At 69.8% G+C, this 114,150-nt stretch carries 98 protein-coding genes, 2 tRNA genes and 1 other RNA gene (2 of these 101 cut by a window edge); 59 read left to right on the forward strand and 42 right to left on the reverse strand.

Annotated features, from left to right (window positions below; genetic code table 11):
- Positions 1 to 561: the 5' portion of an SGNH/GDSL hydrolase family protein gene (locus SALPAC4_RS0114225; protein ID WP_019870897.1), read on the reverse strand. 252 nt of this gene lie to the left of the window's left edge; only the first 561 of its 813 coding nucleotides appear in the window; it begins with the start codon at positions 559 to 561; its stop codon lies off the left edge, out of view.
- Positions 558 to 1,643: an SGNH/GDSL hydrolase family protein gene (locus SALPAC4_RS0114230; protein ID WP_019870898.1), complete on the reverse strand. Its 1,086-nt coding sequence runs from the start codon at positions 1,641 to 1,643 to the stop codon at positions 558 to 560. The genes SALPAC4_RS0114225 and SALPAC4_RS0114230 overlap by 4 nt, the downstream gene beginning before the upstream one ends.
- Before the next feature lie 122 nt (positions 1,644 to 1,765).
- Here SALPAC4_RS0114230 and SALPAC4_RS0114240 point away from each other — a divergent pair, with 122 nt between their 5' ends.
- The gene (locus tag SALPAC4_RS0114240) at positions 1,766 to 2,122 is read left to right on the forward strand and encodes a DUF1232 domain-containing protein (RefSeq protein WP_019870899.1); all 357 of its coding nucleotides are present in this window, start codon (positions 1,766 to 1,768) and stop codon (positions 2,120 to 2,122) included.
- 82 nt (positions 2,123 to 2,204) lie between these two features.
- Entirely contained in the window at positions 2,205 to 3,575 is a 1,371-nt protein-coding gene (locus tag SALPAC4_RS0114245; protein ID WP_019870900.1) for a cystathionine beta-synthase, read from the forward strand.
- An 80-nt stretch (positions 3,576 to 3,655) separates the two neighbouring features.
- On the opposite strand, the gene SALPAC4_RS0114250 is transcribed toward SALPAC4_RS0114245, so the two are convergent.
- From SALPAC4_RS0114250 to SALPAC4_RS0114270, 5 genes are all read right to left on the reverse strand, one after another.
- On the reverse strand, positions 3,656 to 4,165 hold the full coding sequence (locus tag SALPAC4_RS0114250; protein ID WP_027644526.1) for a GNAT family N-acetyltransferase: 510 nt from the start codon (positions 4,163 to 4,165) through the stop codon (positions 3,656 to 3,658).
- Positions 4,162 to 5,091, reverse strand: coding sequence for a ribonuclease Z (locus tag SALPAC4_RS0114255; protein ID WP_027644527.1), 930 nt, complete (start codon positions 5,089 to 5,091; stop codon positions 4,162 to 4,164). The genes SALPAC4_RS0114250 and SALPAC4_RS0114255 overlap by 4 nt, the downstream gene beginning before the upstream one ends.
- Before the next feature lie 380 nt (positions 5,092 to 5,471).
- A complete protein-coding gene (locus SALPAC4_RS0114260) occupies positions 5,472 to 6,665 on the reverse strand; it encodes an osmoprotectant NAGGN system M42 family peptidase (RefSeq protein ID WP_019870903.1) in 1,194 nt (397 codons plus the stop codon).
- Positions 6,662 to 8,509, reverse strand: a complete 1,848-nt coding sequence (ngg, locus tag SALPAC4_RS0114265) for an N-acetylglutaminylglutamine synthetase (RefSeq protein ID WP_019870904.1) — start codon at positions 8,507 to 8,509, stop codon at positions 6,662 to 6,664. The genes SALPAC4_RS0114260 and ngg overlap by 4 nt, the downstream gene beginning before the upstream one ends.
- A gap of 2 nt (positions 8,510 to 8,511) precedes the next feature.
- Positions 8,512 to 10,296, reverse strand: coding sequence for an N-acetylglutaminylglutamine amidotransferase (locus SALPAC4_RS0114270; protein ID WP_027644528.1), 1,785 nt, complete (start codon positions 10,294 to 10,296; stop codon positions 8,512 to 8,514).
- A 448-nt stretch (positions 10,297 to 10,744) separates the two neighbouring features.
- On the opposite strand from SALPAC4_RS0114270, the gene SALPAC4_RS0114275 reads away from it, so the two are divergent.
- Complete coding sequence (locus tag SALPAC4_RS0114275; RefSeq protein ID WP_223874758.1) at positions 10,745 to 11,863, forward strand: aminoglycoside phosphotransferase family protein; 1,119 nt, start codon at positions 10,745 to 10,747, stop codon at positions 11,861 to 11,863.
- A gap of 48 nt (positions 11,864 to 11,911) precedes the next feature.
- Here the strand turns inward: SALPAC4_RS0114275 and SALPAC4_RS0114280 are convergent, their stop codons facing one another.
- The 3 genes from SALPAC4_RS0114280 to SALPAC4_RS0114290 all read right to left on the reverse strand — a co-directional run bounded on the left by SALPAC4_RS0114280 (position 11,912) and on the right by SALPAC4_RS0114290 (position 13,703).
- Positions 11,912 to 12,313 carry a VOC family protein gene (locus SALPAC4_RS0114280; RefSeq protein WP_019870907.1) on the reverse strand — a complete coding sequence of 134 codons (402 nt, stop codon included), beginning with the start codon at positions 12,311 to 12,313 and terminating at the stop codon, positions 11,912 to 11,914.
- 194 nt (positions 12,314 to 12,507) lie between these two features.
- Positions 12,508 to 13,176, reverse strand: a complete 669-nt coding sequence (msrA, locus tag SALPAC4_RS0114285; protein ID WP_019870908.1) for a peptide-methionine (S)-S-oxide reductase MsrA — start codon at positions 13,174 to 13,176, stop codon at positions 12,508 to 12,510.
- A gap of 116 nt (positions 13,177 to 13,292) precedes the next feature.
- On the reverse strand, positions 13,293 to 13,703 hold the full coding sequence (locus SALPAC4_RS0114290; RefSeq protein ID WP_019870909.1) for an HIT family protein: 411 nt from the start codon (positions 13,701 to 13,703) through the stop codon (positions 13,293 to 13,295).
- Between the two features lie 57 nt (positions 13,704 to 13,760).
- On the opposite strand from SALPAC4_RS0114290, the gene SALPAC4_RS0114295 reads away from it, so the two are divergent.
- The 3 genes from SALPAC4_RS0114295 to ilvA all read left to right on the forward strand — a co-directional run bounded on the left by SALPAC4_RS0114295 (position 13,761) and on the right by ilvA (position 17,636).
- The gene (locus tag SALPAC4_RS0114295) at positions 13,761 to 14,903 is read left to right on the forward strand and encodes a cystathionine gamma-synthase (protein ID WP_018729622.1); all 1,143 of its coding nucleotides are present in this window, start codon (positions 13,761 to 13,763) and stop codon (positions 14,901 to 14,903) included.
- A 17-nt stretch (positions 14,904 to 14,920) separates the two neighbouring features.
- Positions 14,921 to 16,330 (forward strand): amidase, encoded by a 1,410-nt coding sequence (locus SALPAC4_RS0114300; RefSeq protein ID WP_019870910.1) that lies wholly within the window; start codon positions 14,921 to 14,923, stop codon positions 16,328 to 16,330.
- Between the two features lie 85 nt (positions 16,331 to 16,415).
- On the forward strand, positions 16,416 to 17,636 hold the full coding sequence (ilvA, locus tag SALPAC4_RS0114305; RefSeq protein ID WP_019870911.1) for a threonine ammonia-lyase: 1,221 nt from the start codon (positions 16,416 to 16,418) through the stop codon (positions 17,634 to 17,636).
- Positions 17,637 to 17,728: 92 nt separating this feature from the next.
- On the opposite strand, the gene greA is transcribed toward ilvA, so the two are convergent.
- Together greA and SALPAC4_RS25345 are read right to left on the reverse strand one after the other, a co-directional pair.
- A complete protein-coding gene (gene greA, locus SALPAC4_RS0114310) occupies positions 17,729 to 18,226 on the reverse strand; it encodes a transcription elongation factor GreA (RefSeq protein WP_018742059.1) in 498 nt (165 codons plus the stop codon).
- Positions 18,227 to 18,352: 126 nt separating this feature from the next.
- A complete protein-coding gene (locus SALPAC4_RS25345; protein ID WP_019870912.1) occupies positions 18,353 to 18,784 on the reverse strand; it encodes a DUF4307 domain-containing protein in 432 nt (143 codons plus the stop codon).
- Between the two features lie 344 nt (positions 18,785 to 19,128).
- Here SALPAC4_RS25345 and mca point away from each other — a divergent pair, with 344 nt between their 5' ends.
- The 6 genes from mca to purE all read left to right on the forward strand — a co-directional run bounded on the left by mca (position 19,129) and on the right by purE (position 27,015).
- A complete protein-coding gene (mca, locus tag SALPAC4_RS0114320) occupies positions 19,129 to 19,971 on the forward strand; it encodes a mycothiol conjugate amidase Mca (RefSeq protein WP_019870913.1) in 843 nt (280 codons plus the stop codon).
- 84 nt (positions 19,972 to 20,055) lie between these two features.
- Positions 20,056 to 20,361 (forward strand): hypothetical protein, encoded by a 306-nt coding sequence (locus SALPAC4_RS0114325; RefSeq protein WP_019870914.1) that lies wholly within the window; start codon positions 20,056 to 20,058, stop codon positions 20,359 to 20,361.
- A 264-nt stretch (positions 20,362 to 20,625) separates the two neighbouring features.
- The gene (locus SALPAC4_RS0114330; RefSeq protein WP_223874868.1) at positions 20,626 to 23,073 is read left to right on the forward strand and encodes a putative bifunctional diguanylate cyclase/phosphodiesterase; all 2,448 of its coding nucleotides are present in this window, start codon (positions 20,626 to 20,628) and stop codon (positions 23,071 to 23,073) included.
- A gap of 25 nt (positions 23,074 to 23,098) precedes the next feature.
- On the forward strand, positions 23,099 to 25,198 hold the full coding sequence (locus SALPAC4_RS0114335; RefSeq protein WP_019870916.1) for a thioredoxin domain-containing protein: 2,100 nt from the start codon (positions 23,099 to 23,101) through the stop codon (positions 25,196 to 25,198).
- A gap of 147 nt (positions 25,199 to 25,345) precedes the next feature.
- On the forward strand, positions 25,346 to 26,527 hold the full coding sequence (locus SALPAC4_RS0114340) for a 5-(carboxyamino)imidazole ribonucleotide synthase (RefSeq protein ID WP_020113504.1): 1,182 nt from the start codon (positions 25,346 to 25,348) through the stop codon (positions 26,525 to 26,527).
- The gene (purE, locus tag SALPAC4_RS0114345; RefSeq protein WP_018737145.1) at positions 26,524 to 27,015 is read left to right on the forward strand and encodes a 5-(carboxyamino)imidazole ribonucleotide mutase; all 492 of its coding nucleotides are present in this window, start codon (positions 26,524 to 26,526) and stop codon (positions 27,013 to 27,015) included. The genes SALPAC4_RS0114340 and purE overlap by 4 nt, the downstream gene beginning before the upstream one ends.
- 53 nt (positions 27,016 to 27,068) lie before the next feature.
- Here purE and SALPAC4_RS0114350 read toward each other — a convergent pair whose 3' ends face one another.
- Positions 27,069 to 31,970, reverse strand: a complete 4,902-nt coding sequence (locus tag SALPAC4_RS0114350) for an SCO7613 C-terminal domain-containing membrane protein (protein ID WP_019870918.1) — start codon at positions 31,968 to 31,970, stop codon at positions 27,069 to 27,071.
- Between the two features lie 124 nt (positions 31,971 to 32,094).
- Positions 32,095 to 33,522 carry a UDP-glucose dehydrogenase family protein gene (locus tag SALPAC4_RS0114355; RefSeq protein ID WP_027644531.1) on the reverse strand — a complete coding sequence of 476 codons (1,428 nt, stop codon included), beginning with the start codon at positions 33,520 to 33,522 and terminating at the stop codon, positions 32,095 to 32,097.
- A 248-nt stretch (positions 33,523 to 33,770) separates the two neighbouring features.
- Between SALPAC4_RS0114355 and SALPAC4_RS0114360 the strand changes: the two genes are divergently transcribed.
- Complete coding sequence (locus tag SALPAC4_RS0114360) at positions 33,771 to 34,934, forward strand: acyl-CoA dehydrogenase family protein (protein ID WP_019870920.1); 1,164 nt, start codon at positions 33,771 to 33,773, stop codon at positions 34,932 to 34,934.
- 1,493 nt (positions 34,935 to 36,427) lie between these two features.
- Entirely contained in the window at positions 36,428 to 38,260 is a 1,833-nt protein-coding gene (locus tag SALPAC4_RS0114365; RefSeq protein ID WP_027644532.1) for a hypothetical protein, read from the forward strand.
- Positions 38,261 to 38,385: 125 nt separating this feature from the next.
- Here the strand turns inward: SALPAC4_RS0114365 and SALPAC4_RS0114370 are convergent, their stop codons facing one another.
- The gene (locus SALPAC4_RS0114370; RefSeq protein WP_027644533.1) at positions 38,386 to 38,994 is read right to left on the reverse strand and encodes a hypothetical protein; all 609 of its coding nucleotides are present in this window, start codon (positions 38,992 to 38,994) and stop codon (positions 38,386 to 38,388) included.
- Between the two features lie 56 nt (positions 38,995 to 39,050).
- On the opposite strand from SALPAC4_RS0114370, the gene SALPAC4_RS0114375 reads away from it, so the two are divergent.
- Positions 39,051 to 39,569 (forward strand): acyl-CoA thioesterase, encoded by a 519-nt coding sequence (locus SALPAC4_RS0114375; RefSeq protein ID WP_019870922.1) that lies wholly within the window; start codon positions 39,051 to 39,053, stop codon positions 39,567 to 39,569.
- Positions 39,570 to 39,733: 164 nt separating this feature from the next.
- Positions 39,734 to 41,731, forward strand: coding sequence for an acetoacetate--CoA ligase (locus SALPAC4_RS0114380; RefSeq protein ID WP_019870923.1), 1,998 nt, complete (start codon positions 39,734 to 39,736; stop codon positions 41,729 to 41,731).
- Positions 41,732 to 41,779: 48 nt separating this feature from the next.
- Here SALPAC4_RS0114380 and SALPAC4_RS0114385 read toward each other — a convergent pair whose 3' ends face one another.
- Positions 41,780 to 42,469 (reverse strand): TIGR03089 family protein, encoded by a 690-nt coding sequence (locus SALPAC4_RS0114385; RefSeq protein WP_019870924.1) that lies wholly within the window; start codon positions 42,467 to 42,469, stop codon positions 41,780 to 41,782.
- A 150-nt stretch (positions 42,470 to 42,619) separates the two neighbouring features.
- On the opposite strand from SALPAC4_RS0114385, the gene SALPAC4_RS0114390 reads away from it, so the two are divergent.
- On the forward strand, positions 42,620 to 43,765 hold the full coding sequence (locus tag SALPAC4_RS0114390) for a glycosyltransferase family 4 protein (protein ID WP_027644534.1): 1,146 nt from the start codon (positions 42,620 to 42,622) through the stop codon (positions 43,763 to 43,765).
- Positions 43,766 to 43,820: 55 nt separating this feature from the next.
- Positions 43,821 to 44,918, forward strand: coding sequence for a mannose-1-phosphate guanylyltransferase (locus SALPAC4_RS0114395; RefSeq protein ID WP_019870926.1), 1,098 nt, complete (start codon positions 43,821 to 43,823; stop codon positions 44,916 to 44,918).
- Here SALPAC4_RS0114395 and SALPAC4_RS0114400 read toward each other — a convergent pair.
- Positions 44,887 to 45,486, reverse strand: a complete 600-nt coding sequence (locus SALPAC4_RS0114400; RefSeq protein WP_027644535.1) for an NUDIX hydrolase — start codon at positions 45,484 to 45,486, stop codon at positions 44,887 to 44,889. The two genes, SALPAC4_RS0114395 and SALPAC4_RS0114400, sit on opposite strands and share 32 nt — an antisense overlap.
- Before the next feature lie 64 nt (positions 45,487 to 45,550).
- Here SALPAC4_RS0114400 and SALPAC4_RS0114405 point away from each other — a divergent pair, with 64 nt between their 5' ends.
- On the forward strand, positions 45,551 to 46,585 hold the full coding sequence (locus SALPAC4_RS0114405; protein ID WP_027644536.1) for a hypothetical protein: 1,035 nt from the start codon (positions 45,551 to 45,553) through the stop codon (positions 46,583 to 46,585).
- A gap of 45 nt (positions 46,586 to 46,630) precedes the next feature.
- Here the strand turns inward: SALPAC4_RS0114405 and SALPAC4_RS0114410 are convergent, their stop codons facing one another.
- Both SALPAC4_RS0114410 and cofD read right to left on the reverse strand, forming a co-directional pair.
- On the reverse strand, positions 46,631 to 47,719 hold the full coding sequence (locus SALPAC4_RS0114410) for a coenzyme F420-0:L-glutamate ligase (protein ID WP_019870929.1): 1,089 nt from the start codon (positions 47,717 to 47,719) through the stop codon (positions 46,631 to 46,633).
- On the reverse strand, positions 47,716 to 48,663 hold the full coding sequence (cofD, locus tag SALPAC4_RS0114415) for a 2-phospho-L-lactate transferase (RefSeq protein WP_027644537.1): 948 nt from the start codon (positions 48,661 to 48,663) through the stop codon (positions 47,716 to 47,718). The genes SALPAC4_RS0114410 and cofD overlap by 4 nt, the downstream gene beginning before the upstream one ends.
- A gap of 99 nt (positions 48,664 to 48,762) precedes the next feature.
- Here cofD and SALPAC4_RS0114420 point away from each other — a divergent pair, with 99 nt between their 5' ends.
- From SALPAC4_RS0114420 to SALPAC4_RS0114430, 3 genes are all read left to right on the forward strand, one after another.
- A complete protein-coding gene (locus SALPAC4_RS0114420; RefSeq protein WP_027644538.1) occupies positions 48,763 to 49,644 on the forward strand; it encodes a hypothetical protein in 882 nt (293 codons plus the stop codon).
- A gap of 90 nt (positions 49,645 to 49,734) precedes the next feature.
- Positions 49,735 to 52,245 carry a bifunctional FO biosynthesis protein CofGH gene (locus SALPAC4_RS0114425; protein WP_019870931.1) on the forward strand — a complete coding sequence of 837 codons (2,511 nt, stop codon included), beginning with the start codon at positions 49,735 to 49,737 and terminating at the stop codon, positions 52,243 to 52,245.
- A 672-nt stretch (positions 52,246 to 52,917) separates the two neighbouring features.
- The gene (locus SALPAC4_RS0114430) at positions 52,918 to 53,175 is read left to right on the forward strand and encodes a WhiB family transcriptional regulator (RefSeq protein ID WP_018729648.1); all 258 of its coding nucleotides are present in this window, start codon (positions 52,918 to 52,920) and stop codon (positions 53,173 to 53,175) included.
- 116 nt (positions 53,176 to 53,291) lie between these two features.
- On the opposite strand, the gene SALPAC4_RS0114435 is transcribed toward SALPAC4_RS0114430, so the two are convergent.
- The gene (locus SALPAC4_RS0114435; protein WP_018727238.1) at positions 53,292 to 53,741 is read right to left on the reverse strand and encodes a metallopeptidase family protein; all 450 of its coding nucleotides are present in this window, start codon (positions 53,739 to 53,741) and stop codon (positions 53,292 to 53,294) included.
- A gap of 151 nt (positions 53,742 to 53,892) precedes the next feature.
- Between SALPAC4_RS0114435 and SALPAC4_RS0114440 the strand changes: the two genes are divergently transcribed.
- Entirely contained in the window at positions 53,893 to 54,267 is a 375-nt protein-coding gene (locus SALPAC4_RS0114440) for a DUF3499 domain-containing protein (RefSeq protein ID WP_033663148.1), read from the forward strand.
- Positions 54,268 to 54,845: 578 nt separating this feature from the next.
- Here the strand turns inward: SALPAC4_RS0114440 and SALPAC4_RS0114445 are convergent.
- From SALPAC4_RS0114445 to SALPAC4_RS0114455, 3 genes are read right to left on the reverse strand one after another with little or no spacing between them, the layout of a single operon-like run.
- Positions 54,846 to 55,205 (reverse strand): DUF779 domain-containing protein, encoded by a 360-nt coding sequence (locus SALPAC4_RS0114445; RefSeq protein ID WP_018729651.1) that lies wholly within the window; start codon positions 55,203 to 55,205, stop codon positions 54,846 to 54,848.
- The gene (gene exaC / locus SALPAC4_RS0114450; protein ID WP_018729652.1) at positions 55,205 to 56,710 is read right to left on the reverse strand and encodes an acetaldehyde dehydrogenase ExaC; all 1,506 of its coding nucleotides are present in this window, start codon (positions 56,708 to 56,710) and stop codon (positions 55,205 to 55,207) included. The genes SALPAC4_RS0114445 and exaC overlap by 1 nt, the downstream gene beginning before the upstream one ends.
- Before the next feature lie 40 nt (positions 56,711 to 56,750).
- Positions 56,751 to 58,031 (reverse strand): GAF domain-containing protein, encoded by a 1,281-nt coding sequence (locus SALPAC4_RS0114455; protein WP_019870933.1) that lies wholly within the window; start codon positions 58,029 to 58,031, stop codon positions 56,751 to 56,753.
- Positions 58,032 to 58,106: 75 nt separating this feature from the next.
- Between SALPAC4_RS0114455 and SALPAC4_RS0114460 the strand changes: the two genes are divergently transcribed.
- From SALPAC4_RS0114460 to hpf, 13 genes are all read left to right on the forward strand, one after another.
- The gene (locus SALPAC4_RS0114460; RefSeq protein ID WP_019870934.1) at positions 58,107 to 59,546 is read left to right on the forward strand and encodes an aldehyde dehydrogenase family protein; all 1,440 of its coding nucleotides are present in this window, start codon (positions 58,107 to 58,109) and stop codon (positions 59,544 to 59,546) included.
- Between the two features lie 128 nt (positions 59,547 to 59,674).
- Entirely contained in the window at positions 59,675 to 60,724 is a 1,050-nt protein-coding gene (locus SALPAC4_RS0114465; protein ID WP_019870935.1) for a hypothetical protein, read from the forward strand.
- 96 nt (positions 60,725 to 60,820) lie between these two features.
- Complete coding sequence (locus tag SALPAC4_RS0114470; RefSeq protein WP_019870936.1) at positions 60,821 to 62,206, forward strand: phosphomannomutase/phosphoglucomutase; 1,386 nt, start codon at positions 60,821 to 60,823, stop codon at positions 62,204 to 62,206.
- A 60-nt stretch (positions 62,207 to 62,266) separates the two neighbouring features.
- Positions 62,267 to 62,452, forward strand: a complete 186-nt coding sequence (locus SALPAC4_RS0114475; protein WP_018254105.1) for a Trm112 family protein — start codon at positions 62,267 to 62,269, stop codon at positions 62,450 to 62,452.
- Positions 62,449 to 63,645: an SIS domain-containing protein gene (locus SALPAC4_RS0114480; protein WP_019870937.1), complete on the forward strand. Its 1,197-nt coding sequence runs from the start codon at positions 62,449 to 62,451 to the stop codon at positions 63,643 to 63,645. Before SALPAC4_RS0114475 ends, SALPAC4_RS0114480 begins: the two co-directional genes overlap by 4 nt.
- Before the next feature lie 43 nt (positions 63,646 to 63,688).
- Entirely contained in the window at positions 63,689 to 64,660 is a 972-nt protein-coding gene (locus tag SALPAC4_RS0114485; protein WP_019870938.1) for a cation diffusion facilitator family transporter, read from the forward strand.
- Between the two features lie 3 nt (positions 64,661 to 64,663).
- Entirely contained in the window at positions 64,664 to 65,827 is a 1,164-nt protein-coding gene (gene manA / locus SALPAC4_RS0114490) for a mannose-6-phosphate isomerase, class I (protein ID WP_019870939.1), read from the forward strand.
- Positions 65,828 to 66,101: 274 nt separating this feature from the next.
- Complete coding sequence (gene ahcY, locus SALPAC4_RS0114495; RefSeq protein ID WP_018737125.1) at positions 66,102 to 67,592, forward strand: adenosylhomocysteinase; 1,491 nt, start codon at positions 66,102 to 66,104, stop codon at positions 67,590 to 67,592.
- A 323-nt stretch (positions 67,593 to 67,915) separates the two neighbouring features.
- Positions 67,916 to 68,605: an MtrAB system response regulator MtrA gene (gene mtrA, locus SALPAC4_RS0114500; protein WP_011904877.1), complete on the forward strand. Its 690-nt coding sequence runs from the start codon at positions 67,916 to 67,918 to the stop codon at positions 68,603 to 68,605.
- Positions 68,606 to 68,695: 90 nt separating this feature from the next.
- Entirely contained in the window at positions 68,696 to 70,369 is a 1,674-nt protein-coding gene (gene mtrB, locus SALPAC4_RS0114505) for an MtrAB system histidine kinase MtrB (protein ID WP_027644539.1), read from the forward strand.
- The gene (locus SALPAC4_RS0114510; protein ID WP_019870941.1) at positions 70,366 to 72,135 is read left to right on the forward strand and encodes an LpqB family beta-propeller domain-containing protein; all 1,770 of its coding nucleotides are present in this window, start codon (positions 70,366 to 70,368) and stop codon (positions 72,133 to 72,135) included. The genes mtrB and SALPAC4_RS0114510 overlap by 4 nt, the downstream gene beginning before the upstream one ends.
- A gap of 6 nt (positions 72,136 to 72,141) precedes the next feature.
- On the forward strand, positions 72,142 to 72,840 hold the full coding sequence (locus SALPAC4_RS0114515; protein WP_019870942.1) for a ComF family protein: 699 nt from the start codon (positions 72,142 to 72,144) through the stop codon (positions 72,838 to 72,840).
- Between the two features lie 245 nt (positions 72,841 to 73,085).
- Positions 73,086 to 73,712, forward strand: coding sequence for a ribosome hibernation-promoting factor, HPF/YfiA family (gene hpf, locus SALPAC4_RS0114520; RefSeq protein ID WP_018729665.1), 627 nt, complete (start codon positions 73,086 to 73,088; stop codon positions 73,710 to 73,712).
- 41 nt (positions 73,713 to 73,753) lie between these two features.
- Here the strand turns inward: hpf and SALPAC4_RS0114525 are convergent, their stop codons facing one another.
- Both SALPAC4_RS0114525 and SALPAC4_RS27760 read right to left on the reverse strand, forming a co-directional pair.
- The gene (locus SALPAC4_RS0114525) at positions 73,754 to 74,881 is read right to left on the reverse strand and encodes a GNAT family N-acetyltransferase (RefSeq protein WP_019870943.1); all 1,128 of its coding nucleotides are present in this window, start codon (positions 74,879 to 74,881) and stop codon (positions 73,754 to 73,756) included.
- Entirely contained in the window at positions 74,878 to 75,033 is a 156-nt protein-coding gene (locus tag SALPAC4_RS27760; RefSeq protein WP_019870944.1) for a hypothetical protein, read from the reverse strand. The genes SALPAC4_RS0114525 and SALPAC4_RS27760 overlap by 4 nt, the downstream gene beginning before the upstream one ends.
- Positions 75,034 to 75,200: 167 nt before the next feature.
- On the opposite strand from SALPAC4_RS27760, the gene secA reads away from it, so the two are divergent.
- Positions 75,201 to 78,116: a preprotein translocase subunit SecA gene (secA, locus tag SALPAC4_RS0114535; RefSeq protein WP_019870945.1), complete on the forward strand. Its 2,916-nt coding sequence runs from the start codon at positions 75,201 to 75,203 to the stop codon at positions 78,114 to 78,116.
- A 40-nt stretch (positions 78,117 to 78,156) separates the two neighbouring features.
- Here the strand turns inward: secA and SALPAC4_RS0114540 are convergent, their stop codons facing one another.
- On the reverse strand, positions 78,157 to 78,750 hold the full coding sequence (locus tag SALPAC4_RS0114540; protein WP_019870946.1) for an Rv3235 family protein: 594 nt from the start codon (positions 78,748 to 78,750) through the stop codon (positions 78,157 to 78,159).
- Positions 78,751 to 78,878: 128 nt separating this feature from the next.
- Positions 78,879 to 79,109 carry a helix-turn-helix domain-containing protein gene (locus SALPAC4_RS0114545; protein ID WP_019870947.1) on the reverse strand — a complete coding sequence of 77 codons (231 nt, stop codon included), beginning with the start codon at positions 79,107 to 79,109 and terminating at the stop codon, positions 78,879 to 78,881.
- 214 nt (positions 79,110 to 79,323) lie between these two features.
- Between SALPAC4_RS0114545 and SALPAC4_RS0114550 the strand changes: the two genes are divergently transcribed.
- Positions 79,324 to 79,830, forward strand: a complete 507-nt coding sequence (locus tag SALPAC4_RS0114550; RefSeq protein WP_027644541.1) for a DUF6912 family protein — start codon at positions 79,324 to 79,326, stop codon at positions 79,828 to 79,830.
- Positions 79,831 to 79,899: 69 nt separating this feature from the next.
- Here SALPAC4_RS0114550 and SALPAC4_RS0114555 read toward each other — a convergent pair whose 3' ends face one another.
- Positions 79,900 to 80,919, reverse strand: a complete 1,020-nt coding sequence (locus tag SALPAC4_RS0114555) for a hypothetical protein (RefSeq protein WP_019870949.1) — start codon at positions 80,917 to 80,919, stop codon at positions 79,900 to 79,902.
- A gap of 273 nt (positions 80,920 to 81,192) precedes the next feature.
- Here SALPAC4_RS0114555 and pruA point away from each other — a divergent pair, with 273 nt between their 5' ends.
- The 8 genes from pruA (at position 81,193) to SALPAC4_RS0114590 (ending at position 88,932) form a co-directional block, all read left to right on the forward strand.
- Positions 81,193 to 82,821, forward strand: a complete 1,629-nt coding sequence (gene pruA, locus SALPAC4_RS0114560) for an L-glutamate gamma-semialdehyde dehydrogenase (protein WP_018737113.1) — start codon at positions 81,193 to 81,195, stop codon at positions 82,819 to 82,821.
- A gap of 155 nt (positions 82,822 to 82,976) precedes the next feature.
- A complete protein-coding gene (locus tag SALPAC4_RS0114565) occupies positions 82,977 to 83,492 on the forward strand; it encodes a PadR family transcriptional regulator (protein ID WP_018737112.1) in 516 nt (171 codons plus the stop codon).
- A gap of 263 nt (positions 83,493 to 83,755) precedes the next feature.
- On the forward strand, positions 83,756 to 84,877 hold the full coding sequence (gene prfB, locus SALPAC4_RS0114570; protein ID WP_018729675.1) for a peptide chain release factor 2: 1,122 nt from the start codon (positions 83,756 to 83,758) through the stop codon (positions 84,875 to 84,877).
- Between the two features lie 118 nt (positions 84,878 to 84,995).
- Positions 84,996 to 85,676, forward strand: a complete 681-nt coding sequence (ftsE, locus tag SALPAC4_RS0114575) for a cell division ATP-binding protein FtsE (RefSeq protein WP_019870950.1) — start codon at positions 84,996 to 84,998, stop codon at positions 85,674 to 85,676.
- A gap of 58 nt (positions 85,677 to 85,734) precedes the next feature.
- Positions 85,735 to 86,610 carry a permease-like cell division protein FtsX gene (ftsX, locus tag SALPAC4_RS0114580; RefSeq protein WP_019870951.1) on the forward strand — a complete coding sequence of 292 codons (876 nt, stop codon included), beginning with the start codon at positions 85,735 to 85,737 and terminating at the stop codon, positions 86,608 to 86,610.
- A 216-nt stretch (positions 86,611 to 86,826) separates the two neighbouring features.
- Positions 86,827 to 87,306, forward strand: coding sequence for an SsrA-binding protein SmpB (gene smpB, locus SALPAC4_RS0114585; protein WP_025619316.1), 480 nt, complete (start codon positions 86,827 to 86,829; stop codon positions 87,304 to 87,306).
- 83 nt (positions 87,307 to 87,389) lie between these two features.
- Positions 87,390 to 87,765, forward strand: a transfer-messenger RNA (tmRNA) gene (gene ssrA / locus SALPAC4_RS26595).
- A 225-nt stretch (positions 87,766 to 87,990) separates the two neighbouring features.
- Positions 87,991 to 88,932 (forward strand): hypothetical protein, encoded by a 942-nt coding sequence (locus tag SALPAC4_RS0114590; RefSeq protein WP_019870952.1) that lies wholly within the window; start codon positions 87,991 to 87,993, stop codon positions 88,930 to 88,932.
- 24 nt (positions 88,933 to 88,956) lie between these two features.
- Here the strand turns inward: SALPAC4_RS0114590 and SALPAC4_RS0114595 are convergent, their stop codons facing one another.
- The gene (locus SALPAC4_RS0114595) at positions 88,957 to 89,760 is read right to left on the reverse strand and encodes an S-methyl-5'-thioadenosine phosphorylase (RefSeq protein ID WP_018729679.1); all 804 of its coding nucleotides are present in this window, start codon (positions 89,758 to 89,760) and stop codon (positions 88,957 to 88,959) included.
- 132 nt (positions 89,761 to 89,892) lie between these two features.
- Here SALPAC4_RS0114595 and SALPAC4_RS0114600 point away from each other — a divergent pair, with 132 nt between their 5' ends.
- Both SALPAC4_RS0114600 and SALPAC4_RS0114605 read left to right on the forward strand, forming a co-directional pair.
- Positions 89,893 to 90,492 carry a YqgE/AlgH family protein gene (locus SALPAC4_RS0114600; RefSeq protein ID WP_018729680.1) on the forward strand — a complete coding sequence of 200 codons (600 nt, stop codon included), beginning with the start codon at positions 89,893 to 89,895 and terminating at the stop codon, positions 90,490 to 90,492.
- A 91-nt stretch (positions 90,493 to 90,583) separates the two neighbouring features.
- Positions 90,584 to 90,656: transfer RNA gene (locus SALPAC4_RS0114605), tRNA-Ala, on the forward strand.
- 248 nt (positions 90,657 to 90,904) lie between these two features.
- Here SALPAC4_RS0114605 and SALPAC4_RS0114610 read toward each other — a convergent pair.
- Positions 90,905 to 91,219: a hypothetical protein gene (locus tag SALPAC4_RS0114610; RefSeq protein WP_223874759.1), complete on the reverse strand. Its 315-nt coding sequence runs from the start codon at positions 91,217 to 91,219 to the stop codon at positions 90,905 to 90,907.
- A gap of 308 nt (positions 91,220 to 91,527) precedes the next feature.
- On the opposite strand from SALPAC4_RS0114610, the gene SALPAC4_RS0114615 reads away from it, so the two are divergent.
- Positions 91,528 to 93,060 carry an ApeA N-terminal domain 1-containing protein gene (locus tag SALPAC4_RS0114615; protein ID WP_019870954.1) on the forward strand — a complete coding sequence of 511 codons (1,533 nt, stop codon included), beginning with the start codon at positions 91,528 to 91,530 and terminating at the stop codon, positions 93,058 to 93,060.
- A 795-nt stretch (positions 93,061 to 93,855) separates the two neighbouring features.
- Here the strand turns inward: SALPAC4_RS0114615 and SALPAC4_RS0114620 are convergent.
- On the reverse strand, positions 93,856 to 94,491 hold the full coding sequence (locus tag SALPAC4_RS0114620; RefSeq protein WP_019870955.1) for a hypothetical protein: 636 nt from the start codon (positions 94,489 to 94,491) through the stop codon (positions 93,856 to 93,858).
- A gap of 100 nt (positions 94,492 to 94,591) precedes the next feature.
- Complete coding sequence (locus SALPAC4_RS0114625; protein ID WP_019870956.1) at positions 94,592 to 95,506, reverse strand: DNA-processing protein DprA; 915 nt, start codon at positions 95,504 to 95,506, stop codon at positions 94,592 to 94,594.
- A gap of 359 nt (positions 95,507 to 95,865) precedes the next feature.
- On the opposite strand from SALPAC4_RS0114625, the gene SALPAC4_RS27765 reads away from it, so the two are divergent.
- Positions 95,866 to 95,934, forward strand: a tRNA-Ala gene (locus SALPAC4_RS27765).
- A 205-nt stretch (positions 95,935 to 96,139) separates the two neighbouring features.
- Here the strand turns inward: SALPAC4_RS27765 and SALPAC4_RS0114630 are convergent.
- Entirely contained in the window at positions 96,140 to 97,864 is a 1,725-nt protein-coding gene (locus SALPAC4_RS0114630; RefSeq protein WP_223874760.1) for a right-handed parallel beta-helix repeat-containing protein, read from the reverse strand.
- Between the two features lie 43 nt (positions 97,865 to 97,907).
- Here SALPAC4_RS0114630 and SALPAC4_RS0114635 point away from each other — a divergent pair, with 43 nt between their 5' ends.
- A complete protein-coding gene (locus SALPAC4_RS0114635; protein ID WP_223874761.1) occupies positions 97,908 to 98,645 on the forward strand; it encodes a TetR/AcrR family transcriptional regulator in 738 nt (245 codons plus the stop codon).
- A 343-nt stretch (positions 98,646 to 98,988) separates the two neighbouring features.
- On the opposite strand, the gene SALPAC4_RS28535 is transcribed toward SALPAC4_RS0114635, so the two are convergent.
- On the reverse strand, positions 98,989 to 99,285 hold the full coding sequence (locus SALPAC4_RS28535; RefSeq protein WP_223874762.1) for an ISAs1 family transposase: 297 nt from the start codon (positions 99,283 to 99,285) through the stop codon (positions 98,989 to 98,991).
- Between the two features lie 645 nt (positions 99,286 to 99,930).
- Here SALPAC4_RS28535 and SALPAC4_RS0114645 point away from each other — a divergent pair.
- The 4 genes from SALPAC4_RS0114645 to SALPAC4_RS0114660 all read left to right on the forward strand — a co-directional run bounded on the left by SALPAC4_RS0114645 (position 99,931) and on the right by SALPAC4_RS0114660 (position 104,475).
- The gene (locus SALPAC4_RS0114645; protein WP_019870960.1) at positions 99,931 to 100,986 is read left to right on the forward strand and encodes a hypothetical protein; all 1,056 of its coding nucleotides are present in this window, start codon (positions 99,931 to 99,933) and stop codon (positions 100,984 to 100,986) included.
- A 496-nt stretch (positions 100,987 to 101,482) separates the two neighbouring features.
- Positions 101,483 to 101,902: a hypothetical protein gene (locus tag SALPAC4_RS0114650; protein ID WP_020113505.1), complete on the forward strand. Its 420-nt coding sequence runs from the start codon at positions 101,483 to 101,485 to the stop codon at positions 101,900 to 101,902.
- Between the two features lie 436 nt (positions 101,903 to 102,338).
- On the forward strand, positions 102,339 to 102,926 hold the full coding sequence (locus SALPAC4_RS0114655; protein WP_019870963.1) for a hypothetical protein: 588 nt from the start codon (positions 102,339 to 102,341) through the stop codon (positions 102,924 to 102,926).
- A gap of 235 nt (positions 102,927 to 103,161) precedes the next feature.
- Positions 103,162 to 104,475 carry a GNAT family N-acetyltransferase gene (locus tag SALPAC4_RS0114660; protein WP_019870964.1) on the forward strand — a complete coding sequence of 438 codons (1,314 nt, stop codon included), beginning with the start codon at positions 103,162 to 103,164 and terminating at the stop codon, positions 104,473 to 104,475.
- 155 nt (positions 104,476 to 104,630) lie between these two features.
- Here the strand turns inward: SALPAC4_RS0114660 and SALPAC4_RS0114665 are convergent, their stop codons facing one another.
- From SALPAC4_RS0114665 to SALPAC4_RS0114695, 7 genes are all read right to left on the reverse strand, one after another.
- On the reverse strand, positions 104,631 to 105,275 hold the full coding sequence (locus tag SALPAC4_RS0114665; protein WP_019870965.1) for a DUF4360 domain-containing protein: 645 nt from the start codon (positions 105,273 to 105,275) through the stop codon (positions 104,631 to 104,633).
- Positions 105,276 to 105,664: 389 nt separating this feature from the next.
- Complete coding sequence (locus SALPAC4_RS0114670) at positions 105,665 to 106,381, reverse strand: DedA family protein (protein WP_019870966.1); 717 nt, start codon at positions 106,379 to 106,381, stop codon at positions 105,665 to 105,667.
- A gap of 187 nt (positions 106,382 to 106,568) precedes the next feature.
- Positions 106,569 to 107,129 (reverse strand): hypothetical protein, encoded by a 561-nt coding sequence (locus tag SALPAC4_RS0114675; protein WP_019870967.1) that lies wholly within the window; start codon positions 107,127 to 107,129, stop codon positions 106,569 to 106,571.
- A 128-nt stretch (positions 107,130 to 107,257) separates the two neighbouring features.
- Positions 107,258 to 108,019, reverse strand: a complete 762-nt coding sequence (locus SALPAC4_RS0114680; protein ID WP_019870968.1) for an alpha/beta hydrolase family protein — start codon at positions 108,017 to 108,019, stop codon at positions 107,258 to 107,260.
- A gap of 264 nt (positions 108,020 to 108,283) precedes the next feature.
- A complete protein-coding gene (locus tag SALPAC4_RS0114685; protein WP_019870969.1) occupies positions 108,284 to 109,066 on the reverse strand; it encodes a bestrophin-like domain in 783 nt (260 codons plus the stop codon).
- Between the two features lie 249 nt (positions 109,067 to 109,315).
- Positions 109,316 to 109,519 (reverse strand): DUF397 domain-containing protein, encoded by a 204-nt coding sequence (locus tag SALPAC4_RS0114690; RefSeq protein WP_019870970.1) that lies wholly within the window; start codon positions 109,517 to 109,519, stop codon positions 109,316 to 109,318.
- Positions 109,516 to 110,403 carry a helix-turn-helix domain-containing protein gene (locus SALPAC4_RS0114695; RefSeq protein ID WP_020113506.1) on the reverse strand — a complete coding sequence of 296 codons (888 nt, stop codon included), beginning with the start codon at positions 110,401 to 110,403 and terminating at the stop codon, positions 109,516 to 109,518. The genes SALPAC4_RS0114690 and SALPAC4_RS0114695 overlap by 4 nt, the downstream gene beginning before the upstream one ends.
- Positions 110,404 to 110,942: 539 nt before the next feature.
- On the opposite strand from SALPAC4_RS0114695, the gene SALPAC4_RS26610 reads away from it, so the two are divergent.
- From SALPAC4_RS26610 to SALPAC4_RS0114720, 4 genes are all read left to right on the forward strand, one after another.
- Positions 110,943 to 111,344: a hypothetical protein gene (locus tag SALPAC4_RS26610; protein WP_080640903.1), complete on the forward strand. Its 402-nt coding sequence runs from the start codon at positions 110,943 to 110,945 to the stop codon at positions 111,342 to 111,344.
- 331 nt (positions 111,345 to 111,675) lie between these two features.
- A complete protein-coding gene (locus SALPAC4_RS0114700) occupies positions 111,676 to 112,161 on the forward strand; it encodes a hypothetical protein (RefSeq protein WP_027644482.1) in 486 nt (161 codons plus the stop codon).
- Positions 112,162 to 112,362: 201 nt separating this feature from the next.
- Positions 112,363 to 112,599: a winged helix-turn-helix domain-containing protein gene (locus SALPAC4_RS0114705; RefSeq protein WP_018739099.1), complete on the forward strand. Its 237-nt coding sequence runs from the start codon at positions 112,363 to 112,365 to the stop codon at positions 112,597 to 112,599.
- 855 nt (positions 112,600 to 113,454) lie between these two features.
- On the forward strand, positions 113,455 to 113,856 hold the full coding sequence (locus SALPAC4_RS0114720) for a hypothetical protein (protein ID WP_019870974.1): 402 nt from the start codon (positions 113,455 to 113,457) through the stop codon (positions 113,854 to 113,856).
- Positions 113,857 to 113,927: 71 nt separating this feature from the next.
- Here SALPAC4_RS0114720 and SALPAC4_RS0114725 read toward each other — a convergent pair whose 3' ends face one another.
- A protein-coding gene (locus SALPAC4_RS0114725) for a hypothetical protein (protein ID WP_019870975.1) crosses the window boundary here: on the reverse strand, positions 113,928 to 114,150 show its 3' portion. The gene runs 209 nt beyond the window's last position; 223 of the gene's 432 nt are visible here — the last part of the coding sequence; its start codon lies off the right edge, out of view; the stop codon is at positions 113,928 to 113,930.

The raw sequence follows: 114,150 nt of genomic DNA on the forward strand, positions 1-114,150 counted from the left end.
GGGTGCGATCGCGCGTACCGCCCCGAGGTCAGGGCACGTCCCGACCACGACCTCGACCCGCGCCGCTCGGAGCCGGCGCACGGCGGCCCCGAGGTAGGCGGCGGCGTCGGCCGACCAGCGCAGGGCGGTGGCGTCGTTCGCGCCAATCAGGATCACCGCCACATCGGGTCGTTCCCCGAGCAGCGCCCGAGCGACCTGGGTGGCCAGATCCGCCGAGCGGGAGCCCGAGACGCCCACGCTGGAGAGGTGGACCAGTTGCCCGGGCGACCCCTCAGCGAGCAGGTAGGCCAGCTGCCCACCGACGGTCTCCGGTAGCCGGCTCACCCCGACTCCGAGTGCGGACGAGTCCCCGAGGAGCACGAGCCGCAGCGGGGGAGCGTCGGCCTGGCCGACCGTGGCCTGCAGGGCCAGCCCCAGCTCGGGTTGGGCGTAACGTCGATGTCGGGCGGCGAAGGCCTGTCCAGCCAGGAGGGCGGCGCCCCCCACCACCGCGGCGGTGAAGTAGCCGGCCGCGGCCCGCCCGAGCCGGCGGGAGAAGCCCGGGCGGAAGCGGTAGGTCACGGTGCCACCGCCCCGTGCTCACTGCTCCGCTCCTGCATGCCATCCTCTCCACTGTGGGGTGCGTCCACCGCTGGGTCGGACTGGGGCACGGCACCGAAGAAGGCCCGTCGGCGTAGCTGCGCCCACCGACCCGCCGGGCCGCGATCGCGGCCCCGAACCTGGGCGCCGCTGACCTCGGTCCCCGCGTGCCGCGCCGCCTCCTGGGCGGCCTCCGGCAGTGACCGTACGCCTCGGGTCCGCGATGGCGAAGCCCCGCGCTCCGGCCCTGCCCCGAGGGCGGAGAGGACGGTCGGCAGCAACGCTGCCACGGCCATCGCGTAGCCCTCAGCCGACGGGTGGAATCGGTCCCACGCGAACATTCGGGCCGGCTCCGCCGTGAACCGGGGACCGAGCAGGTCGCCGAGGGAGACTGTCGCGCCGCCGGCCTCGACCACAGCGACCGTCTGGGCGGCGGCGAGCTGGCGACTCCAACGGCGGGCCAGCCAGCGCAGCGGCGGCTGGATGGGGCGGATCGCCCCCAGGTCCGGGCAGGTGCCGACGACCACCGCACAGCCGGCGGCGCGAAGCGTGGTCACCGCCTCGATCAGGTAACGCACGGCCACGGCGGGCGGGGTGCGATTGGTGACATCGTTACCGCCGATCAGGATGACGGCGACATCGGGTCGGGCTTCGAGCGCCGCCTCGACCTGGTGGCGCAGCACGGCGGAGAGCGCCCCCACCACGGCGAACCGGTGCAGCCGGACCGGTCGGTGTAGCCGGCGGGAAACGCCGGTGGCGAGCAGCGCCCCCGGTGTTTCGCGGCGGCGGTGCACGCCGTAGCCGGCAGCGCAGGAGTCGCCCAGTACGACCATGGTGACCGCTGGGCCGGGCAGCTTTGCCCCGTAGACTCCATCGCAGCGCGGCGGTGGTGCCTCCGCTGGTGGGATGCTTCGCCGCGCCTGCCGGGCCTGGCCGATCAGGACACCGCCGGCGGTAGCCGCCGCGGCGGCCGTGGCGCCGGCGCCGAGCACGACCAGTCGGGTGACGCGCCACGCGACCTGCCAGCGTGGACCGGCCGGGACAACGGAATCAGCGACCCCCATGCACCGACATTACGCGAACCCGTCACCGGACACCCGCGCCGTGCCGGCTCCCTGCCACCAGGAACTGGCACTGGCCCGGCTTGTGCCGGCGCGGCACGCTGGCATTGGGAAGGAGTGAGGAGATGGGGAAGACACTGCACCGACGGGCGGCGTTTCTCGCGTTGGCCCGGGCGCTCGTGGTCGGCGTACGAGGTGGGCCCGGTCTCGGGACGCGGGTGGCGGCGCTGCCCCGGATGATCCTGGCGACCGTCCGGGGGCGGTATGACGGGGGCCTTCGGCTGGCGCTGATGACCGCCGCCACGGCGTACATCGTCTCTCCGGTTGACCTGCTGCCGGAGCTTGGCCTGGCGCTGCTCGGGCTGGCCGACGACGCGGTCATGGTCACCTGGCTCGCCGGCAGCGTACTCGCCGAGACCGAGCGGTTCCTGGAGTGGGAGGCGCGCCAGGCTTCGGTCGTCCCGGGCGAGATGGCGGGCTGACGGGACGTAGGCTGAGCGCGACATCCGTATTCGTCTGCCCGGCCGCCCACCCGGCGGCACCGGAGGAGAAGGGCACAACCAGGTGCAGTACTACGACAACGTCGTCGAGTTGATCGGCAACACCCCGCTGGTACGCCTGCGCAACGTGACCGAGGGCATCCAGGCCACCGTGCTGGTGAAGGTGGAGTACGTCAATCCCGGCGGATCGGTCAAGGATCGGATTGCCCTGCGCATGGTGGAGGACGCCGAACAGGCGGGGATCCTCCGGCCGGGCGGCACGATCGTCGAGCCGACCAGCGGCAACACCGGGGTCGGGCTGGCGCTGGTGGCCCAGCTCAAGGGCTACCGGTGCGTCTTCGTCTGCCCGGACAAGGTCAGCCAGGACAAGCAGGACGTGCTGCGTGCCTACGGCGCCGAGGTGGTCGTCTGCCCGACCGCTGTCGCGCCCGCGGATCCACGCTCCTACTACAACGTCTCCGATCGCCTGGCCCGGGAGATCCCCGGTGCCTGGAAGCCCAACCAGTACGCCCACCCGGCGAACCCCCGCTCCCACTACGAGACCACCGGTCCGGAGCTGTGGGCGCAGACCGAGGGTCGGATCACCCACTTCGTCGCGGGGGTGGGCACCGGTGGCACGATCTCCGGTATCGGGCGCTACCTGAAGGAGGCGTCGGCGGGGCGGGTCAAGGTGATCGGCGCTGACCCGGAGGGGTCGGTCTACTCCGGCGGCACCGGGCGGCCGTACCTGGTTGAGGGGGTCGGTGAGGACTTCTGGCCGGAGACCTACGACCGGGAGATCGCCGACGGGATCGTTGAGGTCTCCGACAAGGCGTCGTTCGAGATGACCCGTAGGTTGGCCCGGACCGAGGGGCTGCTGGTCGGTGGCTCCTGCGGGATGGCGGTGGTCGCGGGGCTGGAGGTGGCCCGTGCGGCCGGTCCGGACGACGTGGTCGTGGTACTGCTGCCGGACGGGGGGCGGGGCTACCTGTCCAAGATCTTCAACGACTCGTGGATGGCCCGGTACGGCTTCCTGGACAACTCTGGCAACGAGCCGACCATCGCCGAGACCCTCGCCAGCAAGCCGGGTGGGTTGCCGGAGCTGGTGCACGTGCACCCGACCGAGACGGTGCGGGACGCGATCGACTACCTGCGCGAGTACGGCGTCTCCCAGCTGCCGGTGCTGAAGGCTGAACCGCCGGTGGTAACCGGCGAGGTGGCCGGGTCGGTCGCGGAGCGGGACCTGCTCGATGCGCTCTTCACCGGCCAGGCGCAGCTGCACGACACCATCGAGCGGCACATGGCCGCGCCACTGCCGATGATCGGTGGTGGGCAGCCGGTCAGCGAGGCGGTGGCCCTGCTGGAGAAGTCCGACGCCGCTCTGGTGCTGATCGACGGCAAGCCGAAGGGGGTTCTCACCCGGCAGGACCTGCTCGCCCACCTCGGTTCCCGCTGACGGACGCTGGATCAACCCGGCAGGGCCCTCGCCGACCTGGGCGTGGGCCGGGGCCCTGCCGGGCACCTCGCCAGCCGGAGCTACAACTCCCGCCGGTAGCGGAGCAGCACGGTGGGAGTTGAGCCGATTACTTCCTCCTGGGTGACGCCGGTTGGCCGCCACCCGTCCCGCTCGTAGAAGCGGCGGGCCGGTCCGTTCTGCCGTAACACCCAGAGGGCCGCGACCCGCCAGCCACGGGAGCGCATCTCGGCCAGGGCGTCGGCCTCCAGCATCCGGCCCAGCCCGCGGCCCCGCTCTGCCGGCTCCAGGTAGACCGCGTGGAGTAGCCCGGTGGCGGGGTCACCCTGGTCGTCCGGGCCAAGGTAACTGAAGCCGACCAGGTGGCCATCCCGTTCCGCCACGGTCAGCACGTGGTCGGCGCGCTCGTGACTCCAGCGTTCCCGCCAGTACTGTCCCAACGCCGTCGGCGTCGGCTCGGCCAGCGTCTCGGTGCTCAGGAAAGGCGCGTAGGCGGCGACTCGGGAACGTTGGTGCAGCGCCCCGACCGCGATCAGGTCGTCCACCGTCCCAGGACGGAGCGTGACAGTCACCTGGCCGAGGGTACCCGCCGGGGTGGTACCGGCACGGTCGTCAGGTCCTCGGCGACCACCAGTTCACCCGTGAAGTGCTCCCGGGCCTCGGCGGCAAAGCGGTCCAGGTCCGGGTAGCGCTGGGAGAAGTGGGTGAGCACGAGGCGGCGTACCCCGCACTCGGTGGCGACCCGCGCCGCCTGCCCCGCGGTGAGGTGCCCAACCTCGGCGGCGAGCGCGGCCTCCGAGGCCAGGAAGGTGGCCTCGATGACCAGGAGGTCAGCATTGTCGGCGAGGGCGTACACCGCGTCGCAGAGGCCGGTGTCCATCACGAACGCGAACCGCTGGCCGGGCCGCGGCACGCTCATCTGCTCCCGGGTGACGCGGCGTCCCGCCACGTCGAGGTGGCCGACGCGCAGCAGCTCGCCGATGGCTGGGCCGGTGATCCCCTGGGCGGAGAGCCGCTCCGGCAGCATCCGGTACCCGTCCGGCTCAATGATCCGGTATCCGTAGGTCTCGACGGGGTGTCGGAGCCGGCGGGCCTCCAGCGTGCCGCTGCGGAGCGCGATCTGCTGCCCGTCGGTATCGATCGGCGCGACGGCCAGTTCGGCGGTCTCGTAAAAACTCGAAGCGTGCCGCAGCCGGGCGAAGTACTCGGCACCGCCAGCCGGAAAGTGGACCGCGACCGGGTGCGGCACCCGGTCCAGGGAGAGCCGCTGAATGGTGCCGGGAAGCCCGAGACAGTGATCACCGTGGAAGTGCGTGACACAGATCCGGGTCAGGTCGGTGGCGGTCACCGTGCTGTACAGCAGCTGCCGCTGGCTGCCCTCCCCCGGATCGAAGAGGATTACCTCGTCGTCCCAGCGCAGGACGTACCCGTTGTGGTTTCGGGTGCGGGTCGGCGTCTGGCTGGCCGTCCCGAGCACCACCAGTTCCCGCATCGACACGCCGCCCTCCTGTCGCACCCGCGCTGCTGGGGATAGAACGACCCCCGGGGCTTCCGCGCTGATGCGCGGGCCGGCTGGACTGGGCCGGCACCCCGGGGGTCGGGTGGCTGTCATGGATTCGCCGCACCGCTGCCACACGGTCTCGACGATCTTTCCTGCCCACCCGGCGGGGTGGACGACTGTCGAGGACAGCGGCTAGCGGGCAGCCACCTCACGAGTCCGATTGCTATACAAGTCTGGACCACCTCCTTTCCCGTGTACCGTCACGCTATCCACAGCGCTGTGCCCCAGGCAACGGATTTCGATCACAAGCCCGGGCTGGAGGCGGATCAGATTCGCGATAGCCGCCCGGGTGCTGGTCCCGCCGGGCGTAGGTGTGCTCAGGTGAGGCCGTGCAGGCCGATCGGGCCCTCGCGCGGTCCGTCCTCCTGCGCGGGCTGCACGGCCAGCGACGGGAACTTCGCGAGTTCACCCGCGGGCTCCGCATCCCACTCCGGGAAGACCAGGTCGCTCTGGAGGTAGAGGCAGAGCAGCTGGGTCAGGTGGCGCAGCCCGTCCAGATGGGTGCGCTCATGGCCGTGCGTGGCGTCCACCCCGAACCCGAGCAGTGCCACCCGGGCGTGCGCACCGGCCTCGACCGCCGCCGCGACGTCCGAACGGTAGTTGTCGAAGACGTCGCGGACCAGGTCGACGTCGTTCTCCCGGGCGATCGCCGCCAGATTGCGGGTCAGGTGGTAGTCGAACGGGCCTACCCCGTCGCCCATCGCCAGGGTCGCCGCGTTCTCCCGGGACTGCTGTCCGGGCGCGACCACCGCGGCGTCCACCGAGACGATCTCGGCCACATCCGGGTCCAGCCCGTGGGAGGCGCCGTGGCCGATCTCCTCGGTGACAGTGATCAACAGGTGGGCACTGACCGCCGGGGTGACCCCGGCATCAACCAACGCCTTGCAGGCGGTCAGCACCGCCGCCACCCCCGCCTTGTCGTCCAGATGGCGGGACTTCACGTACCCGGCCGCAGTGACCTGCGGGTTAGGCAGGAGCGCCACGAAGTCGCCCACGTCCACTCCCAGTGCGCGGAGGCCGGCGGCATCGTCCACCGGTTCGTCCACCCGGACCTCGACCAGCTCCCAGCCGATGCCCTGGGAGTCCACCGCGTCGTTGTAGCGATGCCCACTGGCCTTCAGCGGCAGCACCTGACCGGTGACCAACCGATCCAGGTCGTCGGTGAAGACCCGTACGTGGGCGCCCTCGGCGAAACGTGCGCTGTGCGTCCCGATCGGCTGGAGCTCCAGCCGCCCGTTCTCCTTGAGCCGCTTCACCATCCCACCGATGACATCGGTGTGCACCACGATCGCCCGGTCGGCCCCAGTCGTCCGGGGGCCCGGCAGGTAGGCGCTGAGCGCGCCACGTCGGGTCAGCGTGGACGGGATCCCGAGCGCCGCCAACCGCTCGCCCACGTACTGCTGTACGTGGTCGGTGCGCCCGGACGGGCTCGGGATCTCCAGTAGCTCCACCAGGACGTGGCGTAGGTAGTCGAGGTCGAGCGGGAGGGGTACGGGCTGGGTCGGGGTCATACTCCAGAGCTTGCCGCACCGGCCGGGGACCAGAGGCGCTGCGGGGCCCGCGTCCCGGGGAAGAGTAGGTCGACGAAGCGTTCGGCGGTCGGCTGCGGCTCGTGGTTGGCCAGGCCAGGGCGCTCGTTCGCCTCGATGAAGACATGCTCGGGGTGCTCCGCGGCGGGCACCAACAGGTCCAGCCCGGTCACCGGGATGTCGAGCGCCCTACTCGCGGCCACGCACGCCTCGGCGATCTCTGGATGCAGCTCCGCGGTGACATCGTGGATCGTGCCCCCGGTGTGCAGGTTGGCGGTCCGGCGGACGACCAGCAACTCGCCCTCGGGCAGGATGTCGGCGAGGGCGTACCCGGCTTCGGCGACCACCTCGCGGGTCATCTCGTCCAGGGGGATTCGGGACTCGCCGCCGGTCGCGGCGGCCCGACGGCGGCTCTGCCGCTTGATCAGCTCAGTGATGTCGTGCACCCCGTCGCCGATGATCGACGCTGGTCGGCGCACCGCGGCCGCTACCACCTCATGATCGATCATGATGACGCGCAGATCCTCACCGGCGCGCAACTCCTCGAGCAGCACCTCCGGGCAGTACCGGGCGGCCAGTTCGACGGCCGTCCGCAGGGCTTCGGCGGTGCGTACCCCGACGGTGATCCCCTTGCCCTGCTCGCCCCGGGCCGGCTTCACGACCAACTCGCCGGCTTCGGCCAGGAAGGCGGTGTCGGCCGCGTCCCCGGTGGCCGTCCGGCCCTGCGGCACGGAGAGCCCGGCCTGGGCGAGGATCCGGCGGGTGACCCGCTTGTCGTCACAGCGGCTCATCGCCACCGCCGAGGTCAGCTCGGAGAGCGACTCGCGGGTGAGGATCGTCCGGCCGCCGCTGGTCAGCCGCAGCTCACCCCAGTTCGGATCGGTCACCTCCACCCGGATGCCCCGGCGCATCGCCTCGTCGGCGACGATCTGCGCGTACGGGTTGAGCTCGTCGTATCCCTCCGGCATGGCGGGGAGGAAGAGGCGCTCGTTGATCGGGTTTTTCCGCTTCACGCAGAGCGCGGTGACGCGGTAGAAACCGAGCCGCTCATAGAGCCGGATCGCGCCCTCGTTCTCGGCGAGCACCGAGAGGTCCACGTACGCCCGTCCCCGATTGACCAATCGGGCCGCCAGCTCAGTGATGAGCGCCTGGCCGGTGCCGGGCGGTGCGGCGTTGAAGTCCACGGTCAGGCACCAGAGGCTGGCACCGCCGTCCGGGTCGTCAAAGACGGCGACGTGGTCCACCCCGGTGATGGTGCCGACGATCTCGCCGGTCGCGTTCTCGGCGACCAGGTGCAGGAAACTGTCGGTGGCGGCGTTGCTGACGAGTACCTCTACCGGTGCGGTCACCATGCCGTTGGCCGCGTAGATCCGATTGACGTCCTCGGCGTCCTGCGCGTCCCGCAGCGGCCGGATCCGCAGGCCGGGGATTTCCGGGGCAGCGAGGCCTTCGCCGTGCAGCGGCAGCCGGAAGGTCAGCGACGGGTCGATGAACAGCTCGTCCGGCAGCCGGGAGACGAGTACGTGCGGATCGTCCAGGTAGATGCAGATGTCCCGGGCGCCGGCCGCCTCCGAGCGCAACACGTCGGCGACGTCGGCCTGGTCGGCGTAGGTCTGGCCGAATACTAACCGGCCCCAGCCGCAGTCCAGCACGACGCCCGCGGCGGGCGCGTCGGCGACGTGCTCCGCCACGGGTGCGACGGCCGGGCTGGCTGTGGTGGCCGCGGAGGCCACCGGGTCGCCGCCGGGGCCGACCCGCTCGAACCGACGACTACGGCCCCGTACCTGATCTGCCAGCGCTACCCCGGTCGCGAGGCTCCCCGACATGGTCAACCGATTCCGTGGTTCTGGAGCCACATTTCCAGGAGTCCGAGTTGCCACAGTTTGTTTCCGTTCAACGGGGTCAGTTCGGCGTTCGGGTCGTCGAGCAGCGCGTTGACGTAGTCGGTGCGGTACAGCCCTCGACGACGAGCCTCCGGCGCCGAGAGCGCGTCGCGGACCCGGTCGAGGAGCTTGCCCTCCAGGTGGGTGAGGCCCGGAACCGGGAAGTAGCCCTTCGGTCGGTCGATGACCTCGTGTGGCAGGACCCGCCGGCCGATCTCCTTGAGCACGCCCTTGCCGCCCTGGGCCAGCTTCAGCTCCGGCGGGCAGGTCGCGGCGAGCTCCACGAATTCGTGGTCGAGGAACGGGACCCGGGCCTCCAGCCCGTGTGCCATGGTCATGTTGTCGACCCGCTTCACCGGGTCGTCGGTCAGCATGATCTGCGTGTCGATCCGCAGGCCGGCGTCGACCGCGGTCTGCGCCCCGGCCTGGGCCAGGTGGGCGGCGACGAACTCGCGTGCCGGGTCACCGTCGGCCAGCCAGGCCGGGTTGAGTACGTGCGCCAGCCCGGCGGCGTCCCGGTCGAAGAACGCCCGGGCGTACGTCTCGAGCGCCTCCTCCCGTGCGACCTGCGCCAGCGGCGGGTACCAGTGGTAGCCGCCCAGGATCTCGTCCGCGCCCTGACCGGACTGGACGACCTTGACGTGACGGGCCACCTCCTGACTGAGCAGGTAGAACGCGACGCAGTCATGGCTGACCATCGGCTCGCTCATCGCGGCGACCGCCGCCTCCAGCGGCGGCACCAGGTCCTGCGACGGGACGCGGATCTGGTGGTGGTCGGTGTCGAAGGTCTTCGCCACCAGGTCCGAGTAGCGGAATTCGTCGCCCTCCCGGCCCCCGACCGAGTCGAAGCCGATGGAGAAGGTGGAGAGGCCGCGCTGCCCCTCCCCGGCGAGCAGGGCCACCACCAGGCTCGAGTCCAAGCCGCCGGAGAGCAGCACGCCGACCGGTACGTCGGCGACCATTCGTCGCCGTACGGCGGTGGTCAGTGAGCCCAGCAGGGCGTCCTGCCAGTCCTGGGCCGACCAGCCGGCGCGGTCGGGGTTCCGGGTGAAGGACGGATTCCAGTAGACCCGCTCGTGGCTGCGGCCGTCCGGCTCGTAGACCCGGACGGTGGCCGGGGGAAGCTTGGCCACCCCGCGCAGGATGGTGCGCGGGGGCGGCACGATGCTGTGGAAGCTCAGGTAGTGCGCCAGCGCGACCGGGTCGATCTCGGTGTTGACGCCGCCGCCGGCCAGTAGCGCCGGCAGGGTGCTGGCGAAGCGGACCACGCCCGGCGACTCGGCCAGGTAGAGCGGCTTGATGCCGAGCCGGTCCCGGGCCAGCACGAGTCGGCCGGTGTCCCGCTCGGTGATCGCCACGGCGAACATGCCGACGAGGTGGTCGACGAAGTCAAGGCCCCACTCGGCGTACGCCTTGACCACCACCTCGCTGTCTCCGGAGGAGAAGAAGTGGTGCCCCTTGGCCTGCAGCTCTGTCCGTAGTTCCCGGTAGTTGTAGATGCAGCCGTTGAAGACGCCGGTCAGGCCGGCGGTCGCGTCCACGACGGGCTGGCCGCTGGCGGCCGAGAGGTCGATGATCTTCAAGCGGCGGTGCCCCAGGGCGATCGCTCCCTGTGCCCACACCCCGCTGTCGTCCGGCCCTCGGTCACTCATCGTGGCCGCCATGCGCTCCACCGTGGCCACGTCGGCCCGGGAACCATCACGGCGAAACTCTCCCGCAAGTCCGCACATGTCGGCCCATGCTGCCAGAGGATATTGCGATTAGCCTGTTGAGACTATGACGGTCGTGTAAAAGGGTTGCTAGAATTCCCGTCCCCCACTGCGCAGAGTGACGGTTCCTGGGGTTGAGGGTGGCGGTTCGTGGCGCGCGTGGTCACTCTGTGAGGATCTGTCGCCGTCACCCGATGTGATGATCGACCCATTTATGGAATGCGATGTGGCGGGCGGGTCGTCGGCGCGAGTGACCCATCGGCCCCGCCCTCGGCTGGCGGCAGGAATGGGTCAAATCGGATAAATGGGTCAGATCGGGGTGAGGCTTGCGCCGTGTCTGTTGGTATCTGGCCGAGGCGACAGCGAGGTTTAGGATCCGCGACGGACATCGGGCTCGGTGGACATCCTTCGCCGCTCGGCAGGGAGCCGCCGCCGTGGCCCGTCGCGATCCGACTGATGGGGGCTGTCGATGGGTTATACCGTACATTCCGGGCGAAGGTTGAACATCGACGCGGGAGATTCGCTCGCTGTCCAGCACGTTCCCGGCCGGGTCGGTCTGCCGGTCCTGGAGGTCGAGGAGCTGCGGCACAACAGAGGAAATGCCGCGACCTACGGGATCTGGCGGGTGCGGGGGGCGGCCGGTCAAGCCGTGTTGAAGATCTACCGGCCGGGTGCGCCCGGCTACACCGGCTTCTGGCCGACCTCCACCGAGCCGACGCACTGGAACTACTGGCGGCGGGAGTCGCTGGCCTATGCGGAAGGCTTGACCTCGACTGCCTACGCCGAGGCCGGCGTCAGCGGGCCGGAAATGCTGGAGACCAACGTACGCGCCGACGGCCTGGTCGAACTCTGGCTGGACTACGTCCCCGGCAGCGGTGGTTTCGAATGGTCGCCTAGCCGTATTGCCCGGTTCGCCTACGAACTCGGCGCGGGCCAGGCGCGGTGGACCGGGCGGGTGCCGGACCTGCCCTGGCTCTCGCGCGGTTGGCTGCGGCAGTACCTCGCCGATGGGCCGCCGCTGTCGGTGAACATCGAGGACTCCGATTGGGGTCATCCGGACGTCGCGTTCTGGCCCGACCCGGTGCGGCAGCGCCTGCGTCGGCTGTGGGCCGAGCGCAACCAGACGCTCGCGGTCGCACAGGGCGTCGAGCGTACGTTGTGCCACCTCGATGTCTGGCCCGCCAACCTCATCGACGTGGGCGGCAGGTCGGTGCTGCTCGACTGGGCGTTCGCCGGAGAGGGAGCGGTCGGCGAGGACATCTCCAACCTCATCCTGGACAGCTTCACCGACGGCCTGATGGATCCGGACCTGCTACCGGAGATCGCGGAGGGCTGTGTCGACGGCTACCTCAAGGGCTTGCGGGACGGTGGCTGGTCCGGCTCCGAGGACGCGGTCCGCGTCGCGGTCGGCGCGTGTGGCGCCGCGAAGTTCAGCTGGTTTGGTCCCGCCGTGCTCGGCCGGGCGGTCAGCAACGACGTCGGGTCGTCGAACTACAGCCAGGACGAGTCCGCCGAACTGGTGGTCAAGCGGGTAGCGGGCCTGGTCACGCTCATCGCCGACTGGGCACGCGTCGCCGGATCACGCTAGGCCGGTACCACGGGGACCTGGTGCCGCGGTCGCCGCGCCGGTTCCAGGCTAGGCGGGCTGCTCCGGCTCCAGGAACTCGAGCCGGTTGCCCAGTGGGTCGTGGGCGTAGAACCGACGGTGCCCGGGGAAGTTGTCGTCCCAGTCGACCTCGATCCCATGCTCGCCGAGGCGCTTGGCCAAGGCGTCGATGTCATTCACCAGGATTCCCGGGTGCGCCTTGCGGGCCGGCCGGAAATCCAACTCCACGCCGAGGTGGATCTCGAGCCCGCCGGAGCGGAACCAGCAACCACCGCGGGTGGCGAGGACTGGCGGCTTGGCTAGCTCGGCCATGCCCAGCACACCGCCGTAGAACTCTCGCACGGTCGGCTCCGACTCCGGCGGGATGGCCAACTGCGTGTGGTGCAGCCCGTTCAACCGGTAGCCCTGCTGCCGCTGGTCGCTCACCAACATACCCCCCACTCGTCGTGACAACGCGCCTTAACGTATCCGCCGGCCGCCGTTCGCGCTGCCCGGGTTCGGTCACCACGGGGCTCTCGCCAGACCGTTCATGCCGTTGCCACGGAGTTGGGCAACCTCAGGGACGCACAGTTGGAACGCAGGCGGGGCCGGGCGTCCGCCGCGGCCCCGCCTGCGTGCTTACCTGGTCAGTCTCGGTTTGCCGGTTGCTCGGAAGGGGCGCAGAAGCTGAGCCCGGTCGGGCCGTGGTTGCAGTAGCCGCCGGGATTCTTGGTCGGAGCGAGGTACTGCTGGTGGTATCCCTCGGCGAGGTAGTAGTCGCCGAGGGGGCTGATCTCTGTGGTGATCTCGCCCTTGCCGGCGCGGGCCACGACCGGTGCGAACGCGTCGCGGGACGCCAGCGCGGTGGTCAGCTGCTCCTCGGTGGTCGTGTAGATCGCCGATCGGTACTGGCTGCCCATGTCGTTGCCCTGCCGCATGCCCTGGGTCGGGTCATGGTTCTCCCAGAAGACCTTCAACAGGTCCTCGTATGTGATCTTCGTCGGGTCGTAGCTGACCTGGACGACCTCGGCGTGCCCGGTCCGGCCGGAGCAGACCTCGTCGTACGACGGATTCGGCGTGTAGCCGCCCGCGTAGCCCACCGAGGTGGTGAACACGCCGGGCAGCGTCCAGAACAGCCGCTCGGCGCCCCAGAAACAACCCATCCCGAAGACGGCGATCTCGGTTCCCTCAGGGAACGGGCCCGCCAGCGGGGTGCCCAACACCTCGTGCGGGTCGGTGACCGGTGTCGCGACCGGGCGGCCGGGCAGGGCCTCCTCCGGGGTGATCAGCTGGGCCTTGGTACGGCGCAGGAACACGATGGGACTCCTCTCATACCCTTCCCCGGCTGCAACGCCGGCCGGCCCTGCTTCCTTACCCGCGACGGGGGCTTCCTTGCCTGTGACGGCGGCTTCCTCGCCCGTGACGGCGGCGCTCAGGCGTGATCCGGCAGGGCCGCGCGGATCCGGTCGGCGTGGTCGGCCGCCTCGGCGTCGTCCCGGTAGTGGGTGCGGGGCCAGAAGAAGCCGCGCAGCCCGTCGCCCTTCGTCCGCGGCACCACATGGGTGTGCAGGTGGGGGACCGATTGCGACACCTTGTTGTTCATCGCCACGAACGTGCCGCCCGCACCCAGCCCGGCCTCAACCGCTACGGCGAGTCGGCGGACCAACCCGAAGTAGCCCGGCAGCGCCTCCGCCGGCAGGTCCGCCAGCGTGACCAGGTGGGGACGCGGCACCACGAGCAGGTGTCCCTTGAACACCGGCCGGGTGTCCAGGAAGGCCACCCCGCCCGGCTCGTCCACGACCCGGAACGCCGGGACCTCGCCCGCCACGATCCCGCAGAACACGCATCCGCTCATCCCTCGGCAGGGTAGCCCAGACCGGGCCCGACTAACGTTCCGGTCATGAGTAACGGCTTCGAGACGCTCGCCATCCACGCCGGCCAGGCCCCGGAGGCCCGCACCGGTGCGGTGATCCCCCCGATTTACCAGACCAGCACGTACGCGCAGGACGCCGTCGGCGCGCCGCGCCAGGGCTACGAGTACAGCCGCTCCGGCAACCCGACCCGGGATGCCCTGCAGGAGTGCCTGGCCGCGCTCGAAGGCGGCACCGTCGGTCTCGCCTTCGCCAGTGGCCTCGCCGCCGAGGACACGCTGCTGCGGGCGGTCTGCACCCCCGGCGACCACGTGGTCATCCCGGACGACGCCTACGGCGGCACCTACCGGCTCTTTGCCCGGGTGACCGAGCGCTGGGGCCTGTCCTACACCCCGGCCCGGGTCTCCGACCCCGACGCGGTTCGGGCCGCGATCCGACCGGGCCAGACGAAGATCGTCTGGGTGGAGACCCCCACCAACCCGTTGCTCGGCATCGCCGACATCGCCGCCCTCGCGGCGATCGCCCACGAGGCGGGGGCATTGCTCGTGGTGGACAACACCTTCGCCTCCCCGTACCTGCAGCAGCCGATCACGTTCGGGGCCGACGTCGTCCTGCACTCGACCACCAAGTACATCGGCGGACACTCCGACGTGGTCGGTGGGGCACTGGTCGTCGCTGACCCCGAACTCGGTGCCGAGCTGGGTTATCACCAGAACGCCATGGGTGCGATCAACGGGCCGTTCGATGCCTGGCTCACCCTGCGCGGGATCAAGACCCTCGGCGTACGAATGGATCGCCACTGCGACAACGCCGAGCGGATCGCCACCTTCTTGGACGGGCACCCGTCGGTCGCCTCGGTCAGCTACCCCGGCCTGCCCACCCACCCCGGGTACGAGGTGGCCGTCAAGCAGATGCGGCGCTTCGGCGGGATGGTCTCCTTCCGTGCGGCCGGCGGCGAGGAACAGGCCGTACAGATCTGTAACCGGGCGAAGCTGTTCGTGCTCGCCGAGTCGCTCGGCGGGGTGGAGTCCCTGATCGAGCATCCGGGACGGATGACACACGCCGGCGCGGCCGGCTCGCCGCTTGAAGTTCCCGGCGATCTCGTGCGACTGTCTGTCGGCATTGAGACGGTAGACGACCTGCTGGCTGATCTGGAGCAGGCGCTGGGCTGATCGCGGGGCTGGGGAGGGTGGCCGTGCAGGACATCAAGCCGACCTGGGTGGGGGCGACCGCCAAGCAGATCGCCCGCGGCGTACGCCGCGGCGACATCTCCGCCACCCAGGTCGTCGCCGACCATCTCGACCACGTCGCCCGGGTCGACCCCGACCTGGCCGCGTTCCGGCGGGTGCGGGCTGGTGCGGCGGTCACCGAGGCGGAGAAGGTCGACGAGCTGGAAGACCTGGCGGACCTTCCGCTGGCCGGGGTGCCGGTGGCGGTCAAGGAGAACACCGCCGTCGCCGGACTGCCCACCTGGAACGGTTCGGCCGCCGCCCGGACCCTGGTGGCGGAGGCCGACCACGAGGTGGTCCGGCGGCTGCGTGGCGCAGGCGCGGTGATTCTCGGCGTCACCCGGATGCCGGAGCTGGGCCTGTGGGGGGTGACCGACGACTCGACCGCGGTGACCCGAAACCCGTGGGACCCCGGCCGTACCCCCGGCGGCTCGTCCGGGGGGTCGGCCGCGGCGGTGGCCGCGGGGCTGGTGCCGATCGCCCACGGCAACGACGGGCTCGGGTCGATCCGGATTCCGGCGGCCTGCTGCGGTCTGGTCGGCCTCAAGCCCGGGCGTGGGGTGGTGCCCTGCCAACTCGGCGCGGACGACTGGTTCGGCCTCACCGAGCACGGAATGCTGACCACCACCGTCGCCGACGCGGCGGTCGGCTTTCAGACGCTCGCCGGCCGGCGGCAGGAGAAGCTCGTCCCGCCGGCCCGGCTCCGGGTCGGCGTGTCCCTGCGCTCCCCGGTGCGGGGCATCTCGCCGGATGGGTCGAACCGGGACGCGGTCGCCGCCGCCGGCCGACTGCTCGCCGCCGCCGGGCACGACACCGTGCCCGCCGACCCGAACTACTCGACGGCACTCGGCCTACAGGGCCTCGCCACCTGGTTCGCCGCGGCTGCCGCGGATGTCCAGGCCGCTGGCCTGGACCGGCGGAGCCTGCAGAAACGCAACCGCCAGCACGTCCGGCTCGGGGAGTGGGTGCAGCGCCGGGGGTACGTCCGCCCGGCCGACCGGGCGGACTGGCGGGAGCGCTCGATTGGGCTCTTCACCGACCATTCGATCGACCTGCTGCTCACCCCGGCCCTGGCGAGCATCCCCCCGGCGGCGATCAGCTGGTCGGCTCGCTCCTGGCGGGCGAACGTGTTCGCCAACCTTCGTTACGCCCCGTACACCGCACCGTGGAACGTCGCCGGACTGCCCGCACTGGTGGTGCCGGTCGGCCGCCGCCCGGACGGGCTACCGGTGGCGGTCCAGCTGGTTGGTCCGCCCGGGTCCGAGCTCCTGCTGCTCGGTGTGGCCGGCCAGTTCGAGATGCAGGCCCCCTGGGCCCGACACGCCACTGGCTATCCACGGGAGGGGACGCCCTCGCCGGCCGCCGGGTGACCCGCCGTCGGACCCACCACAACGGCGGGGACCGGCGGCGGTGGCCAGGCCGGGCGCTGGTCGGGGCGGGTGGCACGATCAGGGCATGACGAAATTGGTCAGCCTGGACGACGTACGGGCCGCGCGGGAGTTGCTTGCTGGGGTCGTACGGACCACCCCGTTGGAACCGTCCCGTCCCCTCAGCGCGGAGCTCGGCGGGCCGGTGTGGCTCAAATGTGAGCACCTTCAGCGGGCTGGTTCGTACAAGGTGCGGGGGGCTTTTGTGCGGATCTCCCGGCTGTCGGCGGCGGAGCGCGCCGACGGTGTGGTCGCGGCCAGCGCCGGCAACCATGCCCAGGGGGTGGCGCTCGCCGCCGGCCTGGTCGGTACGCACGCCACCGTCTTCATGCCGATAAACGCACCGTTGCCGAAGGTGGAGGCCACCAAGGGGTACGGCGCAAAGGTTGAACTCGTTGGTAACACGGTTGACGAGTCACTGGTGGCCGCGCAGACCTACGCCGAGCGCACCGGGGCAACGTTGATCCACCCCTTCGACCACCGCGATGTGATCGCGGGACAGGGCACAGTGGCGCTGGAGCTTCTTGAACAGTGCCCGGAGGTCCGCACGATCGTCACCGGGGTGGGGGGCGGCGGACTGGTCTCTGGCATCGGAGTTGCGGTGAAGGCGCTGCGCCCGGATGTGCGGGTCATCGGTGTGCAGGCGGCCAGCGCCGCCGCCTTCCCACCCTCACTGGCCGCGGGGGAGCCGGTGCGGCTGCCGTCGTTCGGCACGATCGCGGACGGAATCGCCGTCGGTTGTCCCGGCGCGCTGACCTTCCAGCATGTCCGCGCGTTGGTCGATGAGGTGGTAACCGTGCGCGAGGAGGACATCTCCCGGGCACTGCTGATGTTGTTGGAGCGGGGCAAGCAGGTGGTCGAGCCGGCCGGTGCGGTGGGGGCGGCGGCGCTGCTGGCCGGTGCGGTTGAGGTCGAGGCCCCGGTGGTAACGGTGCTCTCTGGTGGCAACATCGATCCGCTACTGATGCTGCGGGTGATCGAGCATGGACTCGCGGCGGCCGGGCGTTACCTGCGGGTCACCGTCCGCTGCTCGGATCGACCGGGCCAACTTGCCTCGCTGCTCAATGAGATCGCCGAGCAGCGGGCGAACGTCGTGGATGTCGAGCACCAGCGGGCCAACCCGCACCTGCGGCTCGGCGAGGTCGAGGTGGCGCTGTCGGTGGAGACCCGCGGCACCGAACACTCGGACACGCTGATCAGTGTGCTGCGGGCCAGCGGCTACCAGGTGGTCTTCGCCGGCGAGGCGTGAGGCCGCCGGCCCGGCTCTGCGGAGGCCGAACGCCGACGTGCCGGTGGCCCGGGGCCACCGGCACGTCGCCACGGGTTGCTCAGCCGCTGCCTTCAGCCGCCGAAGGGCTCGAAGGCGACCACGGTGACCTTGATATCCGCGCCGCTGGGTGCGGTGTAGGTGCAGGTCTGGCCCGGGCGGCAGCCCAGGATCGCCTTCCCGATGGCGGACTCGGGGCTGTAGACCGTCAGGTCGGTGGTCGACGAGATCTCGCGGGAACCGAGCAGGAAGCGCTCGGTGTCATCCTTGTCGTCATCGAAGTAGATCGTCACTACCATGCCCGGTGCGACGGTGTCGGCGGTCGGTGCCTCGCCCACCTGAGCGGTGCGCAGCAGCTCCTTCAGGTAGACGATCCGTCCTTCGGCCTTGCCCTGTTCCTCGCGGGCGGCGTGGTAGCCACCGTTCTCCCGCAGGTCACCCTCTTCGCGCCGGGCGTTGATCTCGGCGGCGATGACCGGCCGATTGGCGATCAACCCGTCGAGCTCCGCCTGGAGGCGGTCGTGCGCCTCCTGGGACAGCCAGGTGGCGGGCGCCTCGTTGCCAGTGGACACAGGCGATCTCCTCAGTCGTGCTGGCGGCAGGTGAAATTCCAAGTTACCAGTGCGGGCCGACGCCGTCGGCCCGACGATCAACGTCGGGGCTCTCCCGCGCCGCCCCGCCGCGGCCGTCTGAGCAGGTCAGGCCGGGCGACGGCAGCGAAGTACCTCGCCGATGAAAGGACGTCCCTCAGTCACCAGGCGGTGCTGCGCGCGTATCTCGCGCTCGTCGGGCTGGGCGGTCACCGTGACCTGCTCCCGGGCCACCTCGGCGCCGTCTCGGTCCCGGGCCCGCAGCAGACAGACCGCGGACCCGCCCGGGGGTACGGTGACCCGGAAGTTGATCAGCACCTGGGAGTCGGTGATCTCGGTATAGGTGATTACGGTCGCGTCGTACTCCACGCCGCCGTACTGCTGGTAGAGCCGGACCACGATCGTGCCGAGGGCCGCCACCAGGGCGAGCCCCACCAGTGCGGTCAGCACCGGGCGGCGGCGGCGTTCCCGCCGACGGCCGTACCGACCGGGTGGGAAGACCGGCGCGCCGGTCAAATGTGTGGCGTGCGTCTCGCTCACCGGCGGGCCTCTCCTGGCGTCGTTGTCGGGGGGATCAGCAAGAATGGTTCGGTAAGAGTGGCAGGTTCATTCTCCCAGCCGTCTGGGCACGCCAGCACCTTGGGCATGCCAGCACCGTGGGCGCGCCAGCACCTTTGGCGTGCCAGCACCGTGAGCAGGTCACGCATCGTGGGAGCTCCAGCAGCGCACCGCAAGCATCGCAGGTCAGCGCCGGTGGAGTGCCCAGGGGTGCGGGTGTGTGCGGTGGGCGGGCCGACGGCGGGGATTGTTCCGTAGCCGGGCGGCCTGGGTAGGCCGCCGGGCAGAGATGAGGAGCGCCGACGTTGGCAGAGCGACTGCGACTCATGGCCGTCCACGCACACCCGGACGACGAGTCGAGCAAGGGCGCGGCGACCACCGCGAAGTACGTGGCCGAGGGGGTGGACGTCCTGGTCGTGACGTGCACCGGCGGCGAGCGGGGGAGCGTGCTCAACCCGAAGATGGACCGGCCCGACGTCTGGGCCAACATCGCCGACATCCGCCGCGCCGAGATGGACGCCGCGCGGGCGATTCTCGGCGTTGAGCAGGCCTGGCTGGGCTTCGTGGACTCTGGCCTGCCGGAGGGAGACCCGCTGCCACCGTTGCCCGAGGGCTGCTTCGCCCGGCAGGACGTGGACGAGGCCGCCGGCCCGCTGGTGCGCCTGATGCGTGAGTTCCGTCCGCACGTCGTCACCACCTACGACGAGGAGGGAGGCTACCCCCATCCCGACCACATCATGACCCACAAGATCAGCGTTGCGGCCTTCGACGCCGCCGGTGTCCCCGAGCGTTACCCCGATCTTGGTGAGCCTTGGCAGCCGCTCAAGCTCTACTACGACATCGTCTTCTCCAAGGGCAAGATCCTGGTGCTGCACGAGGCGATCCTCGCCGCCGGCTTCGAGTCGCCGTACGAGGAGTGGATCAAGCGTGGGGAGGGCCGGACAGACAAGGGCCCCAGAATCACCACCCGGGTGGACTGCGCCGAGTACTTCCCGGTCCGCGACGACGCGTTGCGCGCCCACGCGACCCAGATCGATCCGGATGGATTCTGGTTCCAGGTGCCGATGGAGGTACAACAGCGCGCCTGGCCCACGGAGGACTTCCAACTCGTGCGATCCCTGGTCGACAGCGCCATGCCCGAGTCGGACCTCTTCGCCGGTATTGCCTAGCCGGCGTACCCGGGCAGAGGGGTTCCGCCGGCCCTGCTCCAGGGGCGGGCTAGGCTGGTCACCACTCGCGCAACGGAGGACGCCATGCTGACCGCCGCTGAGGTGCTCGCCCAAAACAACTTCGGCAACACCCGCACCGGCGGGCTGGCCGGCCCCATGGGCCTGTTCCTGATCCTCGTGCTGGGGATCGCCACCGTCTTACTGATCCGCAACATGAACGCCCGCCTGCGCCGGCTGCCCAACCAGTTTCCGCCCGCCCCCGGCTCCGCTGCGGCTGGCTCCGCTCCGTCCGGCGCTGATCCGGCAGCTGCGGTGGTCAGTGAGGCGACCGGTGGCACCCCGGTGGGGGATTCTTCGCTGAATTCCGGCACCGGGCCCCAGCAGCCCTGAACGGGCCTTGGCCGCATGATTCACGACTATCGGCGCCCTAGCCCCCTGTTGCGGTAACCGGTATTGGCTTAGCCTTCCCGCCGGGGACGGAAAGTTTCGTCGGCCTGGGTAGGAGGGGGCGCCGATGATCAGCACAGCTGAGGCTGCCCGTCGTCCTGCCGTAGAGCTCGGGGCCGGAGCAGGGCGGTGACCTCCACCTCGCCCGACCAGTCGCGGGCCGGTCCGCCCGGCCGGTTGAGGTGGGCCCACGCGCTCACGGCGGCGATGCTGGCGACAGCCCTGGTCGTAGCCGTGGCAGCGGTCATCCGGCCGAGCGGTCTGCCCAGCAACGACCCGCTCGGCGGCCCCACACGCTTCGGGATCGCGGTCGCCCTCTTCGCGTTCGCGCAGCTCGCCCGACTCCAGTTCCGGGCCGCGGCCGGAGCGGTCAGCCTCACCTGGGGCGAGGCGGCGCTCGTCATCTGCCTCCACCAGGTGCCCGCCGGCTGGATTCCGGCGGCCACCCTCCTGGGCGTCGGTCTGGCCTGGTCGGGGATGTCGTTGCGCGGCCCCCGCCGGCCGCCGTTGGAGATCGCCCGGATCGCGTCGTTGCTGACCGTGGCGACGGCCCTGGCCGGGTTCGTCACCACCCTGCTGGGTCCGCCGCTGCTGGCAGCGCCGACCCCACCGCTCGCGCTCGCGATGGTCGCGGGTGCCGTCACCTACCTGCTCGTCAGTGTCGGGCTCGGTGCGGTCACCGTCAACCTGCACCACGGTGCGCCAGTCGGTGCTCTGCTGGGTGAGGCGCTGCGCGGCAAACTGATGACGTTCGTGGGGAACGTTGTGGTGGGCTTGGTAGTGGTCGCCCTCATCGAGGTGGACCCACGGTGGTTGTTGATCCTCCCGCTGCCGCTCTGGCTGCTCCAGCAGACCTACCGCCACCGGCTTCGTGCCGATCGGGAGCGACGTGCCTGGCGGGCCTTCGCCGAAGCGACCGCCGCGCTTAGCCACCGCGACGAGCGGGGCATGGCGACGGCGGCGGTGAGCGGCGCACTGACCCTGTTCCAGGCCGAGCTGGTCACGGTGGAGGTCGCCGACGGCGACGGTAAATGGCGCCGGTACCGGGGCGACGCCACCGGTCAGCTCTCCACCCGGGAGATTGGCGGCCCCGACCCGACCGACGGGGACGAACGCGAGCTGGTGCGGTCGCTCACCGTTGGGACTGCCGTCGGCGGCCGACTCCACGTCCGGTTCCCCCGGGCGGCACCGCCCACCGACCGCGACCGCGACGTCTTCGCGGCGTACGGTGACGCCCTCGCCGTTGCTCTGCACGACGCGGCGAGCCATCGGGAGCTGCGCAAGGTAGCCGCCTGCTCCCTGCAGGAGGCGGTGAGTGACGCGCTGACTGGCCTGGCCAACCGCACGGCCATGCTCCGCGAGGGGGACCAGGTGCTGCGGCGGCTGGCCCGGGACCGGCCGGTGGCGTTGCTGCTGCTGGACATCAACCGGTTCAAGGAGGTCAACGACACGCTCGGGCATGCCGCCGGTGACCAGCTACTCCGGCTGACCGCCGATCGACTGGGCGGGCTGGCCCGCGGCGGGGACCTGCTGGGCCGGCTCGGCGGCGACGAGTTCGCGCTCCTGTTGACCTCGGTGCCAGTGCTCGGGGACAGCGCCGCCCCGATGGCGTACACGCTGCGCCAGGCCCGGGAGATCACCGAACGGCTCGCCGCCCCCACCGAGGTGGCGGGTGTCCGGATGTCCGTGGAGGCCGCCGTCGGGGTGGTGGTCGCCGGCGCTGGCACCGCCGACATGGCGGAGCTGCTGCGCCGGGCGGACATCGCGATGTACCAGGCGAAGGAGGGCAGCGGCTGCGTCGCCGCGTACGACTCCGCGCGGGACGCCACCAGCACCGACCGGCTCGCTCTCCTGGCCGAGTTGCGCGAGGCGTTGGCCGCCGACGACCAGCTGGTGCTGGTCCTGCAACCGGCGGTGGACCTGGCCACCGGGGCGCCGACCGGGGTGGAGGCCCTGATCCGCTGGCGGCATCCCCGACGCGGTTTGCTCAACCCGCACGAGTTCATCCGTCCGGTGGAAAACAGCGAGCAGTTGGGCACCTTCACCCGGTACGTGCTGGACAAGGCGCTCGGCGTGGCGGCGCAGTGGGCCCGGGACGGGTTGGACCTGCCGATCTCGGTGAACCTCTCCGCCCGCAGCCTGCTTGACCGGCGGCTGCCGACCGAGATCGCGGACGCGCTGCGCCGCCACCGGGTGCCGGCGCGGCGCCTCGTCCTGGAGATCACCGAGACGGTGGTGATGAGCGAGCTCGAGGTGATCGACGAGGTGCTCGGCGCGCTGCGCACGATGGGCGTGCAGTTGGCCGTAGACGACTTCGGCACCGGGTTCTCGTCGTTGACCTTCCTCACCCGGGTCGCCGTGGACGAGTTGAAGGTGGACCGTTCCTTCGTGCTCCGGATGGCCGACTCGCCGGAGGCGGCGGCGATCGTGCGTACCACGGTGGGGCTGGGCCAGCAGTTGGGGCTACGGGTGGTCGCTGAGGGGGTGGAGACCGCCGAGCAGCGCAGCGCGTTGGCCGAACTCGGCTGCACGGCCGCCCAGGGCTACCACTTCTTCAAACCCATGCCCGCCGACAAGATTGGCGCGGTCCTCGGCGGTCTGGTCAACGGGGCGCGCTCCCGGGTTGTTCCCCTCCGGGCCGATGGCGCCTCCTGACCGTCCGCGCCGATAGGGTCGTGCCGTGAACCGACTCGCCGACGCCACCAGCCCGTACCTGCTTCAGCACAAGGACAACCCGGTCGACTGGTGGCCGTGGTGCGCGGAGGCGTTCGCCGAGGCCCGCCGGCGGGACGTTCCGATCATGATTTCGGTCGGGTATGCCGCCTGCCACTGGTGTCACGTCATGGCGCACGAGTCCTTCGCCGACGAGCAGGTGGCCGCGGTGCTGAACGAGGGCTTCGTGGCGATCAAAGTGGACCGCGAGGAGCGTCCGGACATCGATGCCGTCTACATGACGGCGACCCAGGCCATGACCGGGCAGGGCGGCTGGCCCATGACCGTCTTCGCCGCCGCGGACGGAACCCCGTTCTTCTGCGGCACCTACTTCCCGAAGCCCAACTTCCTCCGGCTGCTCCAGTCGGTCACCACCGCCTGGCGGGACCAGCGCAGCGCCGTGCTCCAGCAGGGTGCCGCGGTCGTTGAGGCGATCGGCGGTGCCCAGGCGGTCGGGGGCCCGTCCGCCCCGTTAACCGCCGACCTGCTCGACGCCGCCGCCGACCGGCTCGGTGCGGAGTACGACGAGACGAACGGTGGGTTTGGCGGGGCGCCGAAGTTCCCGCCGCACCTGAGCCTGCTCTTCCTGCTGCGGCAGTACCAGCGCACCGGCGACCAACGGACCCTGGAGATCGTCCGACACACCGCGGAGGCGATGGCCCGGGGCGGCCTGTACGACCAACTCGCCGGGGGCTTCGCCCGCTACTGCGTGGATGGGCAGTGGGTGGTGCCGCACTTCGAGAAGATGCTCTACGACAACGCCCTGCTGCTGCGGGTCTACACCCACCTGTGGCGGCTGACCGGTGACCCGATGGCCCGGCGCGTGGCCCGGGACACCGCCCGCTTCCTCGCCGACGAGCTGCACCGGCCGGGCGAGGGGTTCGCCTCCGCGCTGGACGCCGACGCGGCCGGGGTTGAGGGGTTGACCTACGTCTGGACCCCCGCCCAACTCGTCGCGGCCCTGGGCGAGCAGGACGGCCGGTGGGCCGCCGACCTGTTCGCGGTCACCGAGCAGGGCTCGTTCACCCCCCACGCCGCCGCGCCGACCGGGTCAGCCGGAACCGGGGCGGCAGCCGCCGAGCAGTCGGCCAGCGTACTTCGGCTGGCCCGGGACGTTGACGATGCGGCCCCGGAGGTGCAGTCCCGCTGGCAGGAGATCGCGCACCGGTTGCTGATGGTCCGCGACACCCGCCCGCAGCCGGCCCGCGACGACAAGGTGGTCGCCGCCTGGAACGGGCTCGCGATCACCGCGATCGCGGAGTTTCAGCAGGTCGTAGCCATCTTTGCGGAGGATGCTCCCGGGCCGGACGCCAACCTGATGGAGGGCGTGACGATCGTCGCCGACGGGGCCATGCGGGACGCCGCTGAGCACCTGGCGAGGGTGCACCTCGTGGCCGGGCGGCTGCGGCGCACCTCGCGGGACGGCCGGGTCGGGGAGGCCGCCGGAGTCCTGGAGGACTACGGCTGCGTGGCCGAGGCGTTCTGCGCGATGCACCAGCTGACCGGCGAGGGACGGTGGCTGACCCTGGCGGGGCAACTCCTCGACGTGGCGCTGGAGCGGTTCGCCGCACCGCAGGGCAGCTTCTTCGACACCGCTGATGACGCGGAGCGTCTGGTCAGCCGGCCCGCCGACCCCACCGACAACGCCACCCCCTCCGGCCGGTCGGCGATCGTCGCCGCGCTGGTCGCGTATGCGGCGTTGACCGGCGAGACCCGCTACCGGGAGGCGGCGGAGGCGGCGCTGGCCACCGTGGCGCCGATCGTCGCCGCGCACGCCCGCTTCACCGGGTACGCGGCCACCGCCGGTGCGGCGCTGCTCGCCGGCCCGTACGAGATCGCAGTGGTGACTCCCGATCCGGGTGGTGAGCCGTTGGTGCACGCGGCGCACCGCTACGCCCCGCCCGGTGCCGTGGTGGTGGCGGGGCGGCCGGACCAGCCCGGGGTGCCGCTACTCGCCGGCAGGCAGATGGTCAACGGGCAGGCCACCGCGTACGTCTGTCGCGGCTTTGTCTGCGACCGGCCGGTAACCGGAGTTGACGACCTGGTGGCGCAGCTGACGGGCCGGTAGGCGGCCGGTCGACCCGGACTGCCGGCCGGTGGCGACCCGGATCGCCGCCGGTGGCGACTGGGTAGGCCGGTAGGCCGGTGGGCGGCTAGGCGGGTGGCGGGCCCGGGTGGCGGACTGGCTCCGCTCGCCGGATACGCTGACCTGGCTATGGACTCCCACACCGGTCTGCCCGTTGTCGGCATGGTGGGTGGCGGCCAATTGGCCCGGATGACCCATCAGGCCGCGATCGCCCTCGGCCAGTCGCTGCGCGTGCTCGCGCTCGCTCCCGACGACGGTGCCGCCCTGGTGGCCGCCGACGTGCAGTACGGCGAGCACACTGATCTCGCGGCGCTGCGTACCTTCGCCAAGGGCTGCGACGTGGTCACCTTCGACCACGAGCACGTTCCTACCGAGCACATCAACGCCCTCGCCGACGAGGGCGTCAAGCTGTTTCCGCCGGCCGAGGCGCTGGTGCACGCCCAGGACAAGCGGGTCATGCGGGAACGCCTCGCGACGCTGGGTCTGCCGAATCCGGCCTGGCGGCCGGTCGAGAACCCGGCCGACCTCGAATCCTTCGGCGACGCCGTGGGCTGGCCGGTGGTACTCAAGGCGGCCCGGGGTGGCTATGACGGCCGGGGCGTGTGGCTGGTTGAGGACGCCGCTCAGGCGGTCGAGCTATCGGCCACGTTGCTTGCCACGGGGACGTGCCTGATCGCGGAGGAGCGGGTGGCGCTGCGCCGGGAGCTGGCCGTGCAGGTGGCCCGTTCCCCGTTCGGGCAGGTCGCCGCGTACCCGGTGGTCGAGACCGTGCAGCGGGACGGGATCTGCGTCGAGGTCCTGGCCCCCGCACCGGAGCTGCCGGAGGAGCTGGCGGTCGGTGCGCAGCAGCTCGGCATCGACCTCGCCACCGAGCTCGGCGTGGTGGGCCTGCTCGCCGTCGAGCTGTTCGAGGTGGCCGACCCGGCCGAGGCCACGGGTAGCCGCCTCGTGGTCAACGAATTGGCGATGCGGCCGCACAACTCCGGGCACTGGACGATCGAGGGGGCCCGGACCTCGCAGTTCGAGCAGCACCTGCGGGCGGTGCTCGACTATCCGATGGGGGACACCTCGTTGGCCGCGCCGGTGGTGGTGATGGCGAACGTGCTGGGCGGTGAGCCGGGCGGCATCTCCATTGACGAGCGGCTACACCACCTCTTCGCCGCCGAGCCGGGGGCGAAGGTGCACCTCTACGGCAAGCAGGTGCGCCCAGGCCGCAAGATCGGCCATGTCACCGTACTCGGCGACAACCTGGACGAGGCACGCAGCCGGGCGGCGCGGGCGGCCCGGTGGCTGCAGGAGGGGCACGGATGAGCACGGTCGGGCTGATCATGGGCAGCGACTCGGACTGGCCGACGATGCGGGCCGCCGCCGAGACGCTGGACGAGTTCGGGGTCGCGTACGAGGTCGAGGTGGTCTCGGCGCACCGGACGCCGGTCCGCATGATCGAGTATGGCCGCGACGCCGTTGACCGCGGCCTAAAGGTGATCATCGCCGGGGCGGGGGGTGCGGCGCACCTGCCGGGCATGGTCGCCTCGGTTACCCCACTGCCGGTGATCGGGGTGCCGGTGCCCCTTAAGTACCTGGACGGAATGGATTCGCTGCTCTCCATCGTGCAGATGCCGGCCGGCGTGCCGGTGGCCACCGTCTCGATCGGCAACGCCCGCAACGCGGGCCTGCTCGCGGTCCGGATCCTCGGCGTTGAGGACCGGGCGCTGCTCGATCGGATGACGGCGTTCCAATCCAGCCTGGAGCAGGTGGTCGCGGAGAAGGACGCGGCCCTGCGCGCCTCGCTGAGCTGACCCCGGTGCGGGCCTTGCCGAGCTGACCTCGGGCGGTTGGCCGCCGCAGCCCGCTAGCGCATGCCGCGCAGGGCGGTCTGGAGGCGTTCCTGGGCCCGACGGCGACGTTCGTTGCTGGCCCCGAGGACCAGCAGGAGGAGGCCGGCGGGGATCAGCAGTAGCCACGGCCCGAGACTGAACAGCGCGTGGATCGCCGTGATCGCCGTGGCCGTGGCCCCCACAATCACCGGGGCCTGCTGCTGCCGCAGCGAGCCGAAGACCAGCACCGCGACCGCCCCGAGCAGCAGCAGCACCCGGCGCAGCATGCTGCTCTCGGTGGCCAGCACGATCGCCAGGGTTGGCGCGAACGCGGTCACCAGGGCCGGTCCGTACGCCACCCAGCTGCTGATCTCGGAGCGCTGGCGCAGCTCCAGTACGCCGACGAGCAGGGCCAGCGCAGCGAACGGCAGGGTGTAGGCCTCGGGCAGGGCCACGTCCGCCACCCACATGAGAATCCACCACGCGGTGATCTCGCAGCTCACCACCGCCCAGAAGAGGATCCGCCGCTCGATGTCGGGGCGACCGGGTCGGGCCGCCGCCACGCCGAGGATGGCGCCCCCGGCGGCGAGCAGGGCCGCGATGTGCCGGGGCGAGTCGTAGGCCAGCGCCAGGGCGATCAGCGCGGCGGCGAAGCCGCTCCACTCCACCGTGGCCGCCTCCCGCCCCGCCTCCGGCCGGCGCAGGCGCGGCAGGGTGGCCGCGAAGACCTGGAGGGCCGCCCCGACGGCCAGGACGCCGAACGCCGACCAGCGCGCGCTCAGACCGGCTACCAGACCGGTGGTGAGCACGAAGAGCTGCGCCATCAGGGCTGCGAAAAGCCAGCCGAGGATGCGGGCGTGCCCGGTGGCACCGAAGAGCGCCGCCGCCGTACCCACCCCCACCGCGCCGCCGAGCGTGACCAGGGTCAGGTCCTCTGCGGCCAGGCTGCCGGCCAGTCCCGCGCTGCCGGCGGCGAGGCCGATGCCGAAGACGAGTACCCGGGCCAGCCGGAGCGAGCGCGCTCGCTCCACCAGGGTGGGCGGCGGCGTGAGCGCGAGTCCGAGCATGGCGAGGGTGAACACGGTGAGCCCGGCGAGGGTGCTTGCTGGCCAGGCGAGATCCAGCGCCACGGGCGTGATCAGCAGGGTCACCGCCGCACCCGGCAGGACGACCGGCACCGCCCGACTGCGCCGACCGCCACTGAAACCGACAGCAGCCAGTGCGGCGGCGGCGGTCAGCAGCAGCGCGGTGAGTACGTGTGTCGGGTCCGCCGCCGCGGGGGCGGGCAGGAGTAGCTCCGGCGGCGGGCCCTGCCAGGTGCGGCCGAGGGTTCGGTGTGGCTCGACCAGCGCCATGTGCAGCGCCGGTGCGAGCGAGGCCAAGGCCAGCACCGTGGGCACGGTCGCCGCGGCGAGCGCCCCGGCGGCTGGGTCTACCCGCCACTTGCGGGTACCGGGCCCAGCGGAGTGGCTGAAGGTGCCCCCGAGGGTTACCCGCCAGCGGCGAGTCGGTGCGGCGAGCCCGGCCGGTGGCTCGGTAGCGCCGCGGTTCAGCTCGGCGAGGACACCGATCAGGGCAGCCGCGGCGGCGTACACCCCGACCTGCAGGCCGGCGGGGATGGCGGCGAGGGCACTCACCGTGGCGCCGCCGACCAGCGCGGCGCTGGCCCAGGGCAGGTACTGCGGAACCCGGCGTCGGGCGGACGTCACGGCGGCCAGGCTGAGACCGGAGGTGGCCAGGGCGGTGATCAGCACCACCTGCGGTGAGTGCCCGAACTCGGCAGCCAGGGCGGCCACCGCGCCGGGCAGGGCGAACAGGGCGGCCCCGGTCGCGGCACCACCGATCCGCGTTGGGTGGGGCGGTCCCTCCGTCTCCACCTCGGTGCTCAGCGGTGGGGAGAGGGCGCGAGCGAAGGTCGCCACGGCGACACCGATCAGCGCGATGCCGCCGAGGGCCAGCGCCGTCGTCCACGGCCGGACCAGCCCGGCGCCGGCGACATGCAGCGCCAGTACGCCGGCCACGACGGCCCGGGAGAACGCGGTTCGGGCCTCAACCGAGGCCACCGATGCCAGGCCGTACCCGGTGGCCACCAGTGAACCCACCAGCACCGGCGACCACCACGGCAGCGCGAACGCGGCCGGTGCGCCGATGGTGGCCAGGAGCAGGGCCGCGCCGGAGATGTCGTGCTGCCAGGGTGGCGGCAACAGGATCGCGGCGGCTAACGCCAGTAGCACCAGCGCGACCGGCGCCTGCCAGGTGGAGCCGCCGATCGGGGCGGCCGGCCAGGTGCTCAGCTCGCCGGACCAGATCGGACCGGAGGTGAGGAGGACGCCGATGCCACCGCGGAGCGCCATCCCGCCGGCCAGCAGTCCAACCAGCCCGCCCCCCAGGGCCAGGCCGAGGGTTGGACCCCGCCGCCACGGCTGCGGGAGAGCGCGGGCCGCCACGGCCACGATCAGCAGCAGCCCGGCGGCGACCGCCAGCTGCGCTGCGGGGGCAAGGACAGCGGAGATTCGAACCAGGGTGGCGACCAGCGCGGCGGTCACCGCGGCGCCGGCCAGGTCGGCGCCGTCCAGGAAGAGGTCGGAGCGGCGACGGGCGTCGAAGGAGGGCGCGAAGAACAGGAGCACCGCGGCGACCAGCAGCAGTGCGCCGACCCAGGCATCGGCGGCGGTGGTGGCGGGTGCCCCGAACGAGGCCGCGGCGACGGCCAGGGCGCCCAGTGCGGCCCCCGTCGCCAGCGGCATGGGGAGATGCCGGTGTGAAACCTGCACGAGGGCGGCGTATCCGAGGGTGACGCAGACCGCGAGGGAACTCGCCGCCAGCAGCGCGACGGTCACCTCCCGCAGTGCGGTGGAGGACGCCGCCGGACCGGCGGCGACGACCGCCGCCACCGCGCCGGGCAGGGCGAAGGCCGCCCCGCCCGCGGCCCAGCCGGAGAGGAGGTCTGCTCCCGTGGAGGCGGCCCGGAGCCGGGGTGCCGCCGCCACCAGCACGCCCGCCACGAAGAGGATGAGCAGGACGGCGGCGGTCAACAACGGCCGGGCCAGTCCGGCTCCGGCACCGAACAGCCCCATCCCGGCGGCGGTTACGGCGTGCGCTCGCGCCGTGCGTTCGGTCCGTGCCGACAGTCCGGCCGCCCCGATCCCGACCGCCGCCAACACCATCGGCCATGGCGCGGCAACCCAGCCGAGCCCGAACGAGGTGGGGACGGCGAGCGCGGTCAGCGCGGCACCCACCACCGCGAACTCCCGACGGATCCCTGGCGGCAGGGCGACCATGGCGGCCACGGTCAGCAGCAGCGCGCTGGCGGCGAGCTGGCTGGCGGCGGGGGAGCCTGCTGCGGTGAGCTCGGCCGGGTAGCGGTCGAGGTCGGCGGCCCACGCCGGTAGGGCGGCCCGGAGCGGGGCCACCCCGGCTCTCAGGGCGCCGGTGGCGACGACGACGCCGCTGATGGTCAACGCGATGGCGGAGGCGAACTGCGGGCCGCGCCGCAGGACAGCCGGCACTGCGCGGACCGCCAGCCCGGTGAGCGCGATGACGGCGGTGATCAGAAGTAGTGCCTGGTCGGGTGCCGCCACCCAGGCGAGCCGGCTCGACGCGCCGATCAAGGCGAGGGTGAGGAGACCGGTGCCGAGGTCGGGAAACGGGGCGCGGCGGGTCGCGAGCATCCCCGCGCCGGCCACGGTCGCGGCGAGGAGGAGTGTGGCTCCCGCCCCGACCGTCGCCGGTACGGTGGTGGCCCGCAGCAGTGCGGTACTGGCGTAACCGAGGGCAGTCAGTGCGGCGACGCCGTAGAGGACAAAGATCAATTCACGGAGCCCGGGCACCGGGCGGACGGCGGAGCCGCCCCCACCGGGCACCTCGTCGGGCTCCGCAGCACCGTCGGTGGGCCGGTCCCGCCCCGAGCGCTGGCGAGGAGCGACAGGGGCGGCCGGAGGCCGTTCCAGGTCGGGCTGGCCCCCAGCCGTGGTCGGTGCTGGGGTCAGGGGCGCTTCGGGCAGGTCCCGGCGGACCGGACGGGCCTTGGTGACGGCGGACCCGGCCAGCGAGAAGTTCAGGATGGCCACGAGAGCCAGCACCGCGGCCCAGCCCGCCGGAGCGCCGATTCGGTCGTAGGCGAGCAGCGGCAGGATCGGCTGGAGGGCCAGCACCGTGGCGAACCGTGGTGCGCGGAGTCCGGTCCAGGCGCCATACGCCAGGGCAACCCCGGCGGTGACCGCGAAGACGGCTCCGGCGAACACCGTCCTGGACGCGCCGTCGGCGCTGGTTACCGACCAGAGCGCGTATCCGGCCAGCGGCACCAGGAGGAGGCCGACGGCGGAGATGGTCTCGGCGGTGGCGGTGAGCCCACGGCGGGCCAGCACCGGCGGGGCGAGCAGCATCAGGACCGTCGCGAGGCAGAGCACGCCCAGCCGGGCGAGGGCATCCAGGGAGCTGGTGGCGACCGCGGCGAAGACCACCGCGGCGACGCCGAGTAGCAGCGCGCCGAGCCCGAGGGGAATGTTCTGTACCTCGCGGCTGGAGGCCTCCGGTGGATGCTCGGGGTTGTCGGCGTCGAGCCAGACCGCGGTCGGGGGCGGCTCCGGCCCAGAAGGGGTGCCCTGCCCGGGCACCCGGGGCGGTGTCCCGGGGGGAGCGGTCGGTGGTCGCCGGTCTGGTCGACGACGCAGTACGCGCCGGGGGCGGGTGGCCTGTTTGACGTTCTCCTCACCGGCGTGCGCGAGGATGTCCCGCTGGAAGAGCGCAGCCTGCATCTTGGCGGCGATCTTCCGCTGTTCGCCGGCGATTTCGGCGTCTCGCGCCTTCATCTCCGCGATCGATCGCTCGATCTCCGCCAGGTGCTCGAGCCGCTGCGGCTGTTCTGCGCCGCAGTGCGGGCAGCGAGCGGCCGGCTTCAACTCCCGGCCGCACGAGGAGCACTCAAAGCTCACCACGACACCCCTCCAGCCGCACTGTGGACCCTACTGTCGCAGCATGCCCAATGCCGGCGTGGATTTCGACAGTTGTCGGCGGGTCCGGGGGTGGCGCCCCACTCCGCGGAGCTCGGCCGGCGACGGGTTACGGGCGGCCCATGCCGCGGTACTCCCAACCAGCCTGCGTCCACAATGTTGAATCGAGGCAGTTGCGGCCGTCAACCACCCGGCGGCCGGCGACCAGGGCGCCGAGCGCGACCGGGTCGGCGTTGCGGAAGTCAGCCCATTCGGTCAGGACGCAGACCAGGTCGGCGCCGGCCACCGCCTCGTTGATGCCCGGCTCGTAGGTCAGCTCGGGCGCTACCGCGCGGGCGCGCTCCATCCCTGCTGGGTCATAGACGTGCACGTCAGCGCCGGCCTTGTGGAGGAGCGTCGCTACCGCGAGGGCCGGCGCGTCGCGGACGTCGTCGGTGTTGGGCTTGAAGGTCGCACCGAGCACGCCGATTCGGACGCCGGATAGATCGGGGCCGGCCGGGCCGGTGCGTCGGTCGAGTAGGTCGGCGGCGAGTTGGACCACCCGGGTCCGGCGGCGCAGGTTGATGAGGTCGACCTCGTGCAGGAAGCGCAGCGCCTCGCCAGCGCCCAGTTCCTGGGCCCGGGCCTGGAAAGCGCGGATGTCCTTGGGTAGGCAGGCCCCGCCGAAGCCGAGGCCGGCCTGGAGGAACCGGTTGCCGATTCGGGGGTCGAAGCCAATCGCCCGGGCCAGGTGGGTTACGTCACCGCCAGCGGCCTCGCAGACCTCCGCCATCGCGTTGATAAACGAAATCTTGGTGGCCAGGAAGGCGTTTGCGGCGACCTTCACCAGCTCCGCGGTGGCGAAGTCGGTGACCACCATCGGCACCTCACGGTCCTCCGTGGCGGCCAGGTCGAACACGCCCTTGTGCGCGGCGTAGAGCATCCCGTTGGCCCATTCGCTCTTGACGCCGACCACGATCCGATTCGGGCGGAGAACGTCGTCAACGGCGAAGCCCTCCTGGAGGAACTCGGGGCTCCAGGCGACCTCGATGCCGAGGTCGGCGGGTGTGTGTTTGCTCACCAGCTGCTCAACCCACTCCGCGGTGCCGACCGGCACCGTGGACTTGCCGACGATCAGCGCCGGGCGGGTCAACTGCTGCGCCAGGCTGGTGACAGCCGCCTCAACGTACGACAGGTTCGCCCCCAGCGCGTCGGCCTGCTGCGGGGTGCCGACGCAGATGAAATGCACGTCCCCGAACTCAGCGACTTCGGCCATGTCAGTACTGAAACGCAGCCGCCCGGCGGCGAGGTTGCGCTTGAGTAGCTCGTCCAGGCCGGGCTCGTGGATCGGCACCTCACCTGCGTTGAGCATGGCGATCTTGTCGGCGTCCACGTCGAAGCCGAGCACCTCGTAGCCCAGCTCGGCGTAGCAGATGGCGTATGTCGCGCCAAGGTAGCCGGTGCCGAGGAAGGTCACCCGGGGGCGAGGGGCGCCAGATGGCGGGGTCACCGCCCCGATCGGAGGTACTGGCTGGGTGTTCGGGTACGGGATCGTCACGCCTGTCTTCTCCGCTCGCACTGGCGCCGCTCGTGGCGTCGCTGCCGACCGCGGCGCCTGCCAGGGCACCGAAGGTGGGTTGTTCGTTTGTCCGACCATGCTCCCGCGCGGGCTGGTCAGTGCGGCACGTCGTAGCCTACGCGGCGGTAACATCGCCCGAGCCCGCTTCGCTATCCTTCAGTCTGCGCGGTCCGCGGTCAGATGACGCTACAGACTGCGCATGATAGCGGTGAAGAGGAGGGGCCGATATGGCCGCAGAGCAGGCATTCGACGGCTACCGATTGACGGATGAGCAGCAGGCGGTCCGGGAGGCGGTCCGGGAGGTCTGTGCGGCGAAGGTGGCACCCCACGCCGCGGAGGCGGACGAGACCGGTGAGTTCCCGAAGGCATCCTTCGACGCGCTGCGGGCGGCTGACTTCCACGCTCCGCACATCCCCACCGAGTACGGCGGCGCCGGTGCGGATGCCCTCGCCACCGCCATCGTGATCGAGGAGGTGGCGCGGGCCTGCGCCTCCTCCTCGCTGATTCCGGCGGTCAACAAGCTGGGCACCATGCCGCTGATCCTGGCCGGGTCCGCGGAGCTCAAGCGGAAGTACCTGACCCGGGTCGCGGACGGCGACGCGATGTTCTCGTACTGCCTTTCCGAGCCAGAAGCAGGCAGTGACGCCGCCGCGATGACCACTCGGGCCGTCCGGGACGGCGACTACTGGGTGCTCAACGGCGTGAAGCGGTGGATCACCAATGCCGGGGTGTCCGAGTTCTACACGGTCTTCGCCGTGACCGACCCGACCGCCCGGAGCCGGGGTATCTCGGCCTTCGTGGTCGAGAAGTCCGACCCGGGGGTGAGTTTCGGCGCACCGGAGAAGAAGTTGGGGATCAAGGGCTCACCGACCCGTGAGGTCTACCTGGACGGCGTCCGCATCCCCGCCGACCGCATGATCGGCGCGGAGGGCGCCGGCTTCGCCACCGCCATGCAGACCCTGGACCACACCCGGGTCACCATCGCCGCGCAGGCGGTGGGCATCGCGCAGGGCGCGCTCGACTACGCCAAGGGATACGTGCGGGAGCGTCGGCAGTTCGGCAAGCCGATCGCCGACTTCCAGGGCATCCAGTTCATGCTCGCGGACATGGGCATGAAGCTGGAGGCGGCCCGGCAGCTGACCTACGCCGCCGCGGGCCGTTCCGAGCGAGGGGACGCGGACCTGACCTACTTCGGTGCGGCGGCCAAGTGCTTCGCCTCCGACGCCGCCATGGAGATCACCACCGACGCCGTGCAGCTGCTCGGCGGGTACGGCTACACCCGGGACTACCCGGTCGAGCGGATGATGCGCGACGCGAAGATCACCCAGATCTACGAGGGCACCAACCAGGTGCAGCGCATCGTCATGGCGCGGCAGCTCTTGAAGAGCTGATTCGGGGCTGTTTCGCAGCTCGGGGGCGGGTGGCCGGGCCGGTTGGTCCGGCCACACCGTGGTGCGGGCCGGCATGCTGCCGGGCCTGCACGGAGGGCATGACTGCCTGCCGGCGGCCCGACGGTACGTGCGGTGCCGAGATTCGGAAGATCCGGGTAGTACGTTCAGGTACTCGTGCGCCCAAACTATCGACGCGAGGCTAGTTATTCGGGGAGTTCGCGCGATCCGTTCGATGGGCGCGCCGGGTTTTGGCGGACCCGGTGAAGATCCCGCAAAGGCTGTGCCCTGGCTGAGGGGGTCTGGCCCTCAGGTTCTGGGAACGAGAGTAGGCGCGACAATTTTGGGATGCTACGGTGCGCGACCCTTAGTCAGTGTGGGTGTCGGCAATGCTGGGCCGGATGCCGAACTGGATCTGGGCTGGCTTCTCGGCCACCCCAAAGACCCCCTACGGCCCCAAGGCATAGTAGGGATGTCGAGGATCAGATGGGGAGTTCACCCGGTGGTGTGGAGCACAAACATTGGGTGACCAGTGGGGAGCGCGCCGCCCTACTCGTTCTGATTTGGTGGGCGCTTCCTTGTCGAACACTCCGGACGTGACGTACTCCTTGGGCAGCAGGGAGACAGAAATGGCGGTGCGGCCTTCGCTCAGGGGCAGCCTTAGGTGATGTGGGGGGGAGGGCGCGGTGTCAGGATGCTGATCCGATCGGAGTCTTCGCCCAGCGCGATGGTCGGCCCCCCCCCAATTCCCCCGCGTCACCATGTCCCGCTAGCTCCGGCCCGCTGGTCGGGCCGCAGATGGCCGGCTGGGGCCCGACGAGGCCGCCCCGTCCGCTCCGCGGCCTCCGCTTCGGTTGTCCTGGCCGCCGTCGTTCCGACCGCTGCCGAGAGGGGTCGCGGAACCTGCGGCCGGTAATCCCGGGCCGGCGCCGCGATGTAGGGTCCCGGAATGTGTTGCGGCACTCGGTTCTGAAAGGCGCCGGTGGTGCGCCGGCGCGCTGACGGGATTTGTCATTCCCCTAACCGGTCGACAGTATCCAGAGTTTTGGCGGCGGTGGTCGGCCGAACGGACGAGGCGCGGCATCCAACCTGCTTCTCGGCTTGCGTCCTCCACCGCTCACTTGCATAGTCGCTCTACGGTTTGCGCCGCGTTCTTAAGGGGGAAGACATGGTAAATATTCGTTTTTTGTCATGACCGGGAACAGGGCTGGACGCCGACACTAACGCCGTGTCGCTCGTCCGGCATGTGACCCACGTCGTGCCCACCAGTCACTCGGTGCGGCGGCGGTCGCACGGCTCTGCCTGTGTCGGAAAGCCGGAAGTATCGCTGGTCCGTCGCCAAATATCGGGACGGCGGGGCGAAAGAGCTCTGATTGGCGTCGCGGTGTGGTGGTAGGTGCCCAACGCTCCGTTAACTGGGCGCCGTAAACGGTAGACCGTGGCGATTTGCGATCTTGAGGCTGGTTGTAACTTGCACCGGTAGGGAGTTGGAATTGATGGGGCGGTTGCGCTTTCCGGAGGTGGCCGCCAGCGCTGTCACCCCGCCATCGAAGGTGTATAGGGTCACCTCCGAGGCGGAGGCGAGCGAGCTTGCCCACCGGTTGCTGACGCCGGGGCGACGGTGGCCGGTCGCGGTGCTCACCCTGCCCACCGGGTATGACGAGCCGTTCGGTGATCCCGACGCGTTGAAGGAGGCGGTCGGGGACCTGGCCGAGGTGGTGCTCATGCCCACAAGCGATGTCTCATGGGCATTCTCGCGGGTGATGCCGCCGATGACCCAGGTCTACGGCGGTGCGGGCCGGGTGTACCCGGTCGATCACGGCTGGGTGCTTGACCCTGCCCGCAGCAGGTTGCGGTTCGCCTACTCCCCCCAGGACCGTCGCCGCATCACCGAACAGTTGATCAGCGACGCGCTGCAGGCGGCGCTCTCGGCCGGACTGGTCGAACCACGCCCCCGTCCCGGGGCTCAGCTTCGGTCGGGTCGGGTGCAGGGCCTGATCGGATCTCGAGCGCTGGTGACGTTGGACGACCTGGCGGTGGCGACCGTCTGGGAGGAGTTGACGGTCCCCGGTGTCGCCCTGGATCAGCTACTCACCAAGGGGCAGCCGGTTACGGGCAGCTATGACCAGGTCTCGCGTCGTCTGGACCTGCGAGCGGCGCTGCGTTTCGCCGACAGCGCCAGCGCCTCGGCCGCCGTTGGCGAGGCGTACCAGATTGATGATGTTGTGCTGGTTGAGGTGGTGACGGTGGCCGACGAGGCTGTCACCGTGCGGCTACTGCCGGGGCTGACCGTCGAGGTCGGCCGAGAGGCGGTCACCTCCAACCCGAACGACCGGCTCAGTGGTCTGTTCAGTGTTGGGGAGGTCGTCGCCGGTCGCCTCGTCACGCTCAAGCCGCTGTCGCTGCGGTTCGACGACATCGACGACGCGGAGACGGCGAAGCCCGCGCCGAGTCTGCTCCCCGGCGGGCCTTCCTGGCTACGTCCGCCCGACCCGCGGCCCGCGGCGGTACCGACACCTCGACCGCCGGCGCCCTCGCTGCCACCGGCCGCGCCACCGCAACCGGTCGTACGGCGGGTGCCGTCGCGTCAGCCGACGCCGCTGGACGTGGCCCGACGGATTCCCCCGGTTCCGCAACCGGCGCTGGCGCGCCCAGCCGACACTGTGCCAGCGGCGGCGCAGGACCAGGTCGTACAGCTGAACAGGGAGTTGGCAGTCGAGCGGGCGACTCGCAAGTCTCTCGCCGACGAGTCGACGGCTCTGCGTTTCCGAGCTGCCGAGCTGGAGGCCGAACTCGCCCGGGCGACTGGAGTAATCGAGCAGTTACAGACCCGCTACCGCGGTGCCGACCTGGCTCGGCAGCGGCTGGTCAAGCAGCTCCGGAGCGCGCAGGACCGTGCCGATCAGCCGCCAGCCGGGGAGGCGGCACTCTTCCTCGATCCGGAGGAACAGTTCCGTTATGAGGTCACCTGTGAGTGGGCGCAGCGCATTCCCGCCGCGGAGAAGGCCGACCGGCGGCTCGCCCCGTATGTTCTGGCTCCCGGCTTCCTGGAATCCCTGGAACAGCTGGAGGGCATCAGTCGGACGAAGGTCGTGACCGTCGTGGTCGAGGTGCTCACCGGTCAGGTCCAGCACCTTGCCGGGCGTGACCTGCACCAGATCCGCACCGGCCGGGCCGGCAGCCGCTATGCGCGCCGTGCTGACGGTGCGACCAGCTGGCGGGTGGCCCTGCAACGGGAGTCGGCCGGCGCGCGCCGCCTGCACTACTGGCGTACGCAGAGCGGCTACGAACTCTCCCGCGTCGTTCACCACGACGACTACCGCCCCTGACGAACCCGCTCGCACCCGGCGGCGATCGACCCGGCCGTAGAGCCGGGGGTCTCGACCGAGCCCGGGGGAGATTCCCACGCCCCGCTCGCCGGGGCTGGGTCAGGGCGTGGGACTCGCGGAGACGGTCAGCGCCCGGTGGTGGTCGTCTGCCGGTAGTTGCCCCGCGGCGGAGTGGACCAGGGGGTCTCGCCACCGGTCTGTTGGGGTAGTGCTTCGGTCGGGTCGGACTTCGGGTTGCCCAGGACCGGCTCGATGCTGTCCCGCTCCGGTGTGGGCAGCCAGTCGTCGAGCGGGGTGTCCGCTGGGTTCAGGTTCTCCGCCGTCCTCGATTCTGCCTCGGTCGTCGGCCACTGCCGCCAACGTTGCCCGCTGAAGCCGGCGACCAGCAGCAGGAGGCCGATCAGGAAGAGCGTCCCGTTCTCCAGCGGCAGCCGTAGCGGTAGCGGGTCGCCGAGGACCTCCCAGTCCGCCGGGATGCGGTTGCGGACCGCGAAGGGCCTGATGGCCAATACCAGGTACGGGGTGGCGAGCAGCAGCCCGGCGACGATCGGGCCGATCGGCGAGACGCGCAGAGTGCCGAGGAGTCCGAGCAGGACACCGCCGACTAACAGCCAGACCGCGGGCTCGATCAGATTGGCCGAGTTGAACCGATCGATCTCCACCCAGCGATCAACGGTACGCGCCGATCCATCTTGACCGAGAGTAACCAGGATCCACGTGACGGGTGCCACCACGAGACCCGCGAGGAAGCTCCATAGATGTCGCATCCGCGCACCGTACCGTCTCCGATATGAGCGAGTACCCCGCCACCACCGCACCGGGCCGGCCGACCGCATACAGCAGGGTCACGCTGAGTCGCATCATGACTGCCGTCGATGTGAACCTCTACGGCACCGTGCACGGCGGGGTGTTGATGAAGTTCGTGGACGATGTCGCCGGGGCCGCCGCCGCCCGGCACAGTGGCGGGACGGCGGTGACCGCGGCGATCGACGAGATCGTTTTCTCCGAGGCGGTGCGGGTCGGAGACCTGGTGCACGCCTACGCCCAGGTCAACTGGGCCGGGCAGACCTCGATGGAGGTCGGGGTGCGGGTAACCGCCGAACGGTGGGACTCGGCCGAGGGGGCGCCGGTCCGGGTCGCCACGGCGTACCTCGTCTTCGTCGGTGTTGATGTCGGCGGCAGCCCACGGCCCGTCCCACCGGTGTCCCCGGAGACCGTCGCGGACCAGCGGCGCTTCCGGGAGGCGGAGATCCGGCGGGCGCACCGACTTGCCCGCCGACGGGCGATCCAGGCGCACCGGGACGGCTGAGTTGTCGCCGTCCCGATCAGTGGAAGACGCCGGCGGCGCAGCGCGGCGGCGGGTCCCCGCGCCGGTGATCGTCCGGACCCGGGTTGCGGCGACGGCACCCTGAGGTAGGGCAAGATGGCGCCACGGCCGGACAGCGTTGTGCCGGGCCGAGGGAGGGTGGAGCGATGGGTGAGGTGCTGTGGACGCCGCCAGCGGACGTGCGTGAGCGGTCCCGGATCGGGACCTACCTGCGTTGGTTGAGCACACATCGGGGGCTTGACTTCGCCGACTACGACGAACTGTGGCGCTGGTCGGTCACCGACCTGCCCGCCTTCTGGCAGTCGATCTGGGACCACTTCGAGGTCGTGTCGCACACCCCGGCCACGGCCACGCTCGCCGAGCGGACCATGCCCGGTGCCCGCTGGTTCCCCGGCGCCACCCTGAACTACGCGGAGAACGTGCTGCGGACCCCGGGCCGGGGCGACGCCGACCCGGTGGTGATCGCCCACGGGCAGACCCGGCCGCCGGTCACCCTCTCCGCCGCCGAGCTGCGGGAGCAGGTCCGTCGGGTCGCCGCCGGGCTACGCCGGCTCGGCGTCGGCGCGGGCGATCGGGTGGCCGCCTACGCGCCGAACATTCCCGAGACGTACGTGCTGTTGCTGGCCACCGCCAGCCTCGGCGCGATCTTTTCCTCCTGCGCACCGGAGTTCGGCACCCGGAGCGTGACCGACCGCTGGCAGCAGATCGAGCCGAAGGTCCTGGTCGCCGTTGACGGCTACCGCTATGGCCAGAAGCCGATTGACCGGCGAGCCGAGGTGGCCGCCATCCGCGCCGCCCTGCCGTCGCTGTCGCACACCGTCGGCATCGCGTACCTCGACCCGGCCGGTCCTCCGCCGGCGGACACGATCGCCTGGGCCGACGTCGCCGCGCCCACCGACGAGCCGCTCGCCTTCACCCCGGTGCCCTTCGATCACCCGCTCTACGTGCTCTACTCCTCCGGCACGACGGGCTTGCCCAAGCCGATCGTGCACGGCCACGGCGGCATCCTGCTCGAGCACCTGAAGATGCTCGCCCTGCACCACGACCTGGGCCCGGCGGACCGGTTCTTCTGGTTCACCACGACCGGCTGGATGATGTGGAACTTCCTCGTCTCCGGGCCGGCCGTGGGGGCGGCGATCGTGCTCTTCGACGGCGACCCGGGCTATCCCGACCTGGGCGCGCTGTGGCGGCTGGCGGAGCGCACCGGCACCACCTACCTCGGTACCTCGGCGCCGTTCCTGCTGGCCTGCCGCAAGGCCGGGCTGGTCCCCACCGAGTTCGCCGACCTGTCCGCCCTGCGTGGGGTCGGCTCCACCGGCGCGCCCCTGCCCCCCGAGGGGTTTCACTGGGTCTACCGGAACGTCGGTGCCGCCCTCCAACTCCAGTCGCTCTCCGGCGGAACCGATGTCTGCACCGGCTTCGTCGGCGGCACTCCGCTACTGCCGGTGCGGGCGGGCGAGATCGCCTGCCGGGGGCTCGGGGCGAAGGTGGAGGCGCGCTCCGGCGACGGCACCCCGGTCATCGGTGCACTGGGCGAGCTGGTGATCACTGAACCGATGCCGAGTATGCCGGTCGGGTTCTGGGGCGATACCGACGGCAGCCGCTACCGGGAGGCGTACTTCGACCGCTACCCCGGCGTCTGGCGACACGGCGACTGGATCACGATCAACTCGCGGGGCGGCTGCGTCATCACCGGCCGCTCCGACGCGACGTTGAACCGGGGTGGGGTTCGCCTCGGCACCGCCGAGTTCTATTCGGTCGTGGAAGGGCTGGACGAGGTTGTTGATTCCCTCGTCGTGCACCTGGAGGACGCCGAGGGCGGCGCTGGTGAGCTGCTCCTGTTCGTGGTGCTCGCCGGGGGCGTGGAGTGGGATGACGCGCTGCGGACGCGGATCTGCCGGGAACTGCGTACCGCCCTGTCCCCCCGGCACGTGCCCGACGAGATTCATCCGGTCGGAGCCGTACCGCGGACCCTGTCGGCGAAGAAGCTGGAGGTACCGGTCAAGAAGATCCTGACCGGTACCCCGGTCGACTCGGCGGCGGCCCGGGGTGCGCTGGCCAACCCGGAGTCGCTGACCGCCTTCGCCGGTCTGGCCCAGCGCCGAGCCAAGCACGACGACACCGCCGGCGGGCGAGCCCGGTGACGGCGGCGGCCGGATGGGGTTAAGGCCTGGACGGCGCCGATCGTGGGATCAGGGCAGGGTGAGGGTGGTCCGCTCGGCGACGGCGCGGGCGCCGAGACGACTGGCGTCGGCGTGTGCGACCAGGACCGTGGAGGCGTTCGCGGTCAGCGGCGCCAGGAGCCAGTCGACTGGGTCCGGGTAACGGTCAACGTCGATCAGGACCCGCGTGCCGGGGGTGAGCCCGAGGTCCGCGGCGCGCGCCGCCGCCCGGGCGGCCAGGTCCGCCTGGGACGGCCCACCGGGTGCCGGCGCCCCGAAGTGGTCGCCGTGCGTCCGTACCTCGGACGCGAAGTCGGCGTACCCCGGTGGTACCTCCCGCAGCGGCCGGGCGAAGGGGTCCAGCGCGAGTAGGTAGCGGTCCCCGGCGTCGACGCGGTCCGCCTCGGCCAACCGGCCGGTGGCGACGAAGAGAACGTCCACGTCGTCCGGCGGGTCAGTCACCGTGAGCCCAGCCGACCAGCAACCGAGCAGCACGGCGGCGGTCTGCCAGTGCGGGGGCAGGAGCACGCCGGCGGTATCGCCGGGTGCGAGTCCCACCCCGTCAACCAGCAGGTTGGCGGTCTTGGCCACCCAGTTCGCGCAGGTCGCGCCGGAGAGTTCGGTACGTTCGCCGGTGGCGTCGTCGTACCAGGTGAGCAGCGGTCGGGTCGGATCGGGCGCGATCGCGTCGGCGAGGACCCGGGCAAGGTTATCGGCCATCAGCGCGAACGATACGCGCCCGGCGCCCGGGGCCGGGGCGACGACGACTTGGCTCGGCGCCGGGTCGCAGTCACCGCCCGGGCGGGGGTGCGGCGTAGGCTTACGGCGAAAGTGTTGTACCCCACACCCCCGAGTGCAAGGAGTCGCCCCTTGACCGCCGGCAGCCCGCCCCGTGTGCTCATTGACGCCACGAGTGTTCCCGCCGATCGTGGCGGCGTCGGTAGATACGTTGACGGCCTGCTCGGCGCGCTCGGGAAGGTCTGCGGCACCGGTGTCGACCTGGTCGTGGTGAGCCTTCGGACGGACCTTGAGCGCTATACCCGGATGTTGCCCGGGGCGGAGATCATTCCTGCCCCGGCCGCGGTGGCGCACCGACCCGCGCGGCTCGCCTGGGAGCAGACCGGCCTGCCGCTGCTCGTCCAGCAGGTCGGCGCCCAGGTGCTGCATTCCCCCTTCTACACCTGCCCGCTGCGGGCGGGCTGTCCGGTCACCGTGACCGTGCACGACGCCACCTTCTTCACCGAGCCGGAGCACTACGACAAGTCACGTCGCACCTTCTTCCGCAGCGCCATCCGGACGTCGCTGCGCCGCGCCGACCGGTTGATCGTGCCCAGCAAAGCCACCCGGGACGAGCTGATCCGACTGCTGGACGCCGACCCGACCCGGATCGATGTCGCCTACCACGGGGTTGATCACACCGCCTTCCACGCCCCGAGCGCCGAGGAGAAGGCCCGGGTCCGGGCCCGGCTGGGGCTTGGCAGCCAGAGCTACATCGCGTTCCTCGGTGCCAAGGAACCCCGCAAGAACGTTCCGAACCTCATTCGGGGCTGGGCGCGGGCCGTGGCGGACCGGCACCAACCGCCGGCCCTGGTGATCGCCGGGGGGCAGGGGCACGACGACGAGATCGATCGCGCGGTCGCCGAGGTGCCGTCGCACCTGCGTCTGCTCCGCCCCGGCTACCTGCGCTACGCCGACCTGCCGGGCTTCCTCGGTGGGGCCCTGGTCTCCGCCTACCCGTCGTACGGCGAGGGGTTCGGCCTGCCGATCCTGGAGGCGATGGCCTGCGCCGCCCCGGTGCTGACCACGCCCCGGCTCTCCCTGCCCGAGGTGGGCGGCGAGGCGGTCGCGTACACCAGCGAGGCATCGGATCAGATCGCCGCCGACCTGGTCGCATTGCTCGACGACGAGCACCGCCGGCTGGCGCTGGCCCAGGCCGGTTTCGACCGGGCCAAGGAGTTCACCTGGCAGTCCAGCGCCGAGGTGCACCTCGCCGCCTGGTCGCGGGCCCGGTCGTGAACGCGGCGCCTGTTCGGCTAACCCTGCGGCCTCAGTCGATCGGTTCGGGCAGAATGTGCGGGTGATCTACGCCGTCATCCCGGCGGGTGGCAGCGGCACCAGGCTGTGGCCGTTGTCCCGCGCCGGGCATCCAAAGTTTCTTCACCAGCTCACCGGCTCCACCGCGTCGCTGCTACAGGCGACCGTGGAGCGGCTCGGTCCGCTGGCGACACCGGAACACACCCTTGTGGTCACGGGCACGGCACACGCCACCGCGGTGGCCCGCCAACTGGCTGGGTTACCGGAGCAGAACATCCTGGTCGAGCCGTCCCCCCGGGACTCGTGTGCGGCGATAGCCCTGGCTGCCGCGGTGATCGCCCGTCAGGAGCCGACCGCGGTGATGGGTTCGTTCGCGGCGGACCACCTGATCGGTGACCCGGCCGCGTGGCGGGATACGGTGCGCCAGGCAGCCCGGGGCGCCGAGCAGGGGCTCTTGATGACGGTGGGGATCACCCCGGCCTGGGCGGAGACCGGCTACGGCTACCTGGAAACCAGCGAGCCGACCGGGGACGGGTCGCCGCGGCCGGTGGTCGAGTTCAAGGAGAAGCCGGACGCCGATGTCGCGGAGGCATACCTTCGGTCCGGGCGGCACCTCTGGAACGCCAGCATGTTCGTGTGGCGGGTGGATGTCTTCCTCGCCGAGTTGGCCCGACAGCAACCGGCGTTACACGCGGGCGTGCTCGAGATCGCCGCCGCCTGGGGCACCGAGGAACAGGACGAGGTGCTCGGCACGGTGTGGCCGACGCTGCCGAAGATCTCGGTCGACTACGCGGTGATGGAGGGGGCGGCGACCGCGGGCCGAGTGGCGACGGTCCCCGGCGACTTCGGCTGGAACGACGTCGGCGACTTCCACACCCTCGGCGAGGTCCTGCCGGCGGACTCGGCCGGCAACATGGTCCTGGGCGCGGAGGCGAAGCCCGGTGTCCTGTTGCGGGACAGCACGAACCTGGTGGTTGTCCCGCACTCGGGCCGGCTCGTCGCGACGGTCGGAGTGCATGACCTGATCGTGGTCGACACCCCGGACGCGTTGCTGGTCTGCCCGCGCGCCCGCGCCCAGGACGTGAAGCAGCTCGTTGACGAACTCAAGGAGCGGGGTGAAGCGGGGCTCGTCTGAGCGCTGCCAGCGCCGGCGTGATCAGCTGGGTGGTCCCGCCGGCCAACGGCGTCGGCAGCTGCTCCGGTGGGAACCAGCCCAGCTCCTCTGACTCCTCGCTGACCTGTGGCCGTGCGCCGGGCGGAGCGAGGACGGCGAAGCGTACGTCGTGGTGAAACGAGCCACCCTGACAGTTGACCGCGTGAATGTCCACGTCGATCGGCACCGGATCGATCCGCAGGCCGGTCATGCCGGACTCCTCGGTCGCCTCCCGCAGCGCCGCCGCGGCCAGCGTCGAGTCGGCGGGCTCGCAGTGCCCGCCGAGCTGCACCCACTTGCGGAACTTGCCGTGCAGGCAGAGCAGCACCCGGGAACCGGTGGCGTCGAACACCAGCGCGCTGGCGGTGACGTGGCCGGCCCGGTGCGTCCGGCTCATCGCCTCCGGTCCGGCGGCGAGCAGGTCCAGCGTGCGGTCTCGGGCCGCGGCGGCGGCCACCGAGGTGGGCGTCCAGCCGCGCAGCACGGTGAGAGCGTCGGTGTGCAGGGCGGGACTGGGTGGCGAGTCGACGTGCGGCTCGGGCGTTGACAAGGGCCCTCCTCGGCGTTCGGATGCGCCCGCAACCCTACGGGTGCGGTGTTCGTACGCTTGGCTGGTGACTCTGCGACTCCTGGAATTCGTGGTCGGCGACAACGAGGCCAGTGACCTGCTCCCGGTGCGTTCGCCGGCGCTGCTGCGCGCCCACGGTGCCCGGCGTGGCTTCTGGACGGTGCTGGACGAGGGCCCGGTCGAGCAGTGCCTCGCGCTGCTCCTGGAGCGGGCCGACGGCACCTGGACGGCTCAGCACGTGACCGCCGACGCCGGAGCCGAGAACGGCCGTACCGAGGACGGCGAGGCGTTGGCCCACCACGACGGGTGGGTGTATGTCTTCGGGTCGCACTTCGGGTCGAAGGCCGGCCCGCTGCGTCCGCGGCGGGCGTTCGTGGCCCGGTTCCGTGAGCAGGACGCGGCCTCTGGCACGCTGCCGGTGCAGGTGGTACGCAACCGGTTCCGGCTCCACCGGGTGGTGAACGACGCCCTCCTCAAGGCCCCGTTCACGCCGCTGCCGCCGGGGGATCAGGTCCGCTCCCGGTTCATCGGTGCCACCGTGGCGCGGGGGACCGCCCGGTCCAAGGGCTGGGTCGAGCGGCTGGTCGCCGACGATCTGCCGTTGAACGTGGAGGCGGTCGCCTTCACCCCGGCCGGCACGGCGCTGCTCGGGCTGCGGTTCCCGGTCACCGCCGACGGGGACCCGATCTTGGTCGAGTTGGCCGGGGTGCCCCAGATGTTCGCGTCCAGTCCGATCTGGCCGGCGGCGTTGGGCGCGTACGTGCTGACCGGGGTGACCCCACCCGGCGCGCTGGCCGGCTTCCGGGCGATGGCGCCCGCCGCGGACGGCGGCTACGCGGCGGTGATCGGTTCGATCGACGCACTCGGGAAGGGCTCGGTGCTGCTGGCCGACCACCCGGCGGGTGGGGAGGTGACCTCCCGGCACGTCCGTTTCCGACTCCCGGGCCAGGGGCACCGGGTCGCTGGCGAGTTGGTCGCCGACCTCGCGCCGTTCCACCACGTCGAAGGGCTGGCCGAGCTCGACGGGAGCCGGTTCTACGTCACCGACGAGGACCACCGGGTCGCGCTCTGGGTGGGCTGACCCGGTTGGGCCGCGGGGGCTGCCCGCGGCCCGGTACCACCGACCCTAGAGCGCCAGGGCCGCGGTGGCGGAGGTGCCGGGCGGGGGCGGCAGCAGGGTCGACGGCAGGCCCTCGGCGGCCAGGGCGGCGCGCAGGCGGTGTACGTCCGCGCCGAACCGGACCAGCCCGAACGGGTCCACCGGGGTCGGCGGGGCGGCGAGTAGCAGGGTGTTCGCCGTGGTCGGCCAGCCCGGTACCGTTCCGGCCAGCTGGTCGTAGGTTGCCGGGTCGGTGACGTGGGTGAAGCTCGTGCCGGGGGCTACCGTCGCACCGACGACGGCGATCGCCCGGCCGATCACGGCTGGATCAGGTGGCGCCGCGCCGGTTCCGCTCGGCAGGACGGCGGCCTCGGCCAGCCCGGCGGCCCGCGCCTCGGCGGTGCCGAGCGAGAACAGGTCCAACGACGAGTCCCGGACCAGGGCTCTGGCCCCGAGTCCGTCGTCGGCCCGCGGGGTGGTCGGGTAGCCGCGTACCACCGCGACCGGCACCTGGTCACACTTGCCCTTGACCAGTTCGCCGGCGCCGGCCAGTTCGTCAACCACCGCCATCTGGGTGAGTTCCAGCTCGTTGCCGTACGGGTCGACCTCACCCCGGTGGTCGTGGACGGCGTCGAGGCCGGCGACGCCGAGCGCGACATCGGTGAGCCCGTTGCGCCATGGCCGCCCCATGGTGTCGCTGATGATGACCGGCACATCGAGGCCGTACCGCTGTCGTAGCGCGGCGCGCAGCGCCCGGGCGGAGGCGTCCGGGTCAACCGGGAGCAGCACCAGCCGGGTCTTGTCGACGTTGGAGGCGTCGATACCCGCGGCGGCCATCACGAATCCGTGGTGGGTTTGGACGATCCGGGTCGCGCCGCGGGCGGCGACCACCCGCGCGGTCTCCGTAGCCAGCACCCCTGCCCGAGCCTCGAGCCGCTCCGGCCCGTCGGCCGGGACATCTACCAGTCGTCCCTCCGCCTTCGAGACGATCTTGCTCGTCACCACGAGGATGTCGCCGTCGCGGAGCCACGGCGCCGCACTGACGATCATGGCGGCCAGGTCGTCGCCCTCGGACACGTGGCCGATGCCGCGCACCGGCATGATCTCCAGGTTCACATCAACCCCACCGCGGCCTGGACCATCGCCGTGGTCGCCGCTTCGTCTGTCATCCGCAACGGCGCCGCGCGGACCGTCAGCCCCGGCACCACCGTCGCCGCATCCTCCTCGGCCACCAGCCAGCCGTCGAGCAGCCCGCCGCTGGCCCGTCCACCATAGAGGCCGCCTACCCCGGCGGCGCTGCACTCGATGCCGAGCACGGCTAGGCACCGGTCGGCCATCCCGCGGACCGGGGCGGCGCCGATGATCGGGGACACTCCGATCACCGGTGCGGGACCCGCCACGACCGCGTCCCGCACCCCGGGAACGGCCAGGATCGGGGCGATACTCACCACCGGGTTGCTCGGTGCGATCAGCACCAGGTCCGCCGCGGCGATCGCCTCGGTCACTCCCGGCGCCGGCTTCGCGTCCTCCGCGCCGACGAAGACGAACCGGTGCGTGGGAGGCTCGGCCCGGTGCCGTACCCACCACTCCTGGAAGTGGATTGCCCGCTGGCCGCCGTCAAGGTCAACCACCGCGTGGGTCTCCAGGCGGTCGTCGGTCGCCGGCAGCAGGCGTACGCCGGGCTCCCAGCGGGTGGCCAGCGCGGCGGTGACCTGGTGCAGGGGGTAGCCGGCAGTGATCTTGGTGGTGCGGACCAGGTGGGTGGCGAGATCTCGGTCGCCCAGCCCAAACCAGGCTGGCTCCGCCCCGTAGGCGGCCAGCTCCTCCCGCACCGTCCAACTCTCCGCGACCCGTCCCCAGCCACGCTCCGGGTCGGCGCCACCGCCCAGCGTGTACATGACGCTGTCCAGATCCGGGCAGACCTTGAGGCCGTGTAGATACAGGTCGTCGCCCACGTTGACCACGGCGGTCACCTCGGCGCCGATCGCCCGGGCGTAAGCCCGCACCCCGAGCAGGAACCGGGCGCCGCCGACTCCTCCGGTCAGAACCACGATGCGCATGTCGTCCATCCTCGCCTACCCGCCGCCTCCGGGATCCGGGCCACCCGGGAGACTAGGCTCACGTCGGCAGTTGTCCGAATTTGTTCGAAGGGGGATACCGTGACCAGCCCTGTCGAACCGGCGCCCACCGAATCAACGCCGGCCCGTCAACTGACCCGGCCGTTGCGTGAACCAGCGGCGTTCGTGCTCCTTGGTGCGAATGCCCTCCTCCTCTTTGTCGGCCTGCTCCGGCTCATGACCTCGGCTACCTCTTCCGCCGGGCGTGCCGGCAGCGCGGCTGCCGCATTTACCGGCATCGAGGCGGTCGTCCTGCCGTTACTGGCGGTTCTGCTCGCCACACACCTGCACCCGGTGCTTCCCCGGGCGAAGCTGATCACCCAGGTGGCGTTGGGTCAGTACGCCTTCAGCGCCTTCTTCGGTGCTCTGACGTTTCTGATCTGGTTCGTTGACCGGCTGGTCTCGGCGGAGCTGCTCATCGCCTTCCTGGGGTTCTTGAGCCAGCTGGCCGGGCTGGGGCTGCTGCTGCTGGCGGGGTTCCCGGTGTATCAGATCTGGCGCCGGCTCTACTACGTGCCCAAGCCCAAGCCCCAGCCCGGGGTTTACGGCGCTCCCCAGCCGGGCTGGCCGGCTCCGCCCCCCGGTGGGCAGCCGGGAGCTCAGCCCGGTTGGCCCGGCCCCGGCCAGGGTGCGGGTTGGCCCGGGCCGAGTGCGGGTTGGCCCGCCCCCGCCCCCGGCCCCGGGACTGGCGGTTGGCCCGCCCCCGGCCCGGGCGCGAGTTGGCCGGCTCCGCCCCAGTCTGGTGCCGTCTACGGCCAGCCCGCCGCGCCGCCCGCCGGGGCATCCCCGCCGGCCCCGCCGTTCGCGCAGCCACCATCGGCGGAACCGACCCAGGCCATTCCCCGCCAGCCGGTTGAGCCCCCGGCGCCCTCCACCGACGAGGACCGCACCCGGCGCATCAACCCGTCCGACAGCCCCGACTGACCGCGTCGGTCACGGCCCGCGCGGTGGCCGGCCCACGGAGTGATCAAACCGGCAGGGCGAGGAGTCGGGTGGAGCGCCTACGCTGAGCGGATGGTTGATCGCACGGAGCCGGCCCCGACCGAGGCGAGTGTGCGGCGGGCGTTGCGTCGAGCGGCGTCCGGGCGGGCGCTGGACACCGACGAGGCGACGGCGCTGCTGAGCGCGCGCGGTGCCGCGTTGGACGAGTTGTTCCGGGTCGCCGGGGCGATCCGGGACGCGGGGCTGCGCGCGGCCGGGCGGCCGGGGGTGGTGACGTACTCGAAGAAGGTTTTCATCCCACTGACCCGACTCTGCCGGGATCGGTGTCACTACTGCACCTTTGCCACGGTGCCGCATCGGCTGCCGGCGGCGTTCCTCGACCGCGACGAGGTACTGTCGATCGCCCGGCAGGGCGCGGAGCTCGGCTGCAAGGAGGCACTGTTCACCCTTGGGGACCGGCCGGAGGAGCGCTGGCCGGCGGCGCGCCAGTGGTTGGACGAGCGGGGCTACGACTCGACCCTTGACTACCTACGCTCCTGCGCGGTGGCCGTGCTGGAGGAGACGGGCCTGCTGCCACACCTCAACCCCGGGGTGCTCAGCTGGTCCGAACTGCAGCGGCTCAAGCCGGTCGCGCCGAGCATGGGCATGATGTTGGAGACCACCGCGACCCGGCTGTGGTCATCCCCGAAAGGTCCGCACTACGGCTCGCCGGACAAGGAGCCGGCCGTTCGGCTGCGGGTGCTCGAGGACGCGGGCCGGGTGAACGTGCCCTTCACCACCGGTGTCCTCATCGGGATCGGAGAGACCCCGGCCGAGCGGGTCGAGGCGCTCTTCGCGATCCGCCGGTCACATCGGGAGTACGGCCACCTCCAGGAGGTGATCGTGCAGAACTTCCGGGCCAAGCCGGACACGGCGATGCGCGGGATGCCCGATGCGGAGCTGCACGATCTCGCCGCCACCGTGGCGGTGGCCCGGGTACTGCTCGGTCCCCAGGCTCGCCTCCAGGCGCCACCGAACCTCATCGCGGGCGAGTACGACCTGCTGCTGCGCGCCGGCATCGACGACTGGGGCGGCGTTTCGCCGTTGACCCCGGACCACGTCAACCCGGAGCGGCCCTGGCCGCAGCTCGACGAGCTGTCCCGCCGCACCGAGCAGGCCGGGTTCGCGCTGCGGGAGCGGTTGACGATCTACCCGGAGTACGTTCGCGCCGGTGACCCGTGGCTCGACCCGCGCCTGCTGCCGCACGTTGCGGCCCTCGCGGACCCGGCGACCGGGTTGGCGGTGCCCACCGCCCGTCTGACGGGGCGGCCGTGGCAGGAGCCGGACGAGGCCTACGGCGGGCGGATCGACCTGCACACCACCATCGATACCACCGGCCGTACCACCGATCGGCGGGGCGACTTCGACCAGGTCTATGGCGATTGGTCGATGGTGGCCGACCGGGTGGGCGCCGGGGCGACCACCGGAGTCGGCGACCACGACCTGCGGGCCGGTCTGCGCCTCGCCGCCGACGATCCGGCGTCGCTGCTGGAACCCGGGCAGACCGCGGCGGCGCTGGCGCTCTTCGCGGCGGATGGCCCGGCGTTGGACGAGCTGTGTCGGATCGCCGACGAGGTACGCCGCGACGCGGTCGGCGACGAGGTCACCTACGTGGTCAACCGCAACATCAACTTCACCAATATCTGCTATGTGGGCTGTCGCTTCTGCGCCTTCGCGCAGCGCGAGCGGGACGCCGACGCGTACCGGCTCTCGGTTGACCAGATCGCCGACCGGGCCGAGCAGGCGTGGCGGGCCGGGGCCAGCGAGGTCTGCCTCCAGGGGGGCATCGACCCGAGGCTGCCGGTGACGGCCTACGCCGACCTGGTGCGGGCGATCAAGACCCGGGTGCCGGGGTTACATGTGCACGCGTTCTCCCCGATGGAGGTCGTCACCGCGGCGGGTAAGGCGGGCGTGTCCATCCGGGAGTGGCTGACCGAGCTGCGGGAGGCCGGGCTGGACACCATCCCCGGCACCGCCGCCGAGATCCTTGATGACGAGGTGCGCTGGGTTCTCACCAAGGGCAAGCTGCCGACGGCCGCCTGGGTCGAGGTGGTTACCACCGCCCACGAGCTGGGGATTCGGTCCAGCTCCACGATGATGTACGGGCACGTTGACCATCCCGCGCAGTGGCTTACCCACTTCCGTGTGTTGGCCGACACGCAGGACCGGACGGGTGGCTTCACCGAGTTTGTTGCGTTGCCGTTCGTACACACCAACGCCCCGATCTACCTGGCCGGTATCGCCCGTCCGGGGCCGACCTGGCGGGAGAACCGGGTGGTGCACGCGATGGCCCGGCTGCTGCTGCACGGCCGGATCCACAACATCCAGTGCTCGTGGGTGAAGTTGGGCGACGAGGGCAGCGCTGAACTGCTCCGCGGTGGCTGTAACGACCTGGGCGGCACCCTGATGGAGGAGACGATCTCCCGGATGGCGGGCTCGGGCAACGGTTCGGCCCGGACCGAGGAGCAGTTGATCGCGATCGCGGCGGCGGCCGGGCGGCCGGCGTGCAAGCGAACAACCGGGTACGGCCACCGGGTCAGGTAGCGTCCGACTCCCCACCGCCGACCGTGGACCAGCCCGCCGGCGGTGGGCTGCTGGATTCTCGTCGGTACCGCAATCCCACCGGCCGCACGGAAGACTCACCGGCCGGTCACCGCGGTCGCGGTGCCACGTGGTGGGACTCCCCTGCCGAGTGTCAGTGCTTGTTGTCCATGGTGTACCAATTCTCGAATTCCCTTTTCGGATTGGCGATCCCACGGACTGTCGTTATTCGAGGTTGAATCTCGGTCCGGCCAGAAGTTCACTCTCTGGACAGGTTCTGATACTCCCCGGGCACCCCGGCGGTGGGTGTTGCGGCGGCGGGATAGCCTGGGCTCAACCAAGATCAACGTGCTGGTTCGACGTGCTGGCTCGACGGGTTCCGGTGCCGCGCCACGGAGAAAAACTCCGGCAACTCGCCGGGGCGGGCGTTACCCGGCGGGGGTCTGAATCGGTAGGGCAGGTTGCGAGGCCCGGGAGGCCAGAGGGGTCGGACCGGGCGATGTTTGGAGGGCAATCCCAATATCAAGTTTGGCTTGACGGCGCACGTAGGACACACGTGTAATTTGACTTGGGGCTGTTCGCGAAATGTTACTAACCGGTACCGAACGGACAGCACGCCTTTCGCGTGGGGGGTTGCAGCGGCGACGACGCCGGTGCGCGACAAGGAGGCATTGAATGGACGGCCAGCTCGAGGCGGCCGACCTGCTCGGAAACGCCCCGGAGTGGCAGGAGCGGGCGCTCTGCTCGCAGACCGACCCGGAGGCGTTCTTCCCCGAGAAGGGCGGCTCAACCCGTGAGGCGAAGCGGATCTGCACCCGCTGCGAGGTCAAGACCGAGTGCCTCGAATACGCGCTTGGTCACGACGAGCGGTTCGGAATCTGGGGTGGTCTCTCTGAGCGGGAGCGTCGCCGGCTCAAGCGGCGTGCGGCCTGACACCAGGTTGGATCCGGGGTGGTGGGGGCTGCCCCGGATCCAAACCTCGTGGCCGAGCTTTGGTAGGCCGGGGCCGGATTCGGTAAGGCCGGGGCTCAGGCCAACTCGTCCCGGGCTCAGGCCAACTCGTCCGGGTCGGCCCCGAGCAGGTTTGCCACCTGTTCGATGATGACATCATGGACGAGGTCCGCCAGATCCTCTCGGTCCATCGCCCGAAACTCGAGCGGCCGGCGGTAGAGGACGATCCGCGGCGGCATCTCCTGCCGACCCGGGCGCCCCGGCAGCAGGCGGGCGAGGGGCACCGCGCCGTCCTCAAGGACGTCGGAGTCGTAAACGTTCAGCTCCGGTGGCACGTCCTCCACCGCGAACTCGACGCCGGCCAGCTCCTTGGCGAAACGCCGCTCGAGCGTCTCCACCGTGTCCAGCACCAGTTCGTCGAAGACCTCGGCCTTGGTCCGCGCCAGCGGCACCGTCGCGGGCACCAGACGGCCGCGCAGGCCACGCCCATGCCGGTCGCGCCGGGTGCGGCGGCCGGTGCCGGGGCGGCGGTGTTCCGGGCTTCCCATGGGCCCAGCGTAGTACCCGATCCGGGCTGGCTCCCGGTAGCGGTCGCGCGCTGGCGTGCCGGATCCGAACGGACGAAATGTGATCACCAAGACGGGCGTGTCGGGTCGCGAACCGGTGCGTCGAAGCCGGTATTGGAGATACCCTGCCGCGGTGAGGTCACCACGGCGCTGCACCCGAAACGGCTGCCCCCGGCAAGCAGTCGCCACATTGACCTATGTCTACAACGAGTCCACCGCTGTGGTCGGCCCGCTGGCCGCTTTCGCCGAGCCGCACACCTACGACCTCTGTGAGCCGCACGCGCGCAGCCTGACCGCGCCACGGGGCTGGGACGTCGTCCGGCACGAGGGGGAGTTCGAGCCCCCACCGCCGACGACGGACGACCTGGTCGCCCTCGCCGAGGCGGTCCGCGAGGCGGCTCGTCCGGTCGCTCCTCGGCCCCCGGAGGACAGCAGCCACGATCCGGCGACCCCGACGTCGTCCACGGGGCGGCGCGGTCACCTCCGCGTGATTCCCCCCAGCCACTGACCGCTGCTTTCACCTTCACAGCGCGGTGCGGCTGCAGCCGGGACCAGGCCTCCAGGGTGGTGAGCAGGACCGGGCAGGAGGACGGTGCGGTGGGTGATGGTGGTGGGGCAGGGGCGCGTGGCCGGGCGTGGCCGGGCGTGGTGGTCTGGCGGGTGAGTGGGGTTGTGCCTGCTCCCTGTCGAGCTGCCCCAGAAATGGGGCGAGGTGGCCAGGTGCCCGCGCCCGATGCCGCCCGACCCAGAACCGAGGAACCCGACCGTCGGGCGCAGCTGGTGCCGCGATCAGTCTCCTTTGGTGTCCCACTGACGTGGTCGTGTAGGTGGGGCAGCTCGACAGCGGTGGTGTAACCCTGCCTGTCGTTGTTGACCCGGTCTCTCGGCTGGCCGTTCCCCCAACCTGTGTCAACGCCGGCTCCACTCCTCAGGCGGAGCCGACAACGTGGTCTGTGGGTGCTCGATGCGGTGCCTCAGGGCTCCGAGCTGTGATCCCCAAGCAGGTCCTGGGCCCCGGTCCCAAGCAGGTCCTGGGCCCCGGTCCCAAGCAGGTCCTGGGCCCTGGTCCCGAGCCGGGCCGCCGCCTTATGCGTGATCGGGGCGGGCGAGGGTGGAGCGAAGGAGGAAACGCAGGCCCTCCGGGGCCTCCAGGGAGAATCCGCTGCCACGGCCGGGAACGACGTCGATCGTGAGCTTCGTGTGCTGCCAGAGGTCCCACTGGGCGCGCGAGATCCAGAATTCGACTGGCTCTGGCACGCCGTCCACCGTCAGCGCGGCCAGCTGAATGTCCGACGAGCCGGTGCGGAACTCGCCCGCGGGATAGCACATCGGTGCACTGCCGTCGCAGCAGCCACCGGACTGGTGGAACATCAACGGCCCGTGCTGCTCCCGCAGCGACCGGATCAGCTCGGCCGCTGCGGGGGTCACGGTTACCAGGTCACTCATCAGAAGAAGCCCAGCTTCTTCGGGGCGTAACTGACCAGCAGGTTCTTGGTCTGCTGGTAGTGGTCCAGCATCATCTTGTGGTTTTCTCGGCCGATTCCGGACTGCTTGTACCCGCCGAACGCGGCGTGTGCGGGGTAGGCGTGGTAGCAGTTCGTCCAGACCCGCCCTGCCTGGATAGCCCGTCCTGCCCGGTACGCCGTATTAATGTCCCGGGTCCAGACGCCGGCACCGAGTCCGTACAAGGTGTCGTTGGCGATCTTCACCGCATCGTCGAGGTCGGCGAAGGAGGTCACCGAAACCACCGGGCCGAAGATCTCCTCCTGGAAGATTCGCATCGAGTTGCTGCCCTCGAAAATCGTTGGCTCGACGTAGTACCCACCGGAGAGCTCGCCGTCCAGCTGCGCCCGTGCGCCACCGGTCAACACCCGGGCGCCCTCCTGCCGGCCGATGTCCAGATAAGAGAGGATTTTCTCGAGTTGGTCGTTGGACGCCTGCGCGCCGACCATGGTCGCGCTGTCCAACGGATGCCCCGGCCTGATCTCCCGGGTCCGCGCGACGGCCGCCGCCAGGAAGTCGGCGTAGTGGCCCTGCTGGATCAGTGCCCGTGACGGGCAGGTGCAGACCTCGCCCTGGTTCAGGGCGAACATGGTGAAACCCTCGAGTGCCTTGTCGCGGAAGTCGTCCGGCGCAGCACTGACATCGTCGAAGAAGATGTTTGGGCTCTTACCACCCAGCTCCAGGGTGACCGGCTTGATGTTCTCGCTGGCGTACTGCATGATCAGCCGCCCGGTCGTGGTCTCGCCGGTGAACGCCACCTTGGCGACCCGGGGCGAGGACGCCAGCGGCCGACCCGCCTCGACCCCGAAACCGTTGACGACGTTGACCACACCCGGCGGCAGCAGGTCGGCTACCAGGGACAGCAGGTAGTGGATCGACGCGGGTGTTTGCTCGGCGGGCTTGAGTACCACCGCGTTGCCGGCGGCGAGCGCCGGGGCGAGCTTCCAGGTCGCCATGAGTAGCGGGAAGTTCCACGGGATGATCTGCCCGACCACACCGAGCGGCTCATGGAAGTGGTACGCGACGGTGTCATCGTCGATCTCGGCGAGGGAGCCCTCCTGCGCCCGGATCACGCCAGCGAAGTAGCGGAAGTGGTCGATCGCGAGCGGAATGTCGGCGGCGAGGGTCTCGCGGATCGGCTTGCCGTTCTCCCAGGTCTCCGCGATCGCCAGGGCCTGCAGGTGCTCCTGCATCCGGTCGGCGACCCGGTTGAGGACCAGGGCGCGGTCGGCGGCCGGGGTGCGTCCCCAGGCCCCGGCGGCGCCGTGCGCGGCGTCAATGGCCCGCTCCACGTCCTCCGCGGTACCCCGGGCCACCTCACAGAAGGGCTGCCCGGTCACCGGGGTCGGGTTCTCGAAGTACCGCCCCCCGTGCGGCTTGACGTACTCGCCACCGATGAAGTGGTCGTAGCGGGACTGCCAGTGGGTGGGCGCGTCGTAGCGCGTCATGGGTACCTCCGCCGTCAGCGAGGAGTGGACGGCGTCGACCCTATTTTTCTCGACGTTGCAGGGACGTTGCACGCGGGACGCCGTACTCCCGGGCGAGCTGGCGGGCCCGCGCCAGGGCGAGCGGCCGGCGTGGGGCGCCCGGCGGCAGTACCCGCGCCAGGAGCTCCCAAGCGGTCAGGTCGTCGGTGCCGGCGGTGGTCGCGGTCCAGGAGACGAGCAGCGCCGGGTCCGCGGAGGCCAGCACGGCCGCACGGAGCTGCCCGTCAACCAGCCGGCGCAGCCGGGCCACTCCCGGCGCCTCCGAGCCGGGCAACAGGCTCCCGGAGTACGCGTCGATCCCGCCCGCCGGGTCACCCCGCTCCAGCCGGTCGGTGACGGTACGGAAGTCGGCGCGTACCCGGCAGCGCAGTCGGTACGGGCGGGAGTCGAGCAACTCCGGGCCGAGTACGCGGCGCAGCCGAGACAGCTCGGCCCGGAGCGTGACGGGGTGCGAACGGTGCTCGCCGTACAGGTCGAGGGCGAGCTGTTCCCCGGTGCGTCCCTCCGGGTGGTCCACCAGCAACACCAGTAGTTCGCTGTGCCGCCGGCCGAGCCGAATCCGGCGGCCGCCGACCCGTAGCTGGGCCTCGTCCCGGCCGAGCGCGGCCACCTGCACGACGTCCGGCTCGACCGGTGCCATCCCGGCCAGGAACGCCTCGGCGGCCCGGGCCGTGGCCCGGACCAGGGCCAGGCTCTGCGGAGTGGCGAGGTGATCGCCGCCGGTGATGTCGACCGCCCCGAGAATTCGACCGGTGGCCGGATCATGGATCGGCGCGGCGGCGCAGGTCCAGCGCTGGACGCGGCGGCTGAAGTGTTCGGTGGCGAAGATCTGCACGCTGTGGTCCATGGCGAGAGCGGTGCCCGGCGCGTTGGTGCCCGCGTGCGTCTCGTCCCAGCGGGCCCCGGGCACGAAGTTCATCTGTTCGGCCCGGCGCAGTACGCCTGCGTGCCCCTCGACCCAGAGCAGCCGGCCGTGGGTGTCGCAGACCGCCATCAGGTGCGCGCCGTCCTGGGCGATCCCACCGAGCAGGTCCCGGAAGATCGGCAGCACCGGGGCCAGCGGGTGCCCGGCCCGGTAGCTCTCCAGCACGTCGTCAACGAGGTCGACGGGTGGGGTGCCCTCCGGGTCGAGGGGCATCGACCGTTCCCATGACCGCCGTACCACCTCCCGCACCCGCTGTGGCGTCGCCCCGGTGAGAAAGGCCGTGTGGGCGGCACCCACCTGCGCGATCCGCTCCGCCGGATCGACGCCGATTTCCAGGGCGAGCCACGGGTCAGCCATGGGTGACCTCCTGGCGCCCATCGTGACGCAGCTCACCCCAGATCGCCAAGTGGTGCCTCGTCTACGCTGCTCGATGTGGAGTCCGTAGCCTTTTATGTCGCCTCCCGCCCCGCCAACGGTGAGCGGGAGCTGACCGTGCGCCATCCCTACGACGACCGTCTTGTCGGGCGGACCACCTTCGCCACCGGCGATCAGGTTGAGGCCGCCGTCGCGGCGGCAGCCGCGGTGGCCCCGACCGCCGCGGCCCTCCCTGCCTACCGGCGCGCAGCGGCTCTGGCGCACGTCTCCCAGCGGCTCGCCGAGCGGGCCGACGAGGTGGCGGCACTGATCACCGCGGAGAACGGCAAGCCGGTGAAGTGGGCGCGCGCCGAGGTGCAGCGGGCGCTCGCGACGTTCCGGTGGGCCGCCGAGGAGGCCCGGCGCTTCTCCGGGGAGCTGCAGCGCCTGGACACCGACCCCGCCGCCGCCGGCCGGCTGGCTCTGGTGCGGCGGGCACCGCGGGGCCCCGTGCTGGGGATCTCCCCCTTCAATTTTCCGTTGAACCTGGTGGCGCACAAGGTCGCGCCAGCGATCGCGGTCGGCGCACCGATCGTCGTCAAACCGGCCCCGGCCACTCCGCTGTCCGCGTTACTCCTCGGTGAGCTGCTGGCCGAGACCGACCTGCCGGAGGGCATGTTCTCGGTCCTGCCGCTCCCCAACGAACAGGCCGCCGGCCTCGTCGCCGACCCGCGGCTGCCGGTGGTGTCGTTCACCGGCTCCGGCCCGGTCGGCGCGGCTATCCGTCGGTCGATACCGGAGAAGCACGTCACCCTGGAGCTGGGTGGCAACGCGGCCGTGGTGATCTGCGAGGACTGGAGCACGGAGGAGGATCTGACCTACGCCGCGCAGCGGATCGCGACGTTTTCGAACTACCAGGCTGGCCAGTCCTGCATCGCGGTGCAGCGGGTCTACGTGCACGAGTGGCTCTACGACGGGTTCCTGCCCCGGCTGGTCGCGGCGGTGCAGGCGCTGCGCACGGGCGATCCCTCGTCCGAGCTGACCGAGGTCGGTCCGCTGGTCTCGGAGTCAGCCGCCCGCCGCGTCGAGGCGTGGGTGGACGAGGCGGTCGCGGCGGGCGCCACCATCGAGGTCGGTGGGCGCCGGGTCGGGGCCGTGTTCCCGCCCACGGTGCTGTCTGGGGTGCCGCGGGACGCCAAGGTCAGTGTCGAGGAGGTGTTCGGGCCGGTGCTGGTGGTCGCCCGGGCGAGCACCGACGACGCCGCGTTCGCCGCGGTCAACGACTCGGCGTACGGGTTGCAGGCGGGTGTCTTCACCCACCGGCTGGATACCGCTTTCCGTGCCGCACAGGTGCTGGAGGTGGGTGGGGTGATCGTCGGGGATGTGCCGTCGTACCGGGCCGATCAGATGCCGTACGGCGGGGTGAAGGGCTCTGGCGTCGGGCGGGAGGGGGTTCGCAGCGCGATGGACGACTACACCGAACCCCGGGTCCTGGTCCTCACCGGGATCGCCGGTTAAGTCTGCGACGGCTTGGTCGTGCCGCCGAGTCGGCCGGCGGTCCGGGGGCGCGGGACGCCGTCGGGCCAAGTGCCGTCGGTTCGCGGTAGTAGCCTGACCGGCGACCCAGAGCAGGGAGGAACGGCGAGGTGATCATGGCGGGTTGGCGGTCCACGGCACGGCTCGCGGTGGTCTGCGTGGGTGCTGGCACCCTGCTGGCGCTGGGTGTGTCGCCCGCGTCGGCCGCCGAGGACACGGTGCGGGTCAGCGCGGCCGGGAAGTTCAAGGCCGGTGATTCGGCGGAGGAGGTCGCGGTCGAGGTACGCAAGCGCACCGAGGGCTGCGTGCAGCTGCGGGTCGGGCTCACCCTCTACCTCAACGGCCTCCGGGCGGATCAGGTGCGGGCGCAGGTCAATGCCGGGGGCCGGTGGCTTCCAGTGGAGCTATCCGCTGGCCGGGGCGGGGTGGCTACCGCCGCGACGTCACCAGAGAACCCGCAGCTCTGTAAGGGCAAGCGCGTCAAGCTGCAGTACGAGGTGGCGTTCGCCGCGGACACGGTGGACGGGCAACTCACCGTTGTCGGTGAGGCCGTCAGCACGGACGGCCAGGTGATCGGTCGAGATTCCGACTCTGCCAAGGTGACCGGCGGTAGCCCCGCCGGCGCTCCGACGTCCAGCGCCGCGCCGGTGCCGACCGTCGCGGCGACGGAGGCCGCCACCGCGGCGGCGTCAACGGCCGTTGACGCGCTAACCGATCCGGGGGGTGCCGCGGACAGCGCGGCACCGGCTCGGTCGTCCGGTGGTTCGGGCTTCCTCTACGCCGGCCTGGCCATGGTCGCGGTCGGCGTCGTTCTGATCGTCCTGCTGGTCCGGCGGTTCCGGGAGGACCGGTCGGTCCCCGCCGGTGGCATCCACCCCGCTGGGTTCGGGTATTCCGGCCCCGGTCAGCCGCCGGTTCCCGGGCGTCCGGCGACGCCGGGCCTGTACGGCAGTCCGGCAGCGCAGCGCCCAAACCCGGGGCTCTACGGCACCCACCCCGACGGCGCACCGCCGGTGTCGGGTGGGACGGCCCATCCAGGCCCTCCGCCGGTGCCGGGCGTACCCGGCACCCCGCCGGTGCCCCCAATTCCCGGCCAGCGCGGGCCGGCCGCGCCGGCGCCGGATGACCGTACCCGGTTCATCCCCCGGTTGCCGGACTGAGCCAGATACCGTCAGCTCTTCGGCTGGGCCGGAGCGATCCGCTGTGCTCCGATACGCTCAGGCCGTTGACGACGCCAGCGCGAGGAGCGGAGCACGGTGACTGACCTGTCCCAGATCGTGAAGGCCTACGACGTGCGTGGGGTGGTGCCGCACCAGTGGGACGAGCAGGTCGCCGCGGCACTTGGTGCCGCCTTTGCCCAGGTTCTGAACGATGGCGGGGAATCCGGCGACGCGGTGCTGATCGCGCACGACATGCGGGACAGTGGCCCCGGGCTCGCGGCGGCCTTCGCCACCGGCGTCCGGGCCACCGGCCGGGCGGTCATCGAGCTGGGGCTGGCCTCGACCGACATGCTGTACTACGCCTCCGGGTCGCTCGACCTGCCGGGGGCGATGTTCACGGCGAGTCACAACCCGGCCGGGTACAACGGCATCAAGATGTGCCGCGCGGGAGCCCGCCCGATTGGGCAGGACAGTGGCCTGGCGGAGATCCGGGCGCGGGCCCAGGCGCTGCTGGAGGCGGATGACGCCCAGCCGGCGGGTTCGCCGAGCGCGCCGGTCCAGCAGCGCGATCTGCTCACGGACTACGCGGCGTACCTGCGCAAGCTGGTTGACCTGAGCCGGATTCGACCGTTGAAGGTCGTGGTGGATGCCGGTAACGGCATGGGTGGCTACACGGTCCCGACGGTGCTCGGCGATGCCGCGCTGGCAGCGTTGCCGCTGGAGATTGTGCCGCTCTACTTCGAGCTGGACGGCACCTTCCCCAACCACGAGGCGAATCCGCTGGATCCGAAGAACCTGGTCGATCTGCAACGGGCGGTGCGGGCCGGGGGGGCGGACGTCGGCCTGGCGTTCGACGGCGACGCTGACCGCTGCTTCGTGGTGGACGAACGAGGGGAGCCGGTGTCCCCGTCGGCGATCACCGCGCTGGTCGCCACTCGGGAGCTGGCCAAGCACCCCGGCTCGACGGTGATTCACAACCTGATCACCTCGGCTGCCGTGCCGGAGATTATCCGGGAGAACGGTGGGCAACCGGTCCGGTCCCGGGTTGGGCACTCGTTCATCAAGGCCGAGATGGCCAGGACCAACGCCATCTTCGGCGGCGAGCACTCCGCGCACTACTACTTCCGGGACTTCTGGTTCGCCGACACCGGGATGCTCGCCGCGATGCACACCTTGGCAGCGCTGGGTGAGCAGTCGTTGCCGCTGTCGGTGCTGGCCGGCGAGTACGAGCGGTACGTCGCCTCCGGCGAGATCAACTCTACGGTGGCGGACCAGGCGGCGCGGGTGGCCGAGGTCCGGGCCGCGTACCCGGACGCGGAAGTCGACGAAACCGATGGCCTCACCCTGCGTTTCGCCGACCGTGCCTGGTTCAACCTACGGGCCTCCAACACCGAGCCGTTGCTGCGGCTCAACGTCGAAGCCCCGACCCGGGAACGCATGGCCTCGCTCCGCGATGCGGTGCTCGACCGGGTTCGCCGATAAGATCCCGTGCGCCGGTCGGGCGCCACCGACCGGTAGCCCAGAGGTGGAAGGAGCCGCGCCGTGGCCCTGGATCCGCAGTTGCTGGAGATTCTCGCCTGCCCGGACACACACCACGCCCCACTCGACTATGACGCCGGGGCGCAGACGCTCACCTGCACCGAGTGCGGCCGGATCTTCGAGGTCCGCGACGACGTGCCGGTGCTCCTGCTGGATGAGGCGCGCGGCGGCCCGGCGGAGCGGTCGTGATCGACGGTACGGCCGGGGTCAGTGGCCGCCGGGAAGTCGACGAGGCCCTGCTGGATGATCTGAAGGCGCTCGCCGAGCGGGACCCCGGTGGGATGCTGCGGCACATCGCGTCCGGCGGGGCGCAGGTTCGCGAGTCCGCCGCCCTCGCCGCCGAGGCCAACCTGTCGGTGTTGGCCGACGAGGGGCGTCCGCGCGCGGTTGTCATCGCGGGTATCGGCACGGCCGGGCGGACCGGCGACGTGCTGGCGACGGTCGCCGGGCCGCGCTGCCCGGTACCGGTGATCCCACATCGCAGCGCCGGCGTGCCCGGCTGGGTGGGCGCCGCCGACGTGGTGATCGCGGTCAGCGCCTCCGGCCGTAGCCCGGAGGCGCTCGGTGCGGCGGAGGCGGCCCATCGGCGGGGTGCCCGGCTGGTCGCGGTCGGTGCCCCGGACTCCCGGCTACAGTCGGTCGCGGAGCGGGCCCGTGCGCCGTTCATTCCGGTACCCCGACGGGCCCCGGCGCGAGCGAGTCTCTGGGCGTTGACCGTGCCGGTGCTGCTGGCCGCCCGGATGCTCGGTCTGGTCAAGGTCAACGAGGCGGATCTGGCGGAGACCGCCGCTCGACTGGACGCCGAGGCCGATCGGTGTCGGCCGTCCGCTGAGTCCTTCGTCAATCCGGCCAAGTCCCTCGCGTTGGGTCTGGCCGGCTCGATCCCGATCGTCTGGGGGTCGTCACCACTGGCCACCGTCGCGGCCCGCCGCTTCGGCGACACCCTCTCGGCGAACGCCCGGTACCCGGTTGTCTCCGGGGCACTGGGCGAGGCCGGTCGCGGCCGGGTCGGCCTGCTCGACGGGGTCTTCGGCGGGCTGGCGGAGGGGGAGCGGGACATTTTCGCCGATCCCGACCTGACGAAGGCGGTGGGGACTCGGCTGCGGCTGGTGCTGCTGCGCGACGGTGGCCTCAATCCGGAGGACGACGCCGACGAGCCGCTCGCGGTTGAGGAGCGGCGCGCGGACGCGGTCCAGACCCTCGCCGAGCGGCGGGGGGTGCGCGTGGACGTGGTCACCGCCGAAGGCGGCTCGGCCCTGGAGCGGCTCGCCTCGCTGATCGCGGTGCCGGACTTCGCCTCGATCTATCTCGCGCTGGCGCATGGCCTGGATCCGATGGCCGTTCCCGCGGTCACCGAGATGAAGGAGTTGGCCAATCAGTGAGCGCAGGTAGGGGCGCCGCAGCCCAGCGAAGTGGGGCCGCGGCGTGAGCGCCAGTGGCGGGACACGGGCAATCATCGCCGCGCTGTTGGCCAACACGGGTATCGCGGTAACGAAGTTCATCGCGTTCTTGCTGACCGGCTCGTCGTCGATGCTGGCCGAATCGATCCACTCGGTCGCAGACGCCGGCAACCAGGGCCTGCTGCTTATCGGTGGGCGGCGGGCGAGGCGTGCCGCGACCCCACAGCACCCGTTCGGGTACGGCCGGGAACGCTACATTTATGCGTTCATTGTCTCCATTGTCCTGTTCAGTGTTGGTGGTCTCTTCGCCCTGTACGAGGCGTACCACAAGTGGTCGCACCCGGAGGGCATCGAGAGCTGGCAGTGGGTCCCGGTCGTTGTCCTGGTGAGCGCGATCGTCATGGAGACGTTTTCCTTTCGGACCGCGATCCAGGAGTCGAATCGCGTCCGTGGAAAGCAGTCCTGGGTGCGGTTCGTCCGGCGGGCCAAGGCTCCCGAGCTGCCGGTGGTGCTCCTGGAGGACCTGGGTGCGCTGGTCGGTCTGATCTTCGCGCTCTTCGGGGTCGGCATGACCCTGGCCACCAACGATGGCCGGTGGGACGCCGCCGGTACCGCGATGATCGGTGTTCTGCTGGTGGTGATCGCGGTCATCCTCGCCATCGAGACCAAGAGCCTGCTCCTCGGTGAGGGCGCCGAGGCGCACGAGGTCGAGGCGATCGAGAAGGCGATGACCGCCGGTGGAGAGGTCGAGCGAATCATTCACATGAAGACGCTCTACCTCGGCCCCGAGGAGTTGATGGTGGCGGCGAAGGTCGCCGTCACCTCGGTTGGCAGTGCTGAGGAGCTGGCCCGGGGGATCAACGCGGTGGAGGCAAGGGTCCGCGCCGCCGTGCCGATCGCCCGGGTGATCTATCTGGAGCCGGACATCTTCGTCGCGTCTGGTGCTGAGCGGACCGAAAGTGAACCCGGCGAGAACGTCGGGCTGTCTGGGGGTTGACCCATGGAATTGTTGTACGGGCCGATCCGAAACTATGCCTGGGGCTCCCGCTCGGCGATCGCCACCCTTCAGGGGCGACCTACGCCGAGTCCGGAGCCGGAGGCGGAGCTGTGGTTGGGCGCGCATCCGGGCGCACCGGCCAGCGTGGACCGGGACGGGACCCGGGTCAGTCTGGTCGAGTTGTTGTCGGCCGAGCCGGGGCACTGGTTGGGCCAGCAGGTCGTTGATCGGTTCGGCGTTCGGCTGCCGTTCCTGCTCAAGGTCCTCGCCGCCGACGCGCCGCTCAGTCTTCAGGCCCATCCCGACCCGGAGCAGGCCCGCGCCGGCCACGCCGCCGACGCGGCGCGGGAGGCGGGGCAGCGTAACTACGTGGACCCGTTCCACAAGCCGGAGCTGCTGGTGGCGCTGACCCCGATGGAGGCGCTCTGCGGGTTCCGTGATCCGGCAGAGTCCGCGGAGGTGCTTGCCGCTTTCGGCGTACCGTCGCTGGAGCCGGTGGTGGCCGCCTTGCGGACGGGGGCGGCAGGGCTCGCCGACGCGGTTCGTCTCCTGTTGACCTTCCCCACCGACCAGCGTGCCGGGCTGGTGGCGGCGGTGGCGTCGGCGGCGGTGGAGAGTCCGGACGCACGGCTGGCCCGGTCGCTCGCCGACAGCTACCCGGGCGACCCCGGCGTGCTGGTGGCGCTGCTGCTCAACTGGGTGCGGATCGCGCCGGGGGAGGCGATCTGGATGCCGGCCGGGAACCTGCACGCGTACCTGCGCGGCACCGGCGTGGAGATCATGGCGGCGAGCGACAACGTGCTGCGCGGGGGGTTGACGCCGAAGCGGATCGACGTTGACGAGCTCCTGCGGGTGCTGCGATTCGAGGTGTTGGACGACCCGGTGGTGCGGGCGGTGCCGGTCGCGCCCGGCGTGGTCTGCTGGCCGGTGCCGGTGGATGACTTTGCGTTGTACCAGGTGCAGGTGGGCTCGGATCGGCCGGAGGTGACGGTGCCGCTGGTCGGGCCGCGGGTGGTGCTCTGCGGTGCCGGCGCCCTTACCGTGGACGACGGTGCCGGCTCGGTGGAGCTGGGGCCGGGGCAGGCCGCGGTGAGTCCGGCTGCCGCCGGTGAGCTGCGGATCGCGGGTACGGGCGAGGCGTACGTGGCGAGCTCCGGGCTGCGCTGAGCCACACCCCAGCAACACGCAAATCCGACTTTTCCGAAATAGCTTGACTCGGTTGGACCGCAGTGTGACGCTTTAAGCACACAGCGTTGTCGCGACGACGGTCTCGGGAGCGTGTGGGGAACCAAACCGGGGGGATGTGCGGGGCGGTCGGACCAGGGACGGAGCTTTCTTCCCGGGGCCGACCGCCTCGTGCGCTGTCCGGGGAGGGGCGCGGTCGACCGGTACGCGCGCGTAAGGTGTTTATCGCGCTGCACATCGTCGACAGGAGTACTTCATGACCAGCACCCTTCCGGCGTCCGCCAGCGGGACGTCCCAGCCCACCACTGTCTCCGACGGTGACTACAAGGTTGCGGACCTGTCGCTTGCTGCGTTTGGGCGCAAGGAGATTCGGCTCGCGGAGCATGAGATGCCGGGCTTGATGGCGCTTCGGCAGGAGTTTGGGCAGTCGCGGCCGTTGGCTGGTGCGCGGATTTCGGGTTCACTGCACATGACTGTGCAGACGGCCGTGTTGATCGAGACGTTGGTGGTGTTGGGAGCGCAGGTCCGGTGGGCGTCCTGCAACATCTTCTCCACCCAGGACCATGCCGCTGCCGCCGTGGTGGTGGGTCCGGAGGGCTCCCCGGAGGCGCCGGCGGGAGTGCCGGTCTTCGCCTGGAAGGGCGAGTCGCTGGAGGAGTACTGGTGGTGCACCGAGCAGGCGCTGACCTGGCCGGGTGACGAGGGTCTGAACATGATCCTTGACGACGGTGGCGACGCCACAATGCTGGTGCACAAGGGCGTCGAGTTCGAGCGGGCCGGTGCGGTGCCGGCGGCGGACGCCAGCGACAGCGAAGAATTCACGGTGTTCCTTGACCTGCTGCGTCAGTCGCTGGAGCGCGACGGCGGAAAGTGGACCCGGTTGGCGAGCGGTATCCGTGGCGTGACGGAGGAGACGACCACGGGTGTGCACCGCTTGTATGAGATGCACCGGGCGGGCTCGCTGCTGTTCCCGGCGATCAATGTTAATGATGCGGTAACGAAGAGCAAGTTCGACAACCGGTATGGATGTCGGCATTCGTTGGTCGATGGGATTAACCGGGCCACCGATGTGCTGATCGGTGGCAAGGTCGCGGTGGTCATCGGCTACGGCGACGTGGGCAAGGGGTGCGCGGAATCGCTGCGCGGCCAGGGTGCCCGCGTGGTGGTGGCCGAGATCGATCCGATCTGTGCGCTCCAGGCGGCGATGGATGGTTACCAGGTTGCCACGGTGGAAGACGTGGTGGAGACCGCCGATATCTTCATCACGGCGACCGGGTGCTTCGATGTGATTACCAACGAGCACATGGCGCGGATGAAGCACCAGGCGATCGTGGGTAACATCGGCCACTTCGACAATGAGATCGACATGGCGGGGCTGGCGCGTCGGACGGATGTGACGCGGGAGAACGTCAAGCCGCAGGTGGATGTGTGGCGGTTCGATGACGGGCACGCGGTGATCGTGCTCTCGGAGGGGCGGCTGCTGAACCTGGGCAACGCCACCGGCCACCCGTCGTTCGTGATGTCCAACAGCTTCGCCGACCAGACGATCGCTCAGATCGAGCTGTTCACGAAGACCGACGAGTACCCGACGGGCGTGCACGTGCTGCCCAAGCACCTGGACGAGAAGGTCGCGCGGCTGCACCTGGACGCGTTGGGTGCGCGGTTGTCAACCCTGACCAAGGAGCAGGCGGCGTACCTCGGGGTGCAGCAGGAGGGTCCGTTCAAGCCGGACCACTACCGCTACTGAGTCGCGCCCAGAGCGGTGTGAACTCGTGTGCCGGCCGGCCCCACCCGATGGGCGGGGCCGGCCGGCCCCCGGCGGCCGCTGCATCACGCGGCCAGCCCGGGGTACGCACCGAAATGCATCTTCGGTGCTGGCGCCGGTGGGCACACCCAGGGATCATGGTGGCAGACTGGTCCGATCAGCTGACCCGCGTGGCTGGTGGTGACGTCCCGGCCGTGGGGTGCTGCGTGCCGACGGCCGACGGCATCGACGCCAGCGGACGGTGGATCCCGCTCCGGAGGCGGAGGTGGATCCCATGACGGAGATGGGGATGGAAGATTAATCCCATGAGAGCTCGGGTACTGGTGGTTGACGATGACCCCGCCCTCGCCGAGATGCTGGGCATCGTCCTGCGCAGCGAGGGCTTCCTGCCTTCGTTCGTGGCCGATGGCGAACGTGCCCTGGCCGCGTTCCGGGAGAACCGGCCGGACATCGTCCTGCTCGACCTCATGCTGCCGGGCATGAGTGGCATCGACGTGGCCCGGTCGATCCGGGGCGAGTCGGGTGTACCGATCGTCATGCTGACTGCCAAGAGCGACACGGTTGATGTCGTCCTGGGGCTGGAGTCCGGGGCGGACGACTACGTGGTGAAACCGTTCAAGCCGAAGGAGCTGGTGGCCCGGATGCGGGCCCGGCTACGCCGGGGTGAGGATGCGGCCCCCGAGCTGCTCACCATCGGTCCCCCGGGTAACCAGATCACCATTGACGTGCCGGCGCATACCGTCAGCCGCAACGGCGAGGAGGTGAAGCTCACGCCGTTGGAGTTCGACCTGCTGGTCGCGCTCGCCCGTAAGCCGCGGCAGGTCTTCACCCGGGAGGTCTTGTTGGAACAGGTTTGGGGGTACCGGCATGCCGCCGACACCCGCCTGGTCAACGTGCACGTCCAGCGGCTCCGGGCCAAGATCGAGCCAGATCCGGAGCGCCCGGAAATCATCCTCACCGTGCGCGGCGTGGGCTACAAGGCGGGTACCGGATAACCTGGCCACACTGTGGCCGACTCCCTGGTTCCCGATCCCACCACGACCGGCTCCCCGCGCCGCCTCGCCGCCGGGGAGCTGTGGCGTGCCGTGGGCGCGTGCGGCGCGCGGCTGGTCGCCGGGCTGCACCAGGCTTGGCGGCGCTCGTTGCAGCTGCGGGTGGTGACCATCACGCTCCTGGCCTCCAGCCTGCTGGTCGGTGGCTTCGCATACCTCATCGCAGACAAGATCACCAGCATCCTGCTGGAGAACGCCGAGACCGATGTGCAGACCCGGCTGAACAGCGGTGCGGCGTACGCGGCGAAGCAGCTCGGGTTCTACCACAAGCCGGAGGAGGCGCAGTTCCAGGAGACCGTTGACGGGACGGTGAACTACCTGGCCGGCGGCGACCCCCAGCAGGCGACCGGGGTGGTGGTCGCCCTGATCGCGGACAACGCCGAAGGAGTGATCCAAACCCGAACCGCCCCGGTGGTGAGCAACCTCAATTCGTTGATCAGCCCGGAGTTGCGCGCCACCGTCGCCGGGGGTGAGGTCGCCAGTCAGATCAGTACCGGCCGCCTCGGCGAGACCGATACGAAGTATCTGGCCTACGGCTCTCCGGTGCCGACCCAGTTCGGTCAGGTCGAGCTCTACTACCTCGTTCCGTTGACCCGGCAGGACGAGACCGCGGCCGACGCCCGGGCGACCGTGGTCGGGACCGGTCTCGCCCTGGTGGTGCTGCTTGGGCTGCTCGCCGCCCTGGTGACCCGGCTGGTGGTGACGCCGGTCCGGGTGGCCGCCCGGACCGCGCAACGCCTCTCCGCCGGCCTGCTCGACCAGCGGATGGCGGTCAACGGCGAGGACGATCTGGCGCTGCTCGCCGAGTCCTTCAACCAGATGGCGACCAACCTGCAACGGCAGATCCTCCGGTTGGAGGAGATGTCGCGGCTGCAACGTCGCTTCACCTCGGATGTCTCGCACGAGCTGCGGACTCCGTTGACCACGGTCCGGATGGCCGCAGACTTGATCTTCGCCGAACGGGATGAGTTCGACCCGGCCGTGGCCCGGAGCGCCGAGCTGCTCCAGACGGAGCTGGATCGGTTCGAGGAGCTGCTGACCGACCTCTTGGAGATCAGTCGATTCGACGCCGGCTTCGCCGCGCTGGACGCCGAACCCACCGACCTGGTGCCGGTCGTGCACCGGGTGGTGGGTCGGCTGGCCTCTCTCGCCGAGCGGGTCGGGGTCACCGTCGAGCTGGATCTGCCGGGGGGCCCGGTCATCGCCGAGGTTGACCCGCGTCGCGTCGAACGGGTCCTGCGGAACCTGGTCGGCAACGCCGTCGAGCACGGTGAGGGTAAGCCGGTACGCATCACCCTGGGGGCGGACGAGACCGCGGTGGCGGTCACCGTGCGCGACCGCGGGTTGGGGCTCAAACCCGGGGAGGAGAAGTTGATCTTCAACCGGTTCTGGCGGGCCGACCCGTCGCGGGCCCGACAGACCGGGGGCACCGGGTTGGGTTTGTCGATCAGCCTTGAGGACGCCCGGCTGCACCGCGGGTGGCTGGAGGCGTGGGGCGCGCCAGGGCAGGGGGCTCAGTTCCGGCTCACCCTGCCGGCGCGGGCTGGCGACCGGCTGACCTCCTCGCCGCTGCGACTGGTTCCCGGCGACGCGCAGCTGCCGTGTGGCGGCCCACGCGAGGGCGGGTTGCTCGCCATCGGTCAGGGCAGTGCGGGGGCGCTGGCGGTCGGTCCCGCACCGGTCGACGGTGCGGAGGTCCGGTCGTGAGCCGCCAGATACTCGGTGGCCTGCTCGGTGGGGTCCTTCTCGTCACCGCGGCCGGTTGCGGGATCCCAAGCCAGACCGAGGTGCGCAGCGAGGGTCCCGGACCGGCGGCCGAGACGGGTACGAGTAGCGGGGGCCGGTCCGCCCCGCCATCTCGTACCACGGCGGACAGCCGGGAGGAGTTCGTCGACTACTTCCTCGCTGCCGCGGCCGGGGAGCCAGATGGGTCGTACGACCGGGTCAGCGAGTTCGTCGTCCCGGAGGAGCGAGCCCGGCTGCCGCAGAAGGAGGGGAGCGAGGTCGCGCTGACCGTGGTGCGGCTGGTCGAGGAGCCGGTCATCGTCCCCGGGCCGGAGAAGATCCAGGTCACCCTCACGGTGCAGCAGGTCGGGCAGCTGACCGCCGACGGGGTGCTGGGGCCACCGGAGGCCACCCCCGAGACGTACGAGTTCGGGCTGAGCCCCTTCTCGCCGGAGGGCGGGGACGAGGTCGAGTGGTATGTGACGGACCCGCCAAACGTGCTCCTACTCAGCGTCGAGGCGCTGCAGGAGTACTACAAGCCCTGGACCATCTACTTCTGGAGTTCCGACCGGCTACGCCTGGTGCCCGACCAGCGCTACCTGGCCCGCGCCGTGCCCGAGGACCGACTGGTCAGTGAGGTGGTCCGGTGGCTGGTCGGCGGCCACTCCGCCTGGCTGAAGCGGGCGATCAGCGGGTTGCCAGACGGCACCAAGCTGATCAACAACGCCACCCGGACGGACGATCGTTGGGAGGTCAACCTGGACATGACCGGTGCGGACCGCGACCGGCTGAGGCTGCTCGCCACCCAACTCGTGTGGTCGTTGCCGGAGTTGACCGGGCAGCTTGAGTTGAAGATCCGCAACCAGTCGCAGTTGATCATCGAGGAGATGGGGCAGCACCGGAGGCTGAATCCGGTTTATCAGGTCGAATCCCTCCCGCAGCCCTTCTGCATCTACGAGGGGGCGATTCGTTCCCTCGGCCCAGCGGCCGTCCCAGTGGCGCCGGCCGCGAACGACAAGGTGTTCTCGGCCGGAATCAGCCGCTCCGGCCAACGTACTCTCGCGGCACTCACGGTCGATGCCGGCGGCGGGCGGCAACGACTCGCGGTGGAGGTCGGCTCCGCCCCCCTCACCGCGTTCGCGGAGAGTCAGGAGACGTTCCGGACGATGAGCCGCCCGCTCTGGCTACGGTCGGCGCAACCGCAGCTGCCGGTCGGCCTGGTCGTCGCCGACGGCCAGCTGTACCGCTTTGACGAGGCGGCCAAGCTGGACCTGGTGCAGCTGAGCCTGGAGAGCGTGACAGCGGTGGCCGCCGCCCTGGACGGGCATCGGCTGGCGATCGTCAGCGGTGGCGAGCTCTACCTGGCAGCGGTCAGTCACGATGGGGACACGCTCGCCGTCGGGCCGCCCCGCCGTAGCCCCACCTCCCTCACCGGGCTCACCGCAGTCGACTGGTACGGCGAGAACAGTCTGGTTCTGGCCGGCGCGAAGGGCGGCAAACGAGTGCTCTACGAGGTCGGAGTGGATGGGGCCCGGGAGACCAACCTGCATGTCACCGGCGCCATCGTCACGCACCTGACGGCGTACCCGGCGCATCCGGAGGCCCCGTACGGCACGGTGATGTATGAGGCCAACGAAGTGGCGTACCAGGGCTTCCCGATGAAGCGGATCACTCCGGACCAGGTTCGGGACATCGCGTCAACCGATGCTCACGCGAGCGACCCGTCCGCGCCCCTCCTCCTCTTCTGACCAGTGATGCGGGGCCTCGGCCGAGTCGTCCAGGACCTTGGCGCACTGGTGCTGCCGGTGGAGTGCGCCGGCTGCCGAGACCAGCGGCCCGGGCTGCGGCAGGGCGTCTGCCCGGAGTGCGTCGCGGCGCTGGGCGACCTGCGACCGAGGCCGGTACGCCCGACGCCGGCCCCGGAAGGCCTGCCGCCCTGCGTGGCGCTCGGCCCCTATGCCGGCCCGTTGCGTGAGGTGTTGCTCGCGTACAAGGACCATGGCCGGCATGGGCTGGCGAGGCCGTTGGGCGCGCTGCTCGCCGAGGTGGTGGCGGTCGCGGTCGGCCCGGTGCGCCCGGTGTCGCTGGTGCCGGTGCCGGACACCCCGGCCGCGGCGCGTGCCCGCTACGGCGACCACCTCAGCCGGCTGGCCCGGCACTGCGCGCAGCGGCTGCGGCGGGCCGGCTGGCCGGTCGAGGTCCGCTCCGCGGTGCGGGCGCTGCCCCGGCCGGACTCGGTGACTCTGGACAGCGCGGGCCGGGCGGCGTCGGCCGCCGCGGCGTTTCGGGCCCGGGGCCGGCCGCTGCCGGCGGGTACGGCGCTGGTCGTCGTGGACGACATCGTTACCACCGGTTCGACGCTCGCCGCGGTTAGTCGCGTGCTGACCGCGACCGGTCGGGTGCCGTCGGTGGCGGCGGTGCTCGCGGCGACCGAGCGGAGGCAACCCCGGTAACCGATCGTGTTTTCTTTCTCCCCCTTGGTGAACGATTCAGGAAAAATCCTGGACTGTCCTGAAAACCAGGGGTGACGGTCGGCGGAACAGGAGTTAGCGTTCTGCTGTCGGGGGAAGGAGGAGTTCTCCCACCTCCCGACGGTGAAGGGAGGCGTAGCCGCACTGACCGGTCGACGCCGAGTGGGACCGTCCCGAGGGTGCGACCGGGGTACCGCAGTAACGACCATCCGAACAAGGGAGGTCACGTGGACATCGTGGTCAAGGGCCGGAACGTCGAAGTTCCAGATCATTTCCGGGTGCACGTAGCGGAGAAGCTCGCCAAGATCGAGCGCTACGATCACAAGATCATCCGGGTTGATGTCGAGCTGTTCCATGAGCGCAATCCGCGTCAGGCGGACCACTGCCAGCGGGTGGAGATCACCTGCTTTTCCCGGGGTCCGGTGATGCGGGCCGAGGCGGGCACGAGCGACTTCTACAGCGCGCTCGACGCGGCCATCGCCCGGCTGGACGCCCGGATGCGTCGGGCAGCCGACCGCCGTCGGGTCCACCACGGCCGGCACGCCCCCATCTCCGTCGCCGCCGCCACCGCCGGGCTTCCGGTGACCGACCTCGTCGCCGGCCCCCTGTCCGCCGACGCTGCCACGGCGACCGCGGTCGCCGAGCGGGCCGAGGAGGAGCGCGACGACCAGCCGTGGCACATCGCCCGGGAGAAGGTCCACCCCGCCGAGCCGATGACCATTGACGACGCCCTGTTCCAGATGGAGCTGGTCGGGCACGACTTCTACCTGTTCCAGGACAAGGAGTCCGGTCGGCCCAGCGTCGTCTACCGGCGGCATGCCTACGACTACGGGATCATCTCCCTGGCCGTCTGAGGCCCCAGGTACGGGCCGGGGCGCACCGGGCCGGTAGCGGCTCAGCGTGCTCCGGGTGTCTCGCTGAGGTCGCCCGGGAGCAGGCCGAAGAGCGTGCTGTCCGTGCGGAGTCCGTCGCCGGCGGGGAAGCGCCCGCGCACCCGCCCCTCCCGGCGGAACCCGGCCCGTGCCAACACCCGCTCCGAGGCGACATTGCCGGCGTGGGTATCCGCCCAGATCCGGCCGAGCCGGACCTCGGTGAATCCCCACTCGGCGAGCAGTCGGACCGCGCGGGTGGCGTACCCGAGTCCGCGCCAGGCCGGCAGCAGGCCGTAGCCGACCATGCCCTGTTGGAACTGCGGATTGTCGAGGACAAGTTGGCAGAGGCCGGCGATGGCCCCGCTGCTCGCGTCGATGATGACCAGGTTCGCGACCTGGTCCCGCAACCAGCGGGACTGCACCTCCCGGCAGTTCCGTTCGATGTCCGCCCGTCGCGGCGGCTCCGGCGGCGCCAGGACGGCGACCGTCTCGGGCTGGGTGTGCAGGTGGTACATGGCCTCCGCGTGCTGCGGGCCGCGTGGCCGGAGCTCCACCACGCCGTCGGTGAGCCGGCCGTCGGGTAGGTCCGGCAGCAGCCGTGGAGCCGGCCCCGGGGGGTCGTCGGCGAGCCGCGCCCAGGTGAGGAGATCAGCCCATTCGCCGTCTCGGCCGCGGCTCGCCAACCGGCGTACGCCCTCGGGGCGGAAGCCGGCGGCCAGCGCCACCCGCTGGCTGGCGATGTTCTCCGGGACGGTGAGGAGCTCCAGCCGGCGAATCCCGCTGGCGAACGCCCGGTCGGCGAGGGTCTGGGTCGCCGCAGTGGCGACGCCGCGCCCCCGCGCCCACGGGGCGACCCAGTAACCGATCGCCGCCTCCTGGCGGCTGGGGGCCGGGTCGTTCAGCCCGACCGTGCCGAGGAGCCGGTCCGTGTCGCGATCCGTGATGGCGTACGCGGCCCCGCCGTTGGCCCAGGCCGCGGGCGCCCCCTCGGTGATCCACCACCGGGCGTCCGCCTCGGTGTACGGCGACGGCAGCGCCGGCAGGAAGCGCTGGACCAGCGGGTCGGAGCAGGCGGCCATCGTGTCGGGGAGGTCCTCGAGGTGGGACAGGCGCAGCCGGATTCCGGGCCCGTCAATGGTCTCCGGCGTCATGCCGCATCCGGCCCGGGTGCGATGTCGGCCGGTCCGGACCGGGTCTTGACCGATCCAGACCCGGTCTCGATCCGCCCCGACGGGGTGTCGATCCCGGCCGGCCGCTCTGCGGGGGACTCCCCGTCCGGATTATTGAGCTCGATTCGTCTCATCTGAGCCATCGTGCCGGATCGTTCGCCCACGGCGTAACGGGATTAGGTCCACCCGCTCAGACCGCGTACGTTATGTCCGCTTCGGCGGATCGGACCCCGCCACCAGTGACCATCGCCGCGATGGAACGCCTACGATGGTTCGAGACTGTCTAGGGGAGCGTTGATCCGTGTCGATTCTGGAAAAGGTCCTCCGTGCGGGCGAGGGGCGCCTGGTGCGCCGGCTCAAGGCGATTGCCGCCGCCGTCAACTCGATCGAGGACGACTACGTCAACCTCACCGACGACGAGCTGCGGGAGATGACCGCGCAGTTCCGGGAACGGCTGGAGGGCGGCGAGACCCTTGATGACCTGTTGCCCGAGGCGTTCGCGGTCTGTCGCGAGGGCGCTGCCCGGGTGCTTGGCCAGCGCCCGTACGACGTCCAGGTGATGGGTGGCGCAGCGCTGCACTTCGGCAACATCGCCGAGATGAAGACCGGTGAGGGGAAGACCCTCACCTCGGTCATGCCGGTCTACCTCAACGCGCTCTCCGGCGAGGGCGTGCACGTGATCACGGTCAACGACTACCTGGCCGAGCGGGACGCCGCCTGGATGGGCCGGGTGCATGAGTTCCTTGGGCTCACCGTCGGCGTCGTGCTGCCCAACCGGCCCGCCGCCGAGCATCGCGCCGCCTACGAGTGCGACATCACCTACGGCACCAACAACGAGTTCGGCTTCGACTACCTGCGCGACAACATGGCCTGGTCGAAGGAGGACCTGGTCCAGCGAGGCCACAACTTCGCTGTTGTGGACGAGGTCGACTCGATCCTGATCGACGAGGCCCGCACCCCGCTGATCATTTCCGGCCCGGCCGAACACTCCGCCCGCTGGTATGGCGAGTTCGCCGCGGTGGTCGCCCGGCTCCAGGCCGGCAAGGACGGTGAGGGCGACTACGAGGTCGACTACGCCAAGCGCACGGTCGCGGTCACGGAGCGGGGGGTCGGCAAGGTCGAGGACCGGCTCGGCATCGACAACCTCTACGAGTCGGTCAACACGCCGCTGGTCGGTTACCTGAACAACGCGATCAAGGCGAAGGAACTCTTCAAGCGGGACAAGGACTACATCGTCAGCGAGGGCGAGGTCCTGATCGTTGACCAGTTCACCGGCCGCATTCTGCACGGGCGTCGCTACAACGAGGGCATGCACCAGGCGATCGAGGCCAAGGAGGGGGTGGAGATCAAGCAGGAGAACCAGACCCTCGCCACCATCACCCTCCAGAACTACTTCCGCCTCTACGCGAAGCTCGCCGGGATGACCGGTACCGCCCAGACCGAGGCGGGCGAGTTCAACAAGGTCTACAAGGTCGGGGTGGTGACCATCCCGACGCACCGGCCGATGGTCCGGGAGGACCGCTCCGACGTCATCTACAAGACCGAGAAGGCCAAGTTCAACGCGGTCGTTGACGACATCGTCGAGCGGCACCACGCCGGCCAGCCGGTGCTCGTCGGTACGGTCTCGGTGGAGAATTCCGAGATCCTCTCGCAGCTCTTGCGCCGCCGGGGCATCCCGCACTCGGTGCTGAACGCGAAGTTCCACGCCCGGGAAGCGGAGATCGTCGCCCAGGCCGGCCGCAAGGGTGCGGTCACCGTCGCCACCAACATGGCCGGCCGCGGTACCGACATCCTGCTCGGTGGTAACCCCGAGTTCCTCGCCGCCAACGAGCTGCGCCAGCGCGGGCTCGACCCGGCCGAGCACGAGGAGGAGTACGCCAAGGCGATGGAGGAGGTCCTGCCCACCTGGAAGCAGGCCTGCGAGGCCGAGGCGGAGGAGGTCTCCGCCGCCGGCGGCCTCTACGTGCTGGGCACTGAGCGGCACGAGTCCCGGCGGATCGACAACCAGCTGCGCGGCCGGTCGGGCCGCCAGGGCGACCCGGGTGAGTCCCGTTTCTACCTGTCGCTGCAGGACGAGTTGATGAAGCGTTTCCGTTCCGGCGCCGTCGAGGCCGTCATGGAGCGCTTCAACATCCCGGAGGATGTGCCCATCGAGTCGAAGATGGTCACCCGCCAGATCAAGACCGCGCAGTCGCAGATCGAGTCCCAGAACGCCGAGCTCCGCAAGAACGTCCTGAAGTACGACGAGGTCATGAACAAGCAGCGGCAGGTGATCTACGCTGAGCGGCTTCGGGTGCTCAACGGCGAGGACCTGTCGGACCAGGTCCGGAACATGATTGACGATGTCGTCGAGGCGTATGTCCGCGGCGCCGCCGCGGAGGGCTACGCCGAGGACTGGGATTTCGAGCAGCTCTGGTCCAGTCTCAAGCAGCTCTACCCGGTGGGCATCACCATTGAGGAGCTGGAGGAGGAGGCCGGCGGATCCAGGGCGAGCATCGATGTCGACTTCCTGCTCAGCCGGCTCAAGGAGGACGCGAACGCCGCGTACGACCGCCGCGAGGAGCAGCTTGGCACGGAGGGTGTCCGCCAGCTTGAGCGGATGGTCCTGCTCCAGGTGATCGACCGCAAGTGGCGCGAACACCTCTACGAGATGGACTACCTCCAGGAGGGCATCAACCTTCGGGCCTACGCCCAGCGGGACCCGGTGGTGGAGTACCAGCGCGAGGGCTTCGACATGTTCGCCACCATGATGGACGGCATCAAGGAGGAGACGGTCGGCTTCCTCTACAACCTGGACGTGCAGGTTCAGGAGCCGGAGCCGGCGGCTGACGAGGTCAAGCTCCTGGAGAAGCCGGTCGAGGTCCGGGCCAAGGGCCTTGGCCGTGCGCCGCAACAGCAGGGCCTGCAATACTCCGCGCCGACTGTCGACGGCGAGGCCGGGCGCGGCTCGGTCGCCGTCGAGCGGGCCGACGAGGCGGCATCGCAGGAGGGGCGTCCTGCCATGACCGCTCCGGCTGCCCCCGGGCAGACCGCTCCCACCGCCCCGCAGCGGCGAGGCAGCGGTGGGCGTGGCCACGCCGTCGCCGCCGGCACCGCCCGCCGGGCGGCGCCGGGGCAGGCCGAGGGCGGCAACGGGCCATCGCGCAACGCGCCGTGTCCGTGTGGCTCGGGCCGTAAGTACAAGCGCTGCCACGGCTCGCCCAACGGCGGCGCCTGACCGGCCTGTGAGAAGGTGCACGCGTTGCGCGCGCACCTTCTCACAGAACGTGGAGAGCGGTGCAGAGCCAGCTGCCGCGACGCCGTTCGAGGCGGATCGCCATTGCCCAGGTCCTGCCGGCTGGCCCGGCCAGTACGGCGGCTGCCTCGACGGCCGCGTCCCGCGGCTCACATACCCGCAGCCGGCGTAACCGCGTGCCGGGCCGGGAGGAGCGGCGTCGCACCGGCCCCGCGCGGGCGGTGGCGCGGGTCAGTTCTGCCGCCAGCTCGGCCGCCCGGGTTGGGTCAAGCAGTCGGCGCAGCTGGCTGTGGGGCCGATAGCCGTTGATCACCTCCAGGCAGGTGGTGACGAACCGATGCGCAACCCGGGTCCCCTCCGGGGTGGCGGTGGCCAGCGCCGTGGCGGGTAACCGGGTCGGGGTGCGCCGGGGACCGGGCGGGCCCGCTCCGGCCCCGCGGCGCTGGCCGGGTGGGCGGGTCAGCGGGCCTGGGCCGGGCTGGAACAGGTCGAGCGCCAGCTGACCGTCGATCAGCCAGCGGGCGGGGTCATCTTCGACGTAGGGCGGGTCGATTGACGGGGCCGGGCGAAGCCGGACCGGGGGACGAGTTGGCTCGGGGCGGCGGACGGCAGTCATCCCGGCCCTCCAGATCCTTGTGTTTGCCTTCGTTTGCCTACGGCAGACCACGATTCTGAGGGATTAAAGAGGGGATGGTCAATGCCTGTGGATGGATGGCGGTAGGGGATGTCGACGAATCGGGCCGGTTACTCCGGCTCCCGCTCGACGAGGGGGTTGCCCCGAACCCACTCGGCGGTCTCCGCGTACTTGTGGTTGATGTACTCCTCCAGTCGCACGCGCTCCACCCGCCACTGACCGCGTCCGCCGATCTTGATCGCCGGCAGTTCGCCGCTGCGTACCATGTGGTAGACCTGCGAGTCCGACACGTTCAGCTCGGCGGCGACCTCGGACAGCAGCAGAAACCTGGGCTCCGCCACACAAACTCCTTGAGTCGGCTGCGTTTGCCTCAGTTTGCCACCAGCGGTGGCCCAAAGGCAGCAGGGTCCAACGCAGCACCGGAGTGCGCTCGGAAACACTCCGGGATCCCAACTTTCGTCGAGCCCGTCCGGGGTGTATGACGGTCACGGCGTACGGCATGACCAGCGCCCCCAGACCGGCGTCCGCCGGTGGAGCTGAACCCAGGGAGAACCGGTGACCAGAGAGCAAGTCCGGGTGTATGTCCCGGCGACCGTGCCGATGCTGACCCTGCTGCGGACGGCCGGGCTCCCCGCGGCCTCCGCGCACGCGGTCACCCCGGCGCTGCGCGAGTGGTACGCCGAGGGGGACGAGGAGGAGCTGGAGTACGTCGCCTTCACCCGGGCCGCCCAGGACGCGCTCCAACTCCTGCAGGCCGACGATGCGGCACCCCGCCGCCGGGTCGTCGTCTCAGCGGATCTGCCCGTGGCTACCCCCGGACCGGGCGACGCGGACCTGGGGTCCAGCGCGGTCGAGCTGGCCGGCCCGGTGCCGGTGGGGGCGGTGGCCGCCATCCACGTGGACGGGGCGGACGCGGTCCAGGACATCACCGCCGCAGCCCGGGTGGTGACCGAGGCGCTCGGCGGTGACCCGGACGCGCAGTTCGCCGTTGACGGGGCCGAAGATCACGAGCTGGAGTGGTACGACATCACGGAGCTGGACCAGCTCCTCGGATTGAGCTAGCCCAGCGGCTCGACGTGGTTGGTCCGGAGCTGTTCCGGCTGACCTCGAACGCCTTCCGGCCGGTGCGGCTCACTCCCCGTCCGGGTCGTCCTCGTCCAGCGGGGCAGGTCCGAGGGTCCGGCCGAAGGCGATCATCGCGGTCAGCGCGCCGACGAAGAGCACCCAGATTCCGTTGTCCACCCGGGAGGTGCCGAGCGAGGTCTGCGCCACGGCATCCGCTTCGCTCAGCGCGCCAGCCAGGTCGAGCAGCCGCCGTCCCCCGATCCGCAGGATCACCTCGGCGACGAGCAGCAGTAGGCCGGGGCCGGCCCCGGCGATCAGGTAGGCCGGCCAGCGCAGGCTGGGCGGATCGCCGCGGTGCGCCGCACGGCGTCGGGACCAGGTCAGGTAGCCGAAGGCCAACAGGCCCGCCACCAGGCCGGCGAGCAGGGACTCGGTACGGGAGACCCACTTCGCGGCGCTGAGCAGCGACTCCTGGGTTTCGCCCGCGCCGAAGAGGTCGAAGAGTGGGTCCCGCGCCCAGCTGAACGCCACGACGAAGACGAGCGTGCCGAGGCCGGCGGCCACCACCGCGCCGACAACTTGGGCGGTCCGCGTCGCGGCGATGCCCCCGCCGATGATGGCGGCGGCGGCGGTGGTGCCGGCGATCACGTTGGTGGTGCCGGTGTCAGCGTAGGTCAGGTTGATGGCGAAGGCGGCGGCGAGCCCGATCAGCAGCCCACTGGCGACCGCCGCGACAAAGCGCAGGGTGCTCCGGTCCCGACCCCGATGGGCGAGCAACTCCGCCCCGAACAGCGCGAAGGCGGTGCCGGCGACGAGCGCGGCCGAGATCACCCCGGGTAGGGCGAAGGCGGAGAGGCTGATCGCGGTGACTCCGGCCGCCGCCGAGTCGATCACGGCGTGGGTGGACCAGAGCATGGCGGTAAGCCAGCCGAGTGCCAGCAGGCCGAGCGCCGGCACGCCGGGGGTGGGTAGGCCGGCCACCGCCGCCGCCGCCGGCGGGCCGGCCGTGAGCGGGTTCGCCTCGTCCGCGTCTGGGCTCGCCTGCGTCGGCTCCGTGGCGGCGGAGTCGCCGGGCTGCTTCGTCATCGTCGTCCCTTCGACCGGCACCCGGCCCGCGGTGCGGCCGGTGGTTCACCGGCCCACCAGGGTACGCGTCGTTCGCCGCGCGGCCGGGAGCCGTGTCGGCCGGTGCGGGGAGGGATTCGGGTAGTGGGGAAGAGGACCCAAACGTGGGAGAATCAGTCGCGGTCCCGCCGCCGTAACGGGCCCCTGCGGCCCCGGTGCTCGGCGTCCGGCCACCCGGCCGACGCTCCGCGGGTCCGCTACCCCCACTGCCACGAATGCCCCAGGAGCCTTTTGATGGACGCCGTCTTCTCCGTGCCCGAGCCCCGCAACGAGCCGGTACGCACCTACGCGCCGGGGGACACCGACCGGGACCGGCTGCAACGGCGGCTGGTCGAGCTAGCCAGCGACCGGATCGACCTGCCGATGACCATCGCGGGCGAGCAACGGATGGCCGGCGGTGCCTCGATCGACGTGGTGCAGCCCCACCGGCACGCGCACGTGCTGGGCGTCACCGCCCACGCCACCCACGATGACGCTCGGGCCGCGGTGCAGGCCGCGAAAGACGCGGCGCCCGGGTGGCGGGCGTTGCCGTTCGCGGAGCGGGCAGCGATCTTCCTCCGCGCCGCTGACCTGCTCGCCGGGCCCTGGCGGGACACGCTCAACGCCGCCACGATGCTCGGCCAGTCGAAGACCGCGTTCCAGGCGGAGATCGACTCGGCCTGTGAACTCATCGACTTCCTCCGGTTTAACGTCCACTTCGCTCGCCGACTCCTCGCCGAGCAGCCCCTCTCCTCGTCGGGCACCTGGAACCGGTTCGACCACCGCCCGCTCGAGGGCTTCGTCTACGCGATCACCCCGTTCAACTTCACCGCGATCGCCGGCAACCTACCCTCGGCGCCGGCCCTGCTCGGCAATACAGTGGTCTGGAAGCCGGCCCCCACCCAGCAGTTCGCCGCGCACTTCACGATGCGGCTCTTCGAGGCGGCAGGCCTGCCCCCCGGCGTGATCAATATGGTTACCGGGCGGGGCGTGGAGGTGTCCGACGTGGTGCTGGCCGACCCGGACCTGGCCGGCATCCACTTCACCGGCTCCACCAAGGTCTTCCAGCAGCTCTGGCGGACCGTCGGCGAGAAGATCGCCCACTACCGGACCTACCCGCGACTGGTCGGCGAGACCGGCGGCAAGGACTTCGTGGTCGCCCACCCCAGCGCTGATGTGGACGCGCTGCACACCGCCCTGATCCGGGGCGCGTACGAGTTCCAGGGTCAGAAGTGCTCCGCGGCCTCCCGCGCGTACATTCCACGGTCGTTGTGGGCAGGTGGGCTGCGGGACCGGCTCGCCGCCACCGCGGAGGCGCTCACCTACGGCGACATCACCGACTTCAGTAACTTCGGTGGCGCCGTCATTGACGCCAAGGCGTACGCGCGGCACACCGCCGCCCTGGAGTTGATCTCAGGGGATGATTCGTGCCAGGTCGTCGCCGGCGGCACCGCTGACGACTCAATCGGCTACTTCGTTCGGCCGACACTCTTCGAGTGCACCGACGCCGCCCACGAGACCTTCACCACCGAGTACTTCGGCCCCATCCTCGGCGTGCACGTCTTCGACGACGACCGCTTCGACGAGGTGGTCACTCAGGCCGAGTCGATCGCGCCGTACGCGTTGACCGGCGCCATTTTCGCCACCGACCGGCAGGTGGTTGATCGGGTCGCCGAGCGGATGCGATACGCCGCCGGCAACTTCTACATCAACGACAAGCCCACTGGTGCGGTAGTGGGTCAGCAGCCGTTCGGCGGTGCCCGCGCCAGTGGCACCAACGACAAGGCCGGCTCCTGGCAGAACCTGGTCCGGTGGATGTCACCCCGCACGATCAAAGAAACCTTCGTCCCGCCGACCGGTCACACCTATCCCCACATGGACTAACCAGAAGTACCCCTTCCCCACGTCGACCGCCCGGCGTGGGGAAGGGGTACTTTCATCCACTCCATATCGGTGGACAGTGCACATAGGAAGCCCTGATGGGTGTCGAAAACGTGAAATCCTGGACGCCGCGACCGCAAAGTGGCAGCGTGAGAGGCATGGCGGATTCCGGAGTCAATCCCACGGCGGCGGCCCTGCTCGGGCTGCTTCACGAGGGCCCGATGACAGGTGGTCAACTGATGGCCGCCGCCGAGCGCCGGTTGGCGCCGTACTGGTCAATGACCCGCAGTCAGGTCTACCGAGAGCTGCCCGTGCTGGCCGAAAAGGGGCTGGTGCGGCTCGGTAAACCGGGGCCGCGGATGAGTCAGCCGTATGCGATCACCGCTGCGGGTAAACGAACCTTCTCCAGATGGCTGACGGAGGAGCCGGGTCGGGACACCATTCGAAACCCGATCGCGCTACGGTTCGCCTTCGGGAACCTGCACTCGGCCAGCCAGCTCAAGAACCTCCAGACGGCAGCGAACGAGTACCACACAGAGGCCCTGGCCCGGGTCCGGGAGCAGGTGAAGAATGCGAAGAAGGAAGGCGAAACGTACGACGCCAGCGCCTTGGAGTTCGCCGTCGCGTACCACAAGGCCGCCCTCTCCTGGCTCAAGTCCGCCTCGGTCAGCTGACCCGGCAGCAGCCCCCGGCCGGGGCGCACCTGGTACCCGGGTCGGGCAGTAGGCCCTGCCCCCCGGGTCGGGACCGCCCCCGATGAAGGCCCCGCCTCGCCCGCGGGGTGGGTGCGGCGTGGGCTGCGGGGCTCGCAAGCGCACGCCTGCTCGCAAGCGCACGCCTGCTCCGCAAGCTCGCTCCTCGCCCGCGCTGGGTTTGTTTGGCGTGGGCTGCGGGGCTCGCAAGCTCGCTCCTCGCCCGCGCAGTAGTCTTGTCTGTCGTGACCGATGCCGACTACGCCGAACAGCTCAAGGACCTCGACGCCACTCTTCGCAATATCGAGTCGGTGCTCGACATCGACCGGCTTCGGGCGGACAAGGCCCGTCTGGAGGAGGCCGCCTCCGCCCCCGACCTCTGGGACGACCAGGCCCGGGCGCAGCAGGTCACCTCGCAGCTGTCGTACGTGAATGGGGAGATCAACAAGCTCGCGGAGCTTCGTTCTCGTCTCGACGATGCCAAGGTGCTGCTGGAACTGGCCGAGGCGGAGTCCGACCCGGGCGCTCTCACCGAGGTCGAGACGGAGGTCGTCGGGCTGGCTAAGGCCATCGACGAGATGGAGGTCCGCACCCTGCTCTCCGGCGAGTACGACTCCCGGGAGGCACTGGTGGCGATCCGCGCCGGTGCCGGCGGCGTGGACGCGGCGGACTTCGCCGAGATGTTGCTGCGGATGTACCTGCGCTGGGCCGAGCGGCACGGCTACCCCACCGAGGTCTACGAGACCTCGTACGCCGAGGAGGCCGGGCTCAAGTCGGCCACCTTCACGGTCAAGGTGCCGTACGCGTACGGCACGCTCAGCGTCGAGTCGGGCACCCACCGGCTGGTCCGGATCAGCCCCTTCGACAACCAGGGTCGGCGACAGACCAGCTTCGCCGGGGTCGAGGTGCTACCGGTGGTGGAGCAGACCGATCACATCGACATCCCCGAGAACGAGATGCGCTTCGACGTCTACCGGTCGTCCGGCCCCGGTGGGCAGAGCGTGAACACGACCGACTCGGCGGTTCGGATCACCCACATCCCGACCGGAATCGTGGTCACCTGTCAGAACGAGAAGTCCCAGCTGCAGAACAAGGCCTCCGCGCTGCGCGTCCTCCAGGCCCGCCTGCTGGAGCGGAAGCGCCAGGAGGAGCAGGCCAAACTTCAGGGCCTGAAGACCGACGCCGCCGGCTCCTGGGGTGACCAGATGCGTTCATATGTTCTGCATCCGTACCAGATGGTGAAGGACCTTCGAACTGAGCAGGAGACCGGGACTCCCTCCGCGGTCTTCGATGGCGAGTTGGACGCCTTCATTGAGGCCGGTATCCGGTGGCGAAAGCAGCAGCAGCTTGCTGATGACAAAGCGTGACCGATCGTGGGCGCAGCGCGCCATCGAATATCGTGAGTGCTGGCAGATCGACGACGTGCCCCAGAATTGAGGGGCGCGGGATTTGGCACATCGGTTACACCGCGTAGACTCACGACCCGTGATTCAGCTTGAGCAAGTGACGAAGACGTACCCGAAGGCGTCCCGGCCTTCGCTCGACAACGTGTCCGTCGCGATTGAGAAGGGCGAGTTCGTCTTCTTCATCGGCCCATCCGGCTCCGGCAAGTCCACCATCATCAAGATGCTGCTACACGAGGTTGCGCCCAGTAAGGGCCGGATCGTCGTGAACAGCAAGGATGTTACGTCGATGCGCTCCTGGAAGCGGCCCGCCTTCCGACGCTCGATCGGCTGCGTGTTCCAGGACTTCCGGCTGCTGCCGAACCGCACCGCCTACGAGAACGTGGCGTTCGCGCTCGAGGTGATCGGCAAGACCAAGGCGGTCGCCCGCCGGGTGGTGCCGGAGGTGCTGGAGTTGGTCGGGCTTGGTGGCAAGGAGCACCGCTACCCGCAGGAGCTCTCCGGTGGTGAGCAGCAGCGGGTCGCGGTCGCCCGGGCGTTCGTGAACCGTCCGTTGATCCTGCTCGCGGACGAGCCGACCGGAAACCTCGACCCGGACACCTCCATCGAGATCATGCGTTTGCTGGACCGGATCAACCGCACCGGTACGACCGTCGTGATGGTTACCCACGACTCGAACATCGTGAATCAGATGCGCCGCCGGGTCATCGAGATCGAGAGCGGTCGGATCGTCCGCGACCAGGCTCGCGGCGTCTACGGGTGAGCCGGCGCTCCCACCCGACTGACGACCACCACCTGCCGGAGACGCGGAGGAATCTTCGATGCGCTTGAAATACGTCCTGTCCGAGGTCCTGGTCGGACTGTGGCGCAACGTGACCATGACCATCGCAATGATCATTACGATGGCGGTCTCGCTGACCATGCTCGGCGCCAGCGGCCTGATCTACGTCAAGGTCGCCGAGATGAAGGAGCTGTACTTCGAGAACATCGAGGTCTCGATCTTTCTCGAGAGAGAGGCCACCGAGGAACAGAAGACGGTGATCCAGGCCCAGCTGGATGCCGACCCACTGATCGAGAGCGTCACGTACGTCAACAAAGAAGAGGCGTACGAGGCTTTTAAGGAGATGTTCCGGGACTCCCCGGACCTGGTCAGTGCGGTCGGTCCAGAGGCGCTGCCGGAGTCGTACCGGCTGAAACTGGTGAACCCGCAGGAGTACCAGGTGGTCGGGGAGCAGTACGCCGGGATCGAGGGCGTCGACCAGGTGATCGACAAGTCCGCCGTACTCGACAAGATCTTCAATCTCTTCTCCGCGGGTCAGAAGATCGCCCTCGTCGTGGCGATCGCGATGGCTGTCGCCGCCCTGCTCCTGGTCGCCAACACCATCCAGGTCGCCGCTTACAGCAAGCGGCGCGAGGTCGCGGTCATGAAGCTGGTCGGCGCGTCGAACTGGTTCATCCAGGCGCCCTTCGTCCTGGAAGCCGTGGTCGCCGGCCTGATCGGATCCCTGCTCGGCCTCGGTGCCCTCGCCGGCCTGAAGGTCTTCCTCTTCGACGGCGCGCTGAGGGCCCTCCAGGGGCTCCTGGCGCCGGTCAGCTGGGGCGAGGTGCTGCTGGCCTTCCCCCTGATGGCCGCCGTCGGAGGATTGATCAGCGCGATCACCGCCTGGGTCACGCTCCGCTTCTACCTGCGGGTCTAGTGCTTGCAGGGCGGCCGTTAGGGCCGCCCGCGCACCCTGTCGGGCCTGGGCTCTCCCGCACCGGAATAATCGGCGCGGGAGAGCCCTTGCGCTCCGGTAGGATGATCGCCGCTGTTCGACCCAGGGGGCGCAGCGACCAGGCTGTTCGACCCAGGGGGCGCAGCGACCAGGCTGTTCGACCCAAGGGCGCAGCGATCAGGAAGGGAGGTGGCGCCGATGCCACGGGAGAAGGGGCGCAAGGTCGTCGCCTCCAATCGGAAGGCCCGGCACGACTACTCGATCCTCGACACCTACGAGGCGGGGATGGCATTGACCGGCACCGAGGTCAAGTCGCTGCGGGCGGGGCGAGCGTCGCTGGTGGACGCCTTCGCTCAGGAGCGCAATGGCGAGCTGTATCTGCACGGGATGCACATCCCGGAGTACGTGCAGGGCACCTGGACCAACCACGAGCCCCGACGCACCCGCAAGCTACTGCTCAACCGCATCGAGATCGACCGGCTGATCGGCAAGACCCGGGAGAGCGGGCTCACGATCGTCCCGCTGCAGGTCTACTTCTCCGACGGCTGGGCCAAGGTCGAGATCGGCGTCGCCAAGGGCAAGAAGTCGTACGACAAGCGGCAGGACCTCGCCAAGCGGGACGCGCAACGGGAGATCGCCCGGGCCGCCGGCCGGCGGGGCAAGGGGATGGAAGGCTGAGCTGGCGCCCGGCTGGGGCGGGATGAAACCCGTTGCGCCAGGCGTTAGGCTTATCGGTGCCGCCAACAGGGGCGGTCCGTCGAGGGGGTGACTGGTTTCGACTTCGTACGTTGCGGCAGGGGAAGCGAGCCGAGGAAGCCAACGTCGTCTCGGAAATCGTTCGTTGGAAAACAATAAGCGCCAAGCAGAATCGCGCTGACTTCGCTCTCGCCGCCTGAGGCGAGTAGCAAGTCTGTCGGCCTGGGAGTGCCTTCGACCCAGTTAGCCGGCATCAGCTAGGAGGCTGGCCAATCGGCCCCGGTCGCGGGGGCCGTGCGGCGAGATTAATCAGCGACTGGGCCCGTCACACCGACTCGCTCGCGTGATCGGAGGGGCCGAGTAGAGGCACAGCGAGCTGCGCTCGGAGAAGCCCTGGCAAGGCGGCGAAGGACCCGGGTTCGATTCCCGGCACCTCCACCACCTGACCTGTGCGCCCCGGTCCACCCGGACCGGGGCGCACCGGCGTTTCCGGCCTTGCCCCCCGCTGCCGCCGGGCGCCGTCGTCCCGCTGCCGCCAGGCACCGTTGTCCCGGCGCCACCGCTCCGGCGCCGCCGGGCGGCACCAGCCCCTGGCGTCGCTCCTGGCGGCGAGTGTCTTCGGTGCCTGCCCTGGAACCGGTGCGGGGTGCCGAGCGTCCGAGAAGTATGCGTCGAGTAATCGCCCCCCTGAGCCTGACCCTGCTGCTGGCCGCCGGCTGCGCGCCCGCCGTTCCGGAGCCGGCCGGCGACGCCGCGCCGACCGGCCGGCAGGCGGTGTTCGACGAACGGGCCGCGCAGATCACCGCCGCGTGGCAGCCCGGAGCGGAGTGGAGCGACGGATATATCCCACTCCAGGAACCGACCATGGCCGTCGGAAACCCCGGCTTCACCCCCGACACCCAGGCCGCCTTCCGGGCCGGCTGGTATCGGGATCAGATCCCGCTGCCGAAGGAGCAGCCCGAAGACGGCACCATCCAGTTCCCCTCCGGCACCCTCACCGTGCCGCTGGTCAGCGCCGCCGAGGCGTACCGGGAACTCGATCGGGGCGACCCACCGGCGTGCGGCGGGCGGCCGACGAACCCGGCCACCCCACCGGCGCCGGCCGACGGGCCGGACACCGGGGTGAGCACCTCGCCGCAGACCGCCTGCATCCCGCTCACCGTCACCGCCGTCGAACTGGCCAGCGTGCCGGTGCGGACCAGCCGAGGCGAGGCTGCGGTCCCGGCCTGGCTCTTCACCATTGACGAGCTGACCGCCCCGGTAGCCCGGCTCGCGGTCGCCCCGGCCGCCGTCGGAGTGCCGCCGGAGCCGGTCGCACCCACCGCACCACTGCCCCTGGAACTGGTCGGGGCGCTGGACCTGCGCGCCGTGGACGACGCGACGCTGACCGTACGGCTCGGCATCGGTGCGTGCGACACCGGCCTCACCCCACTGGTCTACGAACAGGATGACATCGTGGTGGTCGGCGGCGCGGTGACCCGCAGCACCGGTGTCTGCACCGAGCAGCTCCTGCTCGAACCGGTGACGGTGCAGCTCGCCGCCCCGCTCGGGGAGCGGACCGTCCTCGACGTGCTCGGCGGCGGGCCGCTGCGGCTCACCACCGGTTGACCGGCGATGGCCCGGCCGCCCGGCTCAGGGCAGCGCGAAGGGAAGCTTGATGCCGTCCAAGGCTGTCCCACAGGCGCAGTCCCGATCCGTCGGCAGCTGGGCCACCGCAGTGAAAAGCAGTTCCCGGAGGCGGGCGGTGTTTTCGCCGAAGACCCGGAACACCTCCTCCTGGGTCACCGATCCGCCGCCCGGCACGCCCGCGTCATGGTCGGTGACGAGCGCGATCGACGAGTAGCAGAGGGCCAGTTCCCGGGCGAGCACCGCCTCCGGGTGGCCGGTCATGTTGACCACCGTTCCGCCGAGGGCGGTGAACCAGCGCGACTCGGCACGGGTGGAGAAGCGGGGACCCTCAACGACCACCACCGTCCCACCGTCCACCGCCGGCACGCCCCGCTCGGCGCCGGCGGCGAGCAGCGTACGCCGCCCGACCGGGCAGTACGGGTCGGCGAAGGAGACGTGCACCGCGCCCCGGTCGTAGTAGGTCTGCGCCCGACCACTGGTGCGGTCGATCAGCTGGTCGGGCACGACGAACGTGCCGGGGCCCAGCTCCGGGCGCAGGCCGCCGACCGCGCAGGGGGCGAGCACCTGGCGGACCCCGAGCGAGCGCAGCGCCCACAGGTTGGCCCGGTAGGGGATCTGGTGCGGCGGGTGCCGGTGGTCCCGGCCGTGCCGGGGCAGGAACGCCAACCGGCGGCCGGCGACCTCCGCGATGGTGACCGCGTCAGACGGCGGCCCGTACGGGGTGTCGACTACATGCTCTGTGGCGTCGTCGAGCAGGGCGTACAGACCCGACCCGCCGATCACCGCGAATTCTGCCGTGGGACTCACCGAACCTCCCTCGTCTCTGTCGCGTCAGACCTTAGCCAGCGACCCAGCAGCAGGCTATGGTGCCAGGCATGGCGTTGACGGGGCGGCTGGCACCGGTGTCCCCGGTTGGCCGGGCACGGTCAGACTGACGGGATGTCCGACATGCAGGAAGAGGGGCGGGCGATCGACGGGCGGGCGACGGAGTCGATGGCCGGGCGGCTGCTGGTCGCGGCACCCACGCTGAAGGATCCGAACTTTGACCGGACCGTGGTGCTGCTGGTCGCCCACGAGCCGGGCGGGGCGCTGGGCGTCGTGCTCAACCGGGCCACCGAGATTCCGGTGGCGGAGGTGCTCGGCGACTGGGGCGAGTTGGCCCGCGACCCCGCCGTGGTCTTCGAAGGGGGCCCGGTGCAGCCGGATTCGGCGATCTGTCTCGCCCGCATGCGTCCCCCGCTGCGCCCGATGAAGAGCTTCCAGCAGATCTCCGGTGCGGTCGGCACGCTCGACCTGACAGTGGACCCGGCGCAGCTGCGGGAGAGCATCGCCGGCATCCGGGTCTTCGCCGGCTACTCCGGGTGGGAGTCGGGCCAGCTGGAGCAGGAGATCGCGGGGGGATCTTGGTTCGTCCTGGACGCGTTGCCCGGGGACGCCTTCGTCGATCGTCCGGACGACCTGTGGCCGATGGTGCTGCGTCGACAGGGCGGCATGATGGCGGCGGTGGCGCACTTCCCGGCGGACGTGGCGCTCAACTGAGCCGGCGCGGTAGCCGGGCACCCCGCGCGCTGACCGTGCCGGCCGGCGTGTGTATAGTTCTCCCGTGCCCGGGCAACCGGGTAGTGCACAGGGGGCCGTGGCGCAGCTGGTAGCGCACCACACTGGCAGTGTGGGGGTCAGGGGTTCGAGTCCCCTCGGCTCCACCCAAGAGAAAGGCCCTGGTGGGAGACAGTATCTCCCACCAGGGACTTTTTGCTTTGTTACTCCGGCGGGCCGCTATGTGCCAGATCTGTACCAGATCACGCGCTGATCTTGCCCCTTGCCTCTTCGATCAAGGCGTCTAGCGCGGCTGCGATGGCATGATCCCGGTCACCGCTAACGTGGTGCCCTCGCTCTGCTCACTCGGCGGAAACGTCTGGGAGGTCCCGCCCGTGGCGACTTTCCGGCCGGGCTACTCGTCGTCTCCGCTCTTCAGGGACTCTGCCAGCCTCCAGATGAACTGCGGTATGCGAGCGCCTCCCCAGAGCGCCACCCGGTATGTGACCTGCGGCGAGAGCTCGTACAGCCGTTCGCGGATGTATGAGGTGCTCCACGAGTCGTACACCTCGAACTCGCCGTACTCGTCCTTGACGTAGGTGCGCCGGCGCCCAGTCCTGACTTTCGCGGCCACTCGCGAAGTCGGCATCTCACCGTGCTCGTCGAGCAGTTCAAGGATCTCGTGCTCGACCGCCTCTTGCATCCTTCTTGCCGCCTGCCTCCCGCTCATGGGTAGTTGATCTTAGCCGCTGCCGCCCCCAAGTTCCTCCTCCATCAGGTGGTCATCGTCGGATATCTGGCTGCTCCGTGCGGCCGCAAAACGGAGGCCGTCAGGGGTGCCCCTATGGGTTTCGTTAAGCGGCGCGGCATGTTGCATAGGCCGGACCCTGGTCGGGCTGCCTCCCTCCAGGTAAGCGGCGGCAAGGTTCGCGGGAAGGGCAACGGCTACGTCACTAAAGACGGCGATGTCGTAGAGTTCCGGGCGGGAGGAAGATCTGGGAGCGGGAGGAAGTAGCTGTCCTACGCAGCGAAAGCAGCATGATGGCCAACGATCCTCTGAACCTCGACGAGTCCGCCGAGTGGGCAGGACTCTGGTGGTTGCCGGACGACCCTGACGAGCGGATCCCCGGTGTGCTCCGGTACGAGCCGGAAGGCGGCCTGGTGCTCTCGTTGATCGGCGCGTTCGAGGACCGCATCATGTCGAACCCTTCTCCTGGCATCGTTGCGGTCCACGAAGGGCACCGGACGTGGAACGTGATTCACGGTGCGGCCGAGCAGCGCGAGATCACCCTTCTCGACTGCGTCCCGAACAGCAGCAAGCGGACCATCGGTGCGCGAGTGAAGAGCCCGGACAAGCAGACCGTGGCGGCGACGACGGCGCTCATCGGAGCGCACGTCAGCGGCGAGGACGACGCAGCGTTCTCTGCAGCCGAGGTGTCTGTGGAGGACCTTGGCCTCTGGGCAGACTCGTCGGTGTTCGAGGGCTTTCACGGAGCTCCCGACGGCAAACCGGACGGAAGCGGAAGCATCTCCGTGAAGCCGCGGGAGACCCAGTCGATCGTGGTCGATGGAACCGAGTTCCGACTCTCGCACAGGCATACGCTTCCGTTCTTCGATCAGCGGAGGGGCGGGACTGTCGGCCGCATGCGCGATACCGCGTTCGTGCGAATCGTCCCTACGGACCGGTTCACCTTAAGCGGCGCACTGGGCGCGGCCAGCCTGGTGCAAGATCTGATCGCTCTCGCGACGCACCGTGCCGCCGGCGTGATTTGGTTACGACTGCAGCTGGCAGAAGTGGACCCTGTGGCACGTGGTGACCGCCCTTCGCTGCGCCGAAATGCTGATGTGCTCTATTCGCCCGCTGCGCTCGGTAAGCACGATGCCAAGGCCATCGACCATCGCCGCATGCTCTTCACGTGCGCATCTTTCCCGTTCGAGGAGGTCGTTCCTCGCTGGTGCGAGGCACACGGGCGGTTGCAGGTGGCGATCAATATGATTTTGGGCCTCCGCTACGCGCCGGATCGCTATGTCGAGAACAGTCTTCTGGCGGCGGTGGGGGCGGCCGAGGTGCTGCATCGCCGCCTCGGCACTGACGAGCGTCCGATGCCCTCAGACGAATTCAAGCCGATGCGCGAAGCGATGCTGGCGCACGTGCCCGAGAATCACCGAGAGAGATTTAGAGGAGCCATCCGCAACGATCCGATCCTGCGGGACCGGCTGTACGCGCTCGCTGCGCGTCCTGACGATAAGGCGGTCGGGCTGCTCATGCCGGACGTGGACCGATGGGCGAGGAGAACCACTCGGGCTCGGAACGACCTGGCGCACGAGGGCAGGACTCCGGATCACTCAACTGAGGAGCTGGCAGCCATTGTGAAGGTGACCGCAGCCGTCGTGATCCTCAACGTGCTGCACGAGCTCGGGTTGCCCGTTGAGCGACAGCGCGAGATCGTGCAGGAGCATCCGCAGCTCCGTGCGACGGCCAGGAGCGCACGCGAATGGCTGGTCGTCCGGGAACGGACTCCTGAGCCTCGTCTGACGCCGATCCTCTTGGGGACCTCAAGGGCCAGGTAACGGGCAGGTGTCCCGCAGACCCCGGCGGGCCGTTCGGGATTCATTAGGCAACGGGTGCGGTAAGGGCCGCCCGTCGACAGCGCGGGCATCCGCGACCTCGACGCGTGGCGGGTGCGATGCAGGAGACCCTGCGGCTTCGTCAGCGCGCCGCGGTTGCTGCACCGGCTCGGGTGACGGCGCCTTCGGCGGGGGCGCTCCGGCTCCAGGATGGCAGTGGGCTGTCTGCGGCCACCGGCTCTGTGGGTGGTGGCGGTAGGCCCGATCCCGTCCGCCGTCGACCCGGGCAAGCCGAGCAGGCCGTCGCCCGGCCCGCCAGCGTACGGGTGGGGCGTTAGCAGGGAAAGGCTGTCGAGTGACGAGGCCGAGCATCAACTGGGAGAAGGCGTGCTGCGGGTCACATCCTTCATCGAGGCTGATCCAACCGCGCTAATAGGGCTACGCAGCAAGTCGCATGTGTGACGATCAGCTCCCTCATCAGCTGCGGGCGTCCCGTTGCAGGCTCCGGATTTAGGTCTCGTGCCCACGCTTGGGCGTCCTGAGCGTAGGCAGAGAGCGCCAGTGAACAGCAGAGCGGAGGGCAACTCCCGCTTCCCTGGGAGGCCAACTGGTTGACGACCGGGACGCCCCTGTCCAGACACCTGCGGAATGTCGATGGAAGGGCGTTTCGTGGGTGGGCCTCCGGCTCGTAGTCGGCACCATCGCTGCGTCCAGGAAGAGATGTGATTGCCATCGGCGAGGCGGTCGCCAGGAGCTTGACGTCCGAAGGGGGCCATCGGGATGGCGAGGTGTTCTTGATCAGTCGTCAGCTACGCACCGAGTGGTATCGAAGACCGGGCTGGCGATCGCGTTGAGCAACTGCCTGGCCGGCGCATAGTTTGGATCCACGTGGCGGCCGAGGATGACGGCGGCCACGGTGGTGGCACCGGCGACCTTCAGCGCATGCGCCAAGGACTGGGTTCGGGCACCAGTCGTCCAGGTGTCCTCGAAAATCAGGGCATGAACGGGCGCGGGTGACGTGGGCATTAACGGAGTGAACCAGTCGGCGTGGAAGTCGTGATCATCCGGGCCGTAGCTCGGGTTGACCGTGCTGGTGATCCAGGGCAGCCGGAGCCGGTCGCCGACAAGGCTGGCGAGCGGATGGCTGCCAGCGCGGCTGCGGGTGCTCGGGACGGTGATGAGGTGCGTCGGAAAGGCGCTGGTGCGGACCGTTACACACGCGAGATGGTTGCGTAGGAAGAGCAGCAGGAGGGCGAGCAAGCTTCGCCGAGCCTGCTCGGACGGAGCTGTGCCCTTGTACGTCCGGAGGTTGTGGTGGTGCTGCGAGGTGCGTGGCGAGTAGGAGATCGGTAGTACGAGGTCGGCGAGGAGGCCCTGGGAACGGGTGAGGTGGGACTGGCAGCGGAAGCAGAGCGAGTAGCCCTCGTTCCGCACTCCCCGGCACGTCGGGCAGATCCACGGGTATGCCGGTAGCGGGTTGCGCAGGTAGCCGCGCTGGACCTCGACGTGCCGGCTAATGATGGTCCAGCGCTGGTCAGCGGAGGGCGAAGTCAGGGAAGTTCTCCAGGCCGGCGCTGGTGGGCTGGTAGCTGAGGATGTCTTCGAGCGCTTCCAACAGCTGCGCGGTGCCGTGGACGACGTAGACGCCCGGGTTATCGGCGAACGTCTTGGCCCAGTCGCACTGCATGACCTGGCTCGTGAGCACGACGGGACGGCCGTGCTGGAGGGCGAGCCGGGCCTGGATTCGTGCTCCGCTGGTCTCACCCGCCTCGACAACGACCGTCGCGACTGCGTACCCACTCATGACGGCGTTGCGCATGGGGAAGCTCTGCCTGCTCGGCGGAGCGTCGGGCCAGAACTGGGAGACCACGAGCCCAACCTCGGCAATGTGGTCCTGCAGGCGCTGGTTTACTGAGGGGTAGTACCGGCGGATCCCGGTGCCGATGACCGCGACCGTGCGTCCACCTGCCTCCAGCGCAGCTGAGTGCGCGGCGGTATCGATGCCGGCTGCCAGCCCGCTGACCACGGTCACCTCGCGGCCTGCCAGGGTGGTGGCGACGGCTCGAGCGATCCGCAGCCCTTCCTCACTTGCCTTGCGACTGCCGACGACAGCCACTGCCTGGTCGTGAACTCGTAGATCACCTCGGCTGAACAGGAGCGGTGGCATCTCCCGGATGCCGAGCAGCTGGGCAGGGTAGGTGTCGTCGAAGAAGGCGTGGACGCCAATCCCATCCGCTTGCCAGCCGGTGATCTCGACGGCGGCGGCGTTGATCAGCTCGGTGGTTGAATTTCCGTCCGGAAAGAGCGTGTCGGAGTGGCCGACCGTACGGTCGAGGACTGCCTTGGCGCTGCCGTTCTCCTGGATGTCGAGAGCAATCTCCGACCAGCGCGCGCTAGGCCGGCGAAGTAGCGCGACCAAGGAGGCCCGCTCGATCGTCGCCGTGTCCATGGGCACGATCGTAGGCCCTGGGCTGCGTTCCTGGCTCAGCCATCCCGCCCAGTGTTGATGACGGGAGCCCCGGACGGAGGTCATCGCTAGAACGTATGTTCGATTTCGGCTAAAAGCAAGACCCAACCGGCGCTGGGTGACCGATCTTGCACGGCCTTGCTGCCCCAGCGGTCGGAGGCTGGATGTTCAGTAGGGCCCCCGGAGGGGCGCCCGAAATCGGGTGCCCCTCCGGGCCAGGTTCCGTCGTGATGTCTCACAGTCGTCTCACGGACGGTCCGGAAGGGGTCGGCATGACATGGGAAGACCCGGACCGGTGAGCGCCCCTGACCTGCAGGTCCGGCATCTGCCGGCATGCCTCGGTAGGCCCTGGTACGCCGCTTCGCTCACTGGCAGTGTGGGGGTCAGGGGTTCGAGTCCCCTCGGCTCCACCGAACCGGATACCCAAACGGAGGGGTTTGCGGGCCGTGGGGCCGCAGCGTAAAGCCGATACCTTGGGCCTCGCTGCCATGACCGACTCAGCGTTCAGGGAGATCGTCGAGGACGACCGCTGCGGTGTGTTGCGGTGCAGGAGGCGTTGGCGTAGGGATGGCTGGGCGGTGTGGGAGGCTTCCAGTGCATGGCGTCCCTTCCGCCTTATGGTGACGTCCTTCGTGGTCCGGTCTTCGCCTGGAGGGCTGCTGTCACGGCGTTCAGTTCGTCTTCGTCGGGGAGAGTGGCGTTGCCTTCGTAGGTGACCCCGGCAGGTGGGTCAGCGGCGCCCACTGGATCGGCATCCCAGTAGTTGTTGCGGTAGACGACATGCTCCAGTGGTGGCGAGACGGTCAGGACTGCGGTGTTGTCCGCGCGGAGCACGACGTTCTCCTCGACGGTGACCCACGCTGCGCCGTAGTCGGTATACAGCCCGAAGTTGTATGGCGTGCGCGTATCGACGATGAGATTGCCACCGACCACCGCGTTGTTCTCGGCCGAGGTGCCCTGTGGTCCAGAGAGGTAGACACCGCCCCCGTCGGCCAGCACACCCATGGTGCGCGCGGTGTGGTTGCGTAGGATGCGGGTGCCCTCGCCGGTGCCGGCGACGATGCCACAGTGCGGCACGTCGGTGATTTCGTTGTGCGCGACGGTGCAGCCGTGGGTTCCCATGATGGAGATGCCGGGAGAACCGGAGTATTCCAGTCCGACGTGGTGGACTCGGTTGTCCGCGATCAGGACCGTGCTGGCGTCGGTTACGGTGATCGCCGAGGCCGACAGGGTGTCGAAGCCGCAGCCTCGCACCGCCAGCTTGGAACCGCGCGAGAACCCGACACCGGCCGCGCCCATCCGGGTGAACCGGCACCCTTCGATCTCCACGCGGGCGCAGTCGTCGAACTGGAGGCAGGCCGGAATGAGCGACGATTCGGCCGGGACCATGACCCACGCGCCTTCGCCAAACGTGATCTTGTTGATCGGGCCGCCCTCGTAGAAGCCGTTGCCGTGGTAGTGCAGGAATCCCCGCTGGTCGCCGGGCCGCAGCCACGTCGCATCGGCGAACGTCAAGCCGCGGAGGTTGACCTCGGTCGTACCGCTGGCCACCAGCAGCGTTTCGAGGACCGGGACGACCGCAGTGGTGTGCTGTGGATGCTCGCCCTCCCGGGGCAGGTAGCGCAGGAGGTGGCGGCCGACCCGGGAGCGGTCCAGGACGAAGGTGCCGGGCTCGGTGAGGAACGAGGCGTCGTTCTCCAGCCGAGTTGGCAAGCCCGGTCCGTGGGAGTTTTGTCCTTCATACGAGGAGTTGTACAGGTCGTTGGCCCAAGCGAAGGCGGGTTGAACCATGGTGATTTTGACGGGGCCGTCGCCCGTCACCGTGGCGACCGGGCAGCGGGCCTCGGTCCAGGGATACACCCCCCGGTAGACGAACTCGACGTCGGCTGGACTCTGCCAGGCCAGTGAGTCCACGACGTACCCGGTGGAGGTTGTCGTCACCTCGCCGGGCAGGCGGTCGATGCCGGCGCGTTCGGCTCTGCGGCCATCGACGTGCAGTTGACGAGCGTTCAGCTCCCCCACCTCCGCCAGCCAAACGTCGTCCGTGACGCGCCAACCGGTGACCTCGCGGCCACCGCTGATGATGACCTTCTCCTGAGCGTCGGTGCCATATCCGTACGCCTGAAAGTTGATGCCGGAGTCGGCCGCGGTGAGCGTCAGCGGCTCGGTCAGCACGTGGGTGCCCGCTCGGAGCAGGACCACGACGTCACCGTCTACCTGCCTGGCCGCGTCTCGGGCCTGGCTCATCGTGGCGAACGGTCGTTTCGCGGTGCCTGCGGAGGCGTCGTCGCCCGATGGGGCGACATGGAACTCCACCATGACGTATCCCCTTTCTCTCAAAGTTTATAGTGTAAACAGCGTTGGGTGTTGCGGGAGGATGCGAATGGCGAGCGTGGATATGGGCGACTCCGACCACGCGATCGAGCTGCTGTGGCGACCCGAGGAACCGGCACCGCCGCGACCTGGGTTGACCGTGGACCGCATCGTGCGGGCGGCCGTCGCCGTGGCCGACGCCGACGGGCTCGAAGGGCTGTCCATGCGCAAGGTCGGTGCGCGGCTCGGCTTCACCGGCATGTCCCTCTATCGCCACGTGCCCGGCCGGGACCAGCTCGTGGACCTCATGTGTGACGCCGTCCTCGGACAGGTTGCCGACGCCGTGCTGACCGCCGGCGGGTGGCGGGATCGGTTGGCGGCACTGGCTCGTGCGGGCTGGGAGCTACGTCGGCGGCATCCCTGGCTGACACAGGTGCGCGGCACGCGGCGTATACCGGGCCCCAACGGTGTGACCCACTACGAACATCTACTCAGCGCAGTAGCCGACACCGGCCTCACGCCCGCTGAAACCATCGCCGTCGTCGGCCTCGTCAGCCGGTTCGTCGACGCCGAGGCCACACGCCTGGTCGAGGTGGCGTACACCGAGCAGCGCAGCGGCGTCTCGGAGCAGGACTGGTGGGGTGCCCGCGACGCACTCTATGCCCGGCTCGGTGGCTATCCGACACTCTCGTCGCTCTGGGAGGCGGGCGGCTTCGACGAGCCGGAGGATTCTTTCGAGTTCGGCCTGCGAACCGTGCTCGACGGCATCGAAGCCCTGATCCAGCACCGCCGTGACGAAAAAGCGTGACATAACATGCCGGCTCTGAGGCAATGCAGTGCAGCGGTCCGCTTCCGGACGCCCGCGTAGGCAGGGCTCAGGCAAGGTAGTTCTTTGTCCGTCTCAGGTTATTCCGAGTAGTTGTAGTGGTCGGGATGGCTTGGGCGGTGGTCAGGTTCGTGATCGCGTAGACGGTGATGGCGGACCAGCGGCGGGTGTTCAGGTTCAGCCGGCGGCGGCGGATTCGGAGTGCTTGCACGGCGTGCGGGAAGTCCAGTGCGAGCGCGCCGGTACAGGTGAGCGCTTGCAGTCGGCGGATGTCGTAGCGGCCGTGACCGCAGTGCCCGGTCTCGTCCTGGTCCGGGATCTTCGCTCAGGGCAGGGCCTTGAGCTGCCGATATAGCCGTGGTTGATTCTTCTTCACGGTGAACACGTAACCGGCCTGCTTGGTCTCGGTCGACCAGCGGGCGTGCTCACGCTGGGTGTGCAACGCATCAGCGGTGACGGTCACGCCGGTCAGATCGAGAGCCTCCAGCAGCGGCCGGAACCGGGTCAGCTCGTTGGTCTTGCCGTCAACGTCGACCTGGCCCAGGACGATCCGGGTGTGCTGGTCCAGCACGGCGAGTAGATGTACCTGGCTGCCGGCCGGGCCGCTACCTCGCAACGTCAACGACTCTCGTCCCTGAACTCGCCCTGCCGGGCGGACTTGCTACGAGCCGCTGGCCTCAACTCACCCTGACAGACAGGGGATCGGCGCAGCACTCTGAGCACTTCCACCCGTCGTACGGCGAGTCGCATGACGACGGTACGCAGCCGCCGCAGGGCGGTGTCCCTCGGTGGAGGAAGTGCACCGGCCTGACGCGCTTGGACCGGCCATCCTGAGTGGAAGCGGCTCACCGACAATCGTCGCACTGTGGTTCGTATGGTGGTACCTCCGGCCCACCGCAAGTCCTCGCTGGCGAACCATGCTTGCTGTGACCCGGGCGAAGCATGCAGGTCCGAACTGATGCCCTCGGTCCGCTCCGATTCCGCAGTAGCCGCGTCTGCGGAGGGGTGCCCTCGCTGCCGGCCAATACCGGTAGGCTCTTGCATCGAAGTATAGCGATCTCAGCAATGCGGAGTGGCCGGTCGGTTGTGTCCTTTGCGCACTGTTTGTGAAGAGTCGGCATCCGGGCCTTCACCGCCGCCCCCGGCACCGTGACGGTCGTTCTGGCCGCTGCTGGTCGCTGGCGTCCATGCCCATTCGGCCGGTCATAGCATTAGGACCGAAACCCGCTGGACTCGTCCGGTAGCGTTTTCGAGAGCGGAGCAGACGATGGCCGGGCCCACTCGTGTACGTGTCGACTTCGATGACATCCTTCGCCAAGTCGAGGCCAACGGCTACGACGAGGTGCATATCGAGTTCGTCGCGGATGCACCCCACGACCTGGATCAGTTGATGGTTGTCGCGGTGGCGGGCGATGGAGTCGACGCCGCCAACGGCGCGGTGCCCGACATGATCGGCGGCGACCCGATGGTGAGCGTAGCGGGTGTCTCTGTGCTGCTGCGGAGGCTGATGAGCGAAGAGACCCTGGAGGCATGGGTGGACGCGTTCGCCGGTGCGCTCGCCGTACGCGAGTTGCCCGGGCTGGTGCGCGCCACGCCGCTGGACCGCCTGCCGGACTGGGTGGCGGAGTTGGCTTCGCCGCGCATGACGGTGTTCGTTTCACGCGAGGGCGCATTGGACGGCGGTGATACGGGGTGGTTCGCGGCGGCCGCGCGATGGGCGGCGTTCGACGGAGCGGCGACGCTGTGGTCCACCGGCGGTGTGCACCAGTCGGTGCCGGTCAACGGGCTTGCCGACCGGTTAGCCCGGGCGCTGCGGGTCAACGGCGCGGTCGCGGTGACGTTCGCTGGGCCGGCGGGTGGGCGGGTGAGCCGTGTGCAGCTCAACGCGAATGGTCATGTGATGTTCCAGGAACACGTCCCGGTCGGCCTACCTGCGGAAAGGGCCGCGCGGGCCCGTGCCGCGTTGTTGGCAAACGGCTCGGACACGCGGCTCGGATTCGTGGCAATGGTGCCGTTGTGGGTTTACGAGTGGGATGCCCGCGCTCGTGCGCTTCCGGCCCTGCCGACAATTCCGACTTCATCGACACACGTACTTCGTGACAACTCCGATGTCTGGCACCGGTTCGTACCGGACGCGCACGGCATGCAACTTCTCTCAACGGGACACCAGCGCAGGGGGTCGACCTATCGACATGGAAGATCTCCGACATCGGTGGTGGTCGGCTGCTGGTCGAGGCGCGTGACCTGGCAGAATGGCTATGTCCGGGCGGGCCGGGAGAGGTGGCACTCACTGCGGCCCGCACCAGCTTCCGCCCGATCATGATCCCCGCCAACCCAGCCCACTAAGACGCGAAACATAGGCGAAAGTCATGCGTGGCCACCCCCGGTATGACTCCGTGGTCGCTGAGTCGGACTTCGGCGATGCGGGTCTTGATGGCGGCCTTGCGCTCAGTGCGGGCGCCGCTGGCGATGATCGTGGTGAGTAGTCGCGGACCTGGCCTAGTCCGCTTCCACGATCTGCTGCACCAGAACGGCGATTGAGGGCGAGCGCCAACACCGGCTCACCATGATCGAATACTGGGTCGGTGTTACCCACCCTGTGATGTTCAACGACCAGAGCCACCTGTCGGGTGGCCTCCGCTGAACCGGATTCCGCGTCGCCGTCCCCCTCTGATTGGCGCATCGCCGATGTGAACGACCTGAACCCGTGACCCTGCTGTGGATCGGGCTGCTGCGGGCGACGTTTCCCGCCGGAGCGGACAATCAGGCGAACCACTGGACTTGGCCCTGGTATCGCTGTGTTTGTACGCTCGATCCCCATGGGGAATCTTGCTGCGGCGGGCTTCGGCGCTCTCGCCAGCCTCGTCGTGCTAGCGATTGGCGCGTGGCTCCAAGCGAAGCGTGAGCGTCGGCATTGGCTCCGTGATCAGACGCTTCGCGGAGCTGTGGACTACGTCACCAGCACGCGGTACCTGCTCAACAAGTATTGGACGGTGGGCGAGCAGGGCATGGATCAGGACGATCGGCGGGAGTGGCGGAGGACGATGCAAGTCTCTCGTTCGACTCTTACCCTCTTGTGCACCGCTCGGACAGTTTCACTGGCGAATGATGTCGCGGAGGCGCTCTACCGCCTCGGCCCGGACTCTGACAAGGCCCAGCACACGGCGGCGGAAACAGCCTTCCGGAACCTGGTTCGCCAGCTGCGGAAGGAACTCGGTTCACCCCAACTGGGCGGTTGATGTTCTCCCAGTTGAGGGGGAGCCTCGTTTGCCGCCGTGGATCGTAGGCATCGACGAACCCGAGCGGTGGACGCCGTTGACCTGCAAGTCCGGCCTGGGCGCGAACGTCACTGACGTCAGGTTGATGCCCGTCTGGGGTGTGGTCGGGGGCACGGTGGTGGCGGAATCCCGGCGGCCGTCGGGGCGTTACACCATGCGTACGACCGAGCAGGCCTTCCGCCGATGGCGGATGCCGAGCGTGCGTGAGCCCCGGAATGTTGGCGGTCCGCCGGTCGTTACAGATGGACCCGGCACCGATGCGTGTCCCCGGACCGCGGTAGCTGAGGATCTTCTCTTCCCTCTACTTTTGAGCGCCGGACGGTGCTTGCACCCTGTTGCCGCCTGACCCCCTTCGGGCGTGTGTGTGGGGTGTCGATCCCCGAATGGAGCAACCCCCATGATGAACACGATTCTGCGTCGTAGTGTGCTTGGTTTCGCTGGTCTGGCCCTGTCCACCGGTGTCGTCGCCGGCCCCCTGGACACCCTCACCGACACCACCACCCCCGCCGCCGCTGCGGCTGCCGTGCAGGCTGACAAGCCGGACAGCGGCACGCTGATCCCGCACGGCACCCAGGGCACGCAGTCGCGCATCGACCTGGGTGATGAGCAGACCGGCAACGTGAAGGCCATCATCGAGGCCACCAAGAAGGCCGGCATGGACGAGCGGGCCGCCGTGGTGGCGATCGCCACCAGCCTGCAGGAGTCGAAGCTGGAGAACCTGGGACACCTGGGTGAGCGCAACGACCACGACTCGCAGGGCCTGTTCCAGCAGCGCCCGTCCTCTGGTTGGGGCAGCGTGGAGCAGATCACCGACCCCGAGTACTCCACCACCGCGTTCCTGAAGGGCCTCAAGCAGGTTGAGGGCTGGCAGGAGTTGCCGTTGACTGAGGCCGCGCAGAAGGTGCAGGTGTCGGCGTTCCCGTTCCACTACGCCCAGTGGGAGACCCAGGCCGCCGACCTCGTCGCCGAGCACTGGACCAGCTGACCCACCACCCCAGACGTAACCACCCCCCGCCCACAGACCTGAACCAGCCAAGGGGGAAAGAAACTGTTGGCCGGCACCCGAACCAGGGTGCCGGCCAACAGTCGTTTCACTGCCGCCGATGATTTGCGCAGATCCGGAGCATTCTCGTACAACGGTCTACTGAGGCGCCCGGCGTGGGCGGGGTCACTTCCCCGCATGCGACCGCGAGCGATCACCGGACGGTAGAACGTAAGGCATGAGTAGCCGAGGCGATCATTACAGGATTCGGCGCGGTCGCGAGTCGGACGTCGATCAGCTTGCCCGCCTGCAGGCGACCGTTCAACTGCAGGCGGCAACCGGCGGAGAACCGCACGCGGGGATCACCGCTTGGGTTCACGATCTGCTGAGCGGGCATCCTTCGGTCACCCCCGACGACTTCCTGATCGTGGAGGACACCACCACCGGTCGTCTGGCGGCCAGTTTGGTCGGTCTCCGTCAGGAGTGGAGCCTGGCCGGGATCCGGCTGCCGGTGATTCAGGCCGAGTTGGTGGGCACGGCACCGGAGCATCGCGGCAACCAGCTCACCGAACGGCTACTCGCCGCGCTGCACGACCGCTGCGCGACCGATCGCGTGCCACTCCAGATCATCGAGGGGATTCCCCACTTCTACCGTCGGTTTGGCTACGACTACGCGCTGGCCCACGGCGGCGCACCCACGGTGCCCACCGCCGCCTTACCGGACGCCCACCCGGGGCCCTGGACCGTCCGCCCCGCCACCGCGGCCGACGCGGACGCCCTCGCCCGCATCGACCGACGCCAGGCGGACGGGGATGCTCTGGTCTGTCCGCGCGACGCCGTCGCCTGGCGGTACGAGATCGTGGGCCGCCGGGCGGAGGATCTCGTTCGTCGCGAGGTCGCCGTACTGCTGCGCGGCGAGCAGGTCCAGGGATATCTGGTGCACAGCACCGCGCTCTCCGCGGCGGGAGAGCTGACCGTGCTCGCCGCTACCTGCGAGCCTGCCGGGCGCTGGCCGGAGGCCGCCGCCGCGACGTACGCCTATCTCGGCCGGGTCGGTCGGCGCTACGCCACGATGGCCCAGCGCCCGTTCCACGCAGTGCGTCCGTTGCTCGATCCGGACCACCTCCTGGCCCGGATCGGCCCCACCGGAGTACCAACGCGCCCCAGAGCCTGGTACGCCCGAACCGGCGACCCGGTCGAGTTGCTCGCCCGCCTCGCCCCGCTGCTACGCAGCCGCTGGCAGTCAGCCGATCTGCGTTGGCCCGAGTCCACGCTCGTGATTGACACCTACACCGCGAGCGCGCACCTCGAGTTCGACGACGGTGAACTAACGGCGGTGGCGGCGAGACGGAGCACGATCGGTCCGAGCTCCGACGCGAGCCACCATGCTGCCATTCCACCGGCTGCCCTGCTGCACCTCGCTGTTGGTCACCGCACCCCGCCTGAGGTGCTCGATGCCTGGCCGGACGCCGCCGTGCGCGACGGCCTCACCGAGCAGTTCCTGACAGCCGCGTTCCCGCGCGTGCCGGTGCGGGTCTGGCCGTGCAACTGACGGCCGCGATCGCCGCCACGCCCGCTGCTGTCGGAAGTCACCCAAGCGCGGGGGCGAGAGCGGCACGTTGTTTCTACGGAAAGTTCGGTGACGGCCGTAGGCGCGAGCCCACCGGCTGGGCGCTACTGACGCTCAGCCGGTGGGCTCGTCCTGCCTTACGGGCAGGTCTTCCAGGCCAGGTTGTAGGTGGTGGAGATGGCTCCGTCGGTCGAGTCCATCGTCATGAAGCTCGTTGTGGTGCTGGTGTCCGAGGTGCCGGCGAGCGCCCAGAGCTCTGTGTTGATGTTGAAGTTGCGAAACTCGCCGCACGGGTGCCAGACCAGAGAGGCGACGTCCGTGACGTCGGTGGCCTGCCAGTTGTCCACCATCGGACCGGCGAAGGTGTGGGTCGTGTAGGCCGTGGGTGACATCCCCTGGAAGTAGTAGTTTGCCCGCTCCACGCCGGACGCCCCGTCCGCTAGGGCGGCGAAGCCGCGGTAGTCAGCCTGGGCCACCGCGTAGGTGAAGCCCTGTGGGACGTGAACCCGGAGGTTGAGCTGGCAATTGCGGCGCCAGTCGGTCGGCCCCGCCCCGACCCCGACCTGGGCGATGAAGGCGCTGTAGGTGACCGTAAATGCGGTGTTGTCGGCCGACATGGCGATGGCGGCAGTGCCGGCCGGGCAGCCAGAGCCATTGACGGTTACCAGATCGATGACGATCTGACCTGGGGGTGGGGTCGCGGGCTCGGGGAAGTCCACCACCGGGTTTGTGGGAGCCAGCAGGGAGAGGATCATGCCTCCGGTTGCGAGCCAACTGAACATGAAAATCCTTCCTGTACGCCTCGGTGTGTGAGCGGCGGTACCGGCTGGCCCTGGACAGTCCGGGATTTGAGAGGAAGACAGGTTCCGTGCAGAAGGGCGGTGGTGGAGAGTGCTTGGCGGGCCAGCCGGACCGCGCACATGAGGATATGGGCGCCTCGGCGAGGAACTAGCGTCACATCAGTGACCATTGCCCAATTAATGCAGATCGATGTCCTGGCGCGTCCGCTCGCCGCCGCGCCACCCGACGATACGAGAGGCCAGACGCTATGTCGCTGCCGTGCTGGTAAGGCAAATTCGACCGATTAGTTCCTCATCGCACGTTGCGAAATGATACGTATTTTCATCACGGCTTGCCGCTTGACACGGCCGGTGGCTAACTCTAGGTCTTCTCAGTCGCGCACGCCGCCAGCGGGGGGTTCGCTATCCGGGCTGCCTTCCCCGCCGTGCGTGAGTGCCGCAGACTGCTGAACGAGCGGCGCGGGGGACGACTCCACCGCCCTGGCCCGCCGGCTCCGCAGCGCGAACACCACCAGTGCGAGGACGACCAGGACCACCAGGATCGCCGTACCCGTGTTGCCGATCACCGTCTCGATGCGTTCCACCGAGGCGCCGGCCAGCGCGCCGGCGAAGACGTAGAGCGCCGACCACATGTAGGCACCGGCCAGGGAGGCGGGAAGGAAGTGCGGGTAGGGCACCTTCGCCATCCCGGCCGTGGCCGGGGTTAGGGTGCGGACGATGGGCAGCAGCCGGGTGAGGAACACCGCCCACGCGCCGTAGCGTTGCAGTGCCACCATCGCGCGGTCCCAGTTCGCGGCGCTGATCCGGCGGCCGGGATAGGTGTTGCGCAGGCGGTGGCCGTACCGGCGGCCGAGGAGGTAGCCGATGTGGTCGCCGGCGGAGTTGGCCACGCCCACGACCAGGAAGAGGGAGACGAGGGCGGCTGGGCTGTCCATCGCGGCGCCGAGCACCAGGACGACGGTCTCCCCGGGGACGACGAAGCCGACGCCCAGCCCGGACTCGGCGGTGCCGAACGCGGCGGCGGCCAGGAGCACTGCCGGCATCGGAAGCTCGGAGAGGGTGTCCAGGACGCCGGCGATCCATGACATTGCTTGACTCCAGGCTGATCAACCTAGCGGGTGCCGTCACGTCTTGTGCTCGAGCACGAGCGTACCGTCTCCGGGCGTTGCGGTAGGTCCCGTCCGAATCGGGCCCGGCGTCACCGTCCGGTGTGACGACTCGCGTTCGCCTCGGTCGCCAACCGGGGGTGCCGAGCTGGGACTGGCCGGCGAGGCGTCAGGCGGGGGCGAGCTCGCCGTGGAACAGCTCCAGGTTCGGGAACTTGTATCGTTCTCGCATGGCAGCGGCCAGGGCAGCGGTCGGTTGGTCAACCATCACCGCCACGCCGGATCCGTCGTGGTTCAGCGCCACTGCCGCGACGGCCACTCCTTTCGACTTCCAGTACGGGATGTCCACCTTGATGTGGGTTGTCACTTCGATGAGGACGGGATGCGGAGGTGGTGCATCGGTGAAACTCAACGGGACTTCCGGGTGCCGAAGGCGCAGACTGGCGTCCAGGTCGTCAACCAGTGGCACGCGGCCGCGGTGGATCAGCAGCCCTCCTCCGTCGGTGCTTACGCCGTGGTACGAGTTGGTGGGGTAGGTCTGTTCGATGTCCCGGATCAGTAGGTCTCGCGGTGTGTCTCCGGAACTCGTCGAGGGCAGCGGCAGGAGTTCCCGGGTGTTGGCCGTTGTCGACCCTGCCGGTTGACCGAAGTCATCGGCTGCGGGTCCGGTGCACCCTGTTGCCGTCGCTAGGATTCCGGCTGCGACCAGGCCAATTCGTAGCAGACGCATGGCTCAGCCTAACCGCGAGCTGCCGTCAGAGGCCCACCTGCAAATCAGCCGGCCCTGTCGTCGCGACGCTTCACTCCGATGTCGGGAGGTCGTCTTCACCGGCGCTGACAGTGACAAGGTGGTCGCTGCTACGCGGTCAACTGTTCGTGGAAGAAGGTGACGGCCGCGCTGGCGAGGCGGGTGCGGATCCGATCCGCGTCCGGCACGTCCCGCACGAACACGTAGTGGCCGGCCGACGGGTCGGCGCAGTGCTCGGTGGCACCAGGAATCAGGGAGGCGTAGTGCAGTGCGTTGGTCTCGGCCGGGGTCTGGTCATCCTCGCCGGTCCACCAGATCGACACGGGCGTCGTGATGCCCCGCAGGCTGGTGGCGGTGAGTAGTTGGCCCTGTGCCGGGCAGATGAGAAGACCCGCGGTCACGCGGCGGTCAGCGTAGTCGTCGCCGGACTCGGCGATCCACGCGGCGATGGCATCGGCACCGATCCGGTCGGTCAGTTCGTCGATCAGCGTCGGGTACTCCGGCGGTGACGGCACCGTCACTCGTCTGGTGGCGATAGCGCCGAACATGTCGGCGTCGATTCGTGCGCCAAGCAGCGCGGCGGCGGTGTAGCCGCCGAGCGAGAAGCCGGCGACGCCAACGGGACCACCGTCGGCGAGGTGGTCCAGCACCACCGAAAGGTCCTGGGGTCGGTCCCACCACCGCGCGAAGGCTTCGGCATGGTAGCCGCCACGATGGCTGTTGCCGTGATGATCGACGCCGATTACCCGTAGGCCAGCCGAGGCCAGTGGCTCGGCCAGCCAGGACAGGTCGAGTGCGCAACCGCCGGTGCCGTGCGAGAGCAGGACGGTGCCACCGGTCGTCGCGCCGGCTGCCGGCCACACGTAGGTCACGACTGGCCGTGGACCGTCCGTACCCCAGGCTCCTCGTCGGGGATCTGTCAGCACGCGGACGTCCGGTGAGGCCATATCGAAAACTATGGCAGGGGCCCGCCAACGCCCAGGTCCGCCGCTCAGGACGAGCTATCGGTGGGCGACGTCGGACGGCCCGGTCGACAGCAGCGGCTGGGTAGCCCGGGCCGGTGGCTGTTCGTGGCGTCCACGGAGACCCCGCGGGTGGCGACTCTGGGATGGGGCGCGACAGCGACCTCATCAGAATCAGTCGAACGTCTTGGCGACCCTCTCATAGGGATCGGCAGAAACGCTCATCGACCCTCGGAATGGGTCGTCGACCCGCTCGACGACGAATATCAGCAGGGAAATCATGGCCGCGGTCGCGGAGACTAATACCAGGGAGCCGTGCCGGGTCCGGGTCGGGATGAGGCAGGACAGGAAGATGATGAACACACCGCCGGCCAGGAGCGTGAACCAGAGCGTCGGGGGGAGAGCGGCGGTGCTGAAGGTGCTTCGGATCTGGCGGGATTTGCTCCAACCCTCGAACTCTGACTGGGCAAGGCCACTCAGCTCCTGCTCCTTGTCAGAATTCGGCGTGAAATTCAATAGGGTGCGCCAGATCCGTTCCTCGAGTTCGCGGTCGCCGTCCACCTCGTCGCCGCGTTGGTAGCTCGGCCACGCTTCGTTGACCATGTAGTCGACATACTCGTTCAACAGTCCCTGCAGCTCGCCGCGGGTGGGCTCCGGATACTCGGACACCACGTTGTGTAGCGCCTTCAGGTCCGCCGCCTCCGTTGCGACCGCCGCGCCAGCCTGCGAGTACGTCCCGTACACCGTCAGGGCGGTCAGGACGAGCAAGAGCGCGTAGAGGGTGCCGGTGACCGAGGTCGTGTGGGTGATGAGATCCAACCACTTCGGCTCAGCATCGGACAAGCGCTTGGCGCGGCCCCGCAGCAGCCAGATTCCCAGCGCGCCAATAAGGCAGAATACTGCCAAGAATATGAGGAAGATGAGCCAACCTGGCGCAAGATGGTTCCAGCTCCACATGTGGCCACTCCCTGTCGCGGAAAATGAATCCCTCGAAGGTTCACTAAGAACCTTCGCCTAATGCGCGCCACAGCGGCCGGCATCCGGTAGCCACCTGAAAAGGAGGTAGCCGGAGAAGATCGACGGCCGGCCGCCGTGCGGCGAGCGTAGGACTGGCATTCGGCGAGAGCAAGGACGTGGCCCGGTTACCGCTGGGCCGCGCGAGTCGCAGGGCGATAGCGCACCAGGGCGTGGCCGGTGCGGCCGCACTTACCGCTGCGGGAACCCATCCTTCGTCTCGGCCAGGAAGTTCGCCCAGGCGTTATGGCCGAAGACGAGGGCCGGACCGTTCGGGTCCTTGCTGTCTCGGCATGCCACCGCGTCATCGAGCGCGGCGACTTCGACGCACTGGCCATTGGCGCTGGAACGGCTGCTCTTCTTCCAGGTTGCGTCGTTGAGGTAGCGGCGGATCACCCCGCACCACCTTTCTCTTTGATCTTGTGGATCTGGGCCTCGATCGCCTTGATTGAGCTGGTTGGGTCGAGTGCTGTGGCTTGCAGATGCTCGAAGGTCGTGGTGAAGCGACGAACATCGGCTTCGTGTTCTAGGAACAGGTCGCCGGCCATGCTGTCGATGTACACCAGCGCGGGGTCGGCTGGGTTGGGAAAGTCCATGATTACGAACGATCCCGGCATGCCGGCGTGCGCGCCGCTGTCGAATGGGATGACCTGGAGGGTGATGTGCGGCTGGGTTGCCGCCTCCGCCAACACCTCCAGCTGCTCGGCGGTGACCTTGGTGCTACCTACCTGACGGTGTAGCACCGCTTCATCGACGATCGTCCAGAGCCGGATTGGGTCCTTCTTGCGTAGCGACTCCTGGCGTCGGATTCGTGCCTCTATCCGGGCGTGGATGTCCTCTTCGGTCGCCAGTGGAAGGCCGGCTTTGATGACCGCGCGGGCGTAGTCCTGGGTCTGGAGCAAGCCCGGTACGAACAGTGACTCGTAGTTGTGGACCGAGCGGGCTTCAGTCTCGAAGCTGATGTAGGTGGTGTACAGCTCGGGCAGCTCCGACTCGTACGTCTGGAGCCAGCCCAGCTGGGTGGCCTGCTGGGACAGGGCGATGAGTTCGCTGCGCTGGTCCTCGTCGGTGATCCCGTACGTGTCGAGCATCGCCATCAGGGTGCGCCGTTGCGGTCGGACCCGGGCCGTCTCGATGCGGTAGAGGGTGGCGGGGTTGATGCTGGTCTGTTCGCTGACCTCTTCGCGAGTGAGGTCAGCTTCGGTGCGGAGTCGGCGTAGTTCTGCCGCGAGCCGCCGGAGGCGCACGGTGGGTGGCTGCCGTCGAGCTGACAACTCCATGTCCCTTCACTCCTGTCGTAGCTCAGAGTGTGCCTGTGATGCGCATGCAATGTCCACCCGCGCTCGGTAGGTGATCTGAATGCGGAAGCAACCCTTGCATTCCTGCTGCTGCGTGGGCAATATATGCATCAGCATCTCAGGCTGACGCGGTCGATGAAAGCCGCGAAATCGGCGATGGGTTCGCGTTCCCAGGGGCCCGCCGTCGGATCGGCCTCGGACGCCTCTCGGCGGAACGCAGCCGTCACCCGAAGCGAGCTGCGTCCTGCGGGAGGCCGAGTCAGGGAGGCAACGCAGTGGTTCCATCCCTTGTCCTGGCCGCGGTAGCAGTGCTCGGGTTTGCCGCCGGACTGTTCCTGTTCAAGGTCAAGTCACGTTGGTGCCGACGGTGCGGGTCGGCACTGAACTGCCCCGACTGCGGCAGCCGCAGGTCACGTCCCTACCCGGGCCGAACCCAATGGACGAGTGAGCTGTGACCAACGCGCCGACCAGTTCCCAAGCCCGACCAGATCCCGTGTCCGAACGTGCCCGGAGGTAAGAACGTGAGCCTGCCCGACGTCGCTGCTGCGTTGAGAGACCTGCACGTCTCCGTCCACAAACAGCAGGAAATGGCCAAGGCCGTCATCCACGATGCCGAGAAGGTCCGAGCCGAATTTCGCGCCCTTACGGCGGGAGCCGCCAACCCCCTGGTCAACCGTGCCCTGGGAAACTATGCCCGGGGGATAGTCAAACTCCGCGCCGGAGCATGGCTCCTCGCCCAAGCCGGAGGAAGCCTCACCGAGTACGCCCGCGTAATCGGTGTTCGCCTTCCGCAGCAACCTGCCGAAGGGGAGCGAAAGGCCAAGCCCTCTCCTGACAAGCGAAGCGACAAACCCGACCGTCGACGCAACCAGCGTCCATCCTCATTCGACCAGCCGAGGCCAGCCGGGAAGCCACCCTGTTGATCGTTCAACTGGCGGGGCGATGCCGGTGGCTGGCAGTGGTCAGCCACCAGTCTTCGCGACCCCCACGAGGTGCCTTCCGACGAAGTCCTCGGCCTGCCGGAGGTCGTCTTCATGGCGGGAACTGCGCCTTTCGTTGCACCACAACAGGTTCGGGTGTATCCGCACTCAAGCAGGGGACGACTACCCAGCGTGCTCAGACCTCTACCCGGAAGCCTCAGTGGGGCGCAGTCCGCCACTCAAACAGGCAGGGGCCGCTGCGGGGGTGCCTCAAATCGGGTTCGTCAAGGAATCGGGCTGCGTGCGGGAGGTGTCGGTGGGCAGTATGGCGGGGGTGCCGGATCTGCTGTGGGACGACGTCAAGGGCCTTTTCGATCCTGATCTGATGGGTGCGCTGCCGGATGTGTCCGTGGAGGATGCCTCGGTCGAGGACTGGCAGGCGGTGTTCGACCTGGTCAGGTTGACGGGCTGGACGTGGGAGTATTCAGTGGGCGGAGTCGCCGGGCCACTGCCGTCTGCGATGGAGGTGCTGTCGCGTCCCGCCGGTGCGGAGACGGTTGATCTGCGGGTCTGGCCGGTCCCAGGTGTGTTGGTGATCTTCCGTCCGATGTCTGCTGATGAGATTGACTTCGACGTCGACCTCCGTGAGCTGCAGGGCCAGGCTGGGGTAGACACCCTGTGTGGCTTCCTGGCCGCGATCGGTCGGCGACTGGGCAAGCCGGTGGTCATGACCGCCGAGGGTGACTATGGGAACCCGGTGCTCGGGTTCGCCCCCGCAGCCGGCCGCGTGGTGCTGCTGGGGGAGCCACGGCTCAGCTGACCGCGCTGACGGCTGCGGGATTGGTAGAGGGTGCGGTGAGGCGTTGGGGTCTGTGCTGAGCCATCTCCGGTTTGCAGACCAGGAAGATGACGTGTGGTGTCAACATAGGCTATCAAGGTAGCGCTGGTCAAGACTCTAGCGCTACCTTGCTCGCCCAGGTTTCCTTGTGATGCAATGGCGGTTGCAGACCAGGGAGATGTAATGCCCACTACCGCCAAGTGGGTGTGGTTGGCTGACCGCATCCGGGAACAGATCGCGTCCGGCGAGCTTGCGCCGGGGGCCAAACTGCCGTCGATGATGGAGTTCCGTCGTGATTACGGCGTGTCTCAGATGGTGGTACGCAATGCCATACTCGTACTGAAGTCTGAGGGCTTGATCTATGGGGTTCCAGGTGTCGGGGTGTACGTCGCGGATCGCGATGATGCGCCGTCTGGTTGATCGGCCACGGTGACGTCGATCGCTCCACGGGGTCAACGACGATGCTCGGGGCCGGCGAACGGGGGCGGGTGCCCTTCGACGTGTATTTCTCGGTCATCGGTCATCGGTCATCGGTCGCCGGGTGAACCAGGTCCCGGTCGAAGCTGTGGCGTTGACGGTCGTCATGCCGGGTCGGCGGCGAGGTAGACGTCCGTAGCGGGCGAAGGTTGCTGCGGCGGTTGCTCGGCCTGAACATGGTTCGGGTTGTCCGCACGTTACGCACCGACCGGCGATGCCCGTGACCAGGTGTCGATCCAGTTCTACCTGCGCGTGGTTGACCTGCTCCATCGCTGCCTGTGTCAGGTATGTGGTAGTCATTTCGCGCCTGCTGGTTCAACGATGCCGCACCGACTGTGCGCTTCTGCGGCGCGGACCACTTGGCCCGCCGATGCCTTGGGCCTGCTCATGCAAGCGCACCTCCGCTCGCACCGGTAGCCGGTTTCGAGGTGCGGTATCTGACGTCGCGGCAACCCGGGCAGTCCAGCGTGTCGCCGCAGGACGGGCACCATCGTTGGGAACGCTTGAACGTCCACATCCCGGCGATCCAGCCGAGAAGTGCGGCCCCCAGGGTGGCGATGGCGAGGGACATCGTTGGCAACCTCCTCATGGTTGCAGTGAGCGGCTTGGTCCAGTCCTAGGCTATCCTGATAGCCTAGGTTCGGATCTGAGGTTACCGATGGAGCTCCGTTTTGGGAACCCGAACCGTGCCGGTGTTCACACTACGGACCACCCGCCGCTGCCCGTCCAGAGTTCAGCAACACCCGCCCACCCGCTGTCGGATCGATCCCGGGTCCGAACGCACTCGGAGGTAACAACGTGAGCCTTCCCGATGTCGCCGCTGCGCTGCGAGACCTGCATGTCTCTGTCTACCAACAGCAGGAGATGGCCAAGGCCGTCATCCACGACGCGGAGAAGATCCGAGCCGATTTCCGCGCCCTTACGGTGGGAGCTGCCAACCCCCTGGTCAACCGCGCTTTGGGAAACTACGCCCGGGGGATTGTCAAGCTCCGAGCCGGAGCATGGCTCCTCGCCCAGGCCGGCGGCAGTCTCACCGAGTACGCCCGGGTAGTCGGCGTGCGCCTTCCGCAGCAGCCCGTTGCGGGGGAGCGGAAGGTCGAGGCGTCACCGGACGAGCGCAGCGACACCCCCGAGCGCCGACGCAACCAGCGGTCGTCTCTCTTAGGCAAGCAGAGGACAGCCGGCGAACCGCCCAGTTGACTGGTCAACAGGCTGCGAAGATGCTGGTGGCTGGCAGTGGTCGCTGTCTGCGGCCTGGTCTACCGGGACGGTCAACCGCCAGTCTTCGCCACTCCCACGAGGTGCTTTCCGACGAGATCTCCGGCCTGCTTGAGGTTGTCTACGCCCTCCTCAAGCTGAACAGGTGCCTGCCGGCATGCCCGTACCGCGCTGTTGAGAAGGTTATTCTCTCCGCCGCGGCTGACCTTCTGGAAGTGGGCCTGGGCCTTATTCACAGCGTCGATGGCATCGCCGACGCTACGGCCCACCTGCTCC

The sequence above is a fragment of the Salinispora oceanensis genome (assembly GCF_000383575.1).
GTDB lineage: Bacteria > Actinomycetota > Actinomycetes > Mycobacteriales > Micromonosporaceae > Micromonospora > Micromonospora oceanensis.

What these genes read in the sequence shown, in the direction of transcription:
- SALPAC4_RS0114375 (WP_019870922.1), top strand. Translation starts at nt 39,051, where the DNA reads ATGAGCGAGTACCCCGCCACCACCGCACCGGGCCGGCCGACCGCATAC.
- SALPAC4_RS0114380 (WP_019870923.1), top strand. Translation starts at nt 39,734, where the DNA reads ATGGGTGAGGTGCTGTGGACGCCGCCAGCGGACGTGCGTGAGCGGTCC.
- smpB (WP_025619316.1), top strand. Translation starts at nt 86,827, where the DNA reads ATGCCACGGGAGAAGGGGCGCAAGGTCGTCGCCTCCAATCGGAAGGCC.
- SALPAC4_RS0114590 (WP_019870952.1), top strand. Translation starts at nt 87,991, where the DNA reads ATGCGTCGAGTAATCGCCCCCCTGAGCCTGACCCTGCTGCTGGCCGCC.
- SALPAC4_RS0114555 (WP_019870949.1), bottom strand. Translation starts at nt 80,919, where the DNA reads ATGACGAAGCAGCCCGGCGACTCCGCCGCCACGGAGCCGACGCAGGCG.
- ftsX (WP_019870951.1), top strand. Translation starts at nt 85,735, where the DNA reads ATGCGCTTGAAATACGTCCTGTCCGAGGTCCTGGTCGGACTGTGGCGC.
- SALPAC4_RS0114430 (WP_018729648.1), top strand. Translation starts at nt 52,918, where the DNA reads ATGGACGGCCAGCTCGAGGCGGCCGACCTGCTCGGAAACGCCCCGGAG.
- cofD (WP_027644537.1), bottom strand. Translation starts at nt 48,663, where the DNA reads ATGCGCATCGTGGTTCTGACCGGAGGAGTCGGCGGCGCCCGGTTCCTG.
- SALPAC4_RS0114275 (WP_223874758.1), top strand. Translation starts at nt 10,745, where the DNA reads ATGGGTTATACCGTACATTCCGGGCGAAGGTTGAACATCGACGCGGGA.
- SALPAC4_RS0114385 (WP_019870924.1), bottom strand. Translation starts at nt 42,469, where the DNA reads ATGGCCGATAACCTTGCCCGGGTCCTCGCCGACGCGATCGCGCCCGAT.
- ahcY (WP_018737125.1), top strand. Translation starts at nt 66,102, where the DNA reads ATGACCAGCACCCTTCCGGCGTCCGCCAGCGGGACGTCCCAGCCCACC.
- SALPAC4_RS0114670 (WP_019870966.1), bottom strand. Translation starts at nt 106,381, where the DNA reads ATGTCATGGATCGCCGGCGTCCTGGACACCCTCTCCGAGCTTCCGATG.
- SALPAC4_RS0114260 (WP_019870903.1), bottom strand. Translation starts at nt 6,665, where the DNA reads ATGACCCCGACCCAGCCCGTACCCCTCCCGCTCGACCTCGACTACCTA.
- SALPAC4_RS0114445 (WP_018729651.1), bottom strand. Translation starts at nt 55,205, where the DNA reads ATGAGTGACCTGGTAACCGTGACCCCCGCAGCGGCCGAGCTGATCCGG.
- SALPAC4_RS0114330 (WP_223874868.1), top strand. Translation starts at nt 20,626, where the DNA reads ATGCTGGCGACAGCCCTGGTCGTAGCCGTGGCAGCGGTCATCCGGCCG.
- SALPAC4_RS27760 (WP_019870944.1), bottom strand. Translation starts at nt 75,033, where the DNA reads ATGAGACGAATCGAGCTCAATAATCCGGACGGGGAGTCCCCCGCAGAG.
- ilvA (WP_019870911.1), top strand. Translation starts at nt 16,416, where the DNA reads ATGACGAAATTGGTCAGCCTGGACGACGTACGGGCCGCGCGGGAGTTG.
- SALPAC4_RS0114435 (WP_018727238.1), bottom strand. Translation starts at nt 53,741, where the DNA reads ATGGGAAGCCCGGAACACCGCCGCCCCGGCACCGGCCGCCGCACCCGG.
- SALPAC4_RS0114625 (WP_019870956.1), bottom strand. Translation starts at nt 95,506, where the DNA reads ATGGACACGGCGACGATCGAGCGGGCCTCCTTGGTCGCGCTACTTCGC.
- mtrA (WP_011904877.1), top strand. Translation starts at nt 67,916, where the DNA reads ATGAGAGCTCGGGTACTGGTGGTTGACGATGACCCCGCCCTCGCCGAG.
- ngg (WP_019870904.1), bottom strand. Translation starts at nt 8,509, where the DNA reads ATGTCGGGGAGCCTCGCGACCGGGGTAGCGCTGGCAGATCAGGTACGG.
- mca (WP_019870913.1), top strand. Translation starts at nt 19,129, where the DNA reads ATGGCCGTCCACGCACACCCGGACGACGAGTCGAGCAAGGGCGCGGCG.
- SALPAC4_RS0114325 (WP_019870914.1), top strand. Translation starts at nt 20,056, where the DNA reads ATGCTGACCGCCGCTGAGGTGCTCGCCCAAAACAACTTCGGCAACACC.
- SALPAC4_RS0114340 (WP_020113504.1), top strand. Translation starts at nt 25,346, where the DNA reads ATGGACTCCCACACCGGTCTGCCCGTTGTCGGCATGGTGGGTGGCGGC.
- SALPAC4_RS0114240 (WP_019870899.1), top strand. Translation starts at nt 1,766, where the DNA reads ATGGGGAAGACACTGCACCGACGGGCGGCGTTTCTCGCGTTGGCCCGG.
- SALPAC4_RS0114650 (WP_020113505.1), top strand. Translation starts at nt 101,483, where the DNA reads ATGGGGAATCTTGCTGCGGCGGGCTTCGGCGCTCTCGCCAGCCTCGTC.
- SALPAC4_RS0114655 (WP_019870963.1), top strand. Translation starts at nt 102,339, where the DNA reads ATGATGAACACGATTCTGCGTCGTAGTGTGCTTGGTTTCGCTGGTCTG.
- pruA (WP_018737113.1), top strand. Translation starts at nt 81,193, where the DNA reads ATGGACGCCGTCTTCTCCGTGCCCGAGCCCCGCAACGAGCCGGTACGC.
- SALPAC4_RS0114675 (WP_019870967.1), bottom strand. Translation starts at nt 107,129, where the DNA reads ATGCGTCTGCTACGAATTGGCCTGGTCGCAGCCGGAATCCTAGCGACG.
- SALPAC4_RS0114455 (WP_019870933.1), bottom strand. Translation starts at nt 58,031, where the DNA reads ATGGCTGACCCGTGGCTCGCCCTGGAAATCGGCGTCGATCCGGCGGAG.
- SALPAC4_RS0114230 (WP_019870898.1), bottom strand. Translation starts at nt 1,643, where the DNA reads ATGGGGGTCGCTGATTCCGTTGTCCCGGCCGGTCCACGCTGGCAGGTC.
- manA (WP_019870939.1), top strand. Translation starts at nt 64,664, where the DNA reads ATGGAATTGTTGTACGGGCCGATCCGAAACTATGCCTGGGGCTCCCGC.
- SALPAC4_RS0114660 (WP_019870964.1), top strand. Translation starts at nt 103,162, where the DNA reads ATGAGTAGCCGAGGCGATCATTACAGGATTCGGCGCGGTCGCGAGTCG.
- SALPAC4_RS0114515 (WP_019870942.1), top strand. Translation starts at nt 72,142, where the DNA reads ATGCGGGGCCTCGGCCGAGTCGTCCAGGACCTTGGCGCACTGGTGCTG.
- SALPAC4_RS0114270 (WP_027644528.1), bottom strand. Translation starts at nt 10,296, where the DNA reads ATGTGCGGACTTGCGGGAGAGTTTCGCCGTGATGGTTCCCGGGCCGAC.
- SALPAC4_RS0114610 (WP_223874759.1), bottom strand. Translation starts at nt 91,219, where the DNA reads ATGAGCGGGAGGCAGGCGGCAAGAAGGATGCAAGAGGCGGTCGAGCAC.
- SALPAC4_RS0114360 (WP_019870920.1), top strand. Translation starts at nt 33,771, where the DNA reads ATGGCCGCAGAGCAGGCATTCGACGGCTACCGATTGACGGATGAGCAG.
- SALPAC4_RS0114600 (WP_018729680.1), top strand. Translation starts at nt 89,893, where the DNA reads ATGTCCGACATGCAGGAAGAGGGGCGGGCGATCGACGGGCGGGCGACG.
- SALPAC4_RS0114665 (WP_019870965.1), bottom strand. Translation starts at nt 105,275, where the DNA reads ATGTTCAGTTGGCTCGCAACCGGAGGCATGATCCTCTCCCTGCTGGCT.
- SALPAC4_RS0114635 (WP_223874761.1), top strand. Translation starts at nt 97,908, where the DNA reads ATGGCGAGCGTGGATATGGGCGACTCCGACCACGCGATCGAGCTGCTG.
- SALPAC4_RS0114280 (WP_019870907.1), bottom strand. Translation starts at nt 12,313, where the DNA reads ATGTTGGTGAGCGACCAGCGGCAGCAGGGCTACCGGTTGAACGGGCTG.
- purE (WP_018737145.1), top strand. Translation starts at nt 26,524, where the DNA reads ATGAGCACGGTCGGGCTGATCATGGGCAGCGACTCGGACTGGCCGACG.
- SALPAC4_RS0114295 (WP_018729622.1), top strand. Translation starts at nt 13,761, where the DNA reads ATGAGTAACGGCTTCGAGACGCTCGCCATCCACGCCGGCCAGGCCCCG.
- SALPAC4_RS0114425 (WP_019870931.1), top strand. Translation starts at nt 49,735, where the DNA reads ATGGTTGATCGCACGGAGCCGGCCCCGACCGAGGCGAGTGTGCGGCGG.
- SALPAC4_RS0114565 (WP_018737112.1), top strand. Translation starts at nt 82,977, where the DNA reads ATGGCGGATTCCGGAGTCAATCCCACGGCGGCGGCCCTGCTCGGGCTG.
- SALPAC4_RS0114525 (WP_019870943.1), bottom strand. Translation starts at nt 74,881, where the DNA reads ATGACGCCGGAGACCATTGACGGGCCCGGAATCCGGCTGCGCCTGTCC.
- SALPAC4_RS0114695 (WP_020113506.1), bottom strand. Translation starts at nt 110,403, where the DNA reads ATGGAGTTGTCAGCTCGACGGCAGCCACCCACCGTGCGCCTCCGGCGG.
- SALPAC4_RS0114365 (WP_027644532.1), top strand. Translation starts at nt 36,428, where the DNA reads ATGGGGCGGTTGCGCTTTCCGGAGGTGGCCGCCAGCGCTGTCACCCCG.
- SALPAC4_RS0114705 (WP_018739099.1), top strand. Translation starts at nt 112,363, where the DNA reads ATGCCCACTACCGCCAAGTGGGTGTGGTTGGCTGACCGCATCCGGGAA.
- SALPAC4_RS0114645 (WP_019870960.1), top strand. Translation starts at nt 99,931, where the DNA reads ATGGCCGGGCCCACTCGTGTACGTGTCGACTTCGATGACATCCTTCGC.
- SALPAC4_RS0114615 (WP_019870954.1), top strand. Translation starts at nt 91,528, where the DNA reads ATGATGGCCAACGATCCTCTGAACCTCGACGAGTCCGCCGAGTGGGCA.
- SALPAC4_RS0114685 (WP_019870969.1), bottom strand. Translation starts at nt 109,066, where the DNA reads ATGTGGAGCTGGAACCATCTTGCGCCAGGTTGGCTCATCTTCCTCATA.
- SALPAC4_RS0114540 (WP_019870946.1), bottom strand. Translation starts at nt 78,750, where the DNA reads ATGACTGCCGTCCGCCGCCCCGAGCCAACTCGTCCCCCGGTCCGGCTT.
- exaC (WP_018729652.1), bottom strand. Translation starts at nt 56,710, where the DNA reads ATGACGCGCTACGACGCGCCCACCCACTGGCAGTCCCGCTACGACCAC.